We start from the raw sequence: 83,802 nt of genomic DNA on the forward strand, positions 1-83,802 counted from the left end.
AATGAGACAGGCACCATTGTTATTAGTTCCGTTAATTACGGTTCTCTACACTAGCAGTTAGCTTGCGTGAACTAATGAATAAATGGTGCTTACATAATCCAGACATAATCTTCGAGTTTGCATTTGAAGGTAATTTAAACGGTTTGAGTGAGATGATAAATATTACCGTATACCGCATTCTTCAGGAGGCACTCACCAATATTTGCAGACACGCCTTGGCAAAGCGTGTTTCGGTGTGCTTGAGCCGCGAACCAGGTGAGACACCCGATGCCGAGGCAGTGTTCTTAAGAGTAACCGATGACGGCAAAGGTTTCGACCCAAATCAGGCACTAAATGGATTAGGGTTGCTAGGCATTCGTGAGCGGGTAATTGCAGTGGGGGGAGAGTTTTCCTCATTTAGCGCTTCAGGCCACGGCGTTCGCATTGACGTTCGATTACCGCTTAAGTGTAAGCTGGAAAGAAGAAAGCAATGAGTCTAAGCAATGTCGTTCAGCCGATTTCAGTATTGCTGATAGACGATCATCCCGTGGTGCGCGACGGTTTTCGCCGCTTGCTTGAAAGTACAGCTGATATTCGAGTAGTGGCGGAAGCCGATGATGGAGAAGCGGGCTATATTCTTTACCGGGCGATAAAACCCGATGTGGTGGTACTTGATCTTAATATGCCGGGTAGCGGTGGCCTGGAAACAATTCGTCGTATCAGAGCGCATGATCCGGTTGCGCACATTCTGGTATTTAGTATGCACAATAATGAAACTATGGTGCAGCGCGTTCTGGAAATGGGCGCAACGGGTTATCTAACCAAGAAAAGCGGTCTCAATCAAATGACGCACGCGGTGCGTCAAGTAAAGCTGGGAAAAACATATATCGACCTTGAGCATATTTCGGACATCGTTGTTGACAGGCAGTTATTTCACGAGGCTCTAGATCCAATAAACGCGCTTTCCAAACGTGAATTTCAGCTGTTCAAGTTGATGGCTGAAGGCAATTCGATACTTGAAATCGCCGAAAATCTTTCCATTAGTCCAAAACTGTTGGTGTTCATCACGCCAGCCTCATGAGAAAACTCAAACTGAAGAACGCTGCCCAGCTTGTTCGTTTCGCTATTCTTTGTGACATCATTTCTTTGTGACTTAGGCCTAAAAATACTAACATATGAAAAATATTGCCAAAGCAATGCAGCAGCAAATTGATCAGATGATTGCCTGGATGACTAAGCCTCAAACGAATGTTGAAACCGATAAGCCTTATTTAACAGAGCGCGAAGGAATCCTGGCGTTGCATTTTGATGCCTTGTACGTACAAAGCGGGATGTGTATTGAACAGCCAGACACGCTGGTCTTTAGTTATACCAGAGTCATGATGAGTTTTTTGTTGTTTGATCCATCACCCAAGCGTATCGCAATGATAGGGTTAGGCGGCGGTTCACTGGCTAAGTATTGCTACCGCTATTTGCCACAGACAAAAATTACGGTTGTCGAAATTAATCCCGATGTGATCGCACTGCGTAATGAATTTGCAATCCCTGCAGACGACACGCGCTTTCAAGTGGTGCTGGGCGATGGAGCCGAGTGGGTTGCAGATCCCGCCAATCAGCCGAATGTACTGATGGTGGATGGATTTGATGCGGCTGGATTATCCGTTCAATTAGGCAGTCAGCAGTTTTATGATGATTGCTTCGCATCCTTGGCTGACAACGGCATTTTGGTGGTCAACTTGTGGGGCAGCCATGCGCACCTCGATGAATATTTGGCACGCATCCACAACAGTTTTGCTAGCCACCTAGTGGTTGTTGAAACGGAGGATCGCTTCAATAAAATCGTCCTTGCCGTGAAAAATATTAAGTTTCCGCCCCCCGCATCCATAATACGGCACCATGCAAAATTGCTTTGCTCGTCGCACTCGTTGAATTTTCAAGCGAAATCAAACAAGTTGATTCGTGCCTTGTCAATCGGCGCTATCTGATGAGCATTCTTGATGGTTGTGCGCTGTCATTGGGTGGCAGAAAAAATATTTCGGCGAGCTCGTTAGGTTGAGCTGCATGAAATGATGCTCAACATCTCAATTACGCATGGCCAAATGGCCTGGCGGATTTAAGACTTAAGGGCACCTAAAAAATCGCAATACTGCGAGCAGTCGCTCTGAAGCTTGCTTGCTTACTCCGCTTCGTCACAATACGGCGTTGCCCGAAAAAATTATAGCTCACATATCAACTATATGCTGCGCACAAATTTTTTTATCGTGCCTCGTCACAGTTCTTGAGCAAGACTTGTGTAGTCGGTATAGCCTTCTGCGCTGCCGCCATAGAAGGTGGTCTGATCGGCGGCATTGAGATGCGCGCGGGTGCGAAAGCGTTCCGGTAGGTCGGGATTGGCCAGAAATTTGCGGCCAAAGGCGATCAAGTCTGCCTTGTCTTGTTGCAACCAGGCTTCGGCTGTCTCGCGGTCAAAGCCGCCGGCCAGGATCAGGGTGCCGTGGAATTTTTCCCGTATCAGCTTCAGCATCCGCAGTGCGGCTGGGTCGGGAGTTGCGCCACTTTCAAGCGCGGCCGCGGCTGGATTGATAACATGAAGGTAGGCGAGCGGATAGTCGTTTAACTTTTCGGCGATGTAACCGAAGGTTGCTTCGGGATTGTCGTCACTTATGTCGTTGAACGTGCCAAGTGGTGATAGACGCACACCGACACGATCCGCCCCCCATATTTCAATAGCTGCATCGACTATTTCCAGAAGCAGCCGTGCCCGATTTTCGACTGAGCCACCATATTCATCGTTGCGACGATTGGTGTGGGAATTGATAAATTGATCGAGCAAATAACCGTTGGCGCTGTGAATTTCCACGCCATCAAAGCCCGAAATTAGCGCATTCTTGGCCCCGCGTACATACTGCCGAACAATGTAGGGTATCTCCTCGATCTGCAAGGCTCGCGGGGTTACGAATGGCACCATTTCGCCCTTGCCGTTTTTATTCTCAATGAATGCTTCTCCGCTAGGCTTGATGGCCGACGGAGCGACTGGCAGCATATTGTCGGGTTGCAGCGCTGGATGGGAAATGCGTCCAACATGCCATAGCTGCATGAAGATTAAACCACCAGCCTCATGCACTGTGTTGGTAACATTCCGCCAGCCATCGATTTGCTCACGACTGTGGATTCCTGGCGTCCAAGCGTAACCCTGACCCTGCATTGAGACTTGAGTCGCTTCGCTAACGATGAGCGCCGCCGAAGCCCGCTGTGCGTAATAAAGCGCATTGAGATGGGAAGGGGTATTGCCTGGTTGGTGGGCGCGTGAACGCGTTAGTGGCGCCATAACGATCCGGTAAGGAAGTGTGTAACGACCCAGCCGGACAGGCTGAAACAGCCGCTCTTCTGGAGTTGTTGGGAGAGAGGATGTGTTGGATAGTGTCATAATAGTCTCCGATCGGAACAATTAGCGTGCCATCACAATATATTAAGCTGTGATACAAGATGGCATGAGGTGCGAAATGGGGCGGAAGTATTTTCTCCTGCTCTGATTGCCCGACCAGAGAACCACTCGACATTGTTACATGAAAATAATACCTGCCTCATTTTAAGTGGAACATGATTTGAGAATGCTCATAGGGTGGCAGCGGAAAAAAATTAAATAAGCAAATTGCTTACTTGGGATAAGAGGTTTGCAGGCAGAGCTGTCGTGGTTAAGCTAAGTGATACACGCCCTGGCTCAAAAAATGCCGGAGGATATTGATGTGCGAGGAGTTTCTGGCTGTACTTGCTCATCGGTTAAAATGAAATTTATTATTTGTTAATGAGCCCGCTATGGGCGTCGAAGGCTAAATTAAAATGATCAACCAACATGAACTGGCCACCCATATTAATGTCAGCGTAACTACCGCTCTCGATGAAGACTTGCGCGGCGGTGACCTCACCGCACCACTAATTCCCCAGCATGCAAAAGCACAGGCCACTGTGATAACGCGCCAAGATGCAGTGCTATGCGGCACAGCTTGGTTTGATGCGTGTTTCCATGCAATGGATAAAAATTGCATCATTCATTGGCTTGCTCAGGATGGCGATGTTGTAACAGCCAAGCAAACGCTGTGCGAGATACGCGGAGATGCACGTGCGATGCTGACAGCAGAACGGTGCGCGCTCAATTTTTTGCAGACACTTTCCGCTACCGCCACGCAAACTCGGCATTATGTCGAGGCGGTGCGCGGCACGCACGCGAAAATTCTGGATACACGCAAGACACTGCCTGGTCTACGCATAGCGCAGAAATATGCTGTAAAAACGGGAGGGGGACATAACCAGCGGATTGGTTTATTTGATGGCGTGCTGATTAAGGAGAATCACATCCTGGCTGCGGGTGGTATTCGTCCTGCATTGGAACAAGCTTTCCGCATTGCCTCTGAGGATATAAGCATTCAAGTTGAAGTAGAAAATATGGAACAACTGAGTGAAGCGCTAGATGCTGGTGCCGAGCTAATTTTGCTCGACAATTTCGATCTCGATAGTCTGCGTGCTGCTGTTAGATTCACTGCCGGACGCGCCGAACTGGAAGCCTCCGGTGGCGTTACTCTTGATAAAGTACGCGCTATCGCCGAGACCGGCGTAGAGCGCATTTCCATTGGTAGCCTGACAAAAGATATACTGGCTGTAGATTTATCGATGCGGTTTGAAATTTAATCTATCGTTCCCCATGTAGAGAGTATTCACAACTGAGGTTTAAATCATGAGCGACTCTATAAATATCGTCTGTCCGAGTTGCGATGCGGTGAACCGTATTCCTTCTGGAAAGTTAAGCAGCCAGCCGAACTGCGGCAAATGCAAACAAGCTCTGTTTAACGCGCATCCGATTGAGCTGAACAGCAAGAACTTCGAGAAGCATATTACGCGTAACGATATACCGGTTTTGGTGGATTTCTGGGCACCATGGTGTGGACCCTGTCGCATGATGGCACCCGCCTTTATACAAGCAGCAGAGAAACTGGAGCCGGGTATTCGTTTAGCTAAACTAAATACAGAAGAAGCGCAGGAACTGGGCACGCGCTATAACATCCGCAGCATTCCCACCTTGGCAATCTTTAAAAATGGAAGTGAGGTGGCAAGGCAGGCAGGTGCCATGGATGTGGCCGGCATTGTGTCATGGGCTCGTGCTAATGTTTGAAACACCAAGCACATGCTTTACCTTTGGTTGTTTCGATTGTCGGCCATCAACTGGTAAATGTAGTCGGTGAAAGTCCGGTACGATTTAAAGTGGGTCATCATCTTGGCACTGAGTCATGCGTTTGTCGTTATGAGCGGCAATCGCAGTTATAACAGGGGAAATTGGACAGTCGTAAACACTGACTATCTTGAAAAGCAACGTTGCGCAGGAACCGAGAGTAATGTAATGATGCCCGACGGTAGTTTGTCGGGCAAGGTGGGGAAGATAGACCGATACTTTATGTTCGGTTCACCCTGATGCTATATGAACCTGTACCTTGAGCCTTGTTATAGTGTCGAACCTGGGCAAAGTATTGTCCTGGAATGAGTTCAACTGCAATTTTTGAATTTAGCCCAAAGCCGCCATCGTCGTCTTCGGCGATCAAGCCAGTCTGACTGTTGGGGCCGAATAATTTCATCACTACATCGGTCTGACCGTCCGTTTGTATGATATAGCGACCACTCTTTTTTACGGTGAATTTGAATAGGTCTTCTTCACCAGGCTTGCCGATCGAAGTCGATACTGGTGCTGCATTGACACCCAACTCGATCGCTTGAACCGCAGCGTGCGGATAGGCTTGTTCGCTGGCGATGAATACCTTATCCAGCGCTGACAACGCATTATTCTCTTTGGTGCCATGGCCGCTTTTGACCCAAGTGTCAGGAAAGAAGTAAAGCATGATCGAATCGGGATCGAATTCCGTCCCCTTGATCTGATTAACCGCATACTTTTCCAAAACATTGTGCCGAATTTGATCTGGGGTCCAATTATTGGGCGGGCCGCTTAGGTCACGGAGAACGACTTCCTCGTTCCATTCAATGCCCCCAGATGGATTTTGATGTTCGTGTGCTAGACCGATTGTATGGCCAAACTCATGGGCGGCAGTGCCACCATCGAGAAATCCAAGGTTCATCGTGGGCTGATCGCGGGGAATTGATAGACAATCTGTACCCATATAGGACCACGCTCCATCCGAGGAATTAAAGGCAATGCGAATCTCTGCGTCGGGCGCGTTGTTAAACTCGAATTTCAGATTTGCATGCGGAAGCCACCATAGCGCTTGTTCTTTGGCAATTGCTTGCTGGGCAGCGGTCCCACCCATGAATCGAACTCGTAATGTCGATCCATTGATCCACATCTTTCTAAAAACGAAGACCGCCTGCACTGGCCCAGTGCCTAGCCTGATAGTCTGTTGCGGGCGGACAAGATCGAGCGGCAGAAGTCTGTCGTGACAAATTTTTAAATTCTCTTTCATGGTGATCTCCTTGTAAGAAAAAGCTGAATTCTCAGTCAATGTTCATGTCATTCTGATGCATCCTCGGGTAACCGCTTTTACAAGCAGCTCATATCGAACTCTCGTATTTCACTGGAAGCTATCATTCTAGCAAGGTCCTACATAGTAGGGCTACACCTAAAAAACAAATAAGTAAATTGCCTATTTTTTGATTATAGGGAGATACGTAAAATAGTCTATGCACAAGAACTTGCAATATTTCTGATGCCGCTACGATTTAGAGGGATCAGAGAGTTTCAATGAAAATGAATAACGCTTGATGAAATACTCAGTCTACCGAAATGCACCATTTCATTGACGCGCAGATGGGCAGTGTCCGCCAAGAGTTGAGGCTAATTACTGCACGTATTTGTCATGGGTAGGAGGGCAGCAATATCTGGAAGCGTCCACTGCAAAGCGATTGGGAAATTTTTGTTAAGAAAATCATTGAATGCTTGAGCATCGTCGCTACATAAAGAAGCAAGTAAAATAAAAAATGTGTTTATCATAAGTTTTTATGTATAACTCTGGGAGTCAAAAAATGTTAAATCTTAAAATCATAGTGGCATTGCTGTGCTTTTTAATTTGCTCTCCCGCTTGGGCATTCATGCCAGCTGCCGGAATGTGGGGGGTTGATTCTGAGGATAATGGACTTCCCGGCAGAGGGTTCCAGATTGAGGCAGAAAACGGAACAGTCGTTTTTACATATTTCGGATACCGAGCAGATGGCAGCAGTGTATTTTATTTCGCGGCTGGCCCAATTGTAAATAATACCTTTACAGCCTCTCTTCTTGATTTGCGGGGAGGGACATCGTTAGGTGGGCCACATCAAAACGCGTCTTTATTAGACCCAGCTGGCACCGTTACAATTATTTTTTCAAGCGGAAAGCATGGCATCATTTCGTTGCCCAGTGAGCCACAAAGAGCTATGTCAAAGAGGCCATTTGGATATTTCGACGGGCATGATGGATTGCTAGGGACATGGTTGTTCACGAGGATACAAGGCCTAACTCCGTATTCTCAGATGAAAAATTTAATCAATAACACTGGAAAATCAACCGATACAGGTAATGGCATTGTTACGACGGCAGCATTAGATTTTCTTTGTGAGTATCAGATTTCAGGGGAACTTGCTGGGATAGTGTTATGTGGTGATCTCGCGGAAGTGGTAGGATCGTCGTTCTATGTCCTAAAATATTCAGGTGATAGGGGTGAGGGTGTCGCGGCTGTGCAATTATCTTCAAGTGGGGATTTTAGCGCCGACCAAGAAATGCATGCTCTCAGGATATCGACAAAAAATGGCATCGAAACGGGACTAAATGACGGAACAGGAGAGTCCATATCAGTCAAATCTCAATTAGCTCCTGCGCAGGTATCCACTCAAAACTTGAAGAGGGTGGTCACTGATAAGCCGTTGTCATTGGAGGATGTGAGAACAGTTGAGGCTCTTAAAATATGGGCTTCTAAAGCTCAGGCAATTGTGCAGCAGGTTCCGTAGTCACGCATTCATTACTTTGAGGCAGAGGGTGGCGTAGTGTGCGCTGAGTCGCGCGTAGTTCAGGAGGGTTAAATATCAAGTCCCGCCTGTTTTATAGACGCGTTTAACAATTAAATCTTGTTCTTTGTACCATAGTAAGCGCGAGAACGCGGGACCTATCTCTACAGTCACGAACCTAGGCAAGGTCAGGTGGATAATGTTGAATGGTGCGTTGGATTCAGATCAACTCATCGTGTTTCTGAAGCGATTGATGAAAGACACCAAGCGTAAGGTATATCTGATTCTGGATAACTTGCGAGTCCACCATGCCAAGCTGGTTAAGGCATGGCTCGCGAAACATCAGGACGAGATTGAAGTGTTTTATCTGCCGAGTTGCAGCCCTGAGTTGAATCCAGATGAAATGCTGAATGCCGGTTATTTTATCAGGGTCACCGGAACCTCGACCAGATGTATGACCTTGGTGGCGACTGAACCGATCATCATGGCAGCTACCGGACTTAAGCCACGGGTGCCCATGATGATTGAGTTGCAATGTGTGTCGTGCACATGCCGTGCAATTTCGTTGGCGGGTGAGCCGGCGCACCAATGCACTTGGTAGGGTACTCCCTCCGTGTCGAGAATCTGCTTGGCAGATCGCAGAGTGCGGTCGGCTTCGTCGGCTTGCCGATTATGCTCGGTTTCCTGTGCGGACAAGTTGGCGTACACCTTCATTAGTATAGGATCCTGCACATGCAGCAGTTCTAGCTGTAAATCGGGAAGGTCTTTTGCCACAGATGCTGCATACCGCACCGCTCGTAAAGAATTGTCCGAACCGTCGCAGGGGATCAATATTTTTCGCATGCTGGTTTCCTTCCAAAAGTGTTGATCGGCGGTATTCGATGCAGCGTTTGAATTAAAACGTCTCGTCGCATGATATGCGCCAAGGGTACCAGTGCTCCCGTAAGTTTATTTGACTCAGATCAAACTGGTACCTGATTAGCCACAATGTTCAGTCGACCATTTCCCCGCGAGACGCTTGAGCCATGAGCGATAAGGAATGGGCAAAGAATACGCAGAGTTTAACACGCTTGAAGTAGTCAGTACCCAGCCAGCCCAAGCCGCACCAGCCATTCCCGCTTCGTGTAAGAGATAAGTTTTGCTTACATAACAGGTAGTAAACGGGATACTAATCATGCCGAACTCGCCAATGCTAAACGCCACTGTCGCAACAGAATGAGCATGCCGTTCATTTTGCTGATCCTGTGCATGCTAAGCGTCTCTGCGAAATTGCCCACGCAGCAAACAACGTTATTTTTATGATTCCCTGATGTATCAAATGTAAATAATCGTTCAAGTTACTTGATTAATAATAAATTTCCAGACAACTTTTATTCCATGCGTCAATTCGATATTTTTGCGTATTAGTACTGATTAAGCGACTTGCCCCGTTGCTATTAAAATCAGTTGGCTTGTAGTTGTTTCTTAAGAGCGAGCGAGGATATGCGAAATTGCGTAAAATAAACGCATTTGGTAGCCATTTTTTCGGCTCAATTTGAACATCAAGGCATCACAATATGAATGTTCAAATAACTTTACCAATTGTCAATCTGGAGAATTATTATTAAGACCAAGCCGCCTATTACCAGCAAACCTTCAACAAACATTGCAGAACTGCCCGTCTTGGGTATGGATGTCGGAAGTATAGTCAAAGATTTTCGCCGTTATTTCAGTCATACGCTGGGTCGGGACAAGTTGAGTGAGTCGGCGTATTACGTCTATACATCACTCTCGCTTGCGCTGCGGGATCGGCTGGTGGAGCGCTGGAAAAAGACTCAACAAGCTTATGACGAACAGAACTCTAAACGTACTTACTACTTGTCGTTGGAGTTTCTGATGGGCAGGGCGCTGGGCAATGCCATGCTGAATCTTGAAGTAGAGCCGTCAATCTCTGGTGCGCTGAAGAAGCTGGGTCTGGTGATGGAGGAAATTATCGATCAGGAACACGATGCCGGTCTGGGAAATGGCGGCTTAGGGAGACTGGCCGCGTGTTTTCTGGATAGTTGCGCCACCTTGCAATTGCCGGTGAGAGGTTATGGCCTTCGCTACGAATACGGGATGTTCCGCCAAAAAATTGACAATGGCTACCAACTGGAAGAGCCGGATCACTGGTTGCGTAACGGTAACCCTTGGGAAATTGAGCGCCCGGAACATAGCGTGTTGGTCAAGTTTGGTGGCAAAACCGAGCATCACAAGCAGCCTGATGGAACGATGCGTGTCTATTGGAAATTTACCAATGATGTGATGGCGGTGCCTTACGATGTTCCGGTTCCCGGTTACCGCAATGGCACGGTCAACACGCTACGCTTGTGGAAAGCCACCGCTACTGAAGAGTTCGATCTGGACGAGTTTAATAAAGGCAGCTATGCCGATGCGGTTGAAGCAAAAAATACCGCCGAGCATATCACCATGGTGCTGTATCCAAACGATACCAGCGAGAACGGCAAGGAGCTGCGCCTACGTCAGCAATATTTTCTGGCCTCGTCCAGCTTGCAAGATGTGCTGCGTTCATGGGTGAAAAAAAACGGCAATGATTTCAGCGGATTTGCCGACAAGAATTTCTTTCAGTTGAACGACACCCATCCCACGTGCGCGGTGCCGGAGCTGATGCGCCTGCTGATGGACAAACATGGCCTGGGTTGGGACGCAGCCTGGAGCATTACCACCCGGACGGTCGCTTATACCAACCACACTTTGCTGCCGGAGGCGCTGGAGCGTTGGCAGGTCAACCTGTTCGGACGCTTGTTGCCGAGATTGCTGGAAATTATTCACGAGATCAACGCTCGTTTTCTCGCGATGGTGGCGCAGCGTTGGCCCGGAGACGTCGAGCGGCAACGGCGCATGTCGATTATCGAAGAAGGGCAAGATCAATATATCCGTATGGCCTATATGGCTGTGGTGGCAAGCGTGTCGGTGAACGGCGTGGCGGAATTGCACTCGCGTTTGTTGACTCAGCATCTGTTCCGCGATTTCTATGATCTGTGGCCAGAAAAGTTCAACAACAAAACCAATGGCGTGACTTCCCGCCGTTGGTTAGTGTCGAGCAATCCTGCACTGAGCAATTTGATTACGCGCAACATTGGAGACGACTGGATTACTGATATGTCCAGGCTGAGAGATCTGGTGCCACATGCCGACAATGCAGCATTCCGAACAGAATGGCGAAAAATTAAGCAAGCCAACAAGGTCCGTCTGGCAGAGATGGTGCAACGCGATTGCGGCATTGTTTTTGACGTGAATTCCCTGTTTGACGTGCAAGTGAAACGCATTCATGAGTACAAGCGGCAGCTGCTCAACGTGCTGCATGTCATTCATCTGTATGACCGCATCAAGCGCGGCGATACGACGGATTGGACACCGCGTTGCGTACTTATTGGCGGCAAGGCTGCGCCCGGCTACATGATGGCCAAGCGCACCATCAAGCTGGTTAATGCAGTGGCTGAGATAGTCAACAACGACCCGGACGTGGCTGGTTTGTTGAAATTGGCCTTCCTGCCGAATTATCGGGTATCGGCGATGGAAGTCATCTGTGCTGGAACCGACTTATCAGAGCAGATATCCACCGCAGGCAAGGAAGCCTCCGGGACGGGTAACATGAAGTTCATGATGAACGGTGCGTTGACTGTAGGTACGCTGGATGGCGCCAACATCGAAATTCGTGAAGAGGCGGGAGATGAAAGCTTCTTTCTGTTTGGCTTCTCTGCCGAAGAGGTGGAGGCAACCAGAGGGCACTATGATCCAAGCGCAATTGTCGCTACGGATGATGATCTACGCCGGGTGATGCACCTGCTTGAAAGTGGCCACTTCAACTTGTTCGAGCCAGGCATTTTCGATTCGATTATTCAATCCATCTATAGCCCTGGCGACCCGTGGTTGACAGCGGCGGATTTCCGCAGTTATATCGATGCACAGCAGAAAGTAGCAAAGGCTTACCGTGACACGAAGCGCTGGACACGTATGAGTATTATCAACACGGCGACCAGCGGCAAGTTTTCCAGCGACCGTACCATATTGGATTACAACCGCGATATTTGGCATTTGTCGCAAATTGCAGCGAAATCTGTTAATGGAAAATAATTATAATCGACGATCAGACACAGGCCACGCAAGACCGGAAAAGCAATGGTGTATATTGCACGAAAGGTAGCGTGGTCATGGGTGACGTCATCGATATTGGTGAATTGGATTGGCGTCGATGGGGCACTTGGCTGTTACTCTGTTTAAGCGAGTGAGCTTGACGACGTACCCGATGTGGCACCATATTTAAATACGAATGTATGGAGATAGCCACGGTGCTACGCAAGCAAAAAAACAGTCTCAAACCCGGCATATCAAGAGAGCCTTTAACGATCGCCCATCCCAATGCGGCTGGGATCGATATCCGAAGTCTACGCTCACGCTTTTTGTCGCATCATCCGTTACCTGCAAACCAAGGCTTACAAGGAGGTGAATCCAATGATTGCTATCCAAATGGCTTTGGCTGGCGCGATGGGGGCGAGTAGTTACTCAAATTCTTATGTAAGAGTGGGCTTGGCTGTTTTTATGAATAACGAAAAAATTTTATCATTATATAATTACCAAGATCCAACAGGCAACTGTGACATAGCAAAATTTATAGATTGTGTTCTTTTTTATAAAGCATGATCAATGTGTAAGCTTCATCTTTGAGAAGCAGCTTCTCTTTTTTAAGTACTTCAAGTTCAATATCAGTCAGATGGGCTTCGCCGTTTTCAGCTTTTGTGATTTGACTATCAAGCTCATTGTGCTTGTCAAAAATTTTCAAAAAATGGGCATTAGCTGCATTGTTTTGTTTCATTTTGGTAATGATGTCGCGGTATTCGTGTAGCATTAAAATTCCTTATGTAGTGATCTGACTAAACAATTTTAACATGAATTATTCGAGTTAATGCCGACCAAAAAGGAAGCATGTGACATCAACCGCAATAAAATCGGGGCTTAGTAAAACCTTTTTGTTTTAGCGTTTTATCTTGGTCAGAAATACAGTCACTTCTTCACGGTCATGATATAGCTGTTTCGCTTGCAAGCTATATTTGAAGCCTTTATTATCCAGTACCTTGCGGATACTGGCGAGCGCTTTGTTCAAGGCTTCCACGCGTTTTTTCATCGGTAGCTTGAGGTTGAAAAAGGCGCGACTGGCTAAGCCGCTGGCTACCCAGTCAGCAACCAGTGCGGCCACTCGTCCCGGTTGTTCTATCATGTCGCATACCAGCCAGTCAACCGCGTGTTTGGGGCGATAGCGGAAGCCATCCTGGCGCAGGTGTTTAACCGAGGGGTGATCGGCCACCACGCCTTTGAGCGGACCGTTATCGACTGCATCCACCTGCATACCCAGACTGACAAGGTGCCAAGTCCAACCACCGGGAGCTGCACCCAGATCAACTGCGCGCATGCCCGGTTTGATCCATTGTTTTTTTTCGTCTTCGGATAAAAACACTTCGAAAGCTTCGGCCAGCTTGAGTACAGAACGACTGGGCGCTTCATAAGGCATCTTCATGCGCAGGATGCCCATAGCGGAGGCTGCGCTGTTGCGCGGATCACTTGCACCGATCAATGCACGATTCTTGTCCGGGAAAAAGATGTGCAAGCGGGGCAGGTGAGGGGCTTCAGCCATGCGCCCACTAGCGCGCAGTTTTTCTTCCAGCAGGGGTTGAAAACGCTTGATAAAACCGGACAGGGTTTTGCCTTCGTTGGTGTCAGGTGTTTCCAGCCACAATACGCTGAATTGCGTGGGGGTAACGGGTATGGCTGCAAGCAGGGGAGTGAGGCGGTCGCGATCGGGCAGCGCGCTTACTTCGGCTAGCATGGTGATCAACTGGCGGGTAAAGGTGAGCTGGTCATAATTTAGGCGCGGTTTGTTCTGAAGAATGAGAAAACCGCTGTTGGCACTGGCTTCAAGTGGCAATGCCTGCGTTTCCTGCAGGCAGTCTCGCTCAAAGCCGGGGCGACAATACAGCAGCCATTGTTGTGATTTTGTTGGATTGGGTGTGCTCATGGCGCGCATGTTAGCAGTCTGTAGGTGAGGGTCAATCTTTAATTTGTCTTTGAACTATTTTTATCTATGCTTTGTAAATCATTTATAATCAAATACATATTTGTAGTCTTATGGGCGCGACGGAAACGAACCTACTGAGCTGGCAGAAAGGGTAAGGAACGGGAAAAGTCTGAGCCCAAGCGTGGGCGCAACAACGCTGGCCCAAAGGAGTCTGCTAGCAGCAGGAGTTTATCAGGGTTGCTCTGGGGTAAAATTGGCAGCAGGCGAGTATACACAGTCTTTTTTAAAAAACTGTTATTATTTCAATGATATGTAATATCAAATTGCTACTTTGTTATTTACCATCATTTTTTGCAACATTCTAGCTGGGTAATTGTTCTGCGGTACATATTTAAAGATTCGATTTTTAACGCATATTTCTGGCGGCTTGACACGGGTTTTGATTTGGAATGATCGCTGTTGTTAATAAATACTTAAATATAATCAATTTGTTATTTTTATACAAGGCTATCTGTTGGGAAATTATTTAAATGCTCGCCAACAGTTTTATTATGTCAGGCTTGATTATGACTGTAGCCAGAGGCTGGATACTTGAATTCCGATTTTTTGATTATTGGGGGTGGGGTGGCCGGGTTGTCGACGGCGCAACGTTTGCTGCAGCAGGGGGCGGCAGTCACCGTGTTGGAGCGCGGAAAAGTTGGCCAGGAAGCTTCTTGGGCAGGTGGCGGCATTTTGTCGCCGCTGTGCCCGTGGAATTATCCCGATGTGGTTACGCGGTTGACCGCTCGTGGCGCAGACCTGTTTTCGGCATGGACAGTGGAATTGCATGCGGCCACCGGCATAAATCCGGAATATGAAACAAGCGGAATGTTGGTTTTGCCACCATTTGATGCTCAGGCGGCAGAGCAATGGAGTGAGGCGCATAGTGCTTATTCTGTACATCAAGTTCGTGCCACAGACCATAAGCTGCTCACGCAAGGAGATGCCCTCTTTTTGCCGGAAGTCGCTCAGGTACGAAATCCTAGGTTAATGCGCGCTTTGCATCAGCACGTGAAATCGCTTGGAGGAAAAATCATAGAGCAATGTGCAGTCAGCGATATTGTGGTCGAAAATGGGCGAGTACAAACACTCACCACCTCCAGCGGCAAATTTCATGCACAGGGCTATATCGTTACCGCTGGAGCGTGGAGCAAGGAAGTGTTGGGAATAAATGCGCTACGATTAAACATTAAGCCGATGCGTGGGCAGATGCTGTTATTCAAGTTCGATGTGCCGCCGCTCCGTCATATTGTGTTGCAAGACGATTTGTATTTAATCCCGCGTCGCGATGGGCATCTTTTGGTCGGCAGTACTATGGAAGACGTTGGATTTGACCAGCGCACCACCAGTGAGGCTCGCGACATGTTGTGGCAACGAGCCCAAAAAATACTGCCATCTCTGCGCGATATACCGTTGGTACAACATTGGGCTGGACTGCGTCCCGCCTCGCCGCACAATATCCCCACCATCGGGCGGCATCCGAAGCTGGACAATCTTTACATTAATAGCGGACATTTTCGTTATGGCGTGACGATGGCCCCAGCCAGCGCAGAAATTTTGTTAAATGAGATTGCAGGTGTACAGCACCCATTCGATGTCACACCTTACCGGGCGGGGTGGGGCATTTAAAAATGGTTTCTTTTTTCCAGTTTATTTCGCATGGCGTTCAACATATGGATAGCTTAGTAATCAGTTCAATACAGCAATTGCGCCGAAGTAACATGTCACATTTCCGAATGTGGAAAAGTGAATGTGGTGTCACGGAAGACTGGAAAAGCAACGGCGCATATTGCCCGAAGGGTTGCGTGGCCATGGGTGACGTCATCGACATCGGTGAATTGGCATTGCGTTGATGGGGCGCTTGGCTGATATCCCGTTTAAGACAGTGAGCTTGACGACGCACCCGATGCGGCGCCATATTCCAAAACGAATGATGAAGCATAGTCACGGCGCTACTACGTAAAAAAACCAGTTTAATGGTAAGACGCTACTTAAATTTATTCCAATATCTTAGGTTGTAGTCAGGCTATAGCCACAATATTTGCTGAATGCTTAAGGAGATGCTAGAGAATTATGAGCATAAGCTGCAGATAGTTTAATTGATCTTAAGCCACGCGAATATATTTCGCGCCGATTCTATTGATAAATTAATCAATCAATATTTAAATGAAAAAATACGCGAGCTACCATGGTGCAATGGTTTGGGCGATGATTATGGGGTATTGGTATAAGCGGCGGTAATTGATATATTTTTTAATTTTAAATACATTATGTTATATAAAATACTGGGTTAATAATATGAGCAAAATGTATGAAGAATTTCATAAGAATTTTGAGATTGTCATAGCCGATACGCCGGAATTGTTGCGTGTAGTTTTTCATGTGCGTTATCAAGCGTTGTGTGTTGAAAAGCGTCTCCCTGGATTCGATATGTCGTTGTATCCTGATCAGCTTGAAAAAGACCAGTATGATCATCATTCTTCTCATGCTCTTTTAAGATATCGAGAAACGGGGGATTTCATTGGGACAGTTCGCTTGATACGGTGTGACCCGATGAATTCTGGCAAACCATTTCCGGTCGAACTACATACGCTGATTGACCCCGCGCTCTGTAATATAGATGAATTGTCGCGCCAACATACAGTTGAAATATCTCGTTTAATTGTCCTTAATAACTTTGATCGTCGTAAGAGTGAGCGTCGCAACGTTGAAACTAGAAGTATGGATAGCAATACTTCCGAAACAGATCGGAGATACCTTCCTAATTTAACTTTATTACTTGTGGCTGCTGCCGTACGTATGAGCAATCAAGGTAATGTCAGGAATTGGTTGTCAGTTATGGAACCTGCACTAAACAGACTATTAGGGTATTATGGTTCAGGCCTCACTCCCATTGGGCCAAAGGTTAATTACCTTGGTTTGCGCAGGCCGTATTTCTCGAACTACGTGGATATGTTAGATAGAATGTATCTGACGCATCGTGATGCTTGGGAAATAGTGACGGAGAAGGGTATGTATTGTAGATCTCCCACTACGACAATTTTTGCGAAGAGAGAGTGTGATTGAAGGATGGTATTCACCCTCCTCTTTTCATTCAAAGCTTTGTAGACTGAAAGTCATATGTCACGCAGACAAAGCAATGAGTATTCGAGTTGTAGCGTAACTATACTGTCAAGCGACTAGCTAACGTGAGTTTTTAAGGCGGAATAAGTGTCTTTGCTCAATAGCGACAGCTTGGGGTGTGAGTTAGTCATTTATGCTACATTAACGTGCACAATCAAGGCCAAAATATAACAACACCAAACAGTTTTATCGTTACAGTAAAACCATCTATACGTTCTGCAACGCAATGTGAAACAGAGCTGTTGTACTCATTAAATTGAATTTAATCCTTTTTAAGTTGGATATTGGTTTGTATGAATAGTAATGTTAAAAAATAACCTAAATAACTGTTCAATTCTATTGATATGTTTTTTTTGCGTTATAACAAAAGGATGGGCAAATGAGCAATACGAAATTGTTACGCATCCTAATCTTAGTGTAAAAAGTCTATCTGTGAATTCATTACGAGCCATCTTCGGCATGCAGTTAAAAGCGTGGCCAGATGGAACAGCAATTAAAGTTTTTGTACTGCCAGATGACAATTTTTTGCACCAAAGATTTGCAAAAGAAAAGTTACATGTATTTCCATATCAGCTTCGATTGACTTGGGATCGGCTAGTGTTCTCGGGTACTGGCCAGGCTCCGAATAGTGTCTCCTCAAGCGCCGAAATGTTAACTAAGATTGCCAGTACACCTGGCTCAATCGGATATTTAGAAATTAGTCACATCAATAATAATGTCCATGTACTTAAAATTGAATAAGTGTGCATATCGTTATATGTACTCGTCTATTAAAATTCTAATCGTATCGACTGTACTCTGGCATAGTGCTGCGCAAGCTCAGGAACAAGTAAACAATCTAGCAAATAAAAATCTTGTAACATCAGCAACAGACTGGTTTGATAGAGTAGCGTTACCATACAATTTGCAAATTCATGGATTCGCAAGTCAAGCCTTTATTTCAACTTCAGATAATGATTTTTTCGGAAATACAGATGGAAACGGAAATTTCGGTTTTACTGAGGTAGGGCTTAATGCTTTAGCTCAACCACTACCAAAGCTACAGTTGTCAGTTCAGGTTTTATCTCGACGTGCTGGCAATGGAAATTCGGGTGAGCCACGACTCGATTTTGGATTTGCTGACTATCGATTGTTCTCTCGTGACACGGATCAATTTGGAATTCGGGTCGGAAGATTAAAAAATCCGTTTGGATTTTATAATGACACGCGCGATGTAGCCTTTACACGCCCAAGTATTTTATTGCCGCAATCCATTTATTTTGACCGAACTCGTAATCTTGGGCTTTCGGGAGATGCGGTACATTTATATGGTGAATCCTCTCATAAAAGTCTTGGGAGTCTGTCTGTGCAATTTGGAGTGTTCAGGCCATTAGTTGGTGATAAAGATACTGAGTTATCTCTTTTAGGGGGGGATAGAGCGGGTAACTTAACCAAGAAATTGTCCTATATCGGACGTGGAATTTATGAAACCAATAATAAGCAAATTCGTTTAGCCCTTAGTGGAATATGGTTAGACGTGGGTTATGATCCGGCAGCAAATGATCCTTTAGCTTCGGGGAACGTACAGTTCACACCTGTTTTCTTTTCTGCACAATACAATGGTGAACGCTGGAGTCTGACTTCAGAATATGCGATTCGCCATTTTAAATATAAAAATTTCAATCATCCAGGATTTGATAGTCTAGATTTCACTGGTGAAAGCTATTATTTCCAGAGTGCTTACCGCTTCACCCCGAAATGGGAAGGTGTTTTACGTTACGATGCTCTCTTTACAGACAGAGCGGACCGTAGTGGTCAACAATACTTTGCTGCATCAGGACGTCCTGCGTACAGTCGTTTTGCTAAAGATATTACAGTAGGTTTACGTTGGAATGTTACCCCAGCATTTATGCTACGTACTGAATATCATAACGTAAATGGAACCGCTTGGCTTTCAACATTGGAAAACCCTAGCCCTTCAGACACCCGTCAACACTGGGATCTTTTTGCCGTACAAGCATCTTATCGTTTTTAAGTGAAAATTTTGAAGAGTAAGAAATTGTCATTTCTGAGTCTGAAATGGAAGATATTGCTATTAAGCAGTCTGATTCTATTGGTGGTAGTCGTTTCATTTTGTATTGTTAGCTATCTTGGACAGATGGCAAATTTTGAGAATCAGCAGGATTCGGAGTATCAGCGACATGCGCGTGAGGTGGGTACCTTAATTAAGGATTCGTCTAAAAGTTTACATCAAATAGTCGAGACTATTCCAATTTTGGAGGGTATGGGCGCGGCTTTAAGAGTAAATAATGGAGAGAAAATAAAACTTGCTTTTGATCAACATTGGCCATTACTTCAATTCCATAATGGAGTGGAATTTGTTCGCTTTTATAGTACATCGGGTCAACTTATAGCGAGCTGGGGTATGTATGAATCCATCACCTGCGAACATGATGCAATGCATGGTTGTAAAGAAGATGCCATGACCAGTTGGGTTGATACTGCAAATCAAACTGAACAGCCACTTAGCCCCATACTCTGTAAGGACCGCTGCGAGCAGCTTATTATTGCACCATTATTGGTTCAAGGTGAAAAAGCAGGTGTGGTGGCAATGGGCGTTTCTCTGGCAGATGCTTTTTTGAAGTTTAAAAGCATATCAGATGCTGATATCGGTTTGCTAATTAAGCCTCAAGAAGATTTTTCTGACTATGAAAAAACATTAATGCCTGATTGGGGTGTTCGTATTATTGCGCTTACTAATAGCAAAATAAATCTTGAGCTAATAAAGCAAGCGATGCGTCTATTTCCAGATTTAAGTAGCTTGGAACCAGGGGTTGAATTTAATTGGGACAATCGCTATCAGCAAATCAAACTATTTCCTTTAGTCACTTCCGTTGCATCTGGTAAGGCATACTTTATTATCATCACGGATGTAACGCGAGCGGTTAAAAATATACATGAATCAATTTTGAAAATTGCATTAATTGGGTTATTTGGCCTTGTCTTTTCGGAAATATTGTTGCTTCTGATTCTTACCAGAACATTGTCCCGTTTGAAGAGCTTTACTTTAGTATTACCATTGCTGGCCAAAGCGAATTTTGAAAAATTTCGGTCTTCACTTCTATTGCCTAAGCAGGCAAATCAATTCAGTGATGAGGTTGATGTGCTTTACAACGCTGCAGAGAAATTGTCACATCAATTAGAACGACTTGAGAATGAAGTTACCGACCGAACAAAGATGTTGGTTGAGCAAAGGGACGAGTTAAGTAAGGAAAGAGATTTTATTTCAAATTTACTTGATACAGCACAAGTAATTGTTTTGACGCAAAATGCGAATGGAAAAATTCTTACACTTAATGCTTATGGTGAGATGCTCATACGGTATAAAGTAAGCGAATTGCGGGGAACACCTTTTGTTGACATTCTTGCTTTAGAAGGCGAGATTCAAGATCTATCTGCTAGTCTTGAAGAACTATATCTTGGCCAACGAGAGCAATTTCGTCATGAAGCAATGGCAAATTGTAAGGATGGCTCAATACGTCAAGTTGTTTGGTTGCATTCACGTTTGAATTGGCATTCAGAAAATGATTCGGCAGTGTTATCGGTTGGTCTGGATATCACGGAATACAAGCGAGTTGAAGGCCATTTAGCCTGGCTTGCGGATCATGATCCTCTAACAAATTTATTTAATCGGCGTCGCTTTAGTGAGGAGTTGGAACTAACTTTAAGTTGGGCTGATAGATATAAGCGACCAGGCGCTCTTTTATTCTTTGACCTCGATAGATTTAAATATATCAATGACACAAGTGGGCACCAAGCGGGTGATGCATTGCTCAGAATGGTTGCGGATATGTTATCTAACACGGTACGTACTAACGACATCACAGGACGTTTAGGTGGTGATGAATTTGCAATAATTTTGCCTGAAATTAAGGTGGAGGATGCCATTGAAGTTGCCAAGAAGATTCTTGCTTATCTAGGCAATGCGGAATTAACGATAAACGGTCGGACACATAAAATTTCAGCCAGTATTGGTATAGCACTTTTCCCTGAGCATGGGTGTAATGTTCATGATTTGTTAGCAATTGCAGATCTAGCGATGTATCAAGCTAAAGAGAGTGGTCGCGGAGGATGGTATTTATTTTCTGAAAAAGACCGTAGCCGTGAGCGCATGCATACGCTTGTGTACTGGAAAGAAAAAATTGAGTATGCGCACTTAAATGGCAATTTTCTGCTTTATTTGCAACCCATTGCAAATATCAAAAGCAAGGATGTTGAGTACTATGAGGTGCTGCTACGTATGCGTGATAGAGATGGCTCAGTGCTTTCACCTGCCGGATTCATTCAAGCGGCAGAGCATACAGGATTAATTCATGCAATCGATCATATGGTGTTGCATAAGGCTATTGCACTGGTTGCTAAAATTAATCAGCATGGGTCAAGTATCAAGCTTTCAATTAATTTGTCTGCACATGCATTTAATGATCCCGAATTGCTGCCAATAATTAAACGGGAGCTTGAGCGCAATCTTGTAGATCCTGGGACTTTGGTATTTGAAATAACCGAAACAGCAGCACTACAAGATTTACCGGGTGCCCGCAGCCTTATGATAGAAATTAAAGAGTTGGGTTGTGGTTTTGTCCTTGATGATTTTGGTGTTGGGTTCTCCTCTTTTTATTATTTGCGAGAGCTGCCAGTTGATTCGATAAAATTGGATGGCTCATTTATACAAAATTTGGTTAATAGTAAAGATGATCAAATCTTAGTAAAAGCATTGTGTAGTGTGGCGAGGGGGTTTAATAAGACGATTACAGCTGAATTCGTGGAGAATGAAGAAACACTTCTTCTATTAGAAACGATGGGTATAGACTATGCTCAGGGATATTTTATCGGCAAACCAGCGCTTTATAGCGACTTTTTTCAGGTTGATTCTGTGTCCAATTGATAGAGCTCATTGTGGTTTGAGGTCGGTTGTCAATAATGGACACCAACGGGTTCATGCTGCTAACCTACTCCTATAGAATTGATGCTCAAATGCGACAGGAGACAGATATTCCAAATGTGCCTGTTTGCGCTGCCGCCGGTAAAATATTTCGATGTATTCGGTGATGGCCTGAATGGCCTCGGCGCGGGTCTTGAAGCGCCGGTGGTGCACTAATTCATTTTTGAGTAATCCCCAGAAGCTTTCCATGGGGGCGTGTCGTAGCAATTTCCCCGGCGCGACATCAAGGGCACCATGCTGAACTGATCGAGCAATTTTCTGTACTCATAGGCGCAATACTGGCTACCCCGATCCGAGTGGTGTATCAGTCCGCGCGGTGGGCATTTTGTCGCTATACCGCGAAACAATGATTAGCTGACCAAATTTTAGGTCATGCGCTCGCTCATGGCGTATCCCACCAGATCGCCACTGAACAAATCTTTGTGGCCTGCCAGATAGAGCCAACCCTCATCCGTCGGGATGTAGGTGATGTCGGTCACCGAGATCTGATTGGGGGCGGTCGCCTTGAATGTCTGCTCCAGCAAATTTGGCGCAACCGGCATGACGTGATCCGGGTTCGTCGTCGCCTTGAACTTGCGTTTTTTTGTTTGCAGCGTATCCCCCATTTCACACGAATACATTTGATGCTGTGAACACTGGTATTGACGCCGTTTTCAGCCAAATCTTCCTTGAGTCGCTCGAGACCATCGGTCTCGCGGGTGCGCGGGTGGGCAGCTCGGATTTCCACTTCCAGTCGCCCCTCTTTCTGAGCCCGTTTTGATGGTGAACGCCCAAGCCAAGCGGTATAACCGCTCGGCGAAACTTCGTAGATATGGCACATAAACGGCACCGGGTCATCCCCCTGACATTCCTTCATCATCGCGTACTTCACCGCACTTCCCTGGCAAAGTACGCTGCCGCTTTTTTTAACAGGTCGCGCTCCATTTTGATTTCCGCCAGTTCACGTTGGGTCTTGGTTAGGCCCAGTTCAATCTCGGTTAACGGCCGTTGTGTCTTGCCGACATCGCCCAATTTGCACGGCCTTTAACCAATACTTCAATGTGGAAACAGGCATCGACAAATGCCAGGCAGCTTCCTTCGGGCTTAACCCTTCTTCTGTGACTTGCTTGGCCGCCTGTTCACGAAATTCTTTGCTGAAAATTGTGTTGGGTATTCTTTGCTTCATTTCACACCTCCGTTTCAAGTTTAACAAAACGTTGGTGTCCATTTCTCTCAGCTTACTTCACCATCTATTGGTCAAGTTTTTACGGACACCTTGATAGGCAGCTTTGCTGCGAACAGTTTTTCGTAAACTTTGAGTGCAAAATTTCCCAAGGCTATGTGCCGTCATGTGCAGTTATAGAATCCCACTATTTACACCTTCATGTCTTGCGTGGACTCTATCTGGTTTGCATGCTCCCATTGCCACACCCGCTCCATCTTAAATTTCAAGAAGAAACGTTCCATCACTGTATTATCCCAATAATTACTTTTGCGACTCATACTACAAATGATGCCATATTGTTTCAGTAAGTCTTGGAATTCGTGGCTGGCGTACTGACTAACTTGATCCGAATGCAATACAGTCCAACCGTTGTTTGCCTCTGTCCAATTGTCATCTGCAACGCCTGACAGACTAGAGCGATACTGGGGTTTCGACAATTCTCACTGTGTGGATTGGAAACATCAAAAGCGAGTTTATACTGGTCGCGATGAGGTGGAAACTGAAGCGAATGTTTGTCTTGGCAGGGTAATGCAAGAAGGAAAAGATTAATTTTCGGTGGAAATGACCGTTAATGAGAGACTGACAACTGATTTGATGAAAAGCTGAAAATACAATTTCAGCTTGATAAGCCCGAATTGTTTGCAGCTTTGACGGTAAGTTCGACAGGTGTTTTAGAGCATTTGATAAATTCAGCTATCCTGATGGTGAACCCTAATGGCCTGATGGTGAAACTTGTGGCACGATGATGGAACTTATGCTGAAAGCAGTTATACGCGACCGAATATGCCAAATCCATGTGAATACACCTCTGTAGACGGTCACCTGTACCGATGAAACTGCGCAAACTCTCAATATGGTTTTCTGTGGGGGTGTTGCTGGTGTTGGGTGCAAACATGTTGTGTGTTGTGCTGATTGATCAGGCATACAGCAAAATGTTGGCCGTGCAAGAGCATCGGCGGCTGTCCATTGAATTGGCCAACGAACTGCAACAAGAGACCAAGCAGCTAACCAAGTTGGTCCGCGCGTACACGACCACTGGCGAGCTGCGCTATCTGTTTTATTACTACGACATCCTCGCCATACGTCAGGGCGAAAAACCTGCGCCTGCCATGTTTGATCCCGCGATTTATTGGGATGATGTGATTGCAGAGCGGGTGCTGCATGTCATACCTGAACAAGGTGAACGCGTTGCATTAACGGACAGGATGCGCGCTTTGGGTTTCAACGCACTGGAACTCCAGGCACTAACGCGGGTTTTTGCAGCCACTGAGGCAATGGAGAAAACCGAACAAATCGCTTTTGCCGCTACGCAAGGGCTTTATGACCCGGACAAACGCGTATTCGTTTCTGAAGGGGCTCCTCGCCTCGATTTTGCCAGCAAGCTAGTTTACAGTCAGGTTTATAACCGGCTGAAAGCTGATTTGACACACGCTGTCGAGGGACTAAAGGAACAAGTCAGCAAACGCACCCAGAGCGAGGTCGAGCAAGCAACCGCACGCTTGCAGCGGCTCATTATGGTTTTGTTGGCAAGCATGGTGGTCTCCATCGGTCTGGTTGGATTAGCTTTTAACACTGTGCGTCTTCAGGTATTAAAGCCGATCGAGCGACTCAAGTTGTCTGCCGACCGATTGTCGGCAGGTGATTACACTAGCCGCACCCGTCTGGATTCGGCACGGGGTTCAGAGGTAGATGAATTAGCCGTGTTGAACGAGACGTTTGACAGCATGGCGCAATCAATTGAAGCTGATATCAGCCGCCGCCAAACTGTACAGTTGGCATTGGAAAAAGCGCGCAACCAAGCCGAGAAGGCGACCAAGATTAAATCCATGTTTTTGGCTACGATGAGCCATGAAATTCGCACCCCCATGAACGCTATTCTAGGCATGTCCTACTTGACGCTAAAGACCAGCCTGAATGCGCGTCAGCGCGATTATATTTCCAAGGTGCATAACGCCGCCAAGATGCTGATGGACATCATCAACAACGTTTTGGATTTTTCCAAGATTGAAGCTGGCAAGCTAGAGCTGGAACAAAATCGCTTTCTGGTTGAGGAGGTGGTTTCCAACGCTCTGGCCTTGTTGCAGCAGCGTGCTTACGAAAAAGAAGTGGAATTATTGTTTGAAATAGACACCCCTCATTTATTAGGTGAAGGCGGCGCTTTTGTTGGGGATGCGCTGCGCCTGGGACAAATCCTCATCAATTTGTTATCCAACGCCATCAAATTTACGCATAGTGGTCATGTCAAGTTGACGTTGGGTATTGACGCACAAAATGCCGAATCGATGACACTGCGCTTTGCCGTGAGCGATACAGGTATCGGCATGACGGCGGAACAGATAGAAAACTTGTTTCAAGAGTTCAGTCAGGCGGATGGTTCTACTACGCGAAAATACGGGGGGACAGGCTTGGGATTGGTGATTGCCAAGCGTTTTGTTGAGCTGATGGGGGGGCGTATCTGGGTAGAAAGTAAACCCGATGCAGGCTCGCACTTTATCTTTACTGCTTGCCTCTTGCGTGCGCAACAGAGCATGGCTTCCCCAGCGAGTTTGCCCGGTGTAGTGACTCTGCGCGTTTTGGTCGTGGACGATCAACCCGAATCGCGCATGGTGCTGGTCAAAATATTGCGTCATCTTGGCGTGGGTCAGACACCGGAAGCCGGCATCGACAGTGCCGAAAACGGGCAGATTGCGCTAGAGATGATTGCCCAGGCGCAGCAACAAGGCCGCCCCTATCATCTGCTGATGTTGGACTGGGTCATGCCCGATATGGATGGGGAACAAGTCTTGCGCAGCCTGCTCGCACAACCTACAGACAACCAGCCTTTGCCGGTCATCGTCTCCGCCTACGATACGGATATCATGCACGACACAGTCGTCAGATTGAATGCTCATCTATTTCTCTCCAAACCTGTATTACCTGAGGCGCTGCGGCATTTACTCAGGGGGCTGTCGAAGCATGTGCCCGAATTGCCATCGCATAAAGCTAGTGCACCACCAGCGACTGTCACGCTACCAGGCCAATGGCCAGACTGTTTGCCTCAACTCAAAATATTGCTGGGAGAATGCAATGTTGAGGCGGCAGATTTGTGGCAAACTCACAAGCCCGCATTTGCAAGCAAAATGCCAGTGCAAACCGTACATCGCATCTCGATGGCGCTGGAAAATTTTGATTTTGATATTGCTTTGGACTTGTTGCCGGAAACTTGAAGCACTAAAACTTTAAAACCTAGCGGAGTGCAATCCCATGTTTGCCGAAACCGAACGCGCGACTATTTTGCTGGTGGACGATGTCCCCTCAAACCTCAGCTTGTTGAGCAGTATCTTGCGCGATGAGTACCGTGTTCAGTTGGCGACCAGCGGCGCTAAAGCCCTGGAGCTGGTAGCGACCAACTCGCCGGATTTGATTTTGCTGGATGTGATGATGCCGGAGATGGATGGTTATGAAGTCTGCAAGCGCCTCAAAGCCAATCCAGATACCTGTGATATTCCCGTGTTGTTCGTCACTGCCCGCAATCAAACCGAAGATGAAGAACTTGGACTGACGCTGGGCGCAATGGACTACATTCATAAGCCGATTAGCCCACCGATTATCAGAGCAAGGGTGCGTAATCACATTGCACTCAAGCTGCAAACCGATGCGTTAAAACGGCTTTCTTTCATGGATGGGCTAACACAAGTCGCCAATCGACGTCGTTTCGACGACACGTTGGACAACGAGCTACGGCGTGCGGCACGGCAGCAATATGAACTGTCCTTGCTGATGATGGATGTGGATTGCTTCAAACTGTTTAACGACCACTATGGGCACGGATTGGGCGATCAGTGTTTAACGCGGGTCGCCCAAGCCATGCAGGCTGAGGTGAACCGTCCGCTGGATTTGCTAGCGCGCTACGGTGGCGAAGAATTTGTCGTTTTGTTGCCAGAAACCGATCTGGAAGGTGCGCGCAAAGTGGCCGAATCCTTGCGTGAAACCGTTGCCGCCATACAGATTCCCCACGTCCACTCACTAGCTGCAGCACATATAACGATCAGCATCGGTGTCGCTTGCAACACCCAGAGCGAAACAAACTCAGCGGCGGAGTTGCTCAAGCTAGCTGACCAAGCGCTCTACTTCGCCAAACAATCTGGGCGCAATCAGGTAAAGTCTTGGCATCACAATAAATCCATTCCGAGGACGAGGAACGACTAAGCATGCGCGCAATCTGGCAAAAATTACCTTGGCTCATCGTGCTGATTCTGGCGCTGATGGCTTTAAAATACCCACCATTACTGCCGTGGATACTGCTTGTGGTGGTCATTTTTATGTGCTGGTTTAGCCCAAAGCGCGGTTTGATTGGTTCTGTGAGCCTACCAGCAGACGATGGATTTTTATCCACCGAGCAGGTGCAATGGTGGTACTGGACGGGTCATCTGGAAACGGAAGACGGCCAGCATTTCGGTTTTGAAGTGGTGTTTTTTAGCTTCGATGCTTTTCTGTTCATGCGTGATCAGTTGGTGCAAGCAGCCATCACCGATGTGAACGGCAATCGCTTTGAATTCAAGGAATTTGTAGAATTCCATCTCCCCAACAAAACCCTCAATGGTTTCAAGCTCAGCGCCGGTGCGCACAAATCTGTCACTGCGGTGGGTGGCAATGGCACAGATCACTTGCATAGCGTGATCGGTGATTACGTACTGGATATTGACCTGCAGTCAACAAAACCGCCCGCGCTGCACTATGGAGGCGATGCACACCCCTATGTTTTTGGCGGCTACACCTACTATTACTCGCGTACCCACATGGTGACGACTGGCACCCTGAGTATAAAAGGAAAATCTTACAATGTTACCGGAACCAGTTGGTTTGACCGCCAGTACGGCGAACTGTTTCAAGCGATCAGTAAAGGCTGGCAATGGTTTGCCATCGAACTGGCAGACAACCGCCAAATCATGCTGTTCGATTTCAACGGCGCAGATGCCACGGTAGAAAAATCCGGTTCAATCACCGACGCGCAGGGGCGCACCACAACTCTCGCCGCGCATCAATTCGACGTGACCATACTGGGTTACTGGACCAGCCCCACCACCGGCTGCACCTATCCCGCCGGCTGGACGGTGACAATCGGCAGCGAAACCTTCACCGTGCAGCCTGCCGTGCAAGACCAGGAACTACGCGGCAGCCACAGTTTCTGGGTCGGCCCGGTGTATTGGGAAGGGGCGTGCAATATCAGCGGCGCGGCAAGCGGCCAGGCCTATGTGGAGCTAAATGGCTATTGCAAATGTCCAAAGCCTGCTTATTAGTAAACCTGCCAAGGGAAAGCCAAACCGTTATAATTTGCCGCGTTTTAATATAGATGCGCTGAATTCTAAAATCCTGCAACCGCATAGTTCCGACTCATAACCAAGTAAATGGCCATGCAAAAACGGCTTAGGAATACTGCACGTAAGCTTGCCTGCCTCCTGATAGGCATGGTCAGCCTATCCACGCAAGCAGTCGATTTTTCATTGTCAGGATATGGCACGATAGGCTATGCCATATCCGACCAAAGCTACAACTATCAACGTTATATCGACAAAAAAGGCAGCTTAAAACGTGACACCATCTTCGGCGCACAATTAAATGCCCAATTCAATCCAGAATGGAGCGCGACGCTACAAGTCAATGTCGCGCCGCCCGCACTGCTAAGTGACAATCAGAACTGGCAACCAACCATTACTTGGGCATTTTTATCCTACCGCCCAACTAATGATTGGTTGTTTCGTGTAGGTAAATTACGTATTCCCTTTTACCTGAATTCCGAGAATGCCAATATAGGTACAACTTACACGTCCGCTCGCTTGCCGGTTGAGGTTTATGCCACCTCATCTACAGTGGACTTTATTGGAGCATCGTTCGCCAAAACCTGGCAGGTTAACGAGAACGAATTCACTCTTGATGGCTATTGGGGGAACGCCACGAATGAATCATGGCGCTTCTATGCACGTGACCCCGGCAATATACTCACCCCAAGCGGTGCGGCGGGTGAGTTTTTTGCACCCTTGTCGCTCGAGTCAAAAGGACTGCGGCTAAGCCTGAATCGCGGCGGAAATACATTTTTGGCGGGCGTACATTTCGCCGATACCAGGGCACGCAACGGTACCACACTGGGGCCTTCAACTTACGTGCCCGCGCCGGCTGGCGGTTGCGCACCGATTGGCATCCCACCGGCATTCATAGGTGACTATTACTGCCCTGCTGCGGACGGTCCATCCAAGATACAAACTGTTACCACCAATTTAGGTGCCAGCATTGATTTGGGGCACGGCTTTCGCACAATCGGCGAGTTTGTCAGACGCAAAAATGAAGGCTCAACCCTTTCTCCCGACAGTAAAGGCTTTTACCTAAGCCTACAGAAAGAAATCGGTGGCTGGACACCTTACCTGACCTACGCCAAGCTAACCACTAAAAACCGCGACCTGTACCGGGCGGTAAATGGTGTTCAAACGATTATTCCGGCTGTCAACGCTTTTGAACGTAACCTGGCGGATACACTGGTGGTGTATGACCAAAACACATGGGCATTCGGCACCGCCTACTCACTTGATCTTAAAAGTAAAATAAAAGCAGAATGGTCTGTTGTTCAAACCGGCATTGCGTCCAGCTTTATTGATGCGCCGCCGGGTGAAAAATCCGGCGATCAACGCATCAATGTGTTTTCTCTCTCTTACAACTTTACGTTCTAAGGGAGACAGCCATGATGAAATTCAAACTCAAGCTGATCTTCGCGCTACTGGCGCTTGTGATATGCGAGGCGCATGCGGACAACGTGGTTGTCATCGGCCATGCTGGTCTAAATAAGTTGAACGCAAATACCATACAAAGAATATTTACCGGCAAGATCATCGAAATCGAGGGTAAGCATGTCACAGCGGTAAATCTCAAAGCAGGTGCATTGCGTGATCGTTTCTTGCAGCACTATCTGAATCAGAAAGATGACAAATACACCGCTTATTGGACGGTGCGCCGCTTCATTGGTAAAGGTATTCCGCCAAAAGAACTATCGAGTGCCGCCGAAGTTATTCGCTTTGTCCAAGCTACACCCGGCGCTATCGGATATGTCGATGAAAACGAATTGAAGCCGGACATGAATGTGATAAGCCGCTAAGGAAGCGTCAATATATTCAATGTTGCCCAGCGAGTTTTGCCTAGTAGCCTTCGAACTTAAAGGAAATCGGCTGCAAATTTAGCTGGGCGGTGTTTATTTCTCTGTTTTTTTGGGCAATAGAACAACTGTTACCCTGTAAAATTGTTAAAATCACTTAACTCACTAATTTTCATCGTATAGCAATAACTGCTATCAAATAACCGGGAAAAATCTATGACCACTTATATGTACACTACGTCCGTACCCGTTTTCAAACAGCTATTGACCAGTCTCAGCGCTATTTTGATCAAGGCTGAAGCATATACTACCGAGAAAAAATTTAAACCGACAGTATTATTGGATGCGCGGCTATTCCCTGATATGTTCCCTTTGAACCGCCAAGTGCAAATCGCTACTGATTTCGCCAAGAGCGTGTCAGCGCGGCTGGCAGATGTCGAGGTGCCAGCGTATGACGATAGCGAACAAACCTTCGCCGAGTTGCAGGCACGAATTAGCAAGGCTTTGTCGTTTATCGAAAGCCTAACGCCTGCACAATTCGAAGGCAGCGAAACGCGTGAAATTGTGTTACGCCCGGGCACACCGAAAGAGAAAAAAATGGATGGCCACACCTACCTATCCAACTAAGGTTTGCCGCAATTTTTCTTCCATGTCACAACGGCTTATGCAATTTTGCGGCACAATGGTCTAGAAGTCGGCAAAGGCGATTTTATGGGTGCCTATTAGGGTTTTTGAGTCTAGAGAACAATTCCAAGCGTTGCTCAAACAAGGCGTCCAGATTAAGAATGGGAACGTTTTCATCTACCAGTTGAAAACATGAGTGAGCGATAGATGGCCATGCGGACGAATCTTGGGGTAGCAGACATGCTGCATCGTCACCGACGCTCACCGTGCGGAAATAGGCGGATAGCCCTAGGGCGCCCCATCGTTGCTCGCCGTTTGGTCGGGCAAAGTACGTAACCACCAGCGCAAGTTGGATTTTATCCAGAGAACGTTGGCCGATGAGCGGTGCCAGCTCCACGAATGGAATGGCGTGATCCTGCCAAATACAAAGCGAATGACAGTAATCTGGAGCCAGCGGTACAGGTATAAGCTTAGGCGATAGAACGAGTTCAGCGACTTCGTGCAGGCCGATTGCTGCGTGGTGGCCACTTGTGAACTCAAACAAAACGGCGTTATTCCTTGTATTCATGCCTGCTCTCAGAAGATTTGATGCGACACCACAATGTACTGACATCGCAACAAAATGCGATACGCTCTTTTACCTGCACGTAAGCTTTGATCGGTGATTCGGAAATGCTCATGCATGCGGGTAAAGCATGCAGTTTTGGGTCTTGAATAGGGAGTGATTGAACCGAGTCCACAGTAATGCCGAAGCGGTGCTCATCTGCCTGTAGTACGACAATGTAGCGACAGCGTGTATCGATCTTGTCTGCCACGACCAATTGTGCAGTCAGCGAATGTACTTCGCATGCATCCCCTGCAATGACCTCGCTCGCTTTCACTTCATCATTTTTACCTTGTAATACGATCATATTCTCGAGGGAGACGATCGCGTGTTGGTCGATGAGCAGATCCAGGCCGTCAAAACAGATCAACGCGTACCCGGCTGCGGCCGCGTTCATTGCACTCTGCCGATCGTGCCGTGGATGTGCCCGAGAAGGTCGGTGTCAGTGTAGGGTTTGGTCATGTATACGCTAACACCTGCGAGCTCTGCCTGTTTACGATGTTTATCCATGGAGCGAGAGGTGATCATGATCACCGGCAGCTCGCGAGTGTCGGCGCGCGCGCGCAGGTGCGAGGTGAGTTCAAGCCCGTTCATGTTTGGCATTTCAAGGTCAGTGAGTATTATCCCGGGCATGAAATCTTTTAAAAGCGCGATCGCTTCTAATCCATCCTTTGCTGCTTTCACGTTATATCCTGCATCGCTTACGAGTTGTACGAGTGATTTGCGCACGCTAAGGGAATCGTCCACAACGAGAATGTCGCGTCGCGTTATCGCTTCAGAGTTGCTTGAGTTAATGGAGGTTGCGGCCTCGATCAATTGCGGCATGGGAAGACGCAGCAATTCAGCTAAATCGAGCAGCGGTGCGACGGTTCCATCACCCAGAATCGCGATGCCGCCAACGCCATTAATCTTCTTTACATACCGGCCCGGATCCTTGAGGATCAGGTCACGACCGTCAACAATGCGGTCGACCAGCACCGCATGAATATCAAGGTCGACGTGAACAAGTAATACGGATTTCGAGTTCATGATTTCTGACGTCATCACGCCGCTGTCATAGCCTATCAGTGCACTCAGAGTTTTTACCGGATAGGTACGTTTTTGATAGCGCAGGTTTATTTCGCTGCCTATTGATATGAACTCTCCTGCGGCGGGTGGTAATGCTTGGTCCAGCGCATAGCTTGGTACCGCAAAAATCTGGGTGGAAGATTCTATGAGTAACGCATGCTGGGCGACAAGCGATGCCTGGAAGCGAAGTAGAAACTCGCAACCCTTACCGAACTCGGATCGTACTTCGACCATTCCCTTCATGACAAGAAGTCGATCTCGCACTACATCGAGCCCGACGCCACGTCCCGATATTTCATTCGCGCGTTCTCGTGTTGAAAAGCCAGGAAGTAGAATCAAGCGTGACAGTTCTTCTTCAGAGACATCCTGGCCGGCTTGCATCAGGCCACGCTCGATTGCCTTGTTTCGGATCGCGCTGTAGTCGAGTCCGTGCCCGTCATCCCGGCAACGCACAGTGACCGTTTGGCCGCGCCTCGAGAACGTAAGATGAATGGTGGACACCTCCGATTTACCGGCGCGCGTACGTTCATCGGGTGTCTCAATACCATGATCAATGGCGTTTCGCAGTATATGCAGCAGCGGGTCGACAAGGTTGTTCAGCATGTCTCCGTCAATCAGGATGTCTTCCCCTTCGATTATCAGCTTTGCTTTTTTTCCTGTTTGCTGCGAGGTCTGGCGGATGTTGCGGTGCAGGCGAGGGGCGAGGCTTCCTACTGGGCTCATGCGAGTGGTCATAGCCATGTATTGAAGTTCGCGCTGTACTCGTTGCGTTTGCTGAAGTACGGCGCCCATCTGCGCCACGTCTTCTTCGATACGTCGACTGAACTCTCTGGTGTCGGCGGCTTCTTCTGTCAGTGCGCGGGTATTACTCTGAAGCTCGGTGTACTGTTCCATTTCCAGCGCATCAAATATTTGGTCACTGCGAGAGATTTTCGTTTCACGCAGACTCGAGAGGCCACGGATGTCAACCAGGTTCTCAAGATCAAAAATACGCTGCTGTACCTTGAGGTTCTGACGTAATAAGCCGTTAGTGCGTTGCTGAGTTTGCTTCACTTGCTCGGTAAGTTGGCCAATCTTTACAGATAGCTCGCCCGTGAGACGGAAGAGTTCGTCCATGGTTGCTACCGGGACGCGTAATATTGGGGCGACAGGAATCTGGTCGGTCACGTTGTTGGGCAGAGGAGCTTCAGGCAGAGAAGTTTTTTCTTCCCTGAAGGTTTCAGTCAGCGCTTGGTGTGTCTTGTTGTGGTGGACAGCTTCAATCAAAAGTGGAAGCGTCGTGTTGAGATTGGTGGTTTCTGTTTGAATCGAAAACGTTGCTTCGAGATCAGTGATTTCAGTTGGTGCTAGTAGCGAGGCGTCGAGATATGCATTGTCAGCTTGGATCAGAGGTGTCGTGTTGAGATCGTTGGTTTCTGTTTGAATTGCGAACGTTGCTTCGAGATCGGTGATTTCAGTTGGTGCTAGTAGCGAGGCGACGAGATCTGCATTGTCAGCTTGGATCGGAGGTGTCGTGTTGAAATCGTTGGTTTCTGTTTGAATTGCAAACGTTGCTTCGAGATCAGTGATTTCAGTTGGTGCTGGTAGCGAGGCATCGAGATCTGCAAGCACAGGCGAAGTGGCATCGATTTCGTCCTCAATATTTCCTGAGTGAATCCAGCTTGCCCAATCGAGAACCGACTGTAATATTTCCTTCGACTGAGTCTGTGTGGGGGCATCCTCGATCCCGAGCAGGGAACCTATCATTTGTTCCAGGCAAGCTGTTGCATCGAGCAGTGCATTGGTAAGCGCCAGCGGTGGGCGTTTCTGGTTCTGCTCGAACCATTCGAGAATGTCCTCAGTGTGGTGCCCGAGCGTCGCAATACCTCGGATGCCGACGATGCTTGCCGAGCCTTTTAACGAGTGTGCAATGCGTTTTGCTGCTGCCATATCCTCGTTCGTGGCTTCGCCGTCTACAATGTTGCGAATGTAGGTGGAAAGCTCGGCGGCCTGCGTTGGCGCTTCGTGCAGCAGCGCCTCGTACACGCCCCGATCCACATCTGTTGGCAGGGCGAGCGAGAGGTCTTCATCAGTCGCCACGCGAGGACGTTCCAGCTCCTCGGCCGCTGCTTCTGCGCGTAAATACTCCGCTAGCACCGGCTCGGCGGTGAGCGCGATAATGAGTTCGAGATTGCCATCGGCATCCACTGGTGCAGGACAAGGGGGTTGGGAAAAGTGTTCTGCCAAGTGCTCTGCGGACTCGAAGTTCGTGATGTCAGCAAGATAGGCGAGCACAAGATCGGGCCAGAGATCGAAGAAGGTTTGCGCCGAGCTGCGTTCTTCCGCGTTAAGCCCAAAAATGACCACCAGGCATTCCTGTACCTGAGCGCAACAAGACTCCAAGCCGCGCAGCCCGAGCATTCCACAGGTTGAAGCCGTGCGATCAATCTGGCCAACATATTGATCGAGTGCGTCGCCGAATGCAGGATCCTCGGGGGTGACTGAACAGATCGTTGCGATCCAACCGGCAAGATCGGTGCGCGCTTCTTCGATTTCGGTTAGTAGCGCTTCGATGAAATCGCTCATTTGCATTATCTATCGTCCTTAGGTCGAAGCACGGCGGCACAGGCGTACCGCTGTCATTGCAGGCTTAAATAACAGCTTGGAGTTTGGGCATGGCGCTCGTACGCTCTGGCATGCTCGACAATCCAAGAACATGAGCGCTAGGTAGCTTGAATACGCCCACCGCTTTTACCAATTGTTCGGCGGATCGGGAGAGCAGGTTGGCTTCAGCTGTCTGAGTTGTAATCTGCTCCCCGGTCTTTTCTGCACTACGGCCAAGATCATCAACTTTGCTTTGCAGAATTTCCGCACTCTTGACCTGTACTTCTAAACTGGCAGCAATTTGCACCACCAAGTCCACCAGATTGTCGGTTGCTTTTTGTGTTTCCGCCATTTGAACACCGGCTTTTTCAGCGAATTCGGTTCCTTGTACCACTTGGGAGATTGTTTTGTTCACAGTGTTGATTGTGTCGTTCGTTTCGATTTGAATGTTATTTACCAACGTACCAATTTGCGCTGTAGCATTACGTGATGATTCGGCAAGGCGTTGAACTTCCTCAGCGACCACCGCAAAACCACGGCCAGCATCGCCTGCGACTGCGGCTTGTACGCTCGCATTTAACGCAAGTACGTGTGTACGTTCTGCGATGGTGTTGATCAAGTTCACGATACCGCTAATTTCTTGTGACCGTTCGCCAAGGCGCTTGATTCGTTTTTCGGTCTCGGCAATCATTTCACGGATTGAGTTCATACCCTGCATTGTTCCGGTTACGGCATTTAGCGCGGAGAGGGTTGAGCGGGTAGCATCGCCTGACGCAATGTGAGATTTTGCGGTGAGCTGCGCCACGTTGTTCATGGCTTGGGTTGAAGTGGCGAGCTCACGGATCATTTCCTCAACGCCTTTTCGTTCTATTTCAGAGGTTGCTTGCACCTGGTCGGCCTGTCCTTTGAGTTTGACCGAGGCATTTTCAACTTGGCCGGCAATTTGCATTACCCTATAAAGCACTCTGCTCGTTTCTTCCGTGTTCTGATTTACGGCGTCAGACACTGTACCCACGATGTCCTGGGTGACCGGCGCTTTGGCCGTGAGGTTTTTATCCGAGAGTTTCTGCATGGTCTGCAGGAGCGAAATTACCGAGTCATTGAGTGTTTCGGTTTCTGCTTCAGCTTTGCGTTGCGCTGCCATACGCTCTTCCAATAGTTGGTTTACCGTCCGTCCTAAATCACCGACTTCATCTTGTGCGTCGATTGAGCCGAGTGCGGTGTTGTCTCCGTGCCGTACCTTTTCAACTGATAGCTGTAGTAAGCGCACTGTTGCAGTGATGTTTCGTGTAATTAACAAGGCGAGAAGCGCCGCAAATATAATGAAGGCGATTACTACACCTGATAAAACGAACGAACGTTTGAGCAGGCCGTCAACTTTGAGTTGCAATTCGTCATTCAGCACTGCCGTCGCGGTATCGATTAGTTTGAACTGATCGTTAATGCCGCTAGTGAATTGTTTTACATACTCCGCAGAGCTCAGCTTGATTCGTTGCGCATTAATGATTTCTGCGGCAGCCAGATCGGCCAGGCGTTTTATTTGTTCTTCAGCGATCTGGTCTTTGCCTGCAATTTTGTTCTTGATGCGCGTTTCTTCTGTCTGCGCTTTATTTAACTGAGTAATCGCTTGATTGGTTTTGGTTACCAATGCGGAGATTAGCGTTGCCATTGTTGCGCGATCGGTTGAACTGAGCGCCTCATTGTCTAGTTCAGAGCCGGAATTTTGAGCGATGGTAGAACGCTCGGCTTCCGCAAGTCGGGCGGCTCCAAATGCCCGTGTTTGCCCAAGTGACTCAGATACTTGGGGCAAGTCGGACAGTGCGGCCTGAATTAAAAAATGCGTCGCGGCATCTGATTCGAAAGAGAGTTTGTAATGATCCATTAGAAGATCAAGCAAGGTCATCTCGGTAGCGACCAATGTAGAGTGGTCAGTAAATGATTTGCGCGCGTTTGTGCGTTGGTTCGTGGTTTCGGCTGAAATTCGTGTCCAATTAGCCTTTATCTTGTCCCATATTTCGGCCTGCTTTGCATTGTTGTTATTTTTTACGTAGGGCTCGAAGGTGTTGATCGCTTGGACGACTTCCGCTTCTTTGGCGGCGCGGTCTGCGGTAACGGCAGTATTTCCGCCGATGAGAGCAGCGGATAAACCGCGGTGCTGCTGAGTATTCTGTATTAGTTTCAGCAGTTTTGATGCGGGGTCAATTCCGCTAGCCTCGAGCTTGGCGGTCTGAATGGCGGCGGTGGTTTGCGCCAAAAACAAGTAGGCGGGCACTCCGGCAGCAGGTAGCGCGACAGCGCCCAGAAGCAGGAACTTCTGCCATAGCTTCATCCGGGTAAGGAAGGTGATTTTCAGCTTTTTTTTCATTTTGTTTCTCCAGTCGGGTCGTAATTTGAGGGCGGGTAAGTTAGCCTGATATTCTGCGCGCCATCATTTCGAAGAAGCGGATGTGGTCGAGCTCCAGCCACACCTGGGCTTCTTCTGCATAAGCGTTCGATATATAGTCGCGGATTGCCTCTGGGAACGCTGGAAGAGGAACTCGATTCGAGACCCCGAAACGCTTGCGGTTCGGAATGCCGTTAACCACAATGGCGGCGATCGCATCACCGCGACCAAGCACGAGGAGCATTGATTTCGATTTCGTGTCGCATGCGCCACCGACGAGCGATGCTAGGTCAAACACTGGCACAAGATTACCGTGAAGGTTCACCAGACCGAGTAACCAGCGGCCAGTGTTTGGAAGGCGAAAAACAGGTAGCATTTCTGAAATTTCGTTTACTTGCGCGTGTGGCACCAGAAACTTAACGTTTTTGACCTCAAAGCCAATCCATTCCTGAGTTGTGGTGAGAGTCGCTCTGTGCCGTCGATTTAGTCCGATAGTCACGAGTGACCCTGCCGTGCGTGCCGGCTGCAGTGCCACGCTCGGCGCTAGCAGCGAATTAGCAGAATCGTTTTCGTTTTGCATGACTGTCTCGTACAGAATGGATCAGCAATATGGCATTCAAACGTGGGTACAAAATGCTCATAACGTGTTGACGAACCTGACGATATCATCAGGTGTGTAGGGTTTAACGACGTATCCGCTACCCCCTTGCATTTGGCCCCACATTTTGTCTGCTTTCTGATCCTTGCTGGTAACAAATACGATAGGGATATCTTTGGTCATGGGGTCTTTTTTCAAAGCGCGGGTCGCGGCAAAGCCATCCATATCTGGCATGTTTACGTCCATGAAGATCAGATCCGGCTTCTCGGATTTGGTCATCTCGATCGCTTCCTTGCCATTGGCGGCGGTGACGACAAAGCGGCCTGTGCCGATTACGATTTTTTGAATATTGACAAGATCGGTATGTGAGTCGTCGACGCAAAGAACTTTCTTGACTGTCATGGTTGCTTCTCCTTTAATTGGATTGAGTTAAATATAATGCGGTCGAGGTTAGGTATTCGTTGGTAGATATTTGCTGATTACAGCGTAAAGCCGGTTTTCGTTGACCGGTTTTGTGAGGTAAGTATCGCAGCCAGACATGGTTGCCCGGATTTTGTCGAAAGTTGAATCTTTGCTCGAGAGCATCACTACTGCAGTTTTTGCGGCTCCTTTTCTGGACTTGATAAGCTTGCAGACCTGATAGCCATTGATTCCTGGCATCACGACATCAAGAAAGATGCAGGTGTAGTGTTTGGTGCCGCTGAGTCCAACCGCTTGTTCCCCTGTCTCGGCGAAATCGACATTAAAACCAAATGGCGCGAGCTTTACGCGCATGAATTCACGCACAGTCATATTGTCGTCACAGACTAGAACCGAGTTAAGTTGGCGATCCGGCCGGCACACGGGTGCTACAAAGCTGCCTGTCAGGCTTTGATTCGTTGAGCCCGCCTTCAGCGGTGGTGTATTTGATATTTTTGGTAAAGTTGTCGAGGACGACGATGATCGCTGTGCTGGTATTGCGATCATCGGTTGAGTTTTATCTAAGGGAGGAGCTATACGAGCTGCAGGCTCTGGTTTGGGCATATGGCTTGTTTCGTTAATTCCCACTGCGAGATCGAATGCTTTGAACAGCTTGGTCCATTGCAATGGTCGAGACAGCGTTGTGCACGAGATACCGTGATTGGTGTCGCCAACCAGGATCGCAGGCCGAGTGTTCGTGGAATTTTTTTGACGAAAATTCGCTATCGCACTCGCGTCTTCAGCATCAACGAGAAAAACATCTGGTGCCGAACCCATCGTCTGCATAAACTCGACAAATTTAGGCGCGCGACGTGCGGATAAACTAAAAATACTTTTCAAGATAATCCGTTCGGTCTGGCTGAAGCCTTGGACATCAACGGTGTATTGTGGTTTTGCCGATGGCACGGTTGTGGATGCTTCCATCATCACATATTTCCGATCAAACCTGATGAAATCATGTATTCAATAACCGCATCGGCACTCTCAAAGCGTGCTACGGCTGATTTGGCCATCATGCGATTCAGGATGGCTTGAAAGCGTTCGAGGCCCACGGGTAGTATGGGAATTGGGAGATGGACGTGTTGGTAAAGAATCGCCTGCACGGAGCTGCCTTTGTATGGCGGCCGTCCCGTTAACATTTCGTAAAACATAGCCCCCGTGCTATATATGTCGGTTCGCACGTCGACTGGAAGATCCAACGCCTGCTCAGGCGCTAGGTATGACGGCGAGCCCATGATTTCACCGGGGAGGGTAGGTAACCTGATTGCGTCGGAATGCTCGGCAATTCCGAAATCGGCGAGTGCAAGTGAGCCGTCTTTGCGAATCATCACATTATCGGGTTTCATGTCGCAATGAATGATCCCCAGTGCGTGAATCGCAGAGAGTCCGCCCAGAATCTGCAGCAACGAGGCGATTGCGATTTGCGGAGTGGGATAATCTGAGATTAGGCACCTTAAATCCCCGCCGGGGAAAAACTCCATTGAAATATAAGCGTGGGTTGATGTGAAACCCTGATGATAGATGCGGGCGACGTTAGGATGATCAATTTGCGAAATTAGTGCGAACTCATGCAGAAAACGCTGCAATATGTTGTCGTTGTCGAAGTCGATCGCTGTCGTCGGAATAAGTTTCAGTACTTGCTGGGTATGCGTAACAATATTTTTTGCGAGAAAAACCTCAGACATTCCACCTTGTCCCAATTTGCGGAGTAAGTGATAACCTTCCACTTCGATCGATTGACTTTGAGGAGTCTTCTCAAACGTGTATCCGGTGCTCGAACAAGGGTTTTGAATCAAGTCTGCCTGCTCCCTTTCTAATTCTAATATTGCTGTATTTACAACTACAGATTGGCTCAGCTTCTCGTAGAAAGCGTTATCAGTGTGCGAGCTTGCAGTGCGCGGATAGAGCCCAGTGACCTCTATGGCCTGAATTTGTTGTATGTCCCCTTGCATGGTTACTATGCCGCCACGGCCGAGCTGAAAACGACTTCCGGCAATATTTGCACAGGTGCGGCTTGTCGCTATGCTCCAGCCAATAGCTTTGGTCATCGCTTGCAGGCGTGCAGCGATATTTACTGTATCGCCGATTACGGTGGTTTTGATAGCGGTGCCACTGCCAATATTACAGAGCATTACATCACCTGAATGTATGCCGACACCGACTGCGAACTCCGGCAATTTCCGTTCCGGGAAGCGCTGCGCGATCCAATCACGGAAAGTGGTGGCGGCGAGCACTATCAGGAGTGCCACTTTAAGCGCACGTTCGGCATGATCATCCGGTTGTTCCACTCTTGGCTCAAACATTGCCACCATTTCATGACCGAGAAATCTCACCACCCATCCACACTGTTGACGGACTGGTTCATATGCTCGGTCAAAAAATGTATTCAAAAACTCAACAATTTCTTCGCTGTGAAGTCGGTCTGCGAACAAGGTAAAGTTACGAATATCGACGAAGAGCACTGAACCATAGATTGCGATTTGAGCCGCAGGAGCGATATTGCTGCCGTTGGATAGCTCGCCACGGGACAAAAAACTGGTATTGGTGCACTCATTGGTTTGGTACAGCAATGAACTATCACAGGTCGGAGCATATTTGGTGATATCGCCATTTATTATCTTGTGCATGGTGTCGGCCTGCTTTAGATGCCGGGAAACGGCATCGGGCAATGCGGTATGCCCTATTTCTGATGATGTAATCATTTGTCCACACCAAAATATATATACTTGTGGAGAGATGAGAAATGCTCAAAATTTTCGATAACTGGGTTCATGGCCTGCATTCTTAATGCTTGGATGATCATGACAATGCCGCCCCGATTTACCGTATGCTGCAAGTCATAATTAGCCGCTGCTAGTTGAAATAGCGGATAAGCTTTGAAAAACTTTAGCTCAACTTTGATGTTTTTATTTGATTGGTGTGCAGTAACAGATTGCCACTTTATACTCAGCGTAAATATGTTCTGCCATATTTCAGTTCGCCGTTGATATGCGTGGTGGGCCGAAAAAATGTTACGCTAAGAAAGTGGCAATCAATAAAATTGAGAATGCATGTCGCTGGAATCTCATACTGGCCTGGAAATATTTGTATAGGTAAGCATCGTAAGTCATTGGCGAAGCAAGTTGAAACGCGTTACCATGTTGGCGCTGGAATGACTGGGGTATTTGTCCGTATGTGGCAAGTTGCATGTATAAAACAGGTTGCTCCTACTATCGTTGCAATATGGTTTTGCGAGTGCCCAGTCGCTTGCCAGCTTAAATTGACTAGTAGCGTCACGCTTAGAATTTTGAATGTATAGAGATACCCTAATATGTATATCGAACAGGCGTTAGAAATCGTTAGTCAGACTCACCCAGGTGTTGTGCGATCGCAAAACGAAGATTGCGTGGAGTTTGACGTGTCGTGTGGGTTAGTTGTGCTGGCTGATGGTATGGGTGGTCATAATGCAGGTGAAATTGCAAGCAGCATTACAGTTTCACTGATATTGACCGAAATAAAGCATAGCTTGGAAAACATGCGCCCTGAAGAGCGGGGTGAAGGTGGTGAAGATGTTGGAGTGATGCTGTTGCGCGAAAAATTGCAAAAAGCCAATACTGCTATCTACAATGCGTCGCTGAGCCAGCCACAATGTGCTGGCATGGGTACTACGGTGGTGGCCGGGCTATTCTACGATAACCGTTTAGCAGTCGCCCACGTAGGTGATTCGCGTATGTACCGGTTGCGTGGCGCAATATTTGAGCCAATTACTCGTGACCATTCTCTGTTGCAGGAGCAAATCGACAGAGGCATGCTGAGCCCAAAAGATGCGCGACTATCCAGGAATAAAAATCTGATTACGCGTGCGGTCGGAGTTGATCCAGCGGTTGAGGCGGAAATTCACGTGCATGCGGTGCAAGTAGGCGATATTTATCTACTATGCTCTGATGGTTTGAACGATATGGTCGAAGATGATGAGATCGGTACCAGGTTGCATATGCTGCGTGCCAATCTCCAGCTGATGGCGAAACAGTTGATTGAAATGGCAAATGATAATGGTGGGCGTGATAATGTATCCGTGATACTGGTTAAAATTAACGGTGAATTTGCCGTGCCGCGGGGCTGGCTCGCAAAAATGTTGTCCTGGTTCAAGTCAAGAATTAAATACGGGGATTGATGATATGGCGGCAAAACTGATGCTAAGCATGGATGGTGTGGTGTTGCAGGAATATGCTCTGGACAAGGAACGCATGACGATAGGCCGCAGGCCGAGCAGTGAGATCGTAATTGATAACATTGCTGTTAGCGGTGAGCACGCTGCAATCGTAACCATACTTAATGATTCCTTTCTGGAAGATTTGGATAGTACCAATGGAACCTTGGTAAATGATGTGGCAATTAAGAGGCATTTTTTGCAAAATAATGACGTAATCGAAATTGGCAAATATAAACTCAAATATTTGAACGATCAGCAAAGCCCATCTACTGCGGCAGATTTTGAGAAAACAATGGTATTTCGTGCGTCTCCTCATATCGCATCCTCCACCCCAGTGAAAGCTGATCCGTCTGAAATGTCAGAGAGGTCAAATCCTACTGAGCAACCACAATCAACACCCGCCGAGAAAGCGCTTGAATTGCGACAGACTGAGGCTGCCACATCGCCACAGCCTGCTCGTGTACCGTCAGCTGAGATAGCGCCGCCTGACTCACAGCAAGCAATGGGGGTAATACAGATACTTACCGGACCTAATGCTGGAAAAGAGCTTGAGCTAGTTAAAAATTTGACTACCGTAGGAAAAGCTGGCTTGCAAGTCGTCGTGTTTACACGTCGTCCGCGTGGTTATTTCGTCACTCATGTGGAAGGAGCAAGTTACCCTAATCTTAATGGCAAGCCGCTGGACGATCAACCGCGCCAGCTTAATGAGAACGACATTATTGAGTTGGCGGGGATCAAAATGGAGTTTTATTTAAAAAGGTGAGGGCCTGTTTCACAGAGGGCTTTATGCGGCACAAGCCGCTAACCTACACTATTACATCATTGAAACCACCTTCTTCTATTCATGACGCCTCTAAAAATCCAATTGTTGTCACAATGCCGCATAACTCGAAAAAATAATTACTTACCTATCACTATATGCTGCGCTAGAATTTTTTTCTTGTGCCTTGCCTTGCCTAAAATCTTGAATTTTTAGAGGTGTCTTGAAGAATTTTCGCTAAATGCCGCTATCTTGATAGCGAGCAACAAAGTTACGCATTCACACCATGTAGCAAGCCACATTTGGAGTTATCAGGGAGAAGTAGATGGATCATGAACCAGTAATACGGCTAGAACGACGGGCCAATGTTAGCCACATTGAGGCTCAACTGGCATTCACGAAAAATCTTAATTCCGTCATAAGCAATATTCATGACCACGTCATAAGCAAGATCGACACTGCATACGATTTTGACGAAATTATGCTGGAAGTAAGCAAGGATATCTGCACGATATTCAATGCTGATCGCATCACTATTTATTCACTGGATAAAGACAAGACTACGCTGATTTCAAAAATAAAGACCGGGGCCAATTCATTCAGAGATCTCAAGTTACGCATTACTGAGCAAAGCCTCGCTGGGTATGTGGCACTAAATAAAAAAATACTTAACATCTCGGATGTATACGATGAGAACGAGCTCGCTTCGCATAGTGTCAATCTACGCTTCCTACAAGACGTAGATCAACGCACAGGTTATCGTACCAAGCAAGCTCTTGTAGTGCCCATACTCGATCCAGATAGCATGAATCTGGCGGGTGTCATTCAGGTTCTGAATAATAAGATAGACCAACCTTTTTCGAGGATGCTAGTAGATGGAATATTGGAACTAGCGCAGAACTTGGCGGTGGCGCTGCGCCAGAGTCAGCAGCCTGCTGCTAAAACAAAATACGATTACTTGGTTTATGACGCGGTGTTATCTGCCGACGAATTAGATCTGGCCATGTCCACAGCGCGGCGTAAAAATTCTGACATTGAAGATGTGTTGCTCGACGAATTTCAGGTTAAACCGGCCGCACTTGGTAAAGCGCTTGCACTGTTCTTCGGTGTGTCCTATGAACCGTTCAAGACTAATCGCACCAGACCATCCGATTTACTCAAAAATCTGAAACGGGAATATATAGAAAGCAGTCAATGGGTGCCGATAGATGAGATAAAGGAAGGCTTGGTAATACTTACCACTGATCCAGAGAGGATACAGACCTCACGCGTGGTGAACAACGTTTTTTCGAGGAGCCGACTGCTTTACAGAGTGTGTTCGCAGCGCGAATTCAATGCAACTCTCAGCTTGTTCTTTGGCGGAGGTGGGGTCGGTGGCAAGCTGGGTGACTCGGAAATGGACGGCACCTCAATGGATGAGATGCTTATCGCCATGGGAGGAGATGAAGAAGAGCCTGAAGATATTATTCAGGAGGAGGCAAGTGCAGCGGCAGACAATGAACTGGTGAAGCTGGTTAACAAGATTATCATGGATGCCCACAGGATGGGCGCTTCCGACATTCATGTCGAACCCGCGCCGGGCAAAGGCAAGACCGTGATTCGTTTGCGCAAGGATGGTTCTCTGTTACCTTATATTGAAGTGCCATCATCCTTCCGCAACTCACTGGTTACACGTATAAAGATAATGTGTGATCTTGATATTTCGGAGAAGCGCCGTCCGCAGGATGGCAAGATCAAGTTCAATAAATATGGGCCACTGGATATTGAGTTGCGTGTTGCTACCATTCCCTCTCAGGGCGGCATGGAAGACATCGTGATGCGTATTTTGGCCGCCGGCGAGCCAATCAAGCTTGACGAGCTGGGTCTGTCGGCACGTAATTTGGAAACCCTGAAAGCGGTGGTAAGCAAGCCTTACGGCCTGTTTTTTGTATGTGGTCCGACCGGATCCGGTAAAACGACCACTTTGCATTCCGTTCTTGGCCACATTAATAAGCCTGAGACCAAAATCTGGACGGCAGAAGATCCGGTAGAAATTACACAGAAGGGTCTGCGTCAGGTGCAAATTAACAAAAAGGCCGGTATGGATTTTGCCACCATCATGAGGGCATTTTTGCGCGCCGACCCAGACGTAATCATGGTGGGTGAAATGCGCGACAAGGAAACGGTTTCCATCGGCATAGAAGCCTCGCTTACCGGTCATTTGGTGTTCGCCACCCTGCACACCAATAGCGCGCCGGAATCCGTCGTACGATTATTGGATATGGGTATGGATCCATTTAATTTTGCAGACGCTCTGCTAGGTGTTCTGGCGCAACGTTTAGCCAAACGTTTGTGCAAGAAGTGCAAAAAACCACATACCGCCACTCAAGACGAACTCAAATTATTGCTTGCTGAATATTCGACAGAGCTTATGGACTGCGCGCTCTGGAAAAAAGATGCCAATGCTGCTTACAAGGCACTGTACACTGAATGGGTCAAGCTGTTTGCTGATGAAATGGGGAAATTTACCTTGTATGAACCGGTTGGCTGTGAACATTGTTCCGGCACAGGCTATCGCGGACGGGTGGGTTTGCATGAATTAATGGTAGGCACTGACCTGATAAAAAAGAATATTCAGGAACACGCCAGAGTCGCGGAAATTTATGCCAGCGCACTCAACGAAGGCATGCGCACCCTGAAGCAAGATGGCATTGAAAAAGTTTTGTCCGGCATCACCGATATGCATCAGGTGCGTGTTGTTTGCATAAAGTAACTGTGGCACACGTAGAAAAATAAATCCGCTCGTCCCGAGCTTGTCGAAGGATGAGCGGATTTGCTTTTTTTAACCTCCCTCAGAAGAAATAAATCTCCAGATCATCTCCTTTTGCGCTGACAGGATAAAACAGCTGTCACGTTATCTTATTGCGCAAAATGATATATCTTGGCCAACGTGCAGTAGTTTGCCGACGCGATAATATTTGGTAAACAGGGTGACGAAAATCGTCACTTACCTGACGAAAATCGGCTTTCCCCCTAAATGTGAAGTGTCAATATCTATCTTGAGATTGCTCCGTAAACCCACGCCCCGACGTGATTAGTTGCAAATTTTGATAAGTTGGCACGTATCCTGCTTATGATAAAGCACACACCCCGTGTATTATATGTTCAACTCTTAAGGAGTCTCAATCATGAAACAAATGCAAAAAGGTTTTACCCTGATCGAATTAATGATCGTGGTCGCGATAATTGGAATTTTGGCAGCCGTTGCAATTCCGGCTTACTCGGATTATGTGGTGAAGGCTAAGCTCGCAAAAGTCGCATCTGCTGTGGATCCAATCAAGCTTGCTGTTGCCACGTTTATGCAGGAAAATGGTTCTGCCGCACTGCTAACTGCTAATAACTGGACTTCTTTGGGGATGAGCGGAGCTCCAACTGCAACCACAGAGGTTACAGGTATTGCTGTGACGGCTACAACTGGCGCTATCGTAGCTACTCTCTGTGGTTCTGGTTGCATTAAGACTTCACTCAATGGCGCGACTATCACTTGGCTTCCAGCAATGGGAACGTCGGCTATAACTTGGACGGTAACTCCAAGTGTTACGTCTGACACAGTTTTGAATAACATCCTTTCCAAGTGGATTTAGTATGAGATAAAAATCAGTTCTCCGATCCATTATTTTAAATTGTAGAATTGATGATTTTCTAAAACCCCGCGATCTGTAATGGATCGCGGGGTTTTTTGTGTAAGCAGTTAATGCGATATGGTGTGAGTAATGAATTTTATTTCTAATCTTGTTTATCCGCTTGACCGAATAAAAGCGCTGATTTTGGTGTTGCTGGTAATTGTGGTGTATGCACCATTTTTGAATAACACTTTGATATTCGATGACATTCCATTCTTTGGGACAGCGATAAGTCATTACGCCAATACACTGTTTCGTTTTGATTTACGCTGGTTTCCCTATACGACGTTTGGTATTACATGGGTGTTTTTAGGTGAGGACCCATTTGTTTTTCGCATACAGAATTTATTGCTGCATGGTGTGAATGTATTGTTGTTATTGTTGGTATTGCGGATGTGGATCAAACTGTTTATCACTGATGTAAGCAAAGAAAATATTGCAAATTGGGGCGCGTGGTTGGGCGCGCTGGTATTCGCCTGCCACCCCCTTGCGGTTTATGGCGTAGGCTATTTGATACAGCGCAGCATATTGATGGCGACATTGTTCACACTGATAATGCAATTAACCTACCTACGTGGCCTGCTGGAGGGCGACAAACGCTATATGGTGCTAGCGGTCATGGCGTATTTTCTGGCACTGTTCAGTAAGGAACACAGCTTGATGGCTCCTGCCATATTGCTACCTTTAACTCTGGCGATTCGTACCCAGAATAAACTTTCACTACGTGCACTGCTGGCAACTTGGCTAGGATTTGCATTGGTTGGGCTGTTTGTGGTGCTACGTATAAAAGGTTTGTTTGGTGTACCTTATGAGAAGGATGCTGCGGCATTGTTTGGGGAACAAGCGCTGCTTCAGGGGACTTCATCGCTGCACTTGCTGAGCGTATTGACGCAGGCAGGGCTTTTTTTCAAATACTGCTTGTTGATGCTTGTGCCCAATCCCACGTGGATGTCGCTGGATATGCGCGAGCCATTTATCCTCACCTGGAAAGAGTGGACAAGTTGGATCGGCCTGCTTGCTTTTGTTGCTTATGGCGCATTTGCGCTGGTTATTTTGCTGCGCGGTGGGCGCGTTGCTTTGTTGGGGTTGGCATTGCTATATCCGTGGTGTTACTACATGGTGGAGTTTTCCAGCATACGCGTTCAGGAAATTTTTGTGTTGTATCGCAGTTATTTATGGTTGCCCGGCTATATGCTGTTATTGCCTTTACTGCTGAGTTCACTCCCCAGCCGAAAAATTATGCTGGTGGGGGCATTAACGGTTTTCCTACTCGTGCCGCTGGCATGGAATCGATTATGGGTGTTTGCAGATAAATACCGCCTGTGGGATGACGCGGTGCGCTTGCTGCATGGTGAAGACCGCCTCGGCGCCCATCGAACCTATTTTAATCGCGCACAGGCTTCGTTTGCGGTTAAAAATTGGGATGCGGCCATTGCAGATTATAAAAAATCGCTATCAATTAATTCAACCTATCCTGAGGTGAATGTTGCTTTGGCTTCTGTATATTCAAATTCAGGGCGGTATCTGGAAGCGCTGGCAGAGTTTGATAAAGCGATTGCTGGCAACCCAAAAAATGCCAGTGCTTATTATGGTAAAAGCATTGTTTTGAAAAATTTACGCGATATGGCGGGATCGATACAGCAAATGGAAAAAAGCTGTCAGTTGGGGCTACAGCAAGCTTGCATTATTGTGGCAGTGAGTCAGCAGCAACAAAAAAATATTTCACCATAAGCAATAACGTCTCACGCCGAATAATCTGAACGCTATTCTTATGGCCGAATGAATGTTGGACAGGAAAAACATATCAATTCTTTTTCGCGTGCGCCGCCGCGATCTCCTTGAACTGTTTCAGTTCACTTTCAATGATCGATAACTCGTGAAAATCAGTGCCTGCTCTCTTGGCTAATTCCAGTTGTTCAATTGCATTGTGCAAGTTACCGCGCAGAATGTAAGTGTAGGCCAGCATGTGGTGTTCTTCTTGTCGTTTGCCCAAGGCCGCGTAATTACGTGCCAGGAGTTCATGCAAACGCAGGTCATTGGGATGCGTGATAATTTGTTCGTTGAGCAGTTTGAGCGCGTCTTCAAAACGCTTGGTATCCAGCAGCAGCTCGACATAATCATAGATTAGTGCTCGGTGCTGTGGAAAGCTCAGTGTAGCGCTGCGGTAGAATGCAACGATGCCGTCGTTATTCTTGCTCGCACGTTTGATTTTTCCGGCCAGCGTCGCGATCATCGGGTTTCGTGATGTTAGTGCTTGCAAAGGAGCGAATTCTTGAGCGGCGAGAGCGACTTGTCCGATCCGCAGTAGTGCCAGTGCCAAACCGTAACGCTTGGCGGTCTGATTACCATATTTTTGCTCCCCAAGTGCGCTTTTGAAAAAATTTACCGTTTCCTGCGAATTGTTTTGCATGGCCCGCAGTTTGGCGCGCACTAGCTGGAAGTTGAGGCTGTCGGCAACCAGACGATAGGGAATCTGTTGTACGCGGTTTGCGACATCGGCGATGCGGTCACTGGTGATCGGGTGGGTGCGCAGGTAAGATGGCATGTTGTTGTCCAGTAGGCGTGTGGACTTTTGCAAGCGTTCGAAGAAGATGGGCATGGCGTACGGATCGAGGCCTGCTTTTTGCAGCGTGGTGAGGCCGATGCGATCTGCTTCTTGTTCATGAACGCGGGTAAAATTTAGTTGCCGTTGGATGGAGCTGGCCTGCATTCCGACCATGGCTGCCTGAGAGGCTTGCGGGTTGCTGCGCGCAGCTAAGATTGCCACTGCCAGAGCCGCTATGGCGGTGATTGAGTCGATTTTCTGCCCCGCTACCATACGTGCCAGGTGATGCTGGGTGACGTGGGCGATTTCATGGCCAAGCACAGAGGCGAGTTCGGATTCGCTTTGAGCCATGAGTATTAGCCCAGTGTTTACGCCAATGAAGCCGCCGGGCAGCGCAAAAGCGTTGATGGTGTTGTCGTTGAGAGCAAAGAACTCAAATTTCTGCCATGGTTCGTTGCTATTGGAAACCAGTTGATAACCAAGCTGATTAAGGTAATCATTGACTTCAGCATCATCAAGGTAGTCTTTGTCGGAGCGGATTTCAAACATGCTCTGTTCGCCGATTTGTCGCTCCTGTTGCGGTGACATAGCCCCTTGAGATGCGTCACCCAGGTCTGGCAGGCCGTCAGCGTGGCACAATAGCGACCATGTGTAGAGCACTATGAACAACAAGTTTTTCATGACAATATGATACCTACTTTGTTTGGTGGTTCCCAGATTTGGCGTGCAGGGTTTTTTAGAGCAGGATGCAGGTGGGATGTCCGTGATTATTTGTTAGCAAGGTATAATTAATATTATATTTGCTCTATTTTATATAGAGTCCTGTATTACACATTTGCTGCATAATTATTGCGAGAGTCCGCTTACACACTGAAGAAAAGTAATTAACTGTAAATAATATGAATGTTAACAAGACAGAATCACAGATTCAAACGGACGAAAGTTCCGCGCATGTTGTGGGTTTCACCACAGCTCTGAGTTTTGCTTTGACGGTCAAACTGCAGAGTGAATTTACGGATCAGGTGCAAGCAAGTGCGCCACCGCAGACATGAGCACAATAGAATTCGATGTCGAATTGGATGCTCGTAAGTTGAGTTGTCCTTTGCCTATTCTGCGTACTAAAAAAATGCTGTCGCAGATGCAAGGTGGCCAAGTACTGAAAGTAGTTGCGACAGACAAAAAATCACCGGATGACTTTACCGATTTCTGCAAGCAAACCGGGAATGATTTGTTGTCTGTAGCACAGCTGGGTGACGAGTTCGTATTTTACCTGCGTCGCCGACAAATTTAACCAAGCTTGTCGAGCTGCGCCTGTAACTGGGTCAGCATAGTGGTGAAGTCGTTCATCCGCCTACGTTCTTGTTCCACTACTTGCTGCGGGGCGCGCGAGACGAAACTGGCATTTCCGAGCTTGCCTTGCGCCTTGGTGATTTCGCCTGCAAGACGAGCAATCTCCTTGTCCAGGCGTTCGCATTCTGCTTCCACGTCAATTTCGATTTCCAGCATCAGCTTGAAGTTGCCGACGATTGCGACTGGCGCATCGGTGTTAGGTAGTTCATCCGCCAGGCTAACCCCGCTTAACTTGCCCAGTGCTTGCAGGTAGGGTGCGAAGTTGTGCAGGATAGCTGCATCGCCACACACAATCAGTGGCACTCTCTGTGCTGGCGACAAGTTCATCTCGCTGCGCAGCTTGCGGCAGGCAGTGACCATTTCTTGTAGCAGGCTGATTCGCTGCAAGGAAATTTGGTCAATCAGCTTGGGGTTAGCTTGTGGATAGGGTTGCAGCATGATGCTGTCGCCTTTTTTGCTAGCCAGCGGCGCAACTTTCTGCCACAGCTCTTCGGTGATGAAAGGGATGATGGGGTGCGCCAAGCGTAGTATGGTTTCCAGTACTCGCACCAAGGTACGCCGCGTGGTGCGTTGTCGTACTGCATTTAAAACCTCTTCTTCCGCTGAGACTGGATTGTCGGAACGAGTGCTGAGTTGCACCTTGGCTAACTCCAGATACCAGTCACAGTAGGTGTCCCACACTAACTCATGCAGTGTGCGCGCCGCCATGTCGAAACGATAGTGGTCGAAGTGCTCCGCCATTTCCGTTTCCGCCTGTTGCAAACGACCGATCAACCATTTGTCTGCTGCACTGTATTTAACTGGCAATGATTCGTCCAACCCGACATCCTGACCTTCGCAATTCATTAGTACGAAGCGCGTGGCATTCCACAGCTTGTTACAGAAATTGCGGTAACCTTCACATCGTTGCAGGTCAAATTTGATGTCGCGCCCATGCGAGGCAAGGCTGGCAAAGGTGAAACGCATTGCATCTGTACCGAAGGCCGGTATGCCGTCCGGAAAATGTTTGCGTGTCTGTTTTTCGATACTTTCTGCCTGCTTGGGGTTCATCAGATTTTGCGTGCGCTTGGCCACCAAATCTTCCAGCGAGATGCCATCTATGAGATCGAGAGGGTCTAACACATTCCCCTTGGATTTGCTCATTTTCTGTCCCTCAGCGTCGCGGATCAGGCCATGTACATACACTTCGCGGAATGGCACTTTGTCGGTAAAGTGCAGCGACATCATCACCATACGCGCCACCCAGAAGAAGATGATGTCAAAGCCGGTAACCAGTACCGAGGTTGGCAGGAAAGTTTTGAGTTCTTGAGTATTGTGTGGCCAGCCCAATGTTGAGAACGGCCACAATGCGGAGGAAAACCAAGTGTCGAGCACGTCCTCGTCCCGGCGCAGCTTTGTGTTGCCTGCCTGCTTGCGGGCATCTTCTTCGTTGCGTGCGACAAATATATTACCCTGTTCGTCATGCCACGCAGGAATGCGATGTCCCCACCACAGTTGACGCGAGATGCACCAGTCCTGAATGTTGGTTAGCCACTGGTTGTATGTGTTGGTCCAGTTTTCCGGCACGAATTTAATTTCGCCATCCGCTACCGCTTTCAGACCGCGCTGCGCCAAACCCTCCATTTTTACGAACCACTGGTCAGTGAGCATCGGTTCAATTACCGCATGGCTGCGGTCACCTCGCGGTACCATCAGTTTGTGCGGCTTGGTGTCCACAAGCAGCTTTTGAGTGGATAGATCGGAAAGTATTTTCTTGCGTGCGTCGAAGCGATCCAGCCCCTGATAGACGTCTGGTGCATGTTCGTTTATTTTCGCATCCAGCGTAAATATGTTGATCGGTGTAAGGCTGTGACGCTGTCCTACTATGTGATCGTTGAAATCGTGCGCGGGCGTGATTTTTACGCAGCCAGTGCCGAAAGCTGGATCGACATACTCATCGGCGATGATGGGAATAGTGCGATTGCATAGCGGCAGTTGCAAGCGCTTGCCGATCAGGTGGCGGTAACGTGTATCTTCAGGATGCACCGCCACAGCAACGTCGCCAAGCAGCGTTTCAGGACGTGTGGTAGCGACGATTAAAGCACCGACACCGGCTTCCAGCGGATAAGCGATATGCCACATGAAGCCGTCTTCTTCCTGTGCTACTACTTCCAGATCGGATACTGCTGTACCCAGCACCGGATCCCAGTTTACCAATCGCTTCCCGCGATAGATTAAACCTTGTTCGTAGAGTTTGACGAATACTTCGGTAACGGCCTCGGATAGACCTTCGTCCATGGTAAAGCGCTCCCGCGACCAATCACACGAGGCGCCGAGGCGGCGCATCTGTCGTGTGATGGTTGAACCGGACTCTTCCTTCCATTCCCACACGCGCTCAATAAATTTTTCACGGCCAAGGTCGTGGCGTTTAATTTTTTGTGCGTCCAGTTGGCGTTCTACTACGATTTGAGTGGCAATCCCGGCATGGTCAGTGCCAGGCTGCCATAAGGTGTTGTCTCCACGCATGCGGTGATAGCGGGTGAGCGCGTCCATAAGCGTGTCCTGGAAGGCGTGTCCCATGTGCAGCGTGCCGGTCACATTGGGTGGCGGTAGCATGATGGCGTAAGCGGGCTTGTCGCTCTCTAACTTGGTTTGGAAATAACCAGCATTTTCCCATATGGGATACCAGCGCGCCTCGATTGCTTGCGGTTCAAAGCTTTTTGTAAGTTCCATGTTGATAGTGTTTAATTTAATACTGTCAGCTACAGTGGGAAGGGGCGTGATTATAACGGATGGAGGGGGTACGGGCGGTGCGGATATGTGTGCTTGTATTAGTTCTGGCAGATTTGATTTGGCCTGGTGCCAAGCATCCTGCCACAGTGCATCGAACAGTGGTGAAAGTTTTGCGCGCAGCAGCGTTTCCAGTTGCGGTGCGATCTGCGTCGCGAGATGCTGGTAATGTGCATCGGATAAGTTAGGAAGTTCTTCGTTTTCCTCTATGAGCTTCACAGGTTCTTCAATAACGACTTCTGTCAGGGTGGGAATTTCTGAGGAATCAGTACCGACGACATCTGTCAGTACAGGAAGGTTGCTTAATTCATTTAACTGATCGGAATAATAGTTCATGGTATCTATAAAAATTCGCAATAAATTTCTTGAGGGTTGCTGAGTGATAGATGCTGTCAAGTCTGAATTTTTAGAGGCACCATCATGTCCAATATCAGGCTTGTTTACTCAGGTCGAAGTGACGCATTTCATAGCCTCGGTCTCGATAAAAGCTGAAGCGTTCACGGCCCAAGCGTGCATCGTCAGCATCTTTGCTGACAATTTCAAGTACGCGTTCGAAACGACTGAAAAATGGCAAACACACGGTGTGCAGACTAATCAACACTTCATTGTGTGGAAAAGTTTCGCCGCAGTGATCGATCACCACCGGCATTTCAGTGGTGGTTGCTTCATCGTTGCGGCAGTGCGGCATAAAGGCAGTCACGGGAAACTGCCACAGCAACCTGTCCAATGCCTCGGTGGTGGCTTCGTCCGAAGTGTGCAGCAGCACACGTAGTCCGCTTTGCATAGCTTTGTGGCTAAGGTGACAGGCGGCGCGCAGCTTGTCGTCCACACCAGTGTAAAAATCTACTTTGGTCATTTTATTGAGTTATAGCGATGATTTGGAATTGATATTTATGGCTGCCTGATCTGCGTACTGCACTCCCTGTCCTTAAAGGCAAGGAGTGCAGTACGCTGCTAACCTGAATTCCTCACCTTGACCTAACCAGTATGAATCCAACTAATTTTCTGCTTGAACACGATTGATCAAATACTGTGCCAGTAGTGGTACGGGGCGTCCTGTCGCACCTTTTTCTTTGCCTGACTTCCATGCGGTGCCTGCGATATCCAGATGCGCCCAGCGATAGTCCTTGGTGAAGCGTGACAGGAAGCAAGCGGCGGTAATGCTGCCGCCTGCGCGCCCACCGATATTCTGTATGTCAGCAAAGTTACTGTCCAGTTGCGGTTGATACTCATCCCACAAAGGCATGTGCCAAGCGCGGTCATTCGTTTGTTCGCCCGCCACTAGCAGTTCCTGTGCCAGGGTATCCTGATTACTATAAAGCCCGCTGGCGACATGCCCTAATGCGATAACGCAGGCGCCGGTTAGAGTGGCTATATCAATGACTGTGGTTGGTTCGAACTTGGCCGCATAAGTCAGTGCATCGCACAGGATGAGACGGCCTTCTGCGTCGGTATTCAGAATTTCGATGGTCTGCCCAGACATGCTGGTGACGATGTCGCCCGGTTTGGTGGCGGTACCGCTAGGCATGTTTTCACAGGTGGGGATAATGCCGACTACATTTAGCTTGAGTCCAATTTCAGCAATGGCTTGCAGCGTACCAAAAACGCTGGCTGCACCGCACATGTCGTACTTCATTTCATCCATATCGGCGCTTGGCTTGAGCGAGATGCCACCGGTGTCAAAAGTAACGCCTTTGCCGACCAGCACGATGGGTTTTTGTTTTTTATCGGCACCACGATACTCAAGAGTAATCAACTTGGCAGGTTCATCGCTGCCCCGGGTCACAGACAATAGTGAACCCATGCCAAGTTTTTGCATGTCCTTTTCTTCCAGTACGGTAACTTTGAGCGATTTGTGCGCCTTGGCTAAATCCAAGGCTTGTTGCGCCAGATAGCTGGGGGTGCATATGTTAGCCGGCAGATTACCTAAGTCCTTGGCCAGCTTCATACCTTGCCCGATGGCTGCGGCCTGAGAGAGAGTGGCATTCTGTATAGCGGTTGGTTTGCCAGAGATCAAGCCGAACTGGATTTTGCATAAAGCTTTCTTGTTTTTTTCCGACTTGCTTTTTAGGTGGTCAAAACGATAAGTCGTGTCGAATGCAGCAAACACTGCCTGGCTGATATACCAAGCGCTATCACGGCCTGCCAATGGTAATTCAGCCAGATAGAGCACTGCGTCCTTGGCACCGGTGGCAAATAGCGCGCGCATTACGGCACGGATACTGTCGATATATTGGCGTGCGGTAAACTCATCACGCTTGCCCAGCCCGACCAGTAGTACCCGTTCGCTCAGAATGTTGGGCACATTATGCAGTAATAGCGTAGTAGCGACCTTGCCGCTCATGTCGCCGCGCGCGATGATGCCGCTAAGCGATTTATTGGCAGCCTTGTCCAGTATTTGTGCTGCATCCGATAGATTGCCGCCCTCAAATACACCCACCACCACGCAACCACTACGCTGTTTTTCCGGGCTGCCTAGTTTTATGCTAAATTCCACTTGTATCTCCTTAATGATTTTTGTTGTACACACAATGCCGGATTATCCGCAGTTTCCAAAGCAAAAGTCAAAATCGCCCCGCTTTAAGTTATTGCGTAGCAATATTTTCCATAGAGAATTAGTGCGCGAGTCCGCTAGCATGGGGTTATTAGTATTCGCCATTCTACTCGGTATTGTTGTACTTACTCAGTTGGTTCGCTTGTTGGGTCAATCCGTTAGCGGCTCTTTAGCGGTGGACGGCGTGCTGGCATTGCTGGGCTTTAGTGCTTTGGATTACCTGCCAGCCCTACTTTCCCTGAGTTTATTTCTGTCGGTGTTGTTGACGCTGACACGCAGCTACCGTGACAACGAAATGGTGGTGTGGTTTAGCTCAGGGATTGGGCTGACACGCTGGATACGCCCGGTGATGTGGTATGCACTGCCGGTGGTATTCCTGATTGCTCTGCTAAGCCTGGTGTTGTCACCTTGGGCTGTGTCTCAAGTGGAAGAGCTAAAGCGCAGGCTGGATAGCCGTGATGACGTAACTGCTGCATCACCTGGAGCATTTCGTGAATCCAAGCAAGCTGACCGTGTGTTCTTTATTGAAAACGTGGATGTGGGCAAAAACCGAGTTGGCAACATTTTTGTGCAATCGTTGCAGCACGGCAAGATTGGCACCATGGTGGCCAAGCAAGGCATGCAAGAAACTGCACTTAACGGTGATCGTTTCCTCATATTGCTGAACGGTATTCGCTATGAGGGAGTGCCTGGGCAGCTTGATTTCAAGATCATCGAATTTGAGCGCTACGCGGTACGCATTAAGGCGGTGGAGGCGAGGCAACGAACTGCCCCTGTCGATTCATTGCCTACTTTGCAGTTGATACAAAACCTTAACAGCTGGAATATATCCGAACTGGAGCGGCGGCTCAGCTTGCCGCTTGGTGCGCTGATATTATCTCTGCTGGCGATCCCGTTAAGTTTTGTAAATCCGCGCGCCGGACGGTCGCTTAACCTTATTATGGCGTTGGTGATTTACATGCTCTATAACAACCTTATTAGTGTTTCTAACACATTGGTGAGACAAGACAAAATTGATCCCCTTATTGGCTTTTGGGGTATTCATGTGCTGATGTTTATACTGATGGTGTTGCTGTTCTATCACCGTCTGTCAGTGTTTACCTTGCGGCGGTTGGCGCGATGAGGCTGTTGACCCGCTGTCTGGCGCGTGAGATATACACCAGCGTTGCACTTGTGTTATCAGCCTTGCTGATGTTGTTTTCATTTTTTGACCTGATACATGAACTGAATGCGCTGGGTAGCGGCAATTATCATTTAGGCTATGCATCGCTGTTTGTGCTGTTGTCAGTGCCTGGTCATATATATGAATTGTTTCCAGTGGCTGTTCTTATTGGTACAATTTTTGCTTTGTCACAGATGGCTGCGAATTCGGAATTGACCGTCTATCGTTCTTCCGGCGTTTCGCTGCGACAAATGATAGTAGCTTTGTTCAAGATAGGTTTGCCTCTCGTTCTGTTGACTTTTCTGTGTGGCGAAATGGTTGCACCTTTCAGCGAACGCATGGCGCAGGAGCTCAGGCTTAAAGCGCAGAATGCAGAAATGTCGCTGAGAGAATTTCGTTCTGGCGTATGGGTTAAAGATGAGCGCAGTTTCGTAAACATAAAAAATGTTCTTCCAGACATAACATTGTTAAATATAAGTATTTATGAATTTGATGAGAGTTACCGTCTGCTCGCCATAACTGCAGCTAAACGTGCTGCTTATGTTGAAAAAAACCACTGGCAACTGGAAGACGTGACGCAAACCCTTTTCAGTAAACAAGGTGCGACAGTAAACCATCAGCCAATCATGGAATGGCGCTCGGCGCTTAACTTGGGAATTTTAAGGGCGTTACTGGTAGGGCCGGGCCAAATGTCGGCGTTGAATCTTTATCAATACATTCAACATTTGCGCGACAATCATCAGAAGACCGTGTCATATGAAATTGCTATGTGGAGCAAACTGATATATCCATTCGCGGTACTGGTAATGATGCTACTGGCCTTGCCATTTGCTTCGCATCAGCGGCGTGAGGGCGGCATTAGCGCCAAAATATTCTTGGGTATTATATTGGGGCTAACTTTTCATTTTGTGGGGAAGCTATTCACCAGTTTGGGTGCACTCAACGAGTGGCAGCCAATACTGAGTGCTGTGACGATACCTATACTGTTCCTATTGTTGGCGACGGGGATGTTATGGCGGACTGAAAGGCGTTAAATTACTTTTTATAATTGCTGGATAGCCAATAACCTTTGCAAATAACAGGATAGTGGGCTTTATGTTGCATTAGCATTCATGATTATTTCCGGTGTGTTGACAAGGATGTATAGCAGGTGCTAATTTTGCACGTGCGCCGATTTGAGGAACAGCTTGCGGGCGCTTTATAAATACAGCTAAAGCGGGAGAAGCCCGGTTTAGCTCAAGCTATCCGGGTTTTTTATTTTGTCCGAGGGAGTAGTTATGCCAGAACAACCCAATCACGCAGAGCATTCTTATCAGCCTGAAACACTTGCAGTACACGCGGGAACAACGCGCAGCCAGTTTAATGAACATAGTGAAGCGATGTTTCTCACTTCTAGTTTCGTGTTCGATAGCGCGGCTCAAGCCGCTGCACGCTTCATCGGCGCTGAACCGGGCAATATTTATTCGCGCTTCACCAACCCCACCGTTACCATGTTTGAGGAGCGTTTGGCTGCGCTGGAAGGTGCGGAACAGTGTGTGGCGACGGCATCAGGCATGTCGGCGATTTTAGCGTGCTGTATGGGTGTACTGAAAAGCGGGGATCACATCGTTGCTTCGCGCAGTATATTCGGTTCGACGGTCAATTTGTTTGGCACCATCTTCAAACGTTTTGGTGTTGACATTACCTTTGTTTCTGCCACAGATGTGAACGAGTGGGACGTTGCGGTACGGCCCAACACACGGCTATTTTTCCTGGAGACGCCGTCTAATCCGCTTACCGAAATATCCGACATTGCAGGCATTGCGGTAGTGGCAAAGCAGCATGGTGTTTTGCTGGCGGTAGACAATTGTTTTTGCACCCCCGTGCTGCAACGTCCACTTGAATTTGGCGCGGACATCGTGATTCATTCCGCCACCAAATATCTTGACGGACAAGGGCGGATGCTGGGCGGTGCGGTGCTGGGCAGCAAGAAAGTGATGGAGCCCATATATCAATTTCTGCGTACAGCAGGGCCGACTATGAGTGCGTTCAACGCATGGGTATTCTTGAAAGGAATGGAGACGTTGAAGATTCGCATGGAAGCGCACAGTGCTAATGCTTTGTCCGTGGCGCAATGGCTGGAAGCGCAAGCTAATGTGGTGCGCGTGTATTACCCAGGTCTCCCATCGCATCCACAACATCAATTGGCGATGAAACAGCAGAAGACGGGTGGCGGTATCGTATCGTTCGAAGTGAAGGGGGGCAGAGAGGAGGCGTGGCATCTTATTGACAGCACGCGTATGATTTCGATCACCGCTAACTTGGGCGATACCAAGACCACGTTAACTCATCCAGCCACCACCACACATGCCCGTATAACGCAGGAGGCTAGAGATGCAGCAGGCATTACTGAGGGGTTACTGCGCATTGCGGTCGGATTAGAGGCTGTTAGTGATATACAGGCCGATCTGGCACGTGGGTTGCATAAATAATAAGCTGCAAAAACAGGGTTTCTACATTGGGTCTGCTTGTCGTGTGATGAGTTGAAGCGTGGAAATGATGAGCCAATGAAATTATGCTTGTGAGTCGTGACATTGAACATTTGGCACTACAAATTGGTAGTGCGCTTAAGTCGCATGGCCTTATGCTGGCCACAGCCGAATCATGCACGGGCGGCGCGGTAGCTACTGCTGTGACTGATATTGCGGGAAGTTCTAAATGGTTTGAACGCGGCTTTATCACATATTCAAATGAGGCCAAGCGCGAAATGCTGGGCGTAGCCCAAGAAACTCTGACACTTTACGGTGCGGTAAGCGAGGCCGTAGTGCGCGAAATGGTGGTGGGCGCGTTGTGTCATAGTCATGCGCAAGTAGCATTAGCGGTCAGCGGTATTGCCGGGCCGACGGGTAGCATGCCGGATAAACCTGTTGGCACAGTGTGGTTTGCTTGGGCGGTCGAAAGGAGGCAGTGTGTTGTGCGCCTGCATCATCTTTCGGGTAACCGTGCAGATATTCGGATACAGTCGGTATGTATAGCTTTAAAAGGGATATTGGAACTGCTGAATCAAGTAACGGAGGTAGCTTAGATCGTGTTGGTTATAGTTGTCTCAACAAACCCTGAGGATATTTTTAAAGTCAGGAAATTTGCGACAATCTTCATGGAATCGTAAAAATCCATTGCTCCTTCAGCACTCGCCTAGTCTGAGTGTTTCTGGTTCAGATTCAGATGGCTTATGCCATAATCATGTATCATTTTTTAAGGGAAAAAGTTGCATGGATGATAATAAAAGCAAGGCACTCGCGGCGGCTCTGAGTCAGATTGAAAAGCAGTTCGGCAAGGGCTCTATTATGCGTTTGGGCGAGCATGATATTGCACGAGATATTCAAGTGGTTTCTACTGGGTCATTAGGGTTGGATATCGCGCTGGGTGTGGGCGGACTGCCGCGTGGACGTGTAATTGAAATCTACGGGCCGGAATCGTCCGGCAAGACCACGCTCACACTGCAAGTGATCGCCGAGATGCAAAAGTTGGGCGGCACAGCTGCATTTGTTGATGCAGAACATGCGCTCGATCCGCAATATGCGCAAAAGCTGGGCGTGAATGTCAGTGAGCTGCTTATTTCCCAACCGGATAACGGTGAGCAAGCGTTGGAGATAGCTGATATGTTGGTGCGTTCGGCCGCTGTGGATGTGGTGGTGGTTGATTCTGTGGCAGCACTGACTCCTAAGGCAGAAATTGAAGGTGAAATGGGTGAGCCGCAAATGGGCTTGCAAGCACGCTTGATGTCGCAGGCACTGCGTAAGCTGACCGCTAACATCAAGCGTTCCAATACAACGGTGATTTTCATTAATCAGATACGGATGAAAATCGGTGTGATGTTTGGTAGCCCTGAAACTACGACCGGTGGCAATGCTCTAAAATTCTACGCTTCAGTTCGGCTGGATATTCGTCGCGTTGGTGCGATTAAGAAGGGCGACGAGGTGATCGGTTCAGAAACCCGCGTGAAAGTGGTCAAGAATAAGGTGGCGCCGCCGTTTAAACAGGCGGAATTCGATATTTTGTATGGTGAAGGTATTTCTCGTGAAGGCGAAGTAGTTGAGCTGGGCGTGCTGCACAAGCTGGTTGATAAAGCTGGCGCTTGGTACAGTTACAAAGGTGAGAAGATTGGCCAGGGAAAAGATAATGCGCGTGAATATCTGAAAGAGCATCCTGAAATTTCAATTGAAATTGAGAATAAAATCCGCGCTGTAGCTGGTGTAGCTGCACTCAATGAGCGAGCGGAAAGTGGTGTCAAAGAAGCCTGAGTTAAGTTTGCATACCCGTGCCATGAAATACTTGGTGCGGCGTGAACACAGCCGAGCCGAACTTCACGCCAAGCTAATACTCAAGGCCACGTCAGACGACAATGTGGATAAGGTTTTGGATGATTTGGCGGCACGAGGTTGGTTATCCGATTCCCGTGCAGTCGAGCAGTTGGTGCGCCTGCGCCGTAATCGTTTCGGCATGCAACGCATCGCATATGAACTTCGTCAGAAAGGTATAGATGAAGATCTGATTAACGATGCCTTACCTCAAATGAGAGAGTCAGAGTTGGAAGCTGCTCGTAGCATCTGGCAAAAAAAATTCGGTATTGCTCCCGAGGGTGCGAAGGATAAAGCCAGGCAGATACGTTTTATGCAGTCACGCGGCTTTATGCCGGATGTGATTTTTAAAATCTTACAAGGTGCAGACGATGGTGGGTAGGTGGTTTGCGCACCCGTCGGATAGTAAAGATTACCTTTAAAAATCCAAATTGCGTCACATACGGCGTTACTCTAAAAAACTATCGCTTACCTATCAAATATAGGTAAGCGATAGTTTTTTTCTCGTTCCTTGTCTGGTTTAGCAACGTGAGTTTACGAGGTACCCTAAATAATTTTTAGGTGTGTAAATTGCTTTTGTTGTTGTAATTGTGGCGATATTTCACATACCTCTCAGAGCGCTTGATCAGGGGGCTTCAGAAGCCAGCTTAATGCTCCATCTGCAGTAGCAACTTTATATCCTGGACTACCAGTTTGGCGCTCTGGTTATAGGGAGAAAGCAATACGTGCTTGCCGTTTGTGCCAATCAAGTAGGTGCCATCGGAATGATCCAATGCATAGCTGCCCTTTTCGACCCGCTTTTCATAATTGACGCCAAATGTCTTGGCTACCTGTGCAGTAGTTTGGGTATCACCGTACAAGCCCAAAAAGGACGGATGAAAAAAGGGAACATATTCGGCCAATAGTTTTGGCGTGTCGCGTTCAGGATCCAAGGTGACGAATAATACTTGCACCTTTTCTGCATCCTTATCAAGCAAGCGCATCACTTGCGCTAAGTCAGCCAGTGTGGTTGGGCAAATTTCTGGACAGTGGGTATAACCAAAAAACATCACCACCACTTTGTCTTTGAAATCCGATAATCTGCGTATTTTGCCGTTAGGGTCGGTGAGCTGGAAATCTACGGGTTTTTCTGCATATCGCCAACTTACATCAATGGCCTGGAATGGAGTGAGCGGCTGGGATTTCTCGCAACTGACCAGCAGCGTCGTGATTAATAGTAACAGCAGGGTACGCATTTATTTCTCCTTGGGGCTGAGGAAGCAGCCAATATCCCTTTGATTGATGAGCTGAAGGGTGTGCAACGATGGGTCGTGACAGATTTTCATCACAGTGATGCTGGTGATTGTAAAGAAAGTCACACGGTTCATGCTCTGACTGAATATCAACTGAGGGTACGTCATCAGACAAAGGTCTGATCAGTTAGCGCGCGCGCTTCCCCATGCTGGCCTGTAGCCCAGACAGGCAAAGTATTTCCAAGGATCTATTACGCACATTAATCAGTTTGCCTTCCTGCAAGTGTGACAGTGCGCGGCTGACGGTTTCCAGTTTTAATCCGAGATAGCTGCCGATTTCTTGACGTGTCATGCGTAATTGGAATGATGTAGGCGAATAACCGCGAACCGCAAAACGCTGCGATAGATTGAGCAGGAAAGCCGCCAAGCGTTCCTCTGCACGCATTGATCCAAGCAGCAGCATAATGTTTTGATCGCGCACGATCTCTCGACTGAGGATGCGGTGCAGGTGCCTCTGCAGAGGGGGAAGATCGCGGCTGAGATCCTCCAGACGATTAAAGGGGATTTCGCATACCTCACTGTCTTCAAGTGCTACGGCATCGCAAGTGTGTGCATCGCTATTAATGCCATCCATGCCGATGATCTCCCCAGCCATTTGAAAACCAGTGACTTGTTCTCGTCCGTCTTCGTTAAGTATCTGTGTTTTGAAAAAACCAGTACGGATTGCATACAATGCCTGGAACTTGTCCCCGCTCCGGTATAAAATGCTGCCATGACGGTAAACACCCTTGCGGGTAATTAAATCATCCAGGCGCGTCATTTCGATATTACTCAAGTTAACAGGCAGGCATAATTCGCGCAGGTTACAAGTCGAGCATGCAGTTTTCAGTGAATTATTGGGAGCAGGTTTGTGCATGGCGTGGTTTTTTATAAAGTATTTCTATAGGGTATTCGGATATGTGCTATTCGGATTGTGCTATGAGCAAAAATTATATGTTAATTTTGACATAGATCAAGCCTTAAGTGATAAAAATCCAATTTATAAATATTCTTGTTACAGGTGTGCTGTTAGTTAATACGACTCTATAGTTATCTGTAGAGGATGACCTTTATGATGCGTCCTAGGTGAGCAACAAGAAAAAATCAGCTAAAAATCCACTTACCCTTCGACAAGTCCTCAATGAATAGCTTTATATTTAATAAGTTATTCATGGATTATGAAATCTTGAGAATTATCAAACAACAATCAAACGGAAGTAAAGTTGTTCACTGCTTACTTATTGCCTCGAGTATGCGGGGTTCACGTCAAGCATTTTTGTAATCCTTTCCGGGTTGAAAGTTGAATGGTAATGATTAATAGACTAGGCTGTGTGGGCGGTTTGCGGGCGACGATTTCCAGTGCTGCAGTAGTGCCCCAGCCTTGGGCGCGGTAATGCTATAGATAGGCTCCAAGTTTTGGGTCTGGCGGCGGCCTTGCAGTGTTAAACAGCAGGCGCCGCAACTCGGCGGGGCCGCGTTTGGATAGGCGCCTGCGGCCTATCTTGTTGCAGGAGTCGTTGGCGCTCGGGTCGAAGCAAGAGAATGCGGCGAATGCTTCCGCATTGCGGAAAGGAAAGTACTCCAACGTATCTACTTCTTCCGCAGAACTTGAAAGTGGATGCACCAGTCTATGTTTACATTCAGGCAATTAATAATTGATTTAAATGTCGGAAATTCTTACACATGTAATTAAAGTATTTGCCAAGACTAGAATATCGTTAAAACATTAACGATTTAACATGCTGGTTATTTAGTATAATAGAGTAATATTATTATATGTGGCATGTATTTTGCTTAAGTTATCTTGTAAATTCTATCAGTTTCCTCAATTGTTACATGACGCTAAATAATTGAGTTATGGCAGTGCATGAAATGTAGGATGCAACGTTATTAAGGATGATTTGATGACTATCAATTTGGATCAGAATGATGAGATCGAAAAACAACAATTATCCCAGGATGTCGCTGATAAGCTAATGAGTTCTGGCGAATCTCGTCGGCGGTTTGCTACGTCTGGTTTGGCTGTATCAGGGATAATTCTAACTCTTGCGAGTAGGCCGGTATTGGGTCAAACGTTTTGCATGTCACCATCTGGATTTATATCTGGCAATACCAGCCAGCATGGTGCTTGTCCCGTTCCCCCACCCCCGGTGCTACTTCCCCCAGATCCAAACGAACAGTTTTTAACCGCGTTCCCGTTAAGTCGATCGGATACCTCATATAACAGTAGGCTTTTGACAGATATGCTGACAGTTCCTTGGCCGACTCCTCAATCTGCAAGTGCAATCGCTCCAGTACAGCAGCAGGTGCAGAAGGATCAGTTAGGAGCTGCGAGCTACATGTTAGCGTTAAACGCTACACCAGGCTCCAATTCAAAGTTATCTAAGGGCAAGGGCACAAACACTCTTACGTCGCCAACTGTAGCTCCACTTGCAACTGTTGTAGTTGAACCTCCCCCTTTCCAAACGCAAGAACTATTACAACATCTTGTTAAAGCATTACTTCGTGCGAGAAATGGCGCTACTCCTTATTTGACTGTATCAACTATTCAATCGATGTTCTATGAATGGCAAGCAAGTGGTACTTTTGCTCCAACTGCGGGCGTAACCTGGAATGCTACACAAATTATTGAGTATTTAAGATTAACTCAAAATTGAATTTTCCCAATAACCGGATTACGGCTCTATTCTCCCCTCAATGATACTGATCAAACATGAAATGGAAAGTTATTTCAGAGCAGATGCTTAACTGCTGCTCATGGGGCGAGGAATGGGTGTTTTATAATAAGTTTTCAGGAGATACCCATCTGCTTGGATCGACGACTGCTAAAATATTGTTAGAATTGCAGCAATCGCCATCAAATGCGCTATTTTTGGTTGAAGCGCTTGCCCCACGGCTACAAGCCGAAATGGTAACGCATGAGGAATTTTCATTTCAAATTGAACATCTCCTTGAAGAGCTTAATACGCTTGGACTGATAGAATTTAGCTGATTTTGAATGTTTCTGCATTAACGCCATCTGAACTTAAATTCCGCCTTAAAAAAACGGGGATATTTCTTCGAACCGGTTCTTTCATTACACACTTGCAGACTTCGATCCCTGGAGTGTCTGAAAGTGTCGGATTACTTTACGCCGATTATCCCTTGGCTGAGCAGGCCGATTTTGCGGATTTCCACGTTTGCCTTACTCGCCCGCTCAACCTGAGACGATGGTTCAAGCCACAGGCGTTATTTTCATTTGATGGAAACACTATATTTAAACCCTTGCCGCTCGACCAGGCTTTTCCCATGCTGGAGTGGGGGCTTAATTGGTGTGTGTCTAATCATGTTAACCACTGTTTGATTATTCATGCAGCGGTGGTGGAAAAAGGTGGTTATGCTGCAATTATGCCCGCTCCTCCTGGCTCAGGTAAAAGTACACTTTGCGCAGCATTGGTAAACCGCGGGTGGAGATTGTTGTCTGATGAACTTGCTTTGGTTCGTGTTGTTGATGGGAAACTCATCCCGCTTCCGCGCCCCGTTAGCTTAAAAAACGAGTCTATCGAAATCATCAGGCGTTATGAGCCCAATGCAATTTTCAGCCGTGAGGTGGCAGACACGATAAAGGGCACGGTTGCCCATATGAAAGCATCAGCTGATAGCGTAGCTCGCGCGTCAGAGGTCGCACAGGTTGCGTGGGTTGTTTTTCCAAAGTATAAGGCGGGCGCTACGGCATGTTTGGAGACATTGTCTCAATCCCGTGCTTTCATGCGGGTTGCAGATAACTCTTTTAATTACAGTCTACTTGGACTCAATGGCTTTAAGACCATGACAAGTTTGATTGATGCATCTCTGTGCTATGATTTTACGTACAGCAAACTGGATGATGCTATTGAGATATTTAGCGCGTTAAAGCCGCAAACTTAAAGCTAGTAACTGCAGATATTGTAAATAATCATTATTAGTATGCTCTGGTTTTGTCTCTGTAAAGCGAATCCAGTTCCTTACCTTTTCTGGCTAAGCTAGGATTGGGCGACGATAAATCGATTCAGCATATTACGTCGATCTATGTGATTTGTAGTGAGTAACTCTTTAGATAAGTGAAAGATGTACAACAAGAATAGTCAGCTAAAATCCGTTCTTCTTTCAACAAGCTCAGGGCGAATGAATTTACCTCTTCTGAGGGAGGTTAACAGTTGATTACCCACTCTGTTGCACATAGAGCACATTAATTATTTTCGACAGTATACCTAATGTGATCCCCAACTACTTAATATTACAAGCGCTCCGAGAGCCAGAATCATTGATCTGCCTAAGTCTGCCAGACTGGGATTTACTCATATGCCAAGCACGCCGCGCCAATCTGTTGGCACGCATTTGCATTTTACTGGACGAACGCGGCTTACTCGAGCAGGTGCCGCCGAAACCCCGCGAACATCTGGAATGGTCACGCGTAATCGCTGAAAGACATGTTCAAGCTATCCACTGGGAAATAACGCTAATTCGAAAAGCATTGGCGAAAGTGGGGGTGCCGGTCATTCTGCTCAAGGGCGCTGCCTATGTTATGGCAAAGCTGCCCCCCGCCAAGGGGCGACTATTCTCCGATATCGACATCCTTGTGCCTAAAGATAGTCTTAGTGCTGTAGAAGCCACCTTGATGCTTCATGGGTGGGCTGCGACGCATCACGATGCCTATGACCAGCGCTACTATCGCACATGGATGCATGAATTGCCACCTATGCAGCATATTAAACGGATGACGGTCATCGACGTGCATCATGCGATTTTGCCGGAAACGGCAGCACTTCACCCTGATTCGGCGAAGCTTCGAGCAACGGCGCAGTTACTTGATGGCTACGATGATTTAAAAGTATTGGCCCCTGCAGATATGGTACTCCACAGTGCTGTACATCTGTTCCACAATGATCAACTGGATCAGGGTCTGCGGGATTTGGTTGACATTGATAGTTTATTACGCCATTTCAGCAGGTTGCCAACGTTCTGGCCAAGTCTATCCGTGCGAGCGCACGAGCTTGAGTTAACGAGACCACTTTTTTACGCCTTGCGTTATGCTGTTCATCTTTTGAACACTCCCATTCCCTCAGGCATAATGGAAGCAGCCCGCAGCGGATGCCCCAATCCGTTAGCTTTAATGTTCACAGACCAACTTTTCGAACGCGCGCTTATGCCAGCCCACAAGAGCTGCTCCGATTGGTTAACTGGTGCGGCGCGGCAGATACTTTATGTACGCGCAACTTGGTTACGTATGCCTCCCTTGCTTCTTGCGCGTCATCTTTTCCATAAGGCTTTCATTTCACCTAAGCCTGCCTGACTGTGTCTTGGACACGATTGAATGTATTGCGCTATAAATTGATAGTTGTTTTGGGCTTGGGTCAGTAAAAGCTGGCTATTTTACGACTTTACACTGTAAAAAAGGCAATCTCATCATGAGTGATGTGGAAACTCCGCTGATCAAACTTCAGGATTTATCCAGTTTTTTAGAAGATGGTAATCTTAATGATAGCCTTGCACAACTCGCTGAAATAACGGCAAAAATATTGAGCGCCACTCATTGCTCAATCATGCTTCTGAATGATGGTGAATCTGAAAATTTGCTGATGAGTGTGTGCGCTAGCTACGGTCCAATGCCGGCTGCAGCTTATAAAGAATCGATAGGAAAGGGCGAGGGAATTGCTGGCTATGTGATTGCAACCGGACAAGCTTTGTTGATTGAAGACATTAGCCACTCAAAGTTCGCCAAGCTGGCTCGACGTGCAAATGAACCAGGCAAAAGCTTGATTTCATCGCCTATCACTATTAATGGGCACATTGTAGGTGTAGTTAACATAAGTGGTCACATGTGTGGTTGTGCATTCAATCCGGTTGACTTGAATCTCCTTAATGTCGTTGCCTTATTCATTGGTAAATCGATCCAGACACTCCAATTGCAAAGCATTCTGAATTCACGGTTTGCCCAACTGGCGTTGGCCCGAGAAGCCGAAAATAATATAGGCGCATCTTTGGGGAGTGTATTTCTCAATCCTGATAAAGTGGCGAAAATATTTGCAAAATCTTTTTACAAAGAAATGACCCGAGGAGGATTTGGTTCAAATCAAATTGTCAGCGCAGCTTCGGAAATTATTAGTCAGTTAAGTGATAATTTGCAACAACATAGTAAGCGAATGGAGCGGAAATTGGAGAAACCGACAGACGACACATCCTCATTGTAGAAAATTGACCTTAAACGAAAATTATAAAACGTAAGGTCTGTATTCTGATGTTGAGTTAACTGACACTCTCAATCTTAATAACCGAGAAAAATGGATTCCGATTGTTGCCGCGTGTGGTCACGTGGTAAATTTATCTTGAAACTCAAGCTGAAATAAGTGAGCCTTAAATGAAGGCTCTGCTATCAAAAACTCGATATCAAGACTTTGCTTTTTTATTGAGCGTTAAAAAACCACGTCCATAGGACTGGGTAATCACCTGATTGGTTTTGCCTTTCAAAGTACCAGCTTATTTCAGTTATCTTTCGGGGTGTTGTCCCCACAGCACTTAATGAAAGGGAAATATATGACTAGGTTTGCAAGAGCATCGCACGGTATATGGCATTCTTGGATGGCGCGATAGGGGGTATACGCAGTATCGCGTTCTACGAACGTGATAAGTTTACTTCCCTTCCATTAATTAATGTAGCGAAAATGCAAGTCATAAATTAAATGTTCATGTATATCAGCAGCTCTTCTTAAGCTTTGCTTACGATACCATGACGGCTTATTACATCGTAGAGTGTTGGACGGCTGATACCGAGCAATTCGGCTGCCTTGGCCATATTGCCGTCTACTCTCGCTAGTGCTTTCACCACGGCATTGTATTCAGCGTTATCACGTACCTTGCGCAGGTTAATAAACTCTTCCATTGAAGGTGAAGTCGACAGACCAATATCGTCAGCGCTTATTTGAGAGCCTTCAGCCATGATAACGGCACGCTTGATGCAGTTTTCCATTTCACGGACATTACCTGGCCAAGCGTATTCTTCTATCATGGCCAGCGCTTCCTGGCTGAAGTTTAGTGAAGAACGCCCCTCCTTGATGATGAATTTGTTTTTAAAGTGGTGTGCCAACAATGCGGCATCGCCCACACGCTCCCGCAGTGGGGGGATCGTGACTGCAACCTCGCTTAAACGGTAATAGAGGTCTTCGCGGAAGCGCCCTGCAACGCTTAGCTCCTTCAGGTTACGATGTGTTGCGCAGATAATCCGCACATCAACAGGAATTTCCTGACGCCCTCCTATTCTCTCGATTACCCTTTCTTGCAAAAATCGGAGAAGTTTCGCTTGAAGAAGCATGGGCATATCTCCTATTTCATCAAGAAAGAAAGTGCCTCCATCAGCAAGTTCAATTTTACCTAACGTCTGTTTGGTGGCTCCGGTAAACGCTCCCTTCTCGTAGCCGAACAACTCGCTCTCCAGAAGATTTTCTGGGATTGCAGCGCAGTTGATTGCCATGAAGCGCTTCTCCTGCCGTGGACTCAGCTGGTGCAGCGCTTTCGCCAACAGTTCCTTGCCCGTTCCGCTATCACCCAACAGCATGACCGAGGCAGAGGATGGTGCTACTTTCTCGATGCAGCGGCACACCTTCAACATGCCAGGATCCCGGCTAATGATGCTAGACAATGGAGAGTCAGCCTGAATCTGTAATATTCTGCGATTCTCCTGTTGCAGAGCGTGCAGATAAAATGCACGTTCAACTACTAAGCCCAGGATCTCTGGGTCAAATGGTTTCTGATGGAAATCATAAGCACCCATGCCTATCGCTTTCACTGCATTGGCATGATCCTGATTCCCAGAAAGCACGATCAGTTTGGTGTCAGGGGCAAGCGCAAGAATCTGTTGCAAAATGGCCAATCCTTCCGAAGCACCATCGGGATCGGGAGGAAGCCCAAGATCCATGGTAATAACCGCAGGTTCATGCCGTCTGACCTGCGCCAGCGCACTTTCACGATCTCCCGCCAACAGAACTTCATAGGCATCAAAATTCCAGCGTAATTGTTTCTGTAAACCGGGATCATCTTCAATAACAAGCAGCTTTTTTTTATCTTGACTCATTAAATTACTCCTGCCGTAATGCGGCATCCTTGACATCATCAACATGCCCATGAAATGGCAAAAATACTCGGAACGTAGTACCGACAGCTTGGCGACTGGAAACTTCAATCCGACCGCCCAGGTCGTGGATATATTCACGACTCTCAAACATTCCGATTCCCATACCTGCCGATTTGGTAGACTCAAATGGCTTGAATAGTCGTTCATGAATAAACTCCTCGCTCATGCCTTGGCCGGTATCTTTGATTTCGACGACTACGAAAGCTTCCTGCTTCGAAATACGGATTGTTACTTTGCCATCCTTAGGTGTAGCTTCAACAGCATTCTGAATAATGTGGCCAATTACTCTTTCAAGGCGATCCCAATTAGCCACCACCATCAGGTCAGGGTCTAATATCTCAAGCTCAGGCTTAGGCTCAAAGGCAGACTTTAATGCCAATGTCTGTTGTAATAATTTGTCGATTAAAAGCGGTGCAGGATACTCAATGGAAGAACCTCTGCTCAATTTATGCAGAAGCAGCTTCATTTTCTGGACAGAATAATCCAACGTTTCAAGCATATCTTTTTGAAACTCTGGGTTGTTCTTATGCTTTTCGGCGTTGGAAAGTAATAACGATAATTGGGAAACCAAATTTTTTAAATCATGCACTATAAAAGTAGACATGCGATTAAACGATTCAAATTGACGTGCAACCATGAGAGCATTAGCCGATTCCTGTTGGGCAAGATAGCTCGCCGCTTGGCTGCCAGCAATTTTGAGCAGATCAATCACTTCCCAATTTAACTTAACTTTACTTCTGGGCTGTGTCAGTATCATAAAGCCAAACAACCTCCCTAGCAGAATCAGGGGAACTATCAGCCAACTTTTAGAAACTTCTCGTAACCAATGAGGAATAATAATTGCGCCGTATTTTTCAGGTTTGGAATCATATTCCTGCAGATCTATCACCCACTGCTTGCTTTCCAGAAAATGACAAAGAGAGCTACTTGCCGACTCAGATTCATTCGGCAAATTCATATTCCAACGAGCAACAGGTTCGCAATTACCCGATTCCCGGCTAATGAACAATACGCCTCCTGGGCTTTCTACGAGTGCTGCTACCGCTTGGATAGTACGTTCGGCCAGTCCATGATCATGCTCGGAAAGAGTGCGCGTAAAGCCTAACCATTCTTCACGATAGTCGTAATTGTAATTATAGAAATGCTTACTGATGAATACTTTGAGCCAAGAACGGAAAACGCCTGAGAATAATATGCCAACAAGCAAAGCCACAGCGCCGAACAAAAATGTCACTTGCATGACTGCTCCCCAGCTCCCCCCGAAATACCGCAGGTAATAGCCGGCAGCAGACATAGCCAGCAAATACAGGGCACTGCCAAGCAGTGTTGCAGAATGAAACAAAATATGGCGTGAAACCGAGATCCCCAATGACCACTGCGGATTACGCGCTGTCGACACGGCCACCAGAGGAACAATCAGAGCATTGACTGCTCCTCTGGAAGTCCAAATTTCCATGTTCACTTGCCTAAACAACATTGCGTCGCTATATAAATAAAAATCGTAGACGAACATTCCTCCGATTCCAAAACAGGCAAACTTTATTCCCCAACGCCTCTTAGCGGGTGTGTTCCGGTAAAGTTGTTCCACCAAGAGCATGCCCGTAACCGCCATTACTACACGGCCAACGATGTCCGTAATAAAACCTGTTTCTCCTTGAAGAGGTTCAATATTCGAATAGGTATAAATAGTTACGAGCAAGAGTAAACAATAAAACGCTATGATGCCGACCACATAGGGTTTAAGCTTAAACTTAAAAGGAGGTAAAGAATTCGTTTGTTGGAAAGGCCCCAACAACATTAGCAGAAAGATAGTCCACCCTGCATTTCGCAGAATTTCCAGAATGTCCGTTAGCAGCGCTAAGTAAATGCCACTGGCTGCCTGGTAAGTAATCGATGCAGCCCAAAACGCGCTCATCACGCAGGCAACTGTCAGCGTTGTCCCGAAAATACGGGCACGCCAACTGGTCAACAATAGAATTGTCAGAAAAAAGAATGCTACAGAGGCTATGCCATAGCTATATGCAGCGATGCTTGTCAACATTTAAGGTTGTTCCATAGGGTTATCTGCTACCCTTGCCCAATATAACAACCTGGAAAGTATCGATTAGTATAAGTACATCCAGAAACAAGCTGTTGTTTTTTACATAGTACAGGTCATATTGGAGCTTTTGAATAGAATCTTCAACTGAGGCTCCATACTGGTAGCGTACTTGAGCCAAGCCCGTTATTCCCGGTTTAATACTATGCCTCACGTTATAATAAGGAACTTCATCGCAGAGTTGTTGTACAAAAAAAGGCCTTTCTGGGCGTGGTCCAACAAAGCTCATTTCCCCTTTAAAAACATTTAGAATTTGTGGAAGCTCGTCGATTCTAAGTTTACGAATAATACATCCCACTTTCGTCGTACGAGAGTCATTGGCAGCCGCCCATTGAGGTGTCATCCCTTTCTCAGCATCTTTTCGCATGCTACGAAATTTCAACACCATAAAAGAATGGCCATCCATGCCAACGCGTTCTTGTTGATAAAAGATTGGGGTTCGGTCTTCGAAATAGATACACATCGCTGTAAGCAACATCACCGGTAACGAAAAAATTAAAATAATGATGCTGGCGAATAAATCGAAAAATCTTTTTATAAAAGACCTTAGAAAACTCTGGTCAAACCCGCCGCCAAAAACCAACCAACTTGGTTGCAGAGAATCAACCCTGATCTGGCATGCCTCACGCTCAAAAAATGACGCTGCATCGGTCACTTTAATTCCATTTAATTTGCACTCTAATAACTCCTGAATAGGAAAGCTTTCACCTCGTCGATTATTTGTCGCAACGATGATCTCATTCGCGCTAAATTTGTTTGTCAAACTGATTAATGAATCTCCAGCCGAAAAAATATTAGGCGATAGAATACGGTTTTCTTCACCTGGTAACTGGACAAAGCCAACAATATTATATTTATGGTAGCTAATATTATTCATGGCCAGATCGCTACATTCTTTTGCTAGAGAACCGCACCCTATAAAAATAATACGTGACTCTAGATACTTCAATTTGAATAAATGAAAAAAAATCACCCTCACCAATAAAATGAGACATGCAGCGATCACCATTACGAGACCTAAAATACCGCGGCCAATATAAATATTCGGCACTATATAAAATACCAAAGTTAGAACGCCGAAGCCCAAGGCAAAGGAAGGCATGAGCCGGAGAAAAGTATTTCTTATACTCTCTCTGTAATTGTGTTTATACATGCCGAAAGCACTCATACTGAAAGCCATTACTATTGCAAATGCACAGGCTGTAAGGAGAAAATTCTCCATTTTGACAAATGATGGAAAATTGCTCCCAAAGAAATTGCTATTAAAAAACCGAATAGTCGCTCCAAGATAGACTGAGACTATAAAAACAAGAGTTTCAACCACAAGCAGGATGGACACTATTTTGGAGACATAGTGATTGGAAATTTTAAACAGCATTAATTTACTCCAAAAAGTTAGCTCATATTATTAAGCCAAGCTCACATCATATCGACTTTTTCGGCAAGAACATTAGGGATGTTAATTAACCAAAAATATGAGAATAAGATTGATGCTTTTCAGCATATCTGCTAGATTCAAAAAATAATGATAATAGCAAAGTGAGTTTAATATGGACGTTGTTGCCGTAGTTGGCCTTGGATATGTGGGTTTACCGCTGGCTGTAGAGTTTGGGAAAAAACAGCGAACTATCGGGTTCGATCTCTCTGTCACTAAAATCGAGAGCTACCAACGGCACATTGATCCAACCGGAGAGCTGTCAACTGAAGACCTGCAGGGTGCCATCCATCTTATAGCCAGCTCCGACCCATCCAAGTTATCTCTTGCCGACTATATTGTAATCGCAGTTCCAACGCCTGTAGATAGTGCCCATCAACCCGATTTTTCTCCTCTTGTTGGCGCTAGCGAAACAGTTGGAAAGAACATGAAGCGTGGCGCGATCATTATCTATGAATCTACAGTTTACCCTGGCGCTACTGAGGAAATATGCATTCCAGTTCTGGAGAAATGTTCCGGTATGAAATGGAAAAAAGATTTTCATATTGGGTATTCTCCTGAAAGAATCAATCCTGGCGATAAAGAACGTACCCTTACTTCTATTATAAAAATTGTATCAGGAGATGATGAAGACACTTTGGAAAAAGTAGCTAAGCTTTACGAAACCATCATCAATGCTGGTGTACACAGAGCATCCAGCATTAAGGTCGCAGAAGCAGCAAAAGTAATCGAAAATACCCAACGTGATCTGAATATTGCATTAATCAACGAATTGGCAATCATTTTCGATAAACTTGATATTGACACACTACAGGTTCTGCAGGCCGCCGGCACAAAATGGAATTTTCTCCCATTCCGTCCTGGACTGGTTGGCGGACATTGTATTGGCGTAGACCCCTATTACCTTACCCATAAAGCAGATATGATCGGCTATCATCCCCAGGTAATATTGGCGGGGCGCAGAATAAATGATGGTATGGCAAAATTTATTGCGGAAAAAACCGTGAAGGAAATGATCAGGGCCGGCCTCAATGTAAAAGGCTCAAAAGTAAATATACTCGGATTGACATTCAAGGAAAATTGTCCTGACCTGAGGAATTCGAAGGTAATGGACATCATTCACGAACTCCGTTCCTACGGTGTAGAAGTTCATGTCCATGATCCTGTTGCAACCACCAAGGATGCGCTTCACGAGTATGGTCTGGAACTAGTAACTTGGGAAAAATTGCCACGCGCAGATGCACTTATTGCGGCAGTTTCACACCGTGAATTTCTTGCCAGACCTCTTGCAGACTTCCAGGAAAAAATTGTTTCAAATGGATGTTTTATTGATGTTAAATCTCATTTTGATCAGACCGCTCTGCGCGCTGCTGGACTTAACGTCTGGAGACTCTAGATTAAAGTGATTTGGCTTTAGCAGCCTGTCGGAATTAAGGGGAATCGGCTGCAAATTGAGCTGAACGTTGTATATGTCGCCACTTTTTCGGGGCAGTAGAACAACTGTTGCCTTGCAAAATTGTCATGTGGGGTAAGCTGTCATTTCGCCGCAAGGTGAATACTCGCAAAATCTACCCTCGCTCAGCTCAATTTTTGCCACGATTCTTTGTATCCGACAGACTGCTCGGTAAATCGCAGTGTGTAACACTTTCGATAAGTTCAAGATGCACAACAAAAACTAGCCAACTAAAAATACATTGATCCTGAGTTTGTCGATGGATGGGCGGATTGTTAAAAAGGACAGATGAAATGTTTGGGGTCGTCATTCTTCCCTGCGCCGACGGTAGATTTTACACCGGCCATACCGATTGTCGGCCACGATGTAAACCACAAAGCTTGAGTCGCAAAAAATATTGACTCTGTTATGCGCAACGATTAGAAGGAGAATTTTTCGTTTGGCGAAATTAATTTACTCATCCTTTGTCCGGCTCAGGACGAACGCATATACTTCTACATGCGAAAGGTCGAAAAGTTGATTGCCCTCTGTGTTCATATAGCGTCGATAAATTCCAGTAATTTAAAACCTTGGAAGCATCTGTTCACTGTACTTCCAGATTAACATTGCTAACTTATAAAGTTACAGCCACCACGAAATTCAAAGGAAAAAGCTATGCCAAACATAAACAGGAAAAAATTGACCGTTGTTATGATTTCCGGAGCGATCATGTTCTTGGGGGGCATGACCGCCTGCGGTAAAACACAGACTTCTGAGACACTGGTTACTGAAGCCAAGCAGTATCAACAGAAGGGCGACACCAAGGCCGCAATCATCCAACTAAAGAATGCATTACAGAAAAACCCGGATGATGTCGAAGCCCGTTATCTCTTGGGCACTATTTACAATGAAATAGCAGATTCCCAGTCAGCAGAGAAGGAGCTCCGCAAGGCTTTGACCTTGGGTATGAACCCTGCCAAGGTATCTCCTGACTTGGGCAAAGCTTTGCTCATGCAAGGGAAGTTTCAGATGGCTCTGGATGAGCTAAATCAGAACTCAGGAGCAGTAGAATCTGCTGAACTATCAAGCTTGCGCGGTAATGCTTACCTGGCCCTAGGAAAAAGCAAAGAAGCCAAGGAATCGTTTGAGCAGGCATTAAAGGTAAGGCCTGATTTTCCGGACGCGCTAATTGGGCTAGCCAGGCTTTCTATTACGGAGAAAAGTATTGATGCTGCAACCCATTTCTCCGAGCAAGCTGTAGCTAAAAATCCACAAAACACGGACGTATTGCTTTTTAATGGCGATCTACTGCGTGCCCAAGGAAAAATCGACCTCGCTCTTGCCGCCTACGACCAAGCTTTGAAAATTCAGCCAGACAATAACGCTGCTCACATCAACAAGGCCTTCCTGGAAATTGGCACTGGGAGATTCGATGCTGCCAAAGCAGATATTGACGCGGCACGCAAAACATCGCCAAACAATCTAATTATTACCTATGCGCAAGCACTGCTTGATTTCCGCCAAGGGAAACATGCTGCAGCATTCGAATCTCTGCAAAAAGTTCTGAGCGTAGCACCAGAACACATGCCCAGCATTCTGTTGGCGGGAGCAGTGCAGCTCGCGCTAGGATCAATGCCGCAAGCCGAACAACACTTGAAAAAATACCTGGAGAATAACCCCGGCAATCTCTACGCTAGTAAATTGATGGTATCCACGTTGATGAAAAGTCGCCGAACAAAAGACGCTATCGATATGTTGTCGCAAGTGCTTAAAGATGCACAACAAGATGATGTCCAGCTGTTTGCCCTCGCGGGTGAATCATATATGCAGGCCGGAGACTACACAAAAGCGACGGAATATTTTACAAAGGCTAGCGCGCTTGCTCCCAAAGCAGCAGAATTACACACCGCTCTAGGCTTGAGCAAACTGGCGTTAGGTGAAAATGACCGTGCAGTGGCCGAAATGGATACAGCTGCAGCATTGGATACCAAATCACCTAAGGCAGGCATCATGCTTGCGATGACGCACCTTCGCCTTAAAGAATACGATAAGGCACTCGCAGCAGTGAAAAACCTTGAGAAAGAACAGCCAGACAACCCCCTTGTTTACAACCTGAAAGGCGCTGCCTACCTGGGAAAAAATGATAGCGTTGCTGCACGCGCGAACTTTGAAAAATCACTTTCTATCCAACCGACCAATTTCCCTGCTGTGATGAGTCTTGTGCAACTTGACCAGCGGGACAAGAAGCCAGCAGTCGCCAAAAAGCGTCTTGAGGCTATCCTCGAAAAAGATAAGAAAAATTCTCAAATCATGACTGCGCTAGCCGGACTTGCGACCTCCCAAGAGCAGACTAAAGAGGCTACTGCTTGGCTAGAGCAGTCCAGCAAAGAAAACCCGAATGCATTGCAGCCGGGTATGTTACTGACAACTCATTATTTACGCATAGGTGAAAAACAGAAAGCACTTACCCTTGCCCAAAAACTTCAAGGCTCCAACTCAAGCAACCCAGATGTTCTGAATATCCTGGGACAAGCCCAATTCGCCAACGACGATAAGCCAGCTGCTTTGGAAACTTACAACAGACTTGCTGCCATGCAGCCGGATTCCGCCCCCGCCCAATTCCTTCTCGCTGCCGTTCACATGGCAATGCAGAACCAATCGGCGGCGTCGGATGCCCTCAAAAAAGCACTATCATTGCAACCAGATTATCTGGAAGCGCAATTGGCTCTTGCCTCTTTGGAGTCCAACAAGGGTAATCATGAGCAAGCTCTCACAATTGCCCGACAGATCCAAAAAAAGAACAATAAATCGCCCATCGGCTTTGAACTGGAGGGTAATCTGATGATGGCGCAAAAAAAACCGGATCTCGCGGCTAAGGCCTATGAACAGGCATTCGCTATTAACAAGAATGGCCCGCTCATGATTAAATTGCACGGTTCCCTAAGTCAAGCCGGTAAAAGCAAGGCAGCAGACACCCGTCTGACCCAATGGCTAAAAAATCATCCTGTTGACGTACCAGCCCGAATGTATCAGGCGGGAATTTATCTCGCGAGTAAGCAAAATAAAGCTGCGATCGAACAATATCAGCTTGTCTTGCAACAGAACGCAAACAATATTCCAGCGTTGAACAATCTTGCCTGGCTCTATCAGCAGGAAAAAAACCCTCGTGCCTTGGAGTATGCCGAGAAGGCCAATCAACTTGCACCCGACGATCCCGCGATACTTGACACCTTAGGTTGGATGTTGGTAGAGCAGGGCAACACAACGCGTGGCCTGCCGCTTCTGCAAAAGGCCGTCAGCGTGGCGCCGGAAACATCAGCTATCCGTTACCATTACGTGCTGGGCTTGGTTAAAGCTGGGGATAAAGCCAAAGCGCGTAAAGAGTTGGAGCAGATTCTGGCCACTGGAAAATCCTTTCCTCGGATTGAAGAAGCAAAAGCGTTGCTGAAGCAGCTGTAGCCGACTACGTCCTGTGGCGCACACCGCCGCGAGACATTGTCCCGCAACACCAGCAATCATGATTCAACTTTTTCGCTCTATGCGATTTGCAGTGAGTAATCCTTCGATAAGTGCAGGATGAACAACAAGAAATAGTCAGCTTAAAATCTGTTTGACCTATGCTTGTCGAAGGATGGAAGGATTGCTAAAAAGAATAAACGAAATGTTTGGGGTGGTTATTCTCCGCTTTACCGACGGTAGCTGTTACACCTGTAATATTGACAAGCTAAATGCGCATCAGCAAGCATCCGGCCGAAAGAATGCGATGGTTACACCGCAACACGCCGTCCGGCGGAACTCACATAGTCGCAGGAGAGCGACTGGATGGAAGTTTCTCGCTTGGCAATAATAAATCTGCTCATCCTTCGACAGGCTCTCAATGAACAGCTTTTTATTTGCCAATTTATCAATGGGTTGAGAAATATTGAAAATCATAAAACAGCCGCCAAACGGCAGTAAAACTGTTCACTACTTACGCCTTGCCTCGTGTAAGCGGGGCTTACTTGGCTCAGGGCAAACGAATTTACTTCTTCTGTAGGAGATTGAAGGTTGATTACACACTTTTTCTTATCGAGCTTCATTTTTAAAGGCCAAATAATGCAGTCAAATCAACTCCGCCCGTTAGGCGCTGGCCATAAATGGATAGACGAGAATGCTTGTATATTCTCTGAAATCTGCGAGGGGAATAGATTTTCGGAATAATAAATTGACTTTTAATTATCAAAATATCAATAGCTTAGATAATTGTAATAGCGTTAAAGTTATCCTGTTTTTTGCCGATAAAGATATACCCGCAAGCAAACATGGAATTAGCCAACGCTGCACATATACGATTTTTCTATTCATAAAGATGTCTAATTTCCTCAACAATTTTTTTTCTAATTTTGGCTTTTCGGAACGCCAAAAAACAGTCGGCGATCGTGGGAAATCAGGTAGCCAAAGAAAAACAGACGAAGGCAATCAAAGTTACCAAAGGGAGGGTGACTCAGAGGACAAGACCATTGTTTACTTTTCCCCCCATGCATTTAAGAATGTTGTGACGACACAAGACTCAGAAAGTCACATGGCCGAGTCACAAACACTTGTGCAACAGAAAAATTACAAAATTCGTCTTGCGCAGTCCAAAAGGAGCTTCAAGAGCGCCTGCTTGCTGGTGCAGCATATGTACCTTCAAAAAGGCTATGTCATCCCGAGCATACAAAAAATGCCTGATCATATAACCCTAACAGCCTCCCAAGATGGCGCTGAGGCTGGAACTATCACTTTAGGTATTGATACGGGTAATGGTTTGCAGGCAGACGTTAATTACAAACAGGAAGTTGATAGTCTTAGGGCAGAAGGTCGCCATATATGCGAGTTAACAAAATTTGCCGTGGAACAGACACTAGGCTCAAAGCCTATCCTTGCCGCGTTGTTCCATATCGCCTACATTTATGCACGCGTCCTGCAGAAACAGACGGATGTGGTCATTGAAGTTACACCCAGGCATGCCCAGTTTTACAAACGCATGCTTGGGTTTGAGCAGTTAGGCTCAGAACGCCTAAACAGCCGGGTCAACACAACTGGCGTTCTGCTACGGCTTGAAATTGAATATGTCGATCGCCAAATCGAACGCTGGGGAGGTAAAGCGGATCAGGCTCTGAAGGAGCGATCGTTATACCCCTATTTTTTCTCCAAGGAAGACGGAGAAGGCATTACCCAGCGTTTACTACATAGTGAATGACCGCCCCTCAAAATTATGCAACCTTTCAATTACACCACCGCATTTTCTCGCAATATTGGCTGGTTGACACAGGCCGAACAGGATCGTCTCAGAAATGCCCGGATTGCAATCGCGGGTATGGGCGGAGTGGGGGGGATTCATCTTGTTACCCTCGCGCGACTCGGTTTCGGAAAATTTAACATTGCAGACTTTGATACGTTTGACCTTGTAAATTTCAATCGTCAAGCGGGTGCAAGTATGCACACCTTGGGATTAGAGAAGGTCAATGTCATGCTCGAACAGGCACTTGACATCAATCCTGAGTTGGATATCCGGGTTTTTCAAAAAGGAGTCAACGAACAGAATCTCGATGATTTTCTAAACGGAGTAGATGTCTATGTTGATGGCTTAGATTTTTTCGTGTTTGAAGCCCGCGAAGCCATGTATCGGGCATGCGAGCGCCTACGGGTACCTGCCGTCATTGCAGCCCCGCTTGGCATGGGAGCGGCTGTCGTCAATATCCTGCCAGGGCATATGAGCTTTGAGGATTTTTTCTGTTTGAAGGGCGTGTCAGACGAAGAAAAGGCGCTGCGTTTTCTGTTGGGGCTCTCTCCCGCCATGCTCCAGCGCGGCTATCTGGTTGACCCGTCTACCGTGGATCTCGCTTCCAGGCGCGGACCCTCTACAGTCATGGCCTGTCAATTATGCGCTGGTGTGGCTGCCACCGAGGCGCTCAAGATATTGCTTCAACGTGGCCCAGTCCGTGCGGCGCCGCATGGTTACCAATTTGATGCCTACCGCAACAAGCTGGTTCACACTTGGCGTCCCGGTGGCAACCGCAATCCCTTGCAGCGAATTGGATTAGCCATCGCTCGTCATCAACTCGGCTTAAGCTGATATGGATCGTTTTAAACAGGATACGCTACACTTCATTCTGGAAAACGCCATTATGGCTCCCTCAGCGGACAACCAACATCGAATTCGCTTCAAGCTTGACGAAGACATTATCAATATCCGCTATACCGAAGCTGAACTCCCGCCTCAAGGAGGCTACAGGCGAGTGCTCGCACTGCTGTCCCTGGGGGCAGTGTCAGAAAACATTACTATTGCTGCCAGCCGTTTTGGTATAGGGACGAAAACAGTTCTATTGCCTGACCCGACCCAGCCCAATCTCATTATGCAAATCCGTTTGCAAGCAGACCAAACAGAAATCGATCCTCTATGGCGGCAAATCCCTCTACGCCACACCAACCGTCGTGTGTACTTTCGCGGGCCTAAGATGACTGACGCAGAGCGAAATGAGCTGGATGCCGCCGCACATACTTCAGCCGCCTGCCAATTGGTTTGGTTAGATAAACCCGCTCAGCGTAGGCAAGCCCTCCGCCTCATGCGTCAGGCAGAGACCGCGCGTTTTTATAACCGCATTCTGCACACAGAACTTTTTTCCGCCATCCGCTTTGACGCAGGTTGGCGCAGTGCCTGTTCGGAAGGTCTGCCACCGGGTGCTTTGGGCGTGGAACCACCGTTGCGCGCTTTCTTTGCCATGTTGCGCCATTGGCCAGTTATGCGACTGGCCAACCTGTTTGGTGCTCACTACATGATGGGTTGGCGCGCCTGCGACTTACCCTGTCGGCTGGCACCCCACTTGGGTTTGCTGGCTGTAAAGAATCTCGACAATCTGGCCGTGTTCGAAGCCGGAAGAGCTTTTCAGCGCCTATGGCTGGGGGTGACAAGTCAGAATATGGTCTTACAACCCATGCCGGCCTCAGCCATTTTTGCCATGGTCGGAGCACAAGCGGAGGGCATCCCAGCAGACTTGCAGCATAACTTGGCGGAAGGCTGGAAGGCCAGCCTGGGTGGGGCTATCCCATTAATGTTATTCAGAATTGGGCGGGCGCAACCGCTAGCGATTGTGGCGGGACGGCGGAGCGTAGAGGATTATTTGGATGAGGGATAGTAAAAGGAGAGAACTCCCGTTTCCATTGTATCGCATTGTCTAGAATCACCTGCCGGCTTGTCGAGAAACTTTACACGCCCGGATGCAAAAAGATATTATTTATTAATAACAGTATGATTATATGTATGAATAATATTT

At 47.3% G+C, this 83,802-nt stretch carries 66 protein-coding genes and 4 pseudogenes; 44 read left to right on the forward strand and 26 right to left on the reverse strand.

The features are described from left to right. Positions 1-152 precede the first annotated feature (152 nt). The 3 genes and pseudogenes from MJ769_RS04170 (at position 153) to MJ769_RS04180 (ending at position 1,964) form a co-directional block, all read left to right on the forward strand. Entirely contained in the window at positions 153-473 is a 321-nt protein-coding gene (locus MJ769_RS04170; RefSeq protein ID WP_239234568.1) for a sensor histidine kinase, read from the forward strand. Beyond that, a pseudogene (locus tag MJ769_RS04175) lies at positions 470-1,131 on the forward strand (response regulator). The gene MJ769_RS04170 and the pseudogene MJ769_RS04175 overlap by 4 nt, the downstream one beginning before the upstream one ends. A 23-nt stretch (positions 1,132-1,154) precedes the next feature. After that, the gene (locus MJ769_RS04180; RefSeq protein ID WP_239234569.1) at positions 1,155-1,964 is read left to right on the forward strand and encodes a transferase; all 810 of its coding nucleotides are present in this window, start codon (positions 1,155-1,157) and stop codon (positions 1,962-1,964) included. A 284-nt stretch (positions 1,965-2,248) separates the two neighbouring features. Here the strand turns inward: MJ769_RS04180 and MJ769_RS04185 are convergent, their stop codons facing one another. After that, the gene (locus MJ769_RS04185; protein ID WP_239234570.1) at positions 2,249-3,406 is read right to left on the reverse strand and encodes an alkene reductase; all 1,158 of its coding nucleotides are present in this window, start codon (positions 3,404-3,406) and stop codon (positions 2,249-2,251) included. A 413-nt stretch (positions 3,407-3,819) separates the two neighbouring features. On the opposite strand from MJ769_RS04185, the gene nadC reads away from it, so the two are divergent. Beyond that, complete coding sequence (nadC, locus tag MJ769_RS04190; RefSeq protein ID WP_239234571.1) at positions 3,820-4,665, forward strand: carboxylating nicotinate-nucleotide diphosphorylase; 846 nt, start codon at positions 3,820-3,822, stop codon at positions 4,663-4,665. A gap of 46 nt (positions 4,666-4,711) precedes the next feature. Further along, entirely contained in the window at positions 4,712-5,146 is a 435-nt protein-coding gene (gene trxC, locus MJ769_RS04195) for a thioredoxin TrxC (RefSeq protein ID WP_239234572.1), read from the forward strand. Between the two features lie 277 nt (positions 5,147-5,423). Here trxC and MJ769_RS04200 read toward each other — a convergent pair whose 3' ends face one another. Then, positions 5,424-6,440, reverse strand: a complete 1,017-nt coding sequence (locus MJ769_RS04200; RefSeq protein ID WP_239234573.1) for a pre-peptidase C-terminal domain-containing protein — start codon at positions 6,438-6,440, stop codon at positions 5,424-5,426. Between the two features lie 559 nt (positions 6,441-6,999). Between MJ769_RS04200 and MJ769_RS04205 the strand changes: the two genes are divergently transcribed. Together MJ769_RS04205 and MJ769_RS04210 are read left to right on the forward strand one after the other, a co-directional pair. Continuing rightward, positions 7,000-7,956, forward strand: a complete 957-nt coding sequence (locus MJ769_RS04205) for a hypothetical protein (protein ID WP_239234574.1) — start codon at positions 7,000-7,002, stop codon at positions 7,954-7,956. Positions 7,957-8,086: 130 nt separating this feature from the next. Beyond that, positions 8,087-8,368 (forward strand): annotated as a pseudogene (locus tag MJ769_RS04210) (transposase); the annotation flags it as partial. A 2-nt stretch (positions 8,369-8,370) separates the two neighbouring features. Here the strand turns inward: MJ769_RS04210 and MJ769_RS04215 are convergent. Together MJ769_RS04215 and MJ769_RS04220 are read right to left on the reverse strand one after the other, a co-directional pair. Beyond that, a complete protein-coding gene (locus tag MJ769_RS04215) occupies positions 8,371-8,796 on the reverse strand; it encodes a universal stress protein (protein WP_239234575.1) in 426 nt (141 codons plus the stop codon). A gap of 135 nt (positions 8,797-8,931) precedes the next feature. Next, complete coding sequence (locus tag MJ769_RS04220) at positions 8,932-9,129, reverse strand: hypothetical protein (RefSeq protein ID WP_239234576.1); 198 nt, start codon at positions 9,127-9,129, stop codon at positions 8,932-8,934. Positions 9,130-9,534: 405 nt separating this feature from the next. Between MJ769_RS04220 and MJ769_RS04225 the strand changes: the two genes are divergently transcribed. Both MJ769_RS04225 and MJ769_RS04230 read left to right on the forward strand, forming a co-directional pair. Further along, positions 9,535-12,069: a glycogen/starch/alpha-glucan phosphorylase gene (locus MJ769_RS04225; protein WP_239234577.1), complete on the forward strand. Its 2,535-nt coding sequence runs from the start codon at positions 9,535-9,537 to the stop codon at positions 12,067-12,069. A 378-nt stretch (positions 12,070-12,447) separates the two neighbouring features. Further along, positions 12,448-12,636: a hypothetical protein gene (locus MJ769_RS04230; protein WP_239234578.1), complete on the forward strand. Its 189-nt coding sequence runs from the start codon at positions 12,448-12,450 to the stop codon at positions 12,634-12,636. On the opposite strand, the gene MJ769_RS04235 is transcribed toward MJ769_RS04230, so the two are convergent. Together MJ769_RS04235 and rlmM are read right to left on the reverse strand one after the other, a co-directional pair. Further along, positions 12,605-12,841 (reverse strand): YdcH family protein, encoded by a 237-nt coding sequence (locus tag MJ769_RS04235; RefSeq protein WP_239234579.1) that lies wholly within the window; start codon positions 12,839-12,841, stop codon positions 12,605-12,607. The two genes, MJ769_RS04230 and MJ769_RS04235, sit on opposite strands and share 32 nt — an antisense overlap. 126 nt (positions 12,842-12,967) lie before the next feature. Continuing rightward, a complete protein-coding gene (rlmM, locus tag MJ769_RS04240) occupies positions 12,968-14,005 on the reverse strand; it encodes a 23S rRNA (cytidine(2498)-2'-O)-methyltransferase RlmM (protein WP_239234580.1) in 1,038 nt (345 codons plus the stop codon). Positions 14,006-14,596: 591 nt separating this feature from the next. Between rlmM and thiO the strand changes: the two genes are divergently transcribed. The 6 genes from thiO (at position 14,597) to MJ769_RS04270 (ending at position 22,091) form a co-directional block, all read left to right on the forward strand. Beyond that, entirely contained in the window at positions 14,597-15,673 is a 1,077-nt protein-coding gene (gene thiO, locus MJ769_RS04245; RefSeq protein WP_239234581.1) for a glycine oxidase ThiO, read from the forward strand. A 44-nt stretch (positions 15,674-15,717) separates the two neighbouring features. Next, a complete protein-coding gene (locus MJ769_RS04250; RefSeq protein WP_239234582.1) occupies positions 15,718-15,897 on the forward strand; it encodes a hypothetical protein in 180 nt (59 codons plus the stop codon). Positions 15,898-16,342: 445 nt separating this feature from the next. Further along, positions 16,343-17,110, forward strand: a complete 768-nt coding sequence (locus MJ769_RS04255) for a PEP-CTERM/exosortase system-associated acyltransferase (protein WP_239234583.1) — start codon at positions 16,343-16,345, stop codon at positions 17,108-17,110. Positions 17,111-17,470: 360 nt separating this feature from the next. After that, complete coding sequence (locus MJ769_RS04260) at positions 17,471-17,908, forward strand: hypothetical protein (protein WP_239234584.1); 438 nt, start codon at positions 17,471-17,473, stop codon at positions 17,906-17,908. Positions 17,909-17,924: 16 nt separating this feature from the next. Further along, on the forward strand, positions 17,925-19,181 hold the full coding sequence (locus MJ769_RS04265) for an OprO/OprP family phosphate-selective porin (protein WP_239234585.1): 1,257 nt from the start codon (positions 17,925-17,927) through the stop codon (positions 19,179-19,181). After that, positions 19,182-22,091, forward strand: coding sequence for a bifunctional diguanylate cyclase/phosphodiesterase (locus MJ769_RS04270; protein ID WP_239234586.1), 2,910 nt, complete (start codon positions 19,182-19,184; stop codon positions 22,089-22,091). 51 nt (positions 22,092-22,142) lie between these two features. Here the strand turns inward: MJ769_RS04270 and MJ769_RS04275 are convergent. Beyond that, a pseudogene (locus tag MJ769_RS04275) lies at positions 22,143-23,313 on the reverse strand (IS3 family transposase). A 188-nt stretch (positions 23,314-23,501) separates the two neighbouring features. Continuing rightward, on the reverse strand, positions 23,502-23,789 hold the full coding sequence (locus MJ769_RS14680) for a hypothetical protein (protein WP_445083065.1): 288 nt from the start codon (positions 23,787-23,789) through the stop codon (positions 23,502-23,504). Between the two features lie 393 nt (positions 23,790-24,182). Here MJ769_RS14680 and MJ769_RS04285 point away from each other — a divergent pair, with 393 nt between their 5' ends. The 6 genes and pseudogenes from MJ769_RS04285 (at position 24,183) to MJ769_RS04310 (ending at position 31,198) form a co-directional block, all read left to right on the forward strand. Continuing rightward, positions 24,183-26,558 (forward strand): ATP-binding protein, encoded by a 2,376-nt coding sequence (locus MJ769_RS04285; RefSeq protein ID WP_239234588.1) that lies wholly within the window; start codon positions 24,183-24,185, stop codon positions 26,556-26,558. A gap of 37 nt (positions 26,559-26,595) precedes the next feature. Beyond that, positions 26,596-27,540 (forward strand): diguanylate cyclase domain-containing protein, encoded by a 945-nt coding sequence (locus MJ769_RS04290; protein WP_239234590.1) that lies wholly within the window; start codon positions 26,596-26,598, stop codon positions 27,538-27,540. 2 nt (positions 27,541-27,542) lie between these two features. Further along, the gene (locus MJ769_RS04295; RefSeq protein WP_239234592.1) at positions 27,543-28,631 is read left to right on the forward strand and encodes a lipocalin family protein; all 1,089 of its coding nucleotides are present in this window, start codon (positions 27,543-27,545) and stop codon (positions 28,629-28,631) included. A gap of 114 nt (positions 28,632-28,745) precedes the next feature. Beyond that, on the forward strand, positions 28,746-30,053 hold the full coding sequence (locus MJ769_RS04300; RefSeq protein WP_239234594.1) for a hypothetical protein: 1,308 nt from the start codon (positions 28,746-28,748) through the stop codon (positions 30,051-30,053). Between the two features lie 11 nt (positions 30,054-30,064). After that, entirely contained in the window at positions 30,065-30,475 is a 411-nt protein-coding gene (locus MJ769_RS04305) for a hypothetical protein (RefSeq protein WP_239234596.1), read from the forward strand. 225 nt (positions 30,476-30,700) lie between these two features. Further along, positions 30,701-31,198: pseudogene (locus MJ769_RS04310) on the forward strand (DUF1993 domain-containing protein). Here the strand turns inward: MJ769_RS04310 and MJ769_RS04315 are convergent. The 8 genes from MJ769_RS04315 to MJ769_RS04350 all read right to left on the reverse strand — a co-directional run bounded on the left by MJ769_RS04315 (position 31,182) and on the right by MJ769_RS04350 (position 41,493). Further along, the gene (locus MJ769_RS04315; protein ID WP_239234597.1) at positions 31,182-31,664 is read right to left on the reverse strand and encodes a chemotaxis protein CheW; all 483 of its coding nucleotides are present in this window, start codon (positions 31,662-31,664) and stop codon (positions 31,182-31,184) included. The pseudogene MJ769_RS04310 and the gene MJ769_RS04315 overlap by 17 nt on opposite strands. Further along, on the reverse strand, positions 31,648-32,097 hold the full coding sequence (locus MJ769_RS04320; RefSeq protein ID WP_239234599.1) for a hypothetical protein: 450 nt from the start codon (positions 32,095-32,097) through the stop codon (positions 31,648-31,650). Before MJ769_RS04320 ends, MJ769_RS04315 begins: the two co-directional genes overlap by 17 nt. Beyond that, positions 32,094-35,333, reverse strand: a complete 3,240-nt coding sequence (locus tag MJ769_RS04325) for a hybrid sensor histidine kinase/response regulator (protein WP_239234601.1) — start codon at positions 35,331-35,333, stop codon at positions 32,094-32,096. The genes MJ769_RS04320 and MJ769_RS04325 overlap by 4 nt, the downstream gene beginning before the upstream one ends. A gap of 64 nt (positions 35,334-35,397) precedes the next feature. Next, the gene (locus MJ769_RS04330; RefSeq protein ID WP_239234603.1) at positions 35,398-37,716 is read right to left on the reverse strand and encodes a methyl-accepting chemotaxis protein; all 2,319 of its coding nucleotides are present in this window, start codon (positions 37,714-37,716) and stop codon (positions 35,398-35,400) included. Positions 37,717-37,756: 40 nt separating this feature from the next. Then, positions 37,757-38,314, reverse strand: coding sequence for a chemotaxis protein CheW (locus MJ769_RS04335; RefSeq protein WP_239234605.1), 558 nt, complete (start codon positions 38,312-38,314; stop codon positions 37,757-37,759). Between the two features lie 57 nt (positions 38,315-38,371). Continuing rightward, complete coding sequence (locus MJ769_RS04340; RefSeq protein WP_239234607.1) at positions 38,372-38,734, reverse strand: response regulator; 363 nt, start codon at positions 38,732-38,734, stop codon at positions 38,372-38,374. Positions 38,735-38,782: 48 nt separating this feature from the next. Beyond that, positions 38,783-39,718 (reverse strand): response regulator, encoded by a 936-nt coding sequence (locus tag MJ769_RS04345; RefSeq protein ID WP_239234609.1) that lies wholly within the window; start codon positions 39,716-39,718, stop codon positions 38,783-38,785. Then, complete coding sequence (locus MJ769_RS04350) at positions 39,718-41,493, reverse strand: protein kinase domain-containing protein (protein ID WP_239234611.1); 1,776 nt, start codon at positions 41,491-41,493, stop codon at positions 39,718-39,720. The genes MJ769_RS04345 and MJ769_RS04350 overlap by 1 nt, the downstream gene beginning before the upstream one ends. A 608-nt stretch (positions 41,494-42,101) precedes the next feature. On the opposite strand from MJ769_RS04350, the gene MJ769_RS04355 reads away from it, so the two are divergent. The 5 genes from MJ769_RS04355 (at position 42,102) to MJ769_RS04380 (ending at position 49,136) form a co-directional block, all read left to right on the forward strand. Further along, positions 42,102-42,944 carry a Stp1/IreP family PP2C-type Ser/Thr phosphatase gene (locus MJ769_RS04355; protein WP_239234613.1) on the forward strand — a complete coding sequence of 281 codons (843 nt, stop codon included), beginning with the start codon at positions 42,102-42,104 and terminating at the stop codon, positions 42,942-42,944. Positions 42,945-42,948: 4 nt separating this feature from the next. Further along, entirely contained in the window at positions 42,949-43,746 is a 798-nt protein-coding gene (locus MJ769_RS04360; RefSeq protein WP_239234615.1) for an FHA domain-containing protein, read from the forward strand. Between the two features lie 322 nt (positions 43,747-44,068). Beyond that, positions 44,069-46,495: a GspE/PulE family protein gene (locus tag MJ769_RS04365; protein WP_239234617.1), complete on the forward strand. Its 2,427-nt coding sequence runs from the start codon at positions 44,069-44,071 to the stop codon at positions 46,493-46,495. Between the two features lie 415 nt (positions 46,496-46,910). After that, positions 46,911-47,366 carry a pilin gene (locus tag MJ769_RS04375; RefSeq protein WP_305854684.1) on the forward strand — a complete coding sequence of 152 codons (456 nt, stop codon included), beginning with the start codon at positions 46,911-46,913 and terminating at the stop codon, positions 47,364-47,366. Positions 47,367-47,495: 129 nt separating this feature from the next. Further along, on the forward strand, positions 47,496-49,136 hold the full coding sequence (locus tag MJ769_RS04380) for a tetratricopeptide repeat protein (RefSeq protein WP_239234619.1): 1,641 nt from the start codon (positions 47,496-47,498) through the stop codon (positions 49,134-49,136). A 73-nt stretch (positions 49,137-49,209) separates the two neighbouring features. On the opposite strand, the gene MJ769_RS04385 is transcribed toward MJ769_RS04380, so the two are convergent. Further along, entirely contained in the window at positions 49,210-50,631 is a 1,422-nt protein-coding gene (locus tag MJ769_RS04385; protein ID WP_239234621.1) for a beta-barrel assembly-enhancing protease, read from the reverse strand. 376 nt (positions 50,632-51,007) lie between these two features. Between MJ769_RS04385 and MJ769_RS04390 the strand changes: the two genes are divergently transcribed. Next, positions 51,008-51,241, forward strand: a complete 234-nt coding sequence (locus tag MJ769_RS04390; protein WP_239234663.1) for a sulfurtransferase TusA family protein — start codon at positions 51,008-51,010, stop codon at positions 51,239-51,241. On the opposite strand, the gene MJ769_RS04395 is transcribed toward MJ769_RS04390, so the two are convergent. The 3 genes from MJ769_RS04395 to MJ769_RS04405 form a co-directional block, all read right to left on the reverse strand. Beyond that, positions 51,238-54,012: a valine--tRNA ligase gene (locus MJ769_RS04395; RefSeq protein ID WP_239234664.1), complete on the reverse strand. Its 2,775-nt coding sequence runs from the start codon at positions 54,010-54,012 to the stop codon at positions 51,238-51,240. The genes MJ769_RS04390 and MJ769_RS04395 overlap by 4 nt on opposite strands. Before the next feature lie 487 nt (positions 54,013-54,499). Beyond that, positions 54,500-54,925 (reverse strand): DNA polymerase III subunit chi, encoded by a 426-nt coding sequence (locus MJ769_RS04400; protein ID WP_239234623.1) that lies wholly within the window; start codon positions 54,923-54,925, stop codon positions 54,500-54,502. 141 nt (positions 54,926-55,066) lie between these two features. After that, positions 55,067-56,566 (reverse strand): leucyl aminopeptidase, encoded by a 1,500-nt coding sequence (locus MJ769_RS04405; protein ID WP_239234624.1) that lies wholly within the window; start codon positions 56,564-56,566, stop codon positions 55,067-55,069. Positions 56,567-56,600: 34 nt separating this feature from the next. Between MJ769_RS04405 and lptF the strand changes: the two genes are divergently transcribed. The 6 genes from lptF to recX all read left to right on the forward strand — a co-directional run bounded on the left by lptF (position 56,601) and on the right by recX (position 62,507). Next, positions 56,601-57,746 (forward strand): LPS export ABC transporter permease LptF, encoded by a 1,146-nt coding sequence (lptF, locus tag MJ769_RS04410; RefSeq protein ID WP_256445686.1) that lies wholly within the window; start codon positions 56,601-56,603, stop codon positions 57,744-57,746. Next, on the forward strand, positions 57,743-58,819 hold the full coding sequence (gene lptG, locus MJ769_RS04415; RefSeq protein ID WP_239234628.1) for an LPS export ABC transporter permease LptG: 1,077 nt from the start codon (positions 57,743-57,745) through the stop codon (positions 58,817-58,819). Before lptF ends, lptG begins: the two co-directional genes overlap by 4 nt. 243 nt (positions 58,820-59,062) lie before the next feature. Further along, entirely contained in the window at positions 59,063-60,256 is a 1,194-nt protein-coding gene (locus MJ769_RS04420) for an O-succinylhomoserine sulfhydrylase (RefSeq protein WP_239234630.1), read from the forward strand. Between the two features lie 83 nt (positions 60,257-60,339). Continuing rightward, complete coding sequence (locus MJ769_RS04425; protein WP_239234631.1) at positions 60,340-60,849, forward strand: CinA family protein; 510 nt, start codon at positions 60,340-60,342, stop codon at positions 60,847-60,849. Between the two features lie 187 nt (positions 60,850-61,036). After that, on the forward strand, positions 61,037-62,068 hold the full coding sequence (recA, locus tag MJ769_RS04430) for a recombinase RecA (protein ID WP_239234633.1): 1,032 nt from the start codon (positions 61,037-61,039) through the stop codon (positions 62,066-62,068). Further along, positions 62,034-62,507 (forward strand): recombination regulator RecX, encoded by a 474-nt coding sequence (gene recX, locus MJ769_RS04435; RefSeq protein ID WP_239234634.1) that lies wholly within the window; start codon positions 62,034-62,036, stop codon positions 62,505-62,507. Before recA ends, recX begins: the two co-directional genes overlap by 35 nt. 265 nt (positions 62,508-62,772) lie before the next feature. Here the strand turns inward: recX and MJ769_RS04440 are convergent, their stop codons facing one another. The 3 genes from MJ769_RS04440 to MJ769_RS04450 all read right to left on the reverse strand — a co-directional run bounded on the left by MJ769_RS04440 (position 62,773) and on the right by MJ769_RS04450 (position 65,020). Then, positions 62,773-63,360, reverse strand: a complete 588-nt coding sequence (locus MJ769_RS04440; protein ID WP_239234636.1) for an SCO family protein — start codon at positions 63,358-63,360, stop codon at positions 62,773-62,775. A 184-nt stretch (positions 63,361-63,544) separates the two neighbouring features. Beyond that, a complete protein-coding gene (gene fnr, locus MJ769_RS04445; RefSeq protein WP_239234637.1) occupies positions 63,545-64,273 on the reverse strand; it encodes a fumarate/nitrate reduction transcriptional regulator Fnr in 729 nt (242 codons plus the stop codon). Positions 64,274-64,792: 519 nt separating this feature from the next. Beyond that, positions 64,793-65,020 carry an IS110 family transposase gene (locus MJ769_RS04450; RefSeq protein WP_239234639.1) on the reverse strand — a complete coding sequence of 76 codons (228 nt, stop codon included), beginning with the start codon at positions 65,018-65,020 and terminating at the stop codon, positions 64,793-64,795. A 280-nt stretch (positions 65,021-65,300) separates the two neighbouring features. On the opposite strand from MJ769_RS04450, the gene MJ769_RS04455 reads away from it, so the two are divergent. The 5 genes from MJ769_RS04455 to MJ769_RS04475 all read left to right on the forward strand — a co-directional run bounded on the left by MJ769_RS04455 (position 65,301) and on the right by MJ769_RS04475 (position 69,605). Continuing rightward, positions 65,301-66,053 (forward strand): hypothetical protein, encoded by a 753-nt coding sequence (locus tag MJ769_RS04455; RefSeq protein ID WP_239234640.1) that lies wholly within the window; start codon positions 65,301-65,303, stop codon positions 66,051-66,053. Between the two features lie 56 nt (positions 66,054-66,109). Continuing rightward, positions 66,110-66,388, forward strand: coding sequence for an HPr-rel-A system PqqD family peptide chaperone (locus tag MJ769_RS04460; RefSeq protein WP_239234642.1), 279 nt, complete (start codon positions 66,110-66,112; stop codon positions 66,386-66,388). Between the two features lie 2 nt (positions 66,389-66,390). Next, complete coding sequence (locus MJ769_RS04465; protein ID WP_256445683.1) at positions 66,391-67,302, forward strand: HprK-related kinase A; 912 nt, start codon at positions 66,391-66,393, stop codon at positions 67,300-67,302. A 328-nt stretch (positions 67,303-67,630) separates the two neighbouring features. Continuing rightward, positions 67,631-68,707, forward strand: coding sequence for a nucleotidyltransferase domain-containing protein (locus tag MJ769_RS04470; protein ID WP_239234646.1), 1,077 nt, complete (start codon positions 67,631-67,633; stop codon positions 68,705-68,707). Between the two features lie 115 nt (positions 68,708-68,822). Next, positions 68,823-69,605 (forward strand): GAF domain-containing protein, encoded by a 783-nt coding sequence (locus MJ769_RS04475; RefSeq protein ID WP_239234648.1) that lies wholly within the window; start codon positions 68,823-68,825, stop codon positions 69,603-69,605. Between the two features lie 515 nt (positions 69,606-70,120). Here MJ769_RS04475 and prsR read toward each other — a convergent pair. Genes prsR through MJ769_RS04490 form a run of 3 tightly spaced genes read right to left on the reverse strand, consistent with a single transcriptional unit; the run spans position 70,121 to position 75,018 of the window. Then, positions 70,121-71,482 (reverse strand): PEP-CTERM-box response regulator transcription factor, encoded by a 1,362-nt coding sequence (prsR, locus tag MJ769_RS04480; protein WP_239234650.1) that lies wholly within the window; start codon positions 71,480-71,482, stop codon positions 70,121-70,123. Between the two features lie 4 nt (positions 71,483-71,486). After that, positions 71,487-73,583 (reverse strand): XrtA/PEP-CTERM system histidine kinase PrsK, encoded by a 2,097-nt coding sequence (prsK, locus tag MJ769_RS04485; protein ID WP_239234652.1) that lies wholly within the window; start codon positions 73,581-73,583, stop codon positions 71,487-71,489. Between the two features lie 19 nt (positions 73,584-73,602). After that, on the reverse strand, positions 73,603-75,018 hold the full coding sequence (locus MJ769_RS04490) for a TIGR03013 family XrtA/PEP-CTERM system glycosyltransferase (RefSeq protein ID WP_239234653.1): 1,416 nt from the start codon (positions 75,016-75,018) through the stop codon (positions 73,603-73,605). 172 nt (positions 75,019-75,190) lie between these two features. Between MJ769_RS04490 and MJ769_RS04495 the strand changes: the two genes are divergently transcribed. From MJ769_RS04495 to MJ769_RS04515, 6 genes are all read left to right on the forward strand, one after another. Next, a complete protein-coding gene (locus MJ769_RS04495) occupies positions 75,191-76,471 on the forward strand; it encodes a nucleotide sugar dehydrogenase (protein ID WP_239234655.1) in 1,281 nt (426 codons plus the stop codon). 711 nt (positions 76,472-77,182) lie between these two features. After that, on the forward strand, positions 77,183-79,966 hold the full coding sequence (gene prsT / locus MJ769_RS04500; RefSeq protein ID WP_239234656.1) for an XrtA/PEP-CTERM system TPR-repeat protein PrsT: 2,784 nt from the start codon (positions 77,183-77,185) through the stop codon (positions 79,964-79,966). 363 nt (positions 79,967-80,329) lie between these two features. After that, on the forward strand, positions 80,330-80,464 hold the full coding sequence (locus tag MJ769_RS14420) for a hypothetical protein (RefSeq protein WP_256445684.1): 135 nt from the start codon (positions 80,330-80,332) through the stop codon (positions 80,462-80,464). Between the two features lie 247 nt (positions 80,465-80,711). After that, entirely contained in the window at positions 80,712-81,728 is a 1,017-nt protein-coding gene (locus MJ769_RS04505) for an N-acyl amino acid synthase FeeM domain-containing protein (RefSeq protein ID WP_239234657.1), read from the forward strand. A gap of 15 nt (positions 81,729-81,743) precedes the next feature. Further along, positions 81,744-82,604 carry a ThiF family adenylyltransferase gene (locus MJ769_RS04510; protein WP_239234659.1) on the forward strand — a complete coding sequence of 287 codons (861 nt, stop codon included), beginning with the start codon at positions 81,744-81,746 and terminating at the stop codon, positions 82,602-82,604. 1 nt (position 82,605) lies between these two features. Further along, positions 82,606-83,664 (forward strand): hypothetical protein, encoded by a 1,059-nt coding sequence (locus tag MJ769_RS04515; protein ID WP_239234660.1) that lies wholly within the window; start codon positions 82,606-82,608, stop codon positions 83,662-83,664. Positions 83,665-83,802: the final 138 nt, after the last annotated feature.

The sequence above is a fragment of the Candidatus Nitrotoga sp. BS genome (genome assembly GCF_927797785.1).
Classification (GTDB): Bacteria; Pseudomonadota; Gammaproteobacteria; order Burkholderiales; family Gallionellaceae; genus Nitrotoga.

What these genes read in the sequence shown, in the direction of transcription:
- nadC (WP_239234571.1), top strand. Translation starts at nt 3,820, where the DNA reads ATGATCAACCAACATGAACTGGCCACCCATATTAATGTCAGCGTAACT.
- MJ769_RS04455 (WP_239234640.1), top strand. Translation starts at nt 65,301, where the DNA reads ATGACTATCAATTTGGATCAGAATGATGAGATCGAAAAACAACAATTA.
- MJ769_RS04335 (WP_239234605.1), bottom strand. Translation starts at nt 38,314, where the DNA reads ATGCAAAACGAAAACGATTCTGCTAATTCGCTGCTAGCGCCGAGCGTG.
- MJ769_RS04490 (WP_239234653.1), bottom strand. Translation starts at nt 75,018, where the DNA reads ATGCTGTTTAAAATTTCCAATCACTATGTCTCCAAAATAGTGTCCATC.
- prsR (WP_239234650.1), bottom strand. Translation starts at nt 71,482, where the DNA reads ATGAGTCAAGATAAAAAAAAGCTGCTTGTTATTGAAGATGATCCCGGT.
- MJ769_RS04425 (WP_239234631.1), top strand. Translation starts at nt 60,340, where the DNA reads ATGCTTGTGAGTCGTGACATTGAACATTTGGCACTACAAATTGGTAGT.
- MJ769_RS04510 (WP_239234659.1), top strand. Translation starts at nt 81,744, where the DNA reads ATGCAACCTTTCAATTACACCACCGCATTTTCTCGCAATATTGGCTGG.
- recA (WP_239234633.1), top strand. Translation starts at nt 61,037, where the DNA reads ATGGATGATAATAAAAGCAAGGCACTCGCGGCGGCTCTGAGTCAGATT.
- MJ769_RS14420 (WP_256445684.1), top strand. Translation starts at nt 80,330, where the DNA reads ATGGAAGTTTCTCGCTTGGCAATAATAAATCTGCTCATCCTTCGACAG.
- MJ769_RS04265 (WP_239234585.1), top strand. Translation starts at nt 17,925, where the DNA reads ATGTACTCGTCTATTAAAATTCTAATCGTATCGACTGTACTCTGGCAT.
- recX (WP_239234634.1), top strand. Translation starts at nt 62,034, where the DNA reads ATGAGCGAGCGGAAAGTGGTGTCAAAGAAGCCTGAGTTAAGTTTGCAT.
- MJ769_RS04400 (WP_239234623.1), bottom strand. Translation starts at nt 54,925, where the DNA reads ATGACCAAAGTAGATTTTTACACTGGTGTGGACGACAAGCTGCGCGCC.
- lptF (WP_256445686.1), top strand. Translation starts at nt 56,601, where the DNA reads ATGCCGGATTATCCGCAGTTTCCAAAGCAAAAGTCAAAATCGCCCCGC.
- MJ769_RS04295 (WP_239234592.1), top strand. Translation starts at nt 27,543, where the DNA reads ATGCGCGCAATCTGGCAAAAATTACCTTGGCTCATCGTGCTGATTCTG.
- MJ769_RS04205 (WP_239234574.1), top strand. Translation starts at nt 7,000, where the DNA reads ATGTTAAATCTTAAAATCATAGTGGCATTGCTGTGCTTTTTAATTTGC.
- rlmM (WP_239234580.1), bottom strand. Translation starts at nt 14,005, where the DNA reads ATGAGCACACCCAATCCAACAAAATCACAACAATGGCTGCTGTATTGT.
- MJ769_RS04300 (WP_239234594.1), top strand. Translation starts at nt 28,746, where the DNA reads ATGCAAAAACGGCTTAGGAATACTGCACGTAAGCTTGCCTGCCTCCTG.
- MJ769_RS04215 (WP_239234575.1), bottom strand. Translation starts at nt 8,796, where the DNA reads ATGCGAAAAATATTGATCCCCTGCGACGGTTCGGACAATTCTTTACGA.
- fnr (WP_239234637.1), bottom strand. Translation starts at nt 64,273, where the DNA reads ATGCACAAACCTGCTCCCAATAATTCACTGAAAACTGCATGCTCGACT.
- MJ769_RS04315 (WP_239234597.1), bottom strand. Translation starts at nt 31,664, where the DNA reads ATGAATACAAGGAATAACGCCGTTTTGTTTGAGTTCACAAGTGGCCAC.
- MJ769_RS04365 (WP_239234617.1), top strand. Translation starts at nt 44,069, where the DNA reads ATGGATCATGAACCAGTAATACGGCTAGAACGACGGGCCAATGTTAGC.
- MJ769_RS04360 (WP_239234615.1), top strand. Translation starts at nt 42,949, where the DNA reads ATGGCGGCAAAACTGATGCTAAGCATGGATGGTGTGGTGTTGCAGGAA.
- MJ769_RS04340 (WP_239234607.1), bottom strand. Translation starts at nt 38,734, where the DNA reads ATGACAGTCAAGAAAGTTCTTTGCGTCGACGACTCACATACCGATCTT.
- MJ769_RS04350 (WP_239234611.1), bottom strand. Translation starts at nt 41,493, where the DNA reads ATGATTACATCATCAGAAATAGGGCATACCGCATTGCCCGATGCCGTT.
- MJ769_RS04305 (WP_239234596.1), top strand. Translation starts at nt 30,065, where the DNA reads ATGATGAAATTCAAACTCAAGCTGATCTTCGCGCTACTGGCGCTTGTG.
- MJ769_RS04320 (WP_239234599.1), bottom strand. Translation starts at nt 32,097, where the DNA reads ATGAACGCGGCCGCAGCCGGGTACGCGTTGATCTGTTTTGACGGCCTG.
- MJ769_RS04395 (WP_239234664.1), bottom strand. Translation starts at nt 54,012, where the DNA reads ATGGAACTTACAAAAAGCTTTGAACCGCAAGCAATCGAGGCGCGCTGG.
- MJ769_RS04180 (WP_239234569.1), top strand. Translation starts at nt 1,155, where the DNA reads ATGAAAAATATTGCCAAAGCAATGCAGCAGCAAATTGATCAGATGATT.
- MJ769_RS04345 (WP_239234609.1), bottom strand. Translation starts at nt 39,718, where the DNA reads ATGATGGAAGCATCCACAACCGTGCCATCGGCAAAACCACAATACACC.
- trxC (WP_239234572.1), top strand. Translation starts at nt 4,712, where the DNA reads ATGAGCGACTCTATAAATATCGTCTGTCCGAGTTGCGATGCGGTGAAC.
- MJ769_RS04255 (WP_239234583.1), top strand. Translation starts at nt 16,343, where the DNA reads ATGAGCAAAATGTATGAAGAATTTCATAAGAATTTTGAGATTGTCATA.
- MJ769_RS04440 (WP_239234636.1), bottom strand. Translation starts at nt 63,360, where the DNA reads ATGCGTACCCTGCTGTTACTATTAATCACGACGCTGCTGGTCAGTTGC.
- lptG (WP_239234628.1), top strand. Translation starts at nt 57,743, where the DNA reads ATGAGGCTGTTGACCCGCTGTCTGGCGCGTGAGATATACACCAGCGTT.
- MJ769_RS04260 (WP_239234584.1), top strand. Translation starts at nt 17,471, where the DNA reads ATGTTAAAAAATAACCTAAATAACTGTTCAATTCTATTGATATGTTTT.
- MJ769_RS04250 (WP_239234582.1), top strand. Translation starts at nt 15,718, where the DNA reads ATGGATAGCTTAGTAATCAGTTCAATACAGCAATTGCGCCGAAGTAAC.
- MJ769_RS04355 (WP_239234613.1), top strand. Translation starts at nt 42,102, where the DNA reads ATGTATATCGAACAGGCGTTAGAAATCGTTAGTCAGACTCACCCAGGT.
- MJ769_RS04375 (WP_305854684.1), top strand. Translation starts at nt 46,911, where the DNA reads ATGAAACAAATGCAAAAAGGTTTTACCCTGATCGAATTAATGATCGTG.
- MJ769_RS04460 (WP_239234642.1), top strand. Translation starts at nt 66,110, where the DNA reads ATGAAATGGAAAGTTATTTCAGAGCAGATGCTTAACTGCTGCTCATGG.
- MJ769_RS04185 (WP_239234570.1), bottom strand. Translation starts at nt 3,406, where the DNA reads ATGACACTATCCAACACATCCTCTCTCCCAACAACTCCAGAAGAGCGG.
- MJ769_RS04285 (WP_239234588.1), top strand. Translation starts at nt 24,183, where the DNA reads ATGAAACTGCGCAAACTCTCAATATGGTTTTCTGTGGGGGTGTTGCTG.
- MJ769_RS04475 (WP_239234648.1), top strand. Translation starts at nt 68,823, where the DNA reads ATGAGTGATGTGGAAACTCCGCTGATCAAACTTCAGGATTTATCCAGT.
- MJ769_RS04420 (WP_239234630.1), top strand. Translation starts at nt 59,063, where the DNA reads ATGCCAGAACAACCCAATCACGCAGAGCATTCTTATCAGCCTGAAACA.
- MJ769_RS04330 (WP_239234603.1), bottom strand. Translation starts at nt 37,716, where the DNA reads ATGAAAAAAAAGCTGAAAATCACCTTCCTTACCCGGATGAAGCTATGG.
- MJ769_RS04380 (WP_239234619.1), top strand. Translation starts at nt 47,496, where the DNA reads ATGAATTTTATTTCTAATCTTGTTTATCCGCTTGACCGAATAAAAGCG.
- MJ769_RS04495 (WP_239234655.1), top strand. Translation starts at nt 75,191, where the DNA reads ATGGACGTTGTTGCCGTAGTTGGCCTTGGATATGTGGGTTTACCGCTG.
- MJ769_RS04515 (WP_239234660.1), top strand. Translation starts at nt 82,606, where the DNA reads ATGGATCGTTTTAAACAGGATACGCTACACTTCATTCTGGAAAACGCC.
- MJ769_RS04220 (WP_239234576.1), bottom strand. Translation starts at nt 9,129, where the DNA reads ATGATTAGTATCCCGTTTACTACCTGTTATGTAAGCAAAACTTATCTC.
- MJ769_RS04200 (WP_239234573.1), bottom strand. Translation starts at nt 6,440, where the DNA reads ATGAAAGAGAATTTAAAAATTTGTCACGACAGACTTCTGCCGCTCGAT.
- MJ769_RS04230 (WP_239234578.1), top strand. Translation starts at nt 12,448, where the DNA reads ATGATTGCTATCCAAATGGCTTTGGCTGGCGCGATGGGGGCGAGTAGT.
- MJ769_RS04235 (WP_239234579.1), bottom strand. Translation starts at nt 12,841, where the DNA reads ATGCTACACGAATACCGCGACATCATTACCAAAATGAAACAAAACAAT.
- MJ769_RS04385 (WP_239234621.1), bottom strand. Translation starts at nt 50,631, where the DNA reads ATGAAAAACTTGTTGTTCATAGTGCTCTACACATGGTCGCTATTGTGC.
- MJ769_RS04290 (WP_239234590.1), top strand. Translation starts at nt 26,596, where the DNA reads ATGTTTGCCGAAACCGAACGCGCGACTATTTTGCTGGTGGACGATGTC.
- prsK (WP_239234652.1), bottom strand. Translation starts at nt 73,583, where the DNA reads ATGTTGACAAGCATCGCTGCATATAGCTATGGCATAGCCTCTGTAGCA.
- prsT (WP_239234656.1), top strand. Translation starts at nt 77,183, where the DNA reads ATGCCAAACATAAACAGGAAAAAATTGACCGTTGTTATGATTTCCGGA.
- MJ769_RS04170 (WP_239234568.1), top strand. Translation starts at nt 153, where the DNA reads ATGATAAATATTACCGTATACCGCATTCTTCAGGAGGCACTCACCAAT.
- MJ769_RS04325 (WP_239234601.1), bottom strand. Translation starts at nt 35,333, where the DNA reads ATGAGCGATTTCATCGAAGCGCTACTAACCGAAATCGAAGAAGCGCGC.